Raw genomic sequence first — 115,343 nt, 5'->3', positions numbered from 1 at the left:
GACGTGTACTGGGGTTCTGAGACCACCTGGCTGGGCGGCGAAGAACGCTACGGCGCACAGAAGAAAATGCAGCAGCCTGGCGACGGTACGCTGGTCGCCGAGCCGGAGAATCACGCGAACGAAGAAAGCCGTACTTTGAAAGGCGAGCGCAATCTCGAAAACCCGCTCGCAGCGGTGCAGATGGGTTTGATTTACGTCAACCCGGAAGGGCCTGAAGGCGTTCCAGATCCGGCTGCCTCGGCGAAGGATATTCGTGAAACCTTCGGTCGCATGGCAATGAACGATGAAGAGACCGTGGCGCTGATCGCCGGTGGTCACGCCTTCGGCAAGACCCACGGCGCGGGCCCGGCGGACAATGTCGGTCCAGAACCTGAAGCGGCAGGTCTGGAAGAACAAGGGTTTGGCTGGAGAAACAAATTCGGCAGCGGCAAGGGTGCCGACACCATCACCAGCGGCCTGGAAGTGACCTGGACTTCTACTCCGACAAAATGGAGCAATGAGTACCTCGAAAACCTGTTTGGCTTCGAATGGGAGCTGACCAAGAGCCCGGCAGGCGCACATCAATGGACGCCGAAGAACGGCGCAGGCGCTGGCAAGATTCCGGACGCCCATGATCCAAGCAAGCGTCATGCACCCAGCATGCTGACTTCGGACCTGGCACTGCGCTTTGATCCGGCTTACGAGCAGATTTCCCGACGCTTCCTGGCCAACCCTGATCAACTGGCTGACGCGTTTGCCCGCGCCTGGTTCAAGCTGACCCACCGTGACATGGGCCCGCTGGCCCGCTACCTGGGCCCGGAAACACCGACCGAAGAACTGCTGTGGCAGGACCCGATTCCAAGCGTTGATCACGCACTGGTGGATGATCAGGACGTTGCCGCGCTCAAGGGCAAGATTCTCGCCTCGGGTCTTTCGACCTCGCAGCTGGTTTCGACAGCATGGGCGGCAGCGTCCACCTTCCGTGGATCGGACAAGCGCGGCGGTGCCAACGGCGGGCGTCTGCGCCTTGCGCCGCAGAAGGATTGGGCCGTCAACCAACCTGAGCAACTGGCAGGTGTGCTGAAGACCCTTGAAGGCATTCAAGGCGAGTTCAATGCAGCTCAGTCGAGTGGCAAGAAGGTTTCACTCGCCGATCTGATCGTCCTGGCCGGCAATGCAGGTGTCGAGCAGGCTGCAAAAAATGCAGGCCAGCACGTCACGGTGCCTTTCACTCCAGGCCGCACAGATGCGTCTCAGGAACAGACCGATGTTGAGTCGTTCAACTTCCTTGAGCCGATTGCCGATGGTTTCCGCAACTACCAGAAGGCGCATTACAAGGTCTCTGCGGAATCGCTGCTGGTCGACAAAGCGCAACTGCTGACCCTGACTGCGCCAGAGATGACCGTGCTGCTGGGCGGACTGCGGGTCTTGAACACTAACGTCGGGGGTAGCAAACACGGCGTGTTCACTGATCAGCCGGGCACACTGACCAACGATTTCTTCAAGAACCTGCTGGACATGGGCGTTGAGTGGAAAGCGACCTCGGGTACCAACGACACCTTTGAGGCACGTGACCGCAAGACCGGTGCTGTCAAATGGACCGGTACCCGCGTCGATCTGGTCTTCGGTTCACATGCTCAACTGCGTGCGATTTCCGAGGTTTACGGCAGCGCGGATGCGCAAGAGAAATTTGTCAAAGACTTCGTGGCAGTCTGGACCAAAGTGATGAACCTGGACCGCTTCGATTTGGCGTGATGCGTTCTGTTTGACACGTGTTAAAGAACGCCTCCTTCTGCGGAGGCGTTTTTTTTGAGGGCTTTATCAGAGTCTGATTGCTGCACATTGCCGCTCGCAGATTAAAATCTACAAAGCAAAAAAAATCTGGAAATCCGCATTTTCATGGGCCTTCCAGATTTTCGAAATGGTGGGTCGTGTGGGATTCGAACCTACGACCAATTGGTTAAAAGCCAACTGCTCTACCAACTGAGCTAACGACCCTCTGTTGTGTGGCGCGTATATTACTGATTTTTATGAGTAATTCAACACCTATTTTAAAAAAGTTTAAAAATAACGCGTGGGGTCAGCTACACCAGCGGCTGCAAAGCCTTCTGCGCGCAGGCGGCAGCTGTCGCACTTGCCGCAGGCACGGCCTTGGTCATCGGCCTGATAGCAGGAAACCGTCAGCGCGTAATCGACGCCCAGCGCTGTGCCCGCCTTGACGATGTCGGACTTGCTCAGGTTCTGGAGCGGAGCGCGGATAGTGAAGCCCTGCCCTTCCACTCCAGCCTTGGTCGCCAGGTTGGCCATGCGCTCGAACGACTCGACAAACTCGGGGCGGCAATCCGGATAACCGGAATAATCCACGGCATTCACACCGATGAAGATGTCGCGCGCGCCCAAGACCTCTGCCCAGCCCAGCGCCAGCGACAGAAAGACGGTGTTACGTGCAGGCACGTAAGTGACCGGAATACCTTCTGACGGCGCTTCAGGCACAGCGATGGAGCTGTCTGTGAGCGCGGAACCGCCGATTCCGTTGAGATTGAGGCCGATGATCTTGTGCTCGATGGCACCCAGGTCGCGAGCCACTTGTGCGGCGGCATCGAGTTCGGCGCGGTGACGCTGCCCATAGTCGAAACTCATGGTGTAGCAGGCGTAGCCTTCAGCGCGCGCCATGGCAACGACCGTCGCAGAGTCCAGGCCACCCGACAGCAGGATGACGGCTTTTTTCTCGGTCATGGTCAATTCAGTCATTTCAGCGCCCCGGCTCGTCGTCCCAAAGATATTTATGCAGTTGCATCTGCAAGCGTACTGGCAGGTTGTCCGCCACGATCCAGTCGGCCAGCTCACGGCTTTTAAGCTCATGATGGCTGGCAGAGAACAAAACTTCGCCAGCACGACGATCAAGCCCGTACTGAATCAGTTTGGAAACCGCCCAGTCGTAGTCCTCACGCGAACAGATCACAAACTTGACCTGGTCGTTGGGCGTCAGCAACTCCATGTTTTCGTAGCGGTTGCGCGTGACCTCTTTCGACCCGGGAGTCTTGAGATCGACGACGCGGCTGACGCGAGGGTCCACAGCAGAGATGTCCAGTGCACCGCTGGTTTCCAGCGAGACCTCGTACCCCTCGTCACACAGACGCTTGAGCAACGCAATTGCGTTGGGCTGCGCCAGTGGTTCGCCGCCCGTTACACAGACGTAGCGGGGACGGTAAGCCGCGACCTGGCCCATGATGTCATCAAGCGACTGAATAGTGCCGCCGGTGAACGCATAGGCGCTGTCACAGTACTGGCAGCGCAAGGGGCAGCCGGTCAGGCGGACAAATACGGTGGGCAGCCCAGCCGTGCGGGTTTCACCCTGTAACGAGTGAAATATTTCGGTGATGCGTAATGTGTCTTGCATATCAGCCACGGGCGTAACAGCTAAACAGGCCGTCCGCCTCCGTCAGGCACTTCAAGGAACCCTGCACTCGCAGAATCCAGCGAAGCGTAATGTGTACCGGAATTTCGGGTGCGAGATTCTAACGAAAAAAGCCGCGACGAGCGCGGCTTTCTTGATTTACGAGTCAGGGCATCAGAGACGCTGAAGGTCTCGCTGTGCCAGCTGAGCGGCGGAAGTACCCGGATACTGGGCAACAACCTGCTGCAGAATGCCTTTGACCTTGTCGTTATGACCCAGGCGGCGTTCAACATCCGCCAGCTTGTACAGCGAATCAGGCACTTTGGCGTGTTTCGGATACTGCTGACTCACTTTGGCGAATGCCTGACCAGCGCCTTGAAGGTCACCTTTAGCCAGATTCACTTCGCCCAACCAGTACTGGGCATTGCCCGCGTACGAGCTGTTCGGGTATTTGCGCAGGAATGCGGTGAAGGCCTGACTGGCCTTGTCGAAATCCTTCGCCTTGATCAAATCGAAGGCAGCTTCGTAATAAAGCTTTTCCTTCGCCGGATCAGGAGGCTCAGTGCCTGCTGCCGGTGCCTGAGCGGCTGGAGCCGAAGGCGTCCCACTGGCGTCAACTGCGCCACCAGAAGGTTGGGAATTATTGGTAGCCGGAGCGGCAGCGCCACTGGCTATACGTTGATCGAGTTCCTGATAACGCTCCAGAGCTTCCTGCTTCATGCGCTGGATGTCGTTCTGCTGGACCTCGACAACACCGCGCAAACGCGCGATTTCGTCCTGCATTTGTTGCAGCTGCATGAACAGCTGACCTTGTGCCGAGGGAGGAGGTGTAACCCCTCCCCCGGCATAGACGCCGGACGTGCCATAACCCGCTGGCGGATAACTGCTGCTGCCAGAGCCAGAATTGTTATCGACCACAGGAGCCGCACCCAACGCTGAAAGCGGAAGGGCGAGGGCCAAAACGGTTAGAGCACGTCGGCACGTTCGCATGTCAAATTACTTACGCAGTTCGACGCGACGGTTCTGAGCCCACGACTGCTCGTCGTTGCCAGTAGCAACTGGACGCTCTTCGCCGTAGGAAACCAGTTCCAGCTGAGCTGGGGAAACACCTTGCAGTACCAGGTAGCGCTGAACGGCTTTCGCACGACGCTCGCCCAGTGCCATGTTGTACTCACGAGTACCACGTTCGTCGGTGTTGCCTTCCAGAACAACGCGAGCGCCGTTTGCTTTCAGGTCTTTAGCGTGCACGTCCAGGGAGCGCATGGCTTCTGGCTTCAGGTCCGAACTGTCGTATTCGAAGTAGAAGGTGGTGATTGCGCGCAGTGCAGCTTCTTCGCTCAGGGAGCCGTCAACAGCGCCAGTGTTGGCACCGTAACCAGCGTTAGGGTCGACAGCGCCAGCGCCGGCGTTATCGCCGCCTTTGGACGAGCAACCTACAGCTACAGCCATGGCCAGAGCCAGCGCAGCAAACTTACCAAACTTCAGCATTTCCATCTTGAAACTCCTAATGAACCCCAGTGTGTTAAGCAAATCGTGTAGCGCCGCGTCAGTTCAGGTAAGGGGACCAGGAAGGTTCTCTGACTTCGCCTTGAGCGGTAGGAAGCGGGAGCCTTACGCGTCCGTTAATGGACACGAGCATCAAGACTCCCCGGCCCTGCTGGCGGGTGGCGTAGATTACCATGGTGCCGTTGGGCGCAACAGTAGGCGACTCATCAAGGTTGCTATCTGTAAGGATTTTTACGCTTCCGCGGGCCAAATCCTGCACGGCGACCTTGAAATTAGTGAAGCCTTCCTGCCTGTGAATCATCACCAGCGTCTTTTCATCGGCTGACAATTTCGGGTTGGCGTTGTAGTTACCCACGAACGTAACACGTTCGGCACCACCGCCATTGATATTGGTTTTGTAGATTTGCGGCTTTCCACCACGGTCCGACGTGAAGTAGATCGTCGAGCCATCCTTGCCGAAGAACGGTTCGGTGTCGATGGAAGAGTCATTGGTCACACGGCTCAACTGACGCGAAGCCAGATTGATCACGTAGATTTCCGGGTTACCGTCCTTGGACAGCACGAATGCCAGCTTGGTGCCATCCGGTGACCACGCAGGTGCGCCGTTCAGGCCTTCGAAGTTGGTGATCTGCTCGCGACGCCCGGTATCGATGTGCTGAACGAAGATGCGCGGACGCTTCTGCTCGAACGATACATAGGCAATACGCTTGCCATCCGGCGCAAAGCGCGGCGACAGGATCGGCTCACGGGACTGCAACAACGTCACTGCACGCGCACCGTCGTAATCCGAACGTTGCAGGGTGTAGCGCGTGTTGTTTTCCGAGAAGCGCTCTGCTGTTACGTAGAGCATGCGTGTCGAGAATGCACCTTTGATGCCGGTGAGTTTCTCGAACGACTGGTCGGCAATGTAGTGCGCCATGTCACGCAACTGGTCGTTGGTGCCGGAAACGTTACCGGTCAGGACCTGTTGCTCGGTAGCGACGTTGAACAGCGCATACTGAATCTGCAGACGACCGCCTGCAGGAACAATGTTGCCGACCATGACGTACTGGGCGCCCAGTGCTTTCCAGTCACGGAAAATGACTTCGCTGGCCTGGGTCGGCAAGCTGATCATGTTCTGTTTCGGGATCGGCGCGTAGTAGCCGGAGTTGCGCAGGTCGTTGCTGACGATCTCCGCCATGTCTTCCGGCAGCACGTTGCCGCCCTGCCAGCCAAACGGCACGACAGCGATCGGGGTGGCACGGTCACTGCCGCTGGTGACCAGAATGTTCTTTTCTTCTGCGGCCGCAACTCCGGCTGCACAGCAGAGAACGAAAAGCAGTCCTCGAAAAAGGTTGATCACAAGGCTAGATCTCCAGGTGTGAATGTCATCTTGAATGAACGATACGGAGCGAAGTCAGCAGGCTTGAGACCTTGCATTTCTGTCAAACGCCCAATGTTTTTCACCGCAGCAACCGCAGAGCTATCGAACGGCCCGTCACCACTTGACTTGGCAACCGATACCGAAGCGATTGTTCCGTCCGGCAACATGCCGATCTGCAAAACTACCGACATGTTGTTACGTGCCGATGGAGGACGACTCCAGCCTTCGGATGCACGCACACGAATCAGATCATCGAAGCTGCCAGCGGTTTCGTCACCACGTTCATCTGCCAAAGCCTGTTGCCGTTCCGGTTTGTCGGACAGCAAATCGGCCAGTGCTTGCGCCTTCTTGTCTTCGGCAGATTTACGAGCGGCTTCCTGCGCCTTCTTGGCGGAGTCGGCAGCGGCTTTCTTCTTGGCGTCCTCGGCGGCCTTCTTCTTGGCGTCTTCAGCGGCCTTTTTCTTGGCCTCGTCAGCAGCCTGCTTCTTGGCTTCCTCGGCAGCAGCCTTCTTGGCGTCTTCCTCGGCTTTCTTCTTCGCTTCGTCTTCAGCTTTTTTCTTGGCTATGTCGGCCAGTTGCTTTTCTTCAGCTTTTTTGGCGTCGGCGACCTTCTTGGCCTCATCAGCTTTCTTCGCATCGTCAGCCTTTTTGGCTTCCTCCGCTTTCTGCTCGGCCTTCTTGGCTTCGTCGGCAGCCTTTTGTTCTTCCGCTTTTTGAGCGGCCTCTTCTTTCTTTTGTTCCGCAGCTTTAACAGCTTCCTGCTTCAACTGCTCGATTTTCTTCTGCTCCAACTGCTCGACTTCAGTCTGTCGCGCAGCGGTCTTCTTCGCCTCGCCAGCAATTTTCTGGTTGGTCTGGGTCGTCGCCTGACTTTTGGACTTGAGCTGATAAAGCGTTGCCTGAACGATAGGCTTGGCTTCAGGCAGATCGGGCGTCATGGCAAAGCTCACGAACAGCATGCCAAAAATCAGGATATGCAACGCCACAGCCCAGACACTGGGCCAGAAATAGCTTTCCGAGGCTGTCGGCTCTCGAATCGGCTGCATCAGGGTGCCTCGGTAATCAGGCCAACGTTCCCGACCCCGGCTTTCTGCAGCCCGCCCATCGTGCCCATGACAGAGCCGTAATCAACGGTCTTGTCACCACGAATGAACACCTGTGTCTGCTTGCCGGCATCACGCCCGGCAGCGACGATCTTGGTGACTGCGGCCGTCAGTTGCGGCAGGGTCATCGCCTTGTCCATCTGCTTGTCGGTGTCGACTTCGCTGCCAAGGTTCCAGTAATAGGTCTTGTCAGCCTTGATCGAAATGGTCAGGACCTGGTTGTTGTTGTCTTGCGGCAAAGCCTCGCTGGAGACCTTGGGCAAGTCGACCTTCACGCCCTGGTTGATCATGGGAGCCGTCACCATGAAAATCACGAGCAGCACCAGCATCACGTCGATGTAGGGCACTACGTTCATTTCAGCGACCGGCTTGCGTTTTCTGCGTCGATCTCGAGCGATTAAAGCCATGGGGGATTACCTGCTCACTCTTCGCTGGTGTGCACTTTACGGTGCAGGATGGCCTGGAACTCTTCAGCGAACGTGTAGTAACGGCTGATCAGGGTCTCGCTGCGTGCGGAGAAACGGTTGTAGGCGATAACGGCCGGGATTGCCGCGAACAGGCCAATGGCTGTCGCGATAAGGGCTTCGGCAATACCCGGTGCTACGGTGGCGAGGGTCGCCTGCTGAGCAGTCGCCAGACCGCGGAAGGAGTTCATGATCCCCCAGACGGTACCGAACAGACCGACGTATGGGCTGGTAGAACCCACGGTCGCCAGAAACGACAGACCGGATTCCAGTTTTTCTTCCTCACGGGAAATGGCAACGCGCATGGCTCGGGCCACACCTTCCATCACCGCATCAGGATCAACGCCGGACTGCTGACGCAGACGGGAGAACTCCTTGAAACCGGCACGGAAGATCTGCTCGACGCCCGAATCCGGATCAGGATTGCTGCCTGCCTGACGGTACAGCTTGGACAAATCGATACCGGACCAGAAGCGCTCTTCAAAGCTGTCCAGTGCACGTCGACCTGCACGCAGCATATTGCTGCGCTGAAAAATCACGATCCATGACGTGACCGAGGCGGCCACCAGAATCAGCATCACCAACTGAACAACAATGCTGGCATTGCTGACCAAACTCCACATGGAGGAATGGTCGACGACGTTAGCTTCCACGCTTTATCTCCTGCTCTGAATGTTTACCCGCGCCACTCTGGACGGCAAAGGCCGCGCGCAGAGTTTCGGGAATGGCCCGGGGTTTCAAACTATCGGCGCGTACGCACGCCACCAAGAACTGCCCCTCACAGAGCAGCGTTGCATCCGACGCCCGCCTGACTTGCTGTTGAAAGCGCAGGCTGACACGGTTCAATTCGATTACTTCTGCACTGACGAGCAACTCGTCATCCAGCCGCGCCGGCTTGTGATAACGCGCTTCGCTTGTGTGCACGACAAACAACAGGTTGTCCTGCGCCATCGCGGACTGGGCAAACCCAAGCTCGCGCAGCCGCTCGGTACGAGCCCGCTCCATGAATTTCAGATAATTGACGTAGTAGACGATGCCGCCAGCATCGGTGTCCTCGTAATAAACGCGACAGCGATGTGCGAACGACTGAACCCCGTTTTGCGCGCGCATACTCTAGTGCTTACTCCTCACGTTGCCAATCGGGTCAGGCAACTGTTTTTCAACGATTTGCCGCTTATCGCCTGTAACACTTGCGAGACTGGCAATCTGACCACGCAAACCGCGAATAAATCGCAGGCCTTCGCTTTTAATCGGCCGCGTCATCGACAAATTCCTCCGGCACCGGCAACTCGCCCATCCTTGAAGGGATGTTCAGACCGAAGTGCAGATAGGCGTGACGCGTCACCACACGGCCGCGAGGCGTGCGCATCATATAGCCTTGCTGGATCAAATAGGGTTCGAGGACGTCCTCGATCGTGTGGCGCTCTTCGCTGATGGCCGCTGCCAGGCTGTCCACGCCCACCGGACCGCCGTCGAACTTCTCGATCATGGTCAACAGCAAGCGCCTGTCCTGGTGGTCGAACCCATGCTCGTCGACATCCAGCAGGTTCAGGGCCTTGTCGGCGGTCTGGCGGGTAATCTGCCCATTGCCGCGCACTTCGGCGAAGTCGCGCACGCGGCGCAGCAGACGGTTGGCGATACGTGGCGTGCCGCGAGCCCGACGAGCAATCTCGAATGCGCCTTCCGGCTCGATGACCAGCCCCAGGATCCCGGCTGACCGGGTCACGATGGTCGACAGATCGGCGATGCTGTAGAACTCAAGGCGCTGCACGATACCGAAACGGTCGCGCAACGGGTTGGTGAGCATGCCGGCGCGGGTGGTCGCTCCGACCAGCGTGAACGGCGGCAGATCGAGCTTGATGGAGCGTGCAGCAGGCCCCTCCCCGATCATGATGTCCAGTTGAAAGTCTTCCATTGCCGGATACAGGACTTCTTCCACGATGGGCGACAGCCTGTGTATCTCGTCGATGAAGAGCACGTCGTTAGGTTCAAGATTGGTCAGAATCGCGGCCAGATCACCAGGCCTCTCCAGCACCGGGCCTGAGGTGCTTTTAATCGAGACCGACATTTCCTGAGCAATGATATTGGCCAGCGTGGTCTTGCCCAGGCCCGGCGGCCCGAAGATCAGCGTGTGGTCCAGCGACTCGTTACGGCCTCGCGCAGCCTGGATGAACAACTCCATCTGCTCGCGGACGGTCGGCTGGCCGATATAGTCAGCCAGGCTCAGCGGGCGAATCGCACGGTCCAGTTGCTCGTCGCGATCACGGCCGCCGGTGGCGGTTATCAAACGGTCGGCATCTATCACTTATCCCATCCCCTTCAATGCACGCCGGATGAGATCGGCACTGCTCAAGTCTTTTTCCTTGATGGCGGAGACGGCTTTGCTCGCCTCCTGAGGTTTGTAGCCCAGCGAAATCAACGCACTGACCGCATCGGACTCAGCCGACGCCACAGGTTCGGCCTGATTCGGACCGCTGGAAACCAGAGTGAAGGTACCAGGCAGCGATTCCCAGGCCTTGAAGCGGTCCTTGAGTTCCACCAGCAGACGCTCGGCCGTCTTCTTGCCGACGCCTGGAATACGCGTCAGCGCCGAGGTGTCCTGTGCCTGAACGCAGCGCACCAGCTCGTCGACCTCCAAACCCGACATCAATGCCAGCGCCAGCTTGGGGCCGACGCCATTGAGCCGGATCAGCTCTCGAAACAGCTCGCGCTCGCGCTTCTCGTAAAAACCATACAGCAGATGTGCGTCCTCCCGGACCACAAGATGCGTGTGCAGGGTCACAGGTTCGCCAACGTGGGGCAACCGGTAGAGCGTGGTCATGGGGACCTCCAGCTCGTAACCGACACCATTGACGTCCAACACCAGGTGCGGAGGCTGTTTTTCGGCCAGAAAGCCGCGTAAACGTCCAATCACGTATCAGATCCTTTCGTGTTGCCTATCGCTTGCGCGAAAAAGTTGGAGACAATCATCACAGGAGTTGCCAGACCTGCAAGTAAAAAAATGCGTACGAATGATGCAGTCAGAGACGCAGCCTGCCGCCGCGACTGCGCGCAGTCCCCAGACCATGAGGGATCAGACTGGAACGGGTATGCGCGTGACACAGCGCAATGGCCAACGCATCGGAGGCATCGATCTGCGGCTTCTGGGTCAGCTTTAGCAAATGCATGACCATCATCATCACCTGCTCTTTATTGGCGCCGCCTGTACCCGCGACGGCCTGTTTGACCTGAGTGGCCGTGTATTCAGCGATCTCCAGCGCCTCTTCTGCGCCCGCCACGATGGCAGCGCCTCGGGCCTGGCCGAGCTTGAGCGCCGAATCGGCATTGCGCGCCATAAAGACTTTTTCAATGCCCATGGTCACGGGACCGTAGGTCTTGATGACTTCGCGAACGCCGCGATAGACGATTTGCAGACGCTCGTGCAGTTCACCACTGCCGGTGCGAATGCAACCCGATGCCACGTAGACACAACCACGGCCGGTATCACGTACCACGCCATAGCCGGTAATTCGCGAACCGGGGTCGATACCAAGAATAAGAGTCATAACGCCTGCAGCTAAAGAAGATGACGCAACACAATGAGCGCAGCATAAAGGCAGAAGCCGGAGGCCGATAGCCGCATGACACTCACGGCTTCGATCCCCCGGCTTCCGATGCAGCTTGTTTTATGACGATCAGCCCAGTTGTTCCATGACCTCGTCAGGAATTTCCGCGTTCGAATAGACGTTCTGCACGTCATCCAGGTCTTCAAGCATGTCGATCAGCTTGAGGACTTTTTCAGCGGTTTCCAGGTCAAGCAAAGCGCTGGTAGTCGGCAACATGACGATCTCTGCATCCGCCGCCTTGAAACCGGCCGCTTCCAATGCGTTACGCACTGCATAGAACCCGGAAAAAGACGTGAACACATCGATGGAGCCGTCCTCATTGGTCACGACATCATCAGCGTCCGCCTCCATTGCCGCTTCGATCAAGGCATCTTCATCGACACCTGCAGCAAAAGAGATCTGACCCTTGCGATCAAACAGATAGGCCACCGAGCCGTCAGTACCCAGATTGCCGCCACATTTTGTGAACGCGTGACGTACGGCCGCGGCAGTACGGTTGCGGTTGTCGGTCATGGTCTCGACCATGATCGCTACGCCACCCGGTCCGTAACCTTCGTAACCCAGCTCTTCAACGTCATCGCCATCAGAGGCCCCCACACCACGCGCCACCGCACGATCAATGGTGTCTCGGGTCATGTTGGCACCGAGTGCCTTGTCCAGTGCCAGACGCAGACGCGGGTTGGAGCCCGGATCGCCACCACCCTGACGAGCGGCAACGGTCAGCTCACGAATCCACTTGGTGAAGATCTTGCCTTTCTTGGCATCCTGACGCTCTTTGCGGTGCTTGATGTTCGCCCACTTAGAATGACCTGCCATTTCTCGCTCCAGATTCTTTTTGAAACACCTTCACCTTTCGCCTCATATAGCAGGCAAAAAGCTTCACTCGATTCGGGCAATGCAGGGCGTATCCGGGGATACGCCCTGCCCGGCATCACTCGGCCTTTGGCTGCTCGCGCAGGCGAATGTGCAGTTCACGCAGAGCCTTGGCATCCACAACACCCGGCGCCTGCGTCATGACGTCTGCAGCGCTCTGGGTTTTCGGGAAGGCAATGACTTCACGAATGGACTGGGCGCCGGTCATCAGCATGACCAGACGATCCAGACCGAACGCCAGACCGCCGTGCGGTGGCGCGCCGTATTTCAGAGCGTCGAGCAGGAAGCCGAACTTCTCCTGCTGCTCGTCTTCGGCGATGCCCAACAGACGGAACACAGCCTGCTGCATTTCCTTGCGATGGATACGGATCGAACCGCCACCCAGCTCGGTGCCGTTCAATACCATGTCATAGGCACGGGACAATGCCGTAGCCGGGTTGGCTTCCAGCTCTTCAGGCGTGCACTTGGGTGCCGTGAAGGGGTGGTGCAACGCGGTGAAGCTGCCGTCGTCATTCTCTTCGAACATCGGGAAATCGACGACCCACATCGGGGCCCATTCGCAGGTGTGCAGCTTGAGGTCGTTGCCGACCTTGATCCGCAGTGCGCCCAGTGCTTCGCTGACGATCTTGGCCTTGTCCGCACCGAAGAACACGATATCGCCATCCACCGCGCCCACACGATCCAGGATCACATTGAGGTTGGCTTCAGGGATGTTCTTGACGATGGGTGACTGCAGGCCGTCGATGCCATTGGCGCGCTCGTTGACCTTGATGTACGCCAACCCCTTCGCACCGTAGATACCGACAAACTTGGTGTAATCGTCGATCTGCTTGCGCGGCATGCTTGCCCCGCCTGGTACACGCAGAGCGGCGATGCGGCATTTCGGATCGTTGGCCGGACCACTGAACACCTTGAACTCGACGTCCTTGAGCTGATCGGCAACGTCGACCAGTTCCAGCGGGTTGCGCAGGTCAGGCTTATCGGAGCCATAACGACGCATGGCCTCTTCGAAGGTCATGTGCGGGAATTCGTCGAATTCCACATCAAGGACTTCCTTGAACAGCTGACGCACCATCTTCTCGGTCAGACCGATGATGTCTTTCTCGTCGAGGAAGCTGGTCTCGATGTCGATCTGGGTGAATTCCGGCTGGCGGTCGGCACGCAGGTCTTCGTCACGGAAGCACTTGGCGATCTGGTAGTAACGATCAAAACCGGCAACCATCAGCAACTGCTTGAACAGTTGAGGCGATTGCGGCAGCGCGAAGAAGCTGCCCGGGTGTGTGCGGCTTGGAACCAGGTAATCGCGAGCGCCTTCCGGGGTAGCACGCGTCAGGATCGGCGTCTCGACGTCCAGGAAGCCGTTTTCATCGAGATAGCGGCGGATGCTGGTGGTGATGCGCGAGCGCAGACGCAGCTTCTCGGCCATTTCAGGACGACGCAGGTCGATGAAACGATAACGCAGGCGGGTTTCTTCACCGACGTCCGAATACTCGTTCAACGGGAACGGCGGGGTTTCCGACTCGTTCAGTACTTCCAGTTCATAGCCCAGCACTTCAATGGCGCCAGACGCCATGTTGGGGTTCACGGCACCGGCAGGACGCGCACGAACCTTGCCGACAACCTTGACCACGTACTCGCTGCGAACACGGTCGGCAGCGGCAAAGGTATCGGCACGATCAGGGTCGAACACCACCTGAGCCATGCCTTCACGGTCGCGAATATCGAGGAAGATAACGCCTCCATGGTCACGGCGACGGTGGACCCATCCGCAAAGGGTAATTTCCTGACCTTCCAGGCTCTCGTTCAGTTGGCCGCAATAATGGCTGCGCATCATGATGGTGTTTTCACTTCTCGTAATTCGAAAATTCGGTGGGGCTTTCGCTCCTGGCTTGCGCTCAATAGTGCAAGGCACCGGCACACAGTTCAAGCCAGCCCTCGCCCACGCAGAGTCATGCCCGTTAGCAAGGCGGAGGATTATATAGAGTTAATCGATGCCGTGCAGCCGAACGAACCTATCCTGCCAGGATAAGTTCGCATCTGCCGCCTGCACCTGAAGGGCTTGCGCACGACACAGGGAAGGCACGGGCCCGCCGGAGGCGAGCCCGCTGGAATGAGGGGATCACGCTATGCCTGGGCAACATCCAGACGATCGGCCTTCAACAGGTGCGCCACACAGACCACCCGGATCAGACCGCTGAAATTCTTTACACCACCGTAACGCAGATGCACCTCTCTATCGATGTAGGAAAGCACGGTATTCACCGAGCAGTCGTTGGCATTGGCAATACCGGTCAGAATATTCCAGTACACGTTCTCAAGACGCAGGCAAGTTGCCAGTCCATTGAGCCGTACCGACTTGGAATGAGGCTGGGCCAGCATCATATTGAAATCCTCGACAAAAGGATCATTGCGCGTCATCCACTGACGATTTGATTCTTTAACCTCACGTTCAACACCTCGTGGCATGATAGTTGTTACCCCCTGAAAAATGGACTTTAAAAGCCGGGAATGAAATATTTATAAACAAGTGACTACCCGATCTATAAAGCCCGATCCACGATTTTATATCCAGCAGGGGTTACACCTTATTGCTGTAGGACATGACCACACGAGAATAGGGAATACCGATTGCTGTCATTGCGACAACTCAAAACGGCAGTGGGACATTGCTGGCCGCAGACGAGTGATTACCCGGAAACCGGGACGGTCAAGACGCGGCATTAAGAAGATACGACTGACGCACATCTTAAAACACGCCGAAAAGCCCGAAAACGCGACAGCGCAAGGCTAAAGGCGAGTGGCAACTGGCTGCCACTCGCCTGAATGATTATTTGGATTCAAGCATCGAACGCAGCATCCATGCGGTTTTTTCATGAACCTGCATGCGTTGAGTCAGAAGATCAGCAGTAGGCTCATCACTCACTTTATCCAACAAAGGAAAGATACTACGCGCTGTGCGGACAACAGCCTCTTGACCCTGCACCAGACTTTTGATCATATCTTCAGCGCTCGGCACGCCCTCTTCTTCCTTGATGGTAGACAGACGGGCGTACGTTGAATAAGTACCCGGTGCAGGAAAACCCAGCGCACGAATACGTTCAGCAATAGAGTCCACCGCCAGGGCCAGTTCGTTATATTGCTCTTCAAACATCAAGTGCAACGTACGGAACATGGGACCGCTGACGTTCCAGTGAAAGTTATGAGTCTTGAGGTAAAGCACATAAGTATCCGACAGCAGATGCGAAAGACCGTCCACGATCGATTTACGATCTTCTTCACTGATACCGATATCGATTGCCATGTTTCATGCCCTTTCATTGAGGAGTGGAAAGCAGTAACACCCCCTACTCTATCAAGAGATCCCGGCGCGGCGCAGCTTTCTATCGAGGTCTGGCAGAAGAGACAGGAAAATGAACAGGAGGCGACGCACGACCGTCCGGCATTCTCGCCCCGTAACGACGAGCGCGCCGCCTGCGATCAGCCTCGAAAACGCCTCGTTCAGCAGGCAGGGCTCTGTTCCGGGGGTTACAAGGATTTCGAGCGTGCGCCTCACCCCCACTTCACTTAAACAGATTTATTTGCACAGGCCGCTGATTTGAGTAGCACCGGGCTTTGCTGTTAAATACACCGCGTGCCGCTATTGAGTTGTCATCTGTCTTGGCGCATAGGCTGGACCATCGTTCGTGCATCACGCCTCCTCTTGTTTAGAAGCGTACCGAACGGTACCCGCTATTTCTGGTAATCCTTCTCGACTTGTGAGCTTTTTAAAATGTTAAAAATTGTCCATCTGGTAACGGGAGCCGCAGCACTGCTGCTCTCTTTTATCCCCAGCCTGCGTAGCGAGGCCATGTCTCCCTACCTGCAACAGCCCGATGCGGTTTATCTGGCGTTCTTCGGGCTGCTCAACCTGGTACTTGCCCCAGTGATCCCTTACTGGAATCGAGGTACACGTCATACCCTGCAAAACCTGGTCAGCGCACTGCTCGTCGCAGCCGTCGTGCTGCAAACCCTGACCTTGCTGGTTCCGTTACAAATCATCGCAGGCCAACCGGCCATCATCATCAGCCTGGCCATTGCCATTGTGGCGGTCGCCTTGCACCTTGGCGTGAGCTTCTATCGGTCGTCGCCCTCGCCAGCACCTCAAAGCCATGACATGGGCAACCGTGATACCGGCACTGTGAAATGGTTTAACACCTCAAAGGGTTTCGGCTTCATTTCACGGGACTCCGGTGACGATATTTTCGTGCATTTCCGCGCCATTCGCGGCGAAGGGCATCGCGTATTGGTCGAAGGCCAGCGCGTGGAGTTCTCCGTCATGAACCGCGACAAAGGCCTGCAGGCCGAAGATGTGATCGCAGCCCTGCCACGTCGCTGATCCATACGACATAACGTCATGGCATAAAAAAACCGCGCCCTCCCTGTGGAGGCCGCGGTTTTTTTACGTCTGTCAGTAGTGAGGCGGGGGAGCATCCTCTTCAAAGGTTTCGAACTGATTGCCAAGCTCTTCCTGCCGTTTGAGCATCGCCGACATCTGCTGCTGCAGACGATCAAGCTCTCGCCTCTGCGCCACCAGCACGTCATTCAATGCCTGAATCGTATCGTCCTGAAAAGCCAGACGACTCTCCAGCTCCATGACTCGCTCATCAAGGTTCATGCTGGATCCCCCTCAAATCGAAAATCATTGATGAGTACGGCCCGGAGCTGCTCACGAATCGCAGCGAACTGCTCCTCTGTATAAGGCACGGCAGGGTGCTTGCCCCACACAGGTGCAGGCCAGGCAATATCGTTTCGCTTGCGCACAATGACATGCATATGAAGCTGGCTGACGACGTTGCCGAGCGCCGCAACGTTTAGCTTATCAGCGCTGAACAACGCCTTAAGCGTCCTGGAAAGAAAGGAGGTCTCCTGCCAGAACTGCAATTGGTCCTCAGCAGTCAGATCGAAGACCTCACTGATATCCGGGCGTCGCGGTACCAGAATGAACCAGGGGTAATTCGAATCGTTGGAGAGCAATAGCCGGCAAAGCGGGAAATCGCCCAGAGCCAGGGTGTCTTGGTGCAAACGTGAATCCAGAACGAACACGATAAAGGCTCCTGATTGTCACTTGAATGTCTGGCTGACCCGCTCGGCAGCAAGGCGCCAGGTAACACACCACAGGATACGCGTGATGCGGTAACGCTTCACCCCCACATCAGGCCGACATCACGCATGCCTGCGACAACGCATGAGAAGAGGCTCCTTCGAAAAGACCTGCACCAATATGCAGCCCTCCTCGCGCCGACGCACCTCTTTGGCTCGCACTCCGAGCACCCAGAACTAAGAGCGCAGCTGCAAGCACCGCGCGATTCAGATCAAATTCGACGGGTGCCCGACATAGGTTCATGAAAATGAAACACCTGAACGCCCACCATAACGCCCTGTCAGTGACCCGCCCCAGCTTCATGCAACGCTGCTGGCGAGTGCACCAAAAACACACACTGCTGTTGCCATCGCAACACCACGGGGGCGGGATTTACCCAAAAACAGCTCAGCCCGGTAACAATTTCGCGGTTACACGCTACCCTGAGAGGGAGCACAGGCTAGGAGAGAGAATTTCCGATAAAAAAAATAGCTATCAAAAACAATGAATTACAGCTTGAATGCAACGCAGATTCTGATTTTTCACGTTTTTTTCTTATTTTCAGGAACTTTGTGCACGCTTGTTGCTATATCACCCATATGATCACGGTGTCCCTGGCGGAAAACAGAGGCGCCCTGACCAAGGGAAAAGATTGCGATCGGCGGAACAGCTTTTTGCTGGCCCTGAAGCACAGGGCCAGGCTCGATGCCAACGCAACAGCGATCACTGAAGTGCGCACCGGGGATGATAAACCCCGTTGCGACATGGACGACGTAGCGAGCGACACCGGCGTAAAGATTCTGAAAGGATAGGGTTGTAACTATCGTAAGCACCGTCAGCGTGATGTAGATTTTCCGCCGACAAAAATAGAAAGAGCCGCCCAGATAAAAAAACAGGTGGGACGGCATAGAACTCTTCTAAAAACCAAAGGAGCAATCACGATGAGAGTGATGAAGTGGAGCGCAATCGCACTGGCCGTTACTGCAGCCAGCACCCAACTGGCAACGGCTGCACCGTTCGTCAGTGATCAGGCCGAGGCCAAAGGCTTTGTTGAGGGGAGCACTCTTGACCTGAAATTGCGCAATTACTATTACAACCGTGACAAGAAGGCTGGCGCTCAGGACGATCGTGACTGGACCCAAGGCATCTGGGCAAACTTCAGCTCCGGTTACACCCAAGGCACCATCGGTGTCGGTGTAGAAGCCTTCGCTTACGCCGGTGTGAAACTCTGGGGCCCAGACAAGTACTCAGGTTCGGGCAACCTGGTCACCGACTCTGCCGGTAACAACGAAAACACGCAGAGCAAAGCTGGCGGCGCCGTCAAGTTCCGCGTTTCGAAAACCGAGCTGAAAGTCGGCGACATGCAGCCAACCAGCCCAGTATTCGCCGTCGGCGGTTCCCGCCTGCTGCCACAGACTGCCAGCGGTATCAGCTTGCAGAGCAGCGAGATCAAAGGCCTGGACGTTGAAGCAGGTCACTTCTACTCCGGCACCAGCCAGGACGACACAAGCCACAGCGGCAGCATCTTCGCCAACTACGCTGGCGTTCGTGCAAACAGCGCTGACTTCGCTGGCGGCAAATATGCCATCACCGACAGCCTGGGCGTCGGCTTCTACGCCGCCAAGCTGGAAGACGTGTGGGATCAGTACTACGGTAACGTGAACTACGCACTGCCTCTGGGCGGCGACCAATCCCTGGCGTTCGACGCGAACATCTATCGCACTGTTGATGAAGGCAGCGCCAAAGCTGGCTCGATCAGCAACACCGCGTTCTCCGGTTCCGCAGCCTACTCGTTCCTGGCCGCACACACCGTGACCCTGGCGTTCCAGAAGATCAAAGGCGACACGCCGTTCGACTACATCGGTATTGGTGACAACAACCGTGGTGGCGACTCGATCTTCCTGAATAACTCGATCCAGTACTCCGACTTCAACGGTCCGGGCGAAAAATCCTGGCAGGCTCGCTACGACCTGAACATGGCTCCGTACGGCGTTCCAGGCCTCAGCTTCATGACCCGTTACATCAAGGGTACTGATATCGACGGCACCAAAACTCCGACCGGCAGCGCATATGCTGGCCTGTACGGCGCAGATGGCGAGCACCACGAGACCAACCTCGAAGCCAAATACGTCCTGCAAACCGGCCCGGCCAAAGACCTGTCCTTCCGCATTCGTCAAGCATGGCACCGCGCCAATGCTGACCAGGGCGAAGGCGACGTCAATGAGTTCCGCCTGATCGTCGACTACCCAATCTCGGTTCTGTAATCGCGATTCGGTTCTCGGCAACAGAAGAAGCCCGGCTCATGCCGGGCTTTTTCATGCAGCCTGAAAAGTGCCGCCTGACCGCTCGACTGCCTTGCACGGCCTGTACGTCAACGGCACATCACCGTACAATCAGGGGTCATTTAAAGTCTCAGCAACCGACAACGGCCTACCATGCGCACCAGTCAATTTTTGCTCGCCACACAGAAAGAAACCCCTTCCGACGCGGTCGTGGTCAGCCATCAGCTGATGCTGCGTGCCGGCATGATCCGCAAGCTGGCATCCGGCCTTTATACCTGGCTGCCCATGGGCCTGCGTGTACTGCGCAAGGTAGAAGCCATTGTCCGCGAAGAAATGGACGCTGCCGGCGCACTCGAAATCCTGATGCCAGGCATTCAGCCAGCAGAGCTATGGCAGGAGTCCGGCCGCTGGGTACAGTACGGCCCGGAACTCATGCGTCTGGTGGACCGACACAACCGTGACTTCTGCCTGGGCCCGACCCATGAAGAAGTCATCACCGACCTGGCACGCAATGAGCTGAACAGCTACAAGCAGCTGCCAATCAACATGTACCAGATCCAGACCAAATTCCGTGACGAGATCCGCCCACGCTTCGGCCTGATGCGCGGCCGCGAGTTCGTCATGAAGGACGCCTATTCGTTCCACGCCGATCATGCCTCGTTGCAGGAAACCTACGATCGCATGCACCAGGCGTACAGCAACGTCTTCACACGCCTGGGCCTGAAATTCCGCCCGGTCGAAGCTGACAATGGCTCGATCGGCGGCGCAGGCTCCCATGAATTCCACGTGCTCGCCGAGTCAGGCGAAGACGATATCGTCTTCAGCGATGGCTCCGATTACGCCGCCAACATCGAAAAAGCCGAAGCGGTGCCCCGCGAGACGTCCCGCCCTGCGCCGACCGAAGAGCTTCGCCTGGTCGATACGCCGAACGCCAAGACCATTGCGCAACTGGTCGAAGGCTTCAACCTGCCGATCGAGAAGACCGTCAAGACGCTTGTGGTCCATGCCGCCGAAGAAGGCAAGCTGATCGCCCTGATCATTCGTGGCGACCACGAACTGAACGAAATCAAGGCCGGCAAGCTGGAACAGGTCGCAAGTCCTCTGGTCATGGCCTCTGAAGCCGAATTGCGTGACGCCATCGGCGCAGGCGCAGGCTCGCTGGGCCCTCTGAACCTGCCATTGCCTTGCGTCATCGATCGTTCGGTCGAGATGATGAGTGACTTCAGCGTCGGCGCCAATATCGATGACAAGCACTACTTTGGCGTCAACTGGGAGCGCGATCTGCCGGTTCCGACCGTTGCCGACCTGCGTAACGTGGTTGCAGGCGATCCAAGCCCGGATGGCAAGGGCACACTGGAGATCAAACGCGGCATCGAAGTCGGACACATCTTCCAGCTGGGCACCAAGTACAGCGAAGCGATGAAGTGTCAGGTGCTCGGCGAAAACGGCAAGCCTGTCAACCTGTCCATGGGTTGCTACGGCATTGGCGTATCCCGTGTGGTGGCCGCCGCCATCGAGCAGAACAGTGACGAAAACGGCATCATCTGGAACGACACCCTGGCGCCGTTCCAGATCGCCCTGGTGCCACTGCGCTATGAAACAGACGCTGTGCGCGAAGCCACCGACAAGCTGTATGCCGATCTGAAGGCAGCCGGCTTTGAAGTCTTGCTCGACGACCGCGACAAGAAAACCAGCCCCGGCATCAAGTTCGCTGACATGGAACTGATCGGCATCCCGCACCGCATCGTGGTCAGCGATCGCGGTCTGGCCGAAGGGAATCTGGAATACAAGAGCCGTACCGAGTCGCAACCGCAAGCCATTGCAGTCGCTGACGTGCTGTCGTTCATCCAGGGCCGCGTGAAACGCTGAGTCGAAAAGCGCACCGACATCTGTCGGTGCGCCACTCACCCGCCCATCCGCATCAAGAGATCCCATGCTCAAACGAAGCACCCTTAGCCTCGGCAGCGCCGTTCTCTGCGGCACTTTCCTCGTCGGCGGCTGTGCCAATCAGTTGTCACAACGCAGTGAGCACGAAGAGCGCGTCGAGCGCAAACTGCTCGAACATACCTTGCAGGTCGACATCGGCGAACCCAAGACGCTCGAATTGCCGCAACGTCGCGTGCGAATTCACGAACATAAATCCTTCGAGGTCACCGATTTCGAAGTGACCCGCCACTATGATCGCTACACCCCTTACCAGCCCTGGCGGGAAGTCTATGAAATCCCCTTGGGCGCAGTCGCAGTCGTGGCCGGTGTGGGCGCTAATATAGTCAACGTGTTCGCACTGGGCAGCCTGCCCGACAGCGTGACCAAGGACTGGATCAGTTATGGCGTGGCCGGACTGAATCCTTTCATGAACGCCCCTTCTCACGGTCGCGCCCAGCAAAACCTGGCGGGTATCGATGAGGTTCAGAAGGACAAACGGATCGAGAACTCCACCCTGCCCTGGAACGAGCGCTCGGTGATGGTCAAGGCCGGCAATGAAACCCACGAAATGTCGACAGACCGTAATGGCGTGCTGCGACTCAACCTGCTGGACAGTCCATTTGCAGAACAGGACCTGAGCCGCGTCACCCGCCTCTATATAAATGTGGAAGATGAACAGGACAACGCACACGCCAACGCGAGCCTGCCCATCAGCCATTCACTGCGCGGCAAACTGCTGGAAGCCCATGCGCTGATCTACGATGACCTTGAAGACGACGAAGTCAGCCAATGGGTTCATCGGGTCAAGCGACTGTCAGACCTGGGCCTGGAAGAGGAAGCCAGCGAGCTGGAACAAAGCCTGATCGAACTCACACGCAACGACCCACAGTTGCAGAATGAGTTTCTGAAGTCGCTTGCCAGGGACGCCGGTCGCCTGGTCGCGGTGCCTGCCGAAGCGCCTTGATCATGCCGGCAGGTTTCGTGACGGTCTCGAAACCTGCTACTGACGCGCGAACAGCTCAAGCTGTTCATGCGCGGCGCGCAGGTCATGCAAGCGCACCCCCACTCCCAGCAAACGAACCGGCTTGCTTCCTCGCGCAAAGGCCTGAGCCAGCAACTGCTCATAGCTGGCCAGATCCCGGCCAGCGCCGGTTTGCTCCAGGGTAGTCTGCGTGAAGTCATGAAACTTCACTTTCACGAACGGTTTTCCGGGACGGTACTGCCCCTCCATTCGCTCCATCCGACCCGCCAGCGTTTCCAGCAGTGCAGGCAGCTTTTCAAGACAGCTGGCCAGATCGGGCAAATCCGTATCGTAGGTGTTTTCGACACTCACTGACTGACGCCTGCTGTCGTTTTGTACGGGACGGTCGTCAATACCGTGCGCCAGACTCCAGAGCCGCTCGCCAAAACTGCCAAACTCGCGAACCAGTGCAAGCTTGCTGCGGCTACGCAGGTCTGCGCAGTCGACGATCCCCAGGCGACCCAACTTATCAGCGGTCACCTTGCCGACACCATGCAGCTTGCTGACCGGCAGCGAGGCAACGAACGCCTCGACCTGATCCGGCGTGATAACAAACAGACCGTTCGGTTTTTTCCAGTCACTGGCAATCTTGGCCAGAAACTTGTTGGGCGCGACCCCTGCCGACACCGTGATGTGCAATTGATTGGACACCCGACGTCGAATGTCCTGAGCGATACGAGTCGCACTGCCAGAGAAATGGCTTGCTTCCGAGACATCCAGAAAGGCTTCGTCCAGGGACAAAGGCTCGATCAGGTCGGTGTAATCGCGAAAGATCGTCTGAATTTCCCGAGACGCTTCCTTATAGGCATCCATACGTGGCTTTACGATGGTCAGGTCCGGGCACAGCTTGAGAGCATGACGAGAGGACATTGCCGAGCGCACACCGTAAGCCCTTGCCTCGTAATTGCAGGTCGCGATCACCCCGCGCCGCTCTGCGGAGCCGCCAACCGCCAGCGGCTTGGCCGCAAGGCCGGGGTCGTCACGCATTTCGATGGCCGCGTAGAAGCAGTCACAGTCGATGTGGATGATTTTGCGTTGCGTCATGACCTGCTGAGATGTTGAATCCATGGCCGTGCAGTATCTCACTGCTATCAGCCGCTGACACGCACGCCCTCACGCCGGGCGATGAAATGGCCCTGCACACTCGTTTTTGGCGGGCAAATGCTGCGCAAAGCCCCGCAGACAGGGCGTCAAAGGCAATCAGCCCCGCCTTGTCGCTTCGCTAAGCATTTGAAGGAAAAGCACTTTTCCAAAACTAACCGTTGACACACCGCCAAGTCTCTGTAGAATGCCGGCACACAGACGCGGGATGGAGCAGTCTGGTAGCTCGTCGGGCTCATAACCCGAAGGTCGTCGGTTCAAATCCGGCTCCCGCAACCAAACATCAAAAAAGGCTACTCGAAAGAGTGGCCTTTTTTGTGCGTGTCCGATAAGGCGCTTATTCGAGCGATCAACGTCCGGCACCCAGGGTTAATTTCCAGCGCATCAACATTAAAGGTTGACACCCCGGCGTTCAGCTGTAGAATGCCGCCACACAGACGCGGGATGGAGCAGTCTGGTAGCTCGTCGGGCTCATAACCCGAAGGTCGTCGGTTCAAATCCGGCTCCCGCAACCAAACATCAAAAAAGGCTGCTCGAAAGAGTGGCCTTTTTTGTGCGCCATCAAAAAGTTTCATGCGGCATCTGTAACTGTCTGACAGAAAAGGCTATTTGATCAGCCCTCCGAAGCCCTATCATCCGGAATGTCACGCAATGTTTCCATTTGCGACAGTTTTTTCACATGCTGCCGATAGGCTTATGACTAAGCTGAATCAGACCTGAATCACACCTGAATCAGCACTGAACAGCAACACCCCGCTCCATTCGCTATTCGCTCGTTAGGCGTTGACGCGCTAACATCCTGAAATATTTTTTGCGTAGGGATTGGTAACTTGGCTGTATACCTCCATCCTGTCGCGCACGATCCAAGGAGTGATTGATGCGCGACAACACGTCAGATTCCAATGAAACAGTGAATGCCGATCAACCTGGCAAGCGCGCGCGCCTGAACTGGCGTGAGCTGCTGAGCAAGTATCGCCAGCCAATCGGGCTGGCCGTGATGCTGTTGCTGTTTGGCCTGGCGTTGATCGCCTGCCGACACATGCTTATAGAGATGGACTGGTATGCGCTGCAGGACTCCCTGCTGGCCGTGCCTCTGCCATCGCTGGGCGGCGCGCTGCTGGCAGCGATCATCGGCTACGTCATTCTGATGGGCTATGAGTTGTCCGCCAGCCGCTACGCCAATGTCGACCTGCCGACCAAGACGCTGATTCTGGGCGGCTTCACCTCGTTTGCGATTGGCAATGCGGTGGGCCTGTCGATGCTCTCCGGTGGCTCGGTTCGTTACCGGCTGTATTCAAGGCACGGCATTGGCGCGATTGAAATTGCCCGCATGACCGTGTTCGCCAGCCTTTCGCTGGGCTGCGCGTTGCCGCCGCTGGCTGCGTTGGCGACCCTGAGCAACCTGTCCGGCGCGTCGCTGGCGTTGAAACTGCCGGTCGAAGTGCTGGCGGTGGTAGCGACAGCAGTACTGTTGGGCAGCGTGCTGCTGGCCATCGCGATTTATCGCCGTCGCCTGCCGGAGCAGGACATCCCGCACAACATTCTGGTACGGCTGGGCCGCCGCACGCTGCGCCTTCCCGACCTGCGCCTTACGCTCATCCAGTTGGTCATCACGGCCCTGGACGTTGCCGCTGCAGCGCTCGTGCTTTATCTACTGCTGCCCCATGCGCCACCGCTGGGTGCTTTCCTGCTTATCTACCTGCTGGCACTCGCTGCGGGTGTACTTAGCCATGTACCTGGCGGCGTCGGGGTGTTCGAAGCCATTCTGCTGGCGGCGTTCGCCAACGAGCTGGGGGCAGCCCCGCTGGCGGCGGCGCTGCTGCTGTATCGCCTGATCTATGTCGTGCTGCCGTTGTTGCTGGCGTGCCTGACCCTGCTGTTTACCGAGGCGCAGCGATTGCTGCCCACCCGGCAGGCCATGCGTGTAGCGTCAGGTCTGGCAGCGCCGATTCTGGCACTCCTGGTTTTCTTGTCGGGGGTGGTGCTGCTCTTCTCTGGTGCCACCCCTGAAATTGACACCCGACTGGAAAATGTCGGCTTCATGATTCCCCATCGGCTGATTGATGCTTCGCACTTTGGTGCAAGCCTGGTGGGCGTGTTGTGCCTGCTGCTGGCCCAAGGGCTGCGTCGTCGACTGTCCGCAGCCTGGATTCTCACTGTCATCCTGTTGCTGGTAGGTGCTGTACTGTCGATGTTGAAAGGCTTCGACTGGGAAGAGGCCAGCCTGCTGTTGCTGACTGCCTGCTTGTTGATGACCTTCCGCCGCTCGTTCTATCGCCCCAGTCGCCTGCTGGAGGTGCCGTTTTCTCCGCTGTACCTGATCGCCAGTGTGTGTGTCGTAGGCGCATCGATCTGGCTGCTGTTGTTCGCCTATCAGGACGTGCCCTACAGCCATCAACTCTGGTGGCAGTTCACGCTGGACGCCGACGCCCCGAGGGGCCTGCGTTCGGCGCTGGGCAGCGCAGTGCTGCTGGTGGTGGTGTCGTTGACCTGGTTGCTGCGTACCGCACGACCGGTCATCAAGCTGCCTGACGCGGCCGATCTGGATAAAGCTGCAGAAATCCTCAAGGCCTCCAACCAGCCTGACGGTGGTCTGGTGCTGACGGGTGACAAGGCGATCCTGTTTCATCCGGCCGGCAATGCCTTCCTGATGTACTCGCACCGTGGCCGCAGTCTGGTCGCGCTTTACGATCCGATCGGTCCTACACAACAGCGCGCCGAGCTGATCTGGCAGTTCCGCGACCTGTGTGACGTGCACCACGCCCGTCCCGTGTTCTATCAGGTTCGCGCCGAAAACCTGCCGTTCTACATGGATATCGGGCTGACAGCCATCAAGCTTGGCGAAGAGGCACGGGTCGACCTGCGGCGCTTCGACATTGAAGCCAAAGGCAAGGAGATGAAAGACCTGCGCTACACCTGGAACCGCGGTGGCCGGGACGGTCTGTCGCTGGAAATCTACGAGCCAGGCGCTGCACCTATCGAAGAGCTGAAAGTCATCTCTGACGCCTGGCTGACCGGCAAGAACGTGCGCGAGAAAGGGTTTTCTCTGGGCCGCTTCAACCCCGAGTACCTGAAGTACTTCCGTATTGCGATCGTTCACTTCGAGGGCAAGCCGGTCGCTTTCTCCAACCTGCTGGAAACCACCACGCCGGAACTGGCCAGCCTTGACCTGATGCGCTCGCACCCTGATGCGCCCAAGCTGACCATGGAGTTCATGATGGTCGGCCTGATTCTGCATTACAAAGCTCAGGGTTACGCACGCTTCAGCCTGGGCATGGTGCCGCTTTCGGGCCTGCAGCCACGTCGCGGAGCACCGCTGACCCAGCGTCTGGGATCGATGATCTTCCGCCGTGGCGAGCAGCTCTATAACTTCCAGGGCCTGCGCCGCTTCAAAGACAAGTTCCAGCCCGATTGGGAACCTCGCTATATGGCCGTGCCTGCCGGACTCGATCCGCTTGTGGCGCTGGCTGACACCGCCGCCCTGATTGCGGGCGGCCTGACTGGATTGGTGAAACGCTGATGATTCGACGCTCCTGGCGCTTTTTGCTCGCAGCTCTGGTAATTGTTCTTGTAGCCGCATTGGGGGCGTGGATCTGGACCCGCCCCGCTCCACCCGCCACCCTTGAACACCTGACTCTGGATGACGGGGCCGCGCTGACCAGCGTGACCCCCGCAACACGCATCAAGACCCGCATCGCCCTGGCCGTCACCGCCGAAGAAATGCTCACCGACAAGCAATTGCTGGCGGCGAGCAAGGATGCGTCGGCGCGTATCGTCCAGGTCGTCCTGCCCAAGGACGACTGCGTGATGCAGCAGAAAACATTCCAGAGCGCGCTTGAAAAACTCGACGGCCCCGCAATGGTCGTGGGCGGCATAGGCCCGGGCGCGACGCTGGCATGGCGCTGGCTGGCCGGGCAGACCGATGACAAGGCGCAAGCCATCTCCGTCGGCTTTGCGCTGGAGCACGTCTCCAATCCGCCTCCTGTGGTGGAAGAAGGCGACACCCCGCCACGCATCTGCGATGTGCCACTGCCTCAGAAAGCACCCCACGGTCATTGGCTGGCCGCCTGGAATGACGCGCCGGACGATCCGAGCGCTGCATTCGTGCGTGATCAGACCAATGCCGACACCAGCATCAGCGATTACGACATTCCGCTGCCGCAGGTCCTGAACACCGAACTGCGTCACCTGCTGCTGGGCGAAAACGATGCGGGCGGTCTGGGCATTCCGGTCGTTGAAGTGCCGGCCAGCCAACCGTCCGACACCGTGACCCTGTTCATGTCCGGCGACGGCGGCTGGCGCGACCTGGACAAGGTCGTGGCAGGCGATATGGCGAAGATGGGTTATCCGGTAGTGGGCATCGATGTGCTGCGCTATTACTGGGAACACAAGACGCCAGAGCAGACCGCAGTCGACCTGACCGATCTGATGAACCACTACCGTCAGAAATGGGGCACCAAACGCTTCATTCTTGCCGGTTACTCGTTCGGTGCCGACGTCATGCCGGCGATCTACAACCGCCTGGCGACTGACGACCAGAACCGTATCGACGCAATCATCCTGCTGGCGTTCGCCCGTACAGGCAGCTTCGAGATCCATGTGGATGGCTGGCTGGGCAACGCAGGCAAGGAAGCGACCACCGGCCAGGAGATGGCGAAACTGCCGGCTGCCAAGGTGTTCTGCGTGTATGGCGTCGAAGAGAAGAAAGACAGCGGTTGCACCGACACCACAGCAGTGGGTGAAGCGGTGCAGTTGCCCGGTGGTCATCACTTCGATGAAGACTACCCTGCCCTGGCCAAACGCCTGATCGACGCGATCAACAAGCGTCAGGGCAAGACAGGCGCAACGGCCGGCGCTCAATAACCGGTCCGTAATCCGAGCCAAAAAAAATCCCGGCACCGTGAGGTGGCCGGGATTTTTTTTGCAGGTACCTCTGACCGGTTACATCTCGACTTGCGTACCCAGTTCGATCACGCGATTGAACGGCAACTTGAAGAAACGCAGGTTGCCGTTGGCGTTCTTGAGCATGAAAGCGAACAGCGCCTCACGCCAGCGGGCCATGCCGACCATCTTGGACGGAATGACGGTCTCGCGACTCAGGAAGTAGGTGGTGCGCATCGGGCTGAAGTCCAGCTCGGCCAGATGGCACAAGGCGAGCGCAGCAGGCACATCCGGCTCGTCGATGAAACCGAAGTGCAGGATGACGCGGTAGAACCCCTCGCCGTAGGACTCCACTTCAAAGCGCTGCTGGGCCGCAACCCTCGGTGAATCCTCGTAGACCACCGTCAGCAGCACGACCTGCTCGTGCAACACCTGGTTGTGCAGCATGTTGTGCAACAGTGCATGCGGCACGGCGTCCGAACGCGCAGTCAGAAACACCGCCGTGCCTTGCACGCGATGCGGCGGCTGCACCCGAATGCTGCCAATGAAGATCGGCAGCGGCAGACCGCCTTCGTCGATACGCTCCGCGAGCAACTGTTTGCCGCGCTTCCAGGTGGTCATGAGAATGAACAGCACAGCGCCCGCCAATACCGGAAAGGCACCGCCCTGAAAGATCTTCGGTACGTTGGCCGCGAAGAACAGACCATCGACCAGCAACAGACCAATCAACAACGGAATGGCCAGCAACGGCGGCCATTTCCACAGCAGCAGCATGACCGAAGACACCAGAATGGTGGTGCAGAGCATGGTTCCGGTCACCGCCACGCCGTAGGCAGAGGCCAATGCACCAGAGGATTCGAAACCGATCACCAGCATGATGACGCCTGCCATCAGCGCCCAGTTCACCGCGCCGATGTAGATCTGACCCTGCGCGTCGCTCGACGTGTGCTGGATATACATGCGCGGGATGTAACCGAGCTGAATGGCCTGCAGCGTCATGGAGAACGCCCCGGAAATCACCGCCTGCGAGGCAATGATCGTTGCCATGGTCGACAGGCCGATCAGTGGCAGCAACGCCCAGCCCGGCGCCAGCAGATAGAATGGATTGCGAACGGTCTCGGGATTGCCCAGCACCAGCGCTCCCTGACCGAAGTAGTTGAGCAACAAAGCAGGCAATACGAGGATGAACCAGGCCCGCGAAATCGGCTTGCGGCCGAAGTGCCCCATGTCTGCGTAAAGAGCTTCGGCACCGGTCAGCGCCAGCACCACAGCGCCGAGAATCGCGACACCGATACCCGGATGGATGATAAAGAAGTGAACGCCCCAGGCAGGATTCACCGCCTTGAGCACTTCCGGCGACTGCATGATGCCGTAGACACCGAGCGCACCCAGCACCACAAACCACGTCACCATGACCGGACCAAACAGCACCCCGATGCGCGCCGTGCCGTGGCGCTGAATCAGGAACAACCCGATCAGCACCACCAGCGCCATAGGCACTATCCAGCGCTCCAGCCCATCGAACGCAAGCTCAAGACCCTCCATCGCCGACAGCACCGAAACGGCAGGCGTGATCATGCTGTCGCCATAGAACAGCGCCGCACCGAACAGACCGAACACCACCATGAGCATTTGCAGTTTGGGGTATTTGGCCGTAGCCCTGCGCGCCAGCGCCGTCAGCGCCATGATGCCGCCCTCACCCTGATTGTCGGCGCGCAGGATAAAGACCATGTACTTGAAGGACACAACCCAGATCAGCGACCAGAAAATCAGCGACAGCACACCCAGAATCGCGTCGTGCGTAACCTCGACCCCATAGCCGCCCTGAAACACCTCTTTGAGCGTGTACAGCGGGCTGGTGCCGATATCGCCATACACCACACCCACCGCAGCGATCAGCAGCCCTACGGGCCTGGCCGCCGTTCCAGAACCTTCATGACTGTTTGTTTGACTCATCCACTACTCCCGGAAACCAGACATGAGGTTCAATCCACTATGAACTTCACAACGCGTAACAATTCAGATCCGCCCAGACATTGACACGCCTTGACGCGATGGCGCGAAGCATAACGCAGCGGTGGGTGTAATTCTCTTCCAAGACGGAGTGACGCGCGTGTCTAAAGCAAAAATGATCGCCTCAGCCGCACTGTAGGTGGAGAAAATCGTTCTTTCCCGGGAAACGGCTTAACCTCCCCAACCAGCACTCGTCGTAATTCTCGTCCTAACGCTGGTCATCGCGCCCACTCATCGCTAGAATTGCGCACTTTTTGATCAGAGGCGCAACCAAGCGCCCAATCGGTGCCTGCACGCAGTGTCCAGGCCCCTTAACGCCGAGGTTCGCCATGTCCACCGTCACCACGCCATCCGCCCCAAAGGTCGGATTTGTCTCACTGGGTTGTCCGAAAGCGCTCGTCGATTCAGAACGCATCCTGACTCAGCTGCGCATGGAAGGTTACGAAGTCGTTCCGACTTATGAAGACGCCGACGTGGTTGTCGTCAACACCTGCGGTTTCATCGATACGGCCAAGGCTGAGTCGCTGGAAGTGATCGGTGAGGCGCTGGCGGAAAACGGCAAGGTGATCGTGACCGGTTGCATGGGCGTTGATGAAAGCGTGATCCGCAAGGTGCACCCGAGCGTATTGTCGGTCACCGGGCCTCAGCAGTACGAGCAGGTCGTCAATGCCGTGCACGAAGTCGTCCCGCCGCGCCACGACCACAACCCGCTGATCGATCTGGTGCCGCCACAAGGCATCAAGCTGACCCCGCGTCATTACGCTTACCTGAAGATCTCCGAAGGCTGCAACCATAGCTGCAGCTTCTGCATCATCCCGTCGATGCGCGGCAAGCTGGTTAGCCGTCCGGTGGGCGATGTACTGGATGAAGCCAAGCGTCTGGTCAAATCCGGGGTGAAAGAGCTGCTGGTTATTTCCCAAGACACCAGCGCGTACGGCGTGGACGTCAAGTACCGCACCGGTTTCTGGGATGGCCAACCGGTCAAGACCCGCATGACCGAGCTGTGCCAGGCTTTGGGTTCCATGGGCGTCTGGGTTCGCTTGCACTATGTGTACCCGTACCCGCACGTCGACGAACTGATCCCGTTGATGGCTGCCGGCAAGATCCTGCCGTACCTGGACATTCCGTTCCAGCACGCCAGCCCCAAGATCCTCAAGCTGATGAAGCGCCCTGCGTTCGAAGACAAGACCCTGGCCCGCATCAAGAACTGGCGCGAGCAGTGCCCGGACCTGATCATCCGCTCCACCTTCATCGTCGGCTTCCCCGGCGAAACCGAAGAAGACTTCCAGTACCTGCTGGACTGGCTGACTGAAGCCCAGCTGGACCGCGTCGGCTGCTTCCAGTACTCGCCGGTAGAAGGTGCGCCCGCCAATCTGCTGGACGCCGCCATTGTGCCGGACGATGTCAAACAGGACCGTTGGGATCGCTTCATGGCCCACCAACAGGCCATCAGTGCTGCGCGTCTGCAGATGAAAATCGGCCGGGAAATCGAAGTGCTGATCGACGAAGTCGATGAGCGCGGCGCAGTCGGCCGCTGCTTCTTCGATGCGCCTGAAATTGACGGTAATGTGTTTATCGGTCTGGAAGACGACAGCACCGTCAAGCCAGGCGACAAGATCATGTGCCGCGTGACAGACGCAGACGAATACGATCTGTGGGCTGAAATCATCTGATCATCGCTCCCGCTCCATGAGAAAGCCCTGCCCTTCGAAACGGCAGGGCTTTTTCGTTTGATTTCGTGGTCTATTCACAGACAGATCAATGGGAGCAATGGCCTGATGGAGTTCTACTTTCCAGACAAGAACGACTACCCGGCTTTGGTGGACGTATGGGAACGCTCGGTACGTGCGACCCACGACTTTCTGCCGGACGCCTACATCACCCTGCTGAAGGACCTGCTGCTGCGGCAGTATCTGGACGGCGTGACGCTGTTTTGCACCCGCGACGCGCAACTGAACATTACCGGCTTCGCGGGCGTTAACCGAAGCAAGCTGGACATGTTGTTCATCGACCCCGAACACCGGGGCCACGGGCTCGGCAAACAGCTGCTGGCCCACGCCATCGCGCACTTTCATATCCGTGAACTGGATGTGAACGAACAAAATCCACAAGCATTCGGCTTTTACCTCAAGCACGGTTTTACAGTGTTCAGCCGCTCTGAGGTCGATGGCCTGGGGAACCCATACCCGATGCTCAGAATGCACCTGACCCGCCGCCACTGATGTCGTCGGACGACCAATTGTAATGTTGCCGCGATTAACCGGGCGCAGGCGGTTACAATGGCGCCTTTCTCATCAGTAAACGGCTTCTTTCATGACAGACCCCATTCGCCTCTCCAAACGCCTCATTGATCTGGTCGGCTGCTCCCGCCGGGAGGCCGAACTGTTTATTGAAGGCGGCTGGGTCACCGTGGATGGCGTGGTGGTCGATGAGCCACAGTTCAAGGTCGATACCCAGAAGGTCGAGCTGAGCCCCGACGCCAAGGCCGACTCGCCGGAGCCGATCACGATCATTCTGCACAAGCCCGCCTCCGCCACCGCTGAAAGCGCCCTGCAGATGATCACGCCGGGCACACTTTCAGAGGAACACAGCTACGGCAAGCGCCCGCTCAAGGGCCACTTTCTGCGCCTGGAAACGACTTCCAGCCTGCAGGCCAACGCCAGCGGCCTGATGGTGTTCAGCCAGGACTGGAAAATCCTGCGTAAACTCACCGACGACCGCAGCAAGATCGAACAGGAATACGTGGTGGAAATCTCTGGCGAGATGGTCGCTCACGGCCTGAACCGTTTGAACCATGGCATGACGTACAAAGGCAAGGAACTCCCGAAGGTGAAAGCCAGCTGGCAGAACGAGAACCGCCTGCGTTTCGCCATGAAAAATCCGCAGCCTGGCGTCATCGCCCAGCTCTGCGAGGCCGTTGGCCTGAAGATCGTTTCCATCCGCCGCATCCGCATCGGCGGCGTGTCCATGGGCAAGTTGCCTGAAGGGCAATGGCGCTACATGACGACCAAAGAAAAGTTCTAACCCCCCATTACATGGCGCACGGGCTTGTTCGTGCGCCGTCAGAAGACTTACAGGACTCACGCCTCATGATGAACAACGATGTATTGCGCAGCGTGCGCTACATGCTCGATATCAGCGATAGCAAAATTGTCGAAATCACCGGACTGACGGGCTTTGAGGTCTCCAAAAGCGACGTCATTGCGTTCATGAAGAAAGAGGAAGAAGAAGGCTATCTGGATTGCAGCGACGAAGTCATGGCGCACTTTCTGGACGGCCTGGTCTATTTCAAACGGGGCAAGGATGAAAGCCGTCCGCCTCAGCCAATCGACCTGCCGATCACCAACAACATCGTCCTGAAGAAGCTGCGAGTGGCCTTCGAACTGAAAGAAGACGACATGCACGCGATCCTCAAGTCTGTCGACTTCCCGGTTTCCAAGCCTGAACTGAGCGCCCTGTTTCGCAAGGTTGGCCACACCAACTACCGCGAGTGCGGCGATCAACTGCTGCGCAACTTCCTCAAGGGTCTGACCCTGCGCGTTCGCGGCTGAGTCGGCCCGCATGACCTATACCGTTTCACCTGTCGGCTACGTGCGCTCCTGCTTCAAGGAGAAGTTCGCCATTCCACGCCAGCCGCACCTCGCGCCGGCAGCGCGCGGCGTACTGGAACTGGTCGCGCCGTTCGATCAGGGCGAGGCGGTGCAGGGTCTTGAGCAGGTCAGCCATGTGTGGCTGCTGTTCATGTTCCACCTGGCGCTGGAAGAAAAGCCGCGCCTTAAGGTCCGCCCGCCTCGCCTGGGCGGCAATCAGTCGATGGGCGTCTTCGCGACTCGCGCTACGCATCGCCCCAACGGCATTGGTCAGTCGGTGGTCAAACTGGACAGGGTTGAAGCAGGGCGTCTGTGGCTGTCGGGGATCGACTTGCTGGACGGCACGCCGGTGCTGGACATCAAGCCCTACGTGCCCTACGCCGACATGATCGACAGCGCGACCAACCTGATGGCCAACGCAGCACCTGAGTTGATCCCTGTGCAGTGGCAGGCTGCCGCGCAGGCTCAGGCACATGAGCACGCCTTGAGGCTGGGCGAGCCGCTGATCGAGTTGATCGAGCAGTGCCTGGCTCAGGATCCGCGCCCGGCGTATCAGGTGCCTACGCCCGAACGACGTTATGGCGCGCAGTTCTGGGATCTGGACGTGCGCTGGCACTACCCGCAGGCAGGCGTCATCTGCGTGCTGGAAGTGGTCCCGGCAACAAAACCGGGACAATAAAAAGCCCGCCTCCCCTGTTCACAGGAGAGGCGGGCTTTTCGATCCGGCTTACTTCTCGACGAACGCACGCTCGATCAGGTAATCGCCAGGCTCGCGCATACGCGGAGAAACGGTCAGGCCGAAGCTGTTGAGCACTTCGCTGGTCTCGTCGAGCATGCTCGGGCTGCCGCACAGCATGGCGCGATCATCCTGAGGATTGATCGGCGGCAGGCCGATGTCGGTAAACAGCTTGCCGCTGCGCATCAAGTCGGTCAGACGACCTTCGTTCTCGAACGGCTCACGGGTCACCGTCGGGTAGTAGATCAGCTTGTCGCGCAGCGCTTCACCGAAAAACTCGTTCTGCGGCAGGTGCTCGGTAATGAACTCACGATAGGCGACCTCGTTCACGTAACGCACGCCGTGGCACAGGATGACTTTCTCGAAACGCTCATAGGTTTCAGGGTCCTGGATCACGCTCATGAACGGCGCCAGGCCTGTGCCGGTGCTGAGCAGGTAAAGATGCTTGCCCGGCTTGAGGTCGTCCAGCACCAGCGTGCCCGTAGGCTTCTTGCTGATGATGATCTCGTCGCCTTCCTTCAAATGCTGCAACTGAGAGGTCAGCGGGCCGTCAGGCACCTTGATGCTGAAGAACTCCAGATGCTCTTCCCAGTTAGGGCTGGCAATCGAATACGCACGCATGAGCGGGCGACCGTTTGGCTGCTGCAGACCGATCATGACGAACTGACCGTTCTCGAAACGCAGACCAGGGTCGCGGGTGCACTTGAAACTGAAGAGGGTGTCGTTCCAGTGGTGGACGCTGAGGACACGCTCGTGGTTCATGTTGCTCATGTACGTGGGAACTCCTGAAAATTTCGTGCGCGCAGGGGCACAGCGCTATTGCGCGACATTCTAGTGGCAGACACAATATCTGTTAAATGAATTATCAAGATATGGGTTATCGGTTATATAGATATGCGATTCACTCTTCGTCAACTTCAAGTATTTGTCGCCGTCGCCCAGCAGGAAAGCGTGTCGCGCGCCGCTGTGCTGCTTTCACTCTCGCAGTCGGCTGCCAGCACCTCGATCACCGAACTCGAACGCCAGTCCAGTTGCCAACTGTTCGACCGCGCCGGCAAACGACTTAGCCTCAACGCCACAGGTCGCCAGCTGTTGCCACAGGCAGTTGCCCTGCTCGATCAGGCCAAGGAAATCGAAGACCTGCTTAACGGCAAGTCGGGGTTCGGTTCACTGGCGGTCGGCGCGACACTGACCATCGGCAATTATCTGGCCACGCTGCTGATCGGCGGCTACATGCAGCGCCACCCGGAAAGCCAGGTAAAGCTGCACGTTCAGAACACAGCTCACATCGTGCAGCAAGTTGCGCATTACGAGATCGACCTGGGTTTGATCGAGGGCGACTGCAGCCATCCGGACATCGAAGTGCAATCGTGGGTCGAGGACGAACTGGTGGTGTTCTGCGCGCCGCAACATCCGCTGGCCAAGCGCGGCCAGGCCACACTTGAAGAGTTGACGCGCGAAGCATGGATTCTGCGAGAACAGGGTTCAGGCACACGACTCACGTTCGATCAGGCCATGCGTCATCATCGCAACGGGCTGAACGTCAAACTGGAACTGGAACACACCGAAGCCATAAAACGCGCAGTTGAATCAGGGCTGGGGATTGGCTGCATTTCCAGACTGGCGCTGCGTGATGCGTTTCGTCGCGGCAATCTGGTCGAGCTGACGACACCGGATCTGGACCTGTCGCGGCAGTTCTACTTCATCTGGCACAAGCAGAAATACCAGACGTCCGCGATGCGCGAATTTCTGGATCTCTGCCGGGCGTTTACGGCCGGTGTGCAGCGCAGTGACGAGATTGTGCTGCCGAGTCTGTACTGATCGGCATCAGCCCAACAGAACGATGGCCCATACCAGGCCGATCATGCTCAGTGCAATAAACTGTGCCGCGCTGCCCATGTCCTTGGCATTCTTGGACAGCGGATGCAGATCCAGCGAGATGCGGTCGATTGCGGCTTCGACGGCCGAGTTAAGCAACTCGACGATCAACGCCAGCAGACACACCGCTACCAGCAGCGCATGCTCGCCCTTGCTGACGCTCAGGAAAAACGACAGAGGAATCAGTACCACGTTGAGCAGCACCAACTGACGAAAAGCGGCTTCGCCCTTGAAGGCGGCCGTCAGACCATCCAGAGAATAACCTGCGGCATTAAGGATTCGTTTCAGACCGGTTTGGCCTTTGAAGGGCGACATAGAGAGGCTGCTGTACAGTGAGGATGAGGAAAGCTAAGGGAACACAGGTCAAAAAAGCGTGAACATTTTATCTGACTGGCATTTAGCTGGCTGAAATGGATTCGAGTTGTTGCAGTAGCAGTGCAGCCTGGGTTCGGGTACGCACGCCCAGCTTACGAAAGATCGCCGTCACATGGGCCTTGATCGTGGCTTCCGAAACGCTCAGCTCAAACGCGATTTGCTTGTTCAACAAACCCTCACACACCATGGTCAATACTCTGAATTGCTGTGGCGTCAGGCTGGCGAGGCCCGCACTGGCCGCCTTGGCCTCGGCGGACACGCTGATGGTTTCGTTGACCTGCGGCGGCCACCAGACATCGCCCTCCAGCACCGTCCGCACTGCATGCTGAATGGCTTCAAGCGAACTGGACTTGGGAATGAACCCGCTGGCCCCGAATTCCCGGGAGCGAACAACGATGGACGCTTCTTCCTGCGCTGAAACCATCACCACCGGAATCTGCGGATATTGCCCGCGTAACAGCACCAGACCGGAGAAACCGTAAGCGCCCGGCATGTTCAGGTCCAGGAGGACCAGATCCCAGTCAGCCTTTTGTGCCAGACAAGACTCCAGTTGCGCGATGCTTTCCGCCTCGACCAGCCGTGCGTCAGGCCCCAGGCCGATGCTCAACGCCTGACGCAGCGCACTGCGAAACAGGGGATGATCGTCGGCGATCAGGATGTCGTAGGTCATGTGTTGATCCTGTTTTTATAGTGAGGGCCAGCCATGCAGGCCGCTCAGCAAGGCATCCGGAAATGCCTGCAATTCACGGTACCACATCAGGCAGGTGCAGCACCAAACCCAGTGAATCGGCGTCCAAGCGGCGCCAAGCATGCCCAGCAACACCATGTCGGTCAAGCATCAAGCGCCCCGGAGATAACAACGAGATGGCATTCGGCCAACAAGTGCCGTGACAGACGCTTCAGTGGCTACAGAAAAGCTTTCAAATGCGTGTGTGCCGCGTCATCCGGATCGATCGGCCGCTGGTACTTGGCACCCAGGTAGTGCGCACTGAAGACGTCCAGATACGCATCCAGCACACCACTGGCGTTGTTATCATCGGCCAGCTCAAGACACAGCGCGGCCACCTCGGCCGTACAGAAGTGATCGTCCCGCCTGGAGCGGCGCAACCGGTAACGGGAAATCTGCTCCGGTTCAAGGCTCAGCACTGGAAACTTCTCAAGATAAGGGCTCTTGCGAAACATCTTGCGCGCTTCCGTCCATGTCGCGTCCAGCAAAATGAATAAAGGACGCTTACCGTCTTCGCGGACCACCTGGGTGACTACCCGCTCCCTGGCCACAAACTCGCCGGGGAAGACGATGTACGGTTGCCACTGCGGGTCGTCCAGCAACGCCAGCAACTGTTCGTCCACATCGATGCGCGACCAGCCAAACGCGTGGGTGTCCTTGATCACATCGGCGATCAGCCAGCCGGTATTGGTCGGTTTCAACGGCTCGGTGTCGTACATCAACAGACACATACCCGAATCGGCTGCCACGCTGGGCCGCCACGCACATAGACAATAGCTGAAGATCACCCGGCAATCCGGGCAGCGCGGCGCCCGTGAGCCTCGGGCAATAAAGGGCTTGGTGCTACGGGCCAGACGCTCATCGCGCAGGCGGGAGACAGCGTGACTCATTGCAGCACGCGCCAACAGAAGGAATGCATCGACACCACGAGAACTCGGCAGGATTAAAGTGCGCGCAGTTTATCAGAGCTGCCGGCCGTACAACCCTAGGCTGCGTGAAGACTCCTGTCTTATACTGCTGCGCCAGTGAAACCCGCAGTCGGCAGGTTACCGGAACGCACTTTGAAGTCGCTGGTCCAACGGCCAGCCACTTAATCAGGAGAGTTTAATGCTGCGCCTCATCGCCCCTACCCTTACGCTTTTGCTCGTTGCTCCTCTGTGCGCCCAAGCGGCGTCGAAGCAGGAGTTCGAACTCAGCAAGATGCTGGAAAAAGTCGCGAAGGAAAGCAGCGTCGGTACGCCTCGTGCGATCAACGAAGACATTCTGGATCAGGGCTACACTGTCAACGGCAAGGAGCTGATCAATCACTTGAGCGTACGCGAAGGCCAGGCGCAGCAGATGCGCGCCAATCCGGATGCGATGCGCAACCAGTTGGGCAACAGCGTGTGCCACAACAACGGCTTTCGCCAGTTGATGACCAAAGGTGCAGTGCTCAAGTATCAGTTCACCGAGTACAAGACCAACCGCCCGGTTGCTACCCAGACTTTCCAGGCCTCGGACTGCACGGTCAAACCCAAGCAGTAAGCATCAAAGAAAGTCTCCCCGTGCGCCTGTCCATCAGGCGCACTCTGTGCTCATCTAGAGACATCCTGTAACGCCGCGCCTCTGACGACGAACGGAGAAACGGTGGCCTTTTCGAAATAACCGGCACATCATCGATTCGACAGCCGAGGCAGGCTGGCGCTATAAACGTCTGACAGCCAACCTGTAATGTTCAGGCACATGAACACCAGGAGTGACACGTTCGTGTGCATCAATCGTTTCTTGACCCAAGGAAACAGACAGAATCTGTGCGGTCAGACGTTGGCGTGATAGCCATCATCGCCAATCGACTTCGACCGGATCGACGATTCTGCAGGAGGAGAAATCTTGAATGCCGTATGTACCTAACGATCTTCTGTCGCAACACTTTCAAAGCAATGGCCTGGACCTGACCGGCAAGATTGAAGAACACATCCATCAGGTTGCCCCAGGCAGCCCTAATCTGGCGCTTTACCGAGACATGATACTGACCGTTCTGCGCATGGCTCAGGATGACAGCAACCGCTGGAACGCCAAGATAACGCTGCAAACCCTTCGCGAACTGGACAGTGCCTTCAGAGCACTTGAGCGATTCAAGGGGCGACGCAAAGTCACCGTATTCGGCTCGGCCCGAACGCCCATGGAACATCCGCTCTATGCGCAGGCTACGGAGTTGGGCGCAAAGCTGGCGCAGTCCGACATGATGGTGATCACCGGCGCAGGCGGCGGCATCATGGCAGCAGCTCACGCAGGAGCAGGTCTGAATCACAGCCTGGGTTTCAATATCACCCTGCCTTTTGAACAACATGCCAATCCCACGGTAGAAGGCACAGAAAACCTGCTGCCCTTCCACTTCTTCTTCACGCGCAAGTTGTTCTTCGTCAAAGAAGCCGATGCCCTGGTGTTATGCCCAGGCGGTTTTGGCACACTGGATGAAGCACTGGAAGTGCTGACGCTGGTTCAAACCGGTAAAAGTCCCCTGGTACCCATCGTGCTGCTGGATACGCCGGGCGGCAGCTTCTGGCAAAGTGCGCTGGACTTCATCAAGAACCAGCTGGCGGACAATCATTACATTCTTCCGGCCGACATGAAGCTGATGCACCTGGTGTACAGCGCTGACGAGGCTGTCGAAGAGATAAACCGGTTCTACGCGAACTTCCACTCCAGTCGCTGGCTGAAGAACACGTTCGTGATCCGCATGCACCACGCCCTTAGCCAGCAAGCACTTGAGCACCTGCAAGAAGCGTTTGGCGACCTGTGTTTGAGCGAAAACTTTCACCAGCATGAATATCAGGACGAGGAACACGACGAGGCCCAGTTCAGCCACCTGACCCGGCTCGCATTTACGTTTACCGGGCGTAATCAGGGCCGTCTTCGGGAGCTGGTGGACTACATCAACCTGCCGGAAAACTGGTCAAAACCATCAGGTGAAAAACAGCCGACTCACGAACGTGAGCCGTTGAAGGCCTGACGTCAATCATCCCCGCCACGGCCGCTCAACAGGCGGCCGATCATGTCCAGCGGGTACCCTCGATAGTTCAGAAAACGCCCCTGCTGAGCACGCTCACGCGCGTCGGCAGGCATCCTTCCGGCAAACTTTCGCTGCCAGGTTTCCTGAAGCTTTTCTTGCCAATCCACACCGCACTCTCTCAGCGCCTGTTCGATATCAGACCGTTGCAAACCCCGCTGGCTGAGCTCTTCACGTATGCGCACAGGACCATAGCCGGAACGAGACCGATAAGAGACGAAGCTTTCGAGATAGCGGGATTCAGAGAGCAGGCCTTCCTCGATCAGGCGATCAAGCTCGGCTTCGATGTGCTCGGGGGAAGCGCCGCGCTGACGCAATTTTCGCGTCAGCTCGACTCGACCATGCTCGCGTCGCGCGAGCAGGTCCATTGCAGTTCGCCTGACGGCGACGGGTGTATCAAGCACGACAGACATGAGTATCAGATATCGGCGTCTGCTTCAGCCATGTCATCAGCCACTGCTGGCTCGCGGGAACCGACAGCCTTGGTGTCGACGCCTGGCTTCAACAGCTTGTCGCGAATCTGCTTCTCAAGGGCGTTACCGATTTCCGGGTTATCCGCCAGGAACTTGGCCGAGTTGGCTTTACCCTGACCGATCTTGCTGCCCTGATAGCTGTACCAGGCACCAGACTTCTCGACAAAACCGTGAAGCACGGCCAGGTCGATAATTTCGCCATTCAGGTAGATGCCCTTGCCGTAAAGGATCTGGAACTCTGCCTGACGGAATGGCGGAGCCACCTTGTTCTTCACGACCTTGACGCGGGTCTCGCTGCCGACCACTTCGTCGCCTTCCTTCACAGCGCCTGTACGACGGATATCCAGACGTACCGATGCGTAGAACTTAAGAGCGTTACCACCGGTAGTGGTTTCCGGGCTACCGAACATCACACCGATCTTCATGCGGATCTGGTTGATGAAGATCACCAGGCAGTTGGCGTTCTTGATGTTACCGGTGATCTTGCGCAGGGCCTGCGACATCAGACGAGCCTGCAGGCCCACGTGCATGTCGCCCATCTCGCCTTCGATTTCCGCTTTCGGAACCAGAGCAGCAACGGAGTCGACCACGATCACATCGATGGCGTTGGAACGCACCAGCATGTCGGTGATTTCCAGTGCCTGCTCGCCCGTGTCGGGCTGCGAAACCAGCAGGTCGTCGACGTTGACGCCCAGCTTGCCCGCGTATTCAGGGTCCAGTGCGTGCTCGGCATCGACGAACGCGCACGTTGCGCCCATTTTCTGGGCTTGTGCGATGACAGACAGTGTCAGCGTGGTTTTACCGGAAGATTCCGGACCGTAAATTTCAACGATCCGGCCTTTTGGCAAACCGCCGATCCCGAGCGCGATATCCAGGCCAAGCGAACCGGTGGAAATGGAAGGGATCGCCTGGCGGTCATGGTCACCCATGCGCATTACGGCACCTTTACCGAATTGACGCTCGATCTGACCCAAGGCCGCAGCCAAGGCTTTCTTCTTGTTGTCGTCCATTGAAGTCCTCACGTAATCAAATTCAATTAGGGCCTTGATGGCCACAACACCTGTATAAGTAGACAGTATTATTCCACAGGGATCGGCGCTCGCCTACCCCTGTTTTGGCATTTCTCCAGAAGCGAGTGCGATGAGCCCCTCTAGAGCGGCCTTTACCGTTTGTCGGCGTACTTGCTCACGGTCGCCATCGAACCCGTAGCGCGTGGCGACCAGGACGTCACCGTCGCCCCAGCATACCCACACGGTGCCTACCGGCTTGTCGACGGAACCGCCACCCGGCCCTGCCACGCCGCTGACAGCTACACTGAACCGTGCGCCACTTTTGAGCTGTGCACCTCGGGTCATGGCTTCAACCACTTCCTGACTGACCGCGCCGACAGAGGCGAACAAGGCCTCGGGCACATCCAGTTGACGCGTCTTCTGGGTATTGGAATACGTCACATAACCGGCCTCGAACCAGCCAGAACTGCCACCGATGCGCGTAATCGCTTCAGCGATGCCGCCTCCCGTACAGGATTCAGCAGTGGTCACCTGCGCATCAATGGCTTGAAGACACTTGCCTAGCGAGGCGGCTAGCCGGGTTATTTCGTCCACAGTACTTTCCTGTCAAACCTCAACGATGGATGAAAGCCTACGCTTTAATGCAAACGGCTGCACCGGCAGCCGCTTGCCGGATCAAGCGGGCTGCGTGTGTTTTGCGACCGGCTTCCTGACTGTTTCGACGATGGTTTCTCGCGGCCTGCGCTTCGCCTCGTCCAGAGGAATGAAACGCCCGGTGACAGAATCCCTTGCTCGTTTGTTCGCCATATAAAAGTCCTTTTTCATATCCGGCACACCGACAGTCGATGACCGTGCCCCAAGTCTATACAGCAATCGGACGCTCATGGCCGTCCGGAAACCCGAGGTCACGATTGGGCATCCTTCACACCGGAACTGCGCCTGCGCAACGTGCGTGATAACCTTGCGCCCATCGCAAACACTCGGCAGACATCCCTCGGTACACAGAGGGATTACACGCCGCACCCCGAAGTTTGCTCCACACCTCTCAAGAACTTGCCTAACTTACTGATGAATAAAGCAATTTCCGACCTCTCCGCACATACGCCCATGATGCAACAGTACTGGAAGCTGAAGAATCAGCATCTGGATCAGTTGATGTTCTATCGCATGGGCGACTTTTACGAAATCTTCTATGAAGACGCCAAAAAGGCCGCCAAGTTGCTGGATATTACGCTCACGGCGCGCGGCCAGTCGGCAGGCCAGAGCATCCCCATGTGCGGGATTCCTTACCATGCGGCCGAAGGCTATCTCGCCAAACTGGTCAAGCTGGGCGAGTCAGTGGTGATCTGCGAGCAGATCGGCGACCCGGCCACCAGCAAAGGGCCGGTTGATCGTCAGGTCGTGCGCATCATCACGCCTGGCACCATCAGCGATGAAGCGCTGCTCGACGAGCGTCGTGATAACCTGATCGCAGCAGTCCTTGGGGACGAACGGCTGTTCGGACTGGCCGTGCTGGATATCACCAGCGGCAACTTCAGCGTGCTGGAAATCAAGGGTTGGGAAAACCTGCTGGCTGAGCTTGAGCGCATCAACCCGGTCGAGCTGTTGATCCCGGATGACTGGCCTCAGGGCTTGCCGGCCGAAAAACGTCGCGGCTCACGTCGCCGGGCACCCTGGGATTTTGAGCGCGACTCTGCGCATAAAAGTCTGTGTCAGCAGTTTGCGACCCAGGACCTGAAGGGCTTTGGCTGCGAAATGCTCACCCTTGCGATTGGTGCAGCAGGCTGCCTGCTCAGCTACGCCAAGGAAACCCAGCGCACCGCCCTGCCGCACTTGCGCAGCCTGCGCCATGAGCGCCTGGACGATACCGTGATCCTGGACGGCGCCAGCCGCCGTAACCTTGAGCTGGACACCAACCTGTCCGGTGGCCGCGATAACACCCTGCAATCGGTGATGGACCGCTGCCAGACAGCAATGGGCACGCGCCTGCTGACCCGCTGGCTGAATCGCCCGCTACGCGACCTGAGCATTCTGCAGGCGCGTCAGACTTCGATCACCTGCTTTCTGGAACGCTATCGCTTCGAGAACCTGCAGCCGCAACTGAAAGAAATCGGCGACATCGAGCGGATCCTCGCGCGGATCGGCCTGCGTAACGCACGCCCGCGCGACCTTGCACGCCTGCGTGATGCGTTGAGCGCCCTTCCCGAACTGCAACTGGCGATGAGCGAACTGGAAGCGCCCCATTTGCAACAACTGGCGCGTACTGCCAGCACCTATCCTGAACTGGCCGACCTGCTGCAACGAGCAATCATCGACAACCCACCTGCAGTGATCCGCGACGGCGGCGTTCTGAAGACCGGTTACGACGCCGAGCTGGACGAGCTGCAATCGTTGAGCGAAAACGCCGGCCAGTTCCTGATTGATCTGGAGGCGCGCGAGAAGGCCCGAACCGGCCTGGCCAACCTGAAAGTCGGCTACAACCGCGTTCACGGTTATTTCATCGAACTGCCGAGCAAGCAGGCTGAACAGGCGCCAGCCGACTACATTCGCCGTCAGACCCTCAAGGGTGCCGAACGCTTCATCACCCCGGAACTCAAGGAGTTCGAAGACAAGGCGTTGTCTGCCAAAAGCCGTGCACTGGCTCGGGAAAAGATGCTCTACGAGGCCTTGCTTGAAGACCTGATCGGCCATCTTGCGCCGCTGCAGGACACGGCAGCGGCATTGGCTGAACTGGATGTACTGAGCAACCTGGCCGAGCGCGCGCTCAACCTGGACCTCAACTGCCCGCGCTTTGTGGCAGAGCCTTGCATGCGCATCGAGCAAGGCCGTCACCCGGTGGTGGAACAGGTACTGTCGACACCCTTCGTGGCCAATGACCTGGCGCTGGATGACAGCACGCGCATGCTGGTCATCACCGGCCCGAACATGGGCGGTAAATCGACCTACATGCGTCAGACCGCCTTGATCGTCCTGCTCGCTCACATCGGCAGCTTCGTGCCTGCCGCCCAGTGTGAACTGTCGCTGGTCGACCGGATATTCACGCGGATCGGCTCCAGTGATGACCTGGCAGGTGGACGCTCGACGTTCATGGTGGAAATGAGCGAGACGGCCAACATTCTGCATAACGCGACCGACCGTAGTCTGGTTCTAATGGATGAAGTGGGTCGCGGCACCAGTACCTTCGATGGTCTGTCGCTGGCCTGGGCTGCGGCAGAATGCCTCGCCCAGTTGCGGGCCTACACCTTGTTCGCCACACACTACTTCGAGTTGACCGTTCTGCCGGAAAGCGAGCCACTGGTCAGCAACGTGCATTTGAATGCCACCGAACACAACGAACGGATCGTGTTCCTGCACCGTGTCCTCCCAGGGCCTGCCAGCCAGAGCTATGGTCTGGCTGTCGCACAGTTGGCCGGGGTTCCAGGCAAAGTCATCACGCGCGCCAAGGAGCACTTACAACGTCTGGAGACCACCAGCCTGCCCCATGAGCAACCCCGCGCCAAACCGGGCAAGCCAGCGGCACCCATGCAAAGCGATCTGTTCGCCAGCCTGCCTCACCCGGTCCTTGAGGAACTGTCGAAGGTCAAGGTCGACGACCTCACCCCGCGTCAGGCGCTTGATTTGCTATATACATTGCAAACTCGACTGTGACGCGAGCCGTTACATGCTGTTAGAATCCCGCGCGGTCTGGGATGCGCTCAGCTTTTAGCCTGGCTGAGCAGCCGTTCAAGCCGCGTGAAGACGCAGCGAACCAAGGGTGAGTGGCATGCGATGCAGCAGGGCCCTCATCAAAAGCACGTGTTTTCATAGGGCCGGGAACCGTCCCGAACCTGGCAACCCTGTCTGGAAGGGCTCTGCCGCAGCCGCCTGAGGAGAGAATTAGAAATGACCTTCGTCGTCACCGACAACTGCATCAAGTGCAAGTACACCGACTGTGTGGAAGTCTGTCCGGTGGACTGCTTCTACGAGGGACCGAACTTCCTGGTGATTCACCCGGACGAGTGCATCGACTGTGCTCTCTGTGAGCCTGAATGCCCTGCACAGGCGATTTTCTCTGAAGACGAGATTCCGGCCGGTATGGAAAATTTCATCGAGCTGAACGCAGAGCTTGCCGAGAAGTGGCCGAATATCACAGAGAAGAAAGACGCGTTGCCGGATGCAGCAGACTGGGACGGCACGAAAGACAAGATTGAACATCTGGAACGCTAGACTCCAGACAACAAAAAAGGCCCTCTTGAGGGCCTTTTTTGTTTATCAGAATCCGATGATCCTGATGTAAAAAGGGGCGGTTTGACCCGCCCACGTTTTTTCCCTAATCCCTGTAATCCCTTTTCATCATCCTGATGAATCGCCTCCCGCGATGTCCTCGACCTTCATCCTTGAAAGCGTGTGCCGGTCCGTTGGTACGGGTTCGATACTAGTGGTTTGACGCGCAGAAACAACAGGGCAAGCGCGCCAAAATATTTCCGATCGCAGCGAATACTGATAAAAAAGCAAAACGAAATCAGGTACTTGGATGCTATGAGGACCTGTATGTGCATTTAATCGTACCTGGAAAACCTTGATCGCCTACAGGCTGCGTACGCAATTGCCTACATGATATTAGTGCTCTGACCTCAGCACTTTGGCCTGCGCAGTCGAGGCCATGCCGACGCCCGCAGGCACTGTCGATGTGAAGGAATGGCAGTGAAATGACGAAAGCCATATAAAAAGCCGATATGAATGTGGAATTCATATCGGCTTTTTATGACGCGGGGATGGGTTACTGGAACAGCGACTCGCTCGAAAGACCATTTTTTTCGAGGATCTCACGAAGGCGCTTGAGGCCCTCAACCTGAATCTGCCGTACACGCTCGCGCGTGAGACCAATTTCCAGGCCTACATCTTCAAGGGTACTGCTTTCATGACCTCGAAGGCCGAAGCGGCGTATGACAACCTCACGCTGCTTTTCGGTCAGCTCGGACAGCCAGAGATCGATACTCTGTGAAAGATCGACATCCTGCAGAAGCTCACAGGGATCTGTAGGACGGTCGTCCGTAAGCGTATCGAGCAGAGTCTTGTCCGAGTCTGGTCCCAGCGAGACATCAACGGAAGATACACGCTCATTGAGCCCAAGCATGCGCTTGACCTCGCCCACCGGTTTTTCCAGCAGATTGGCGATTTCTTCAGGGGATGGTTCGTGGTCGAGCTTTTGGGTCAGCTCCCGGGCGGCACGCAGATATACGTTAAGCTCTTTGACCACATGAATCGGCAACCGGATGGTCCGGGTCTGATTCATGATTGCCCGCTCGATGGTCTGACGAATCCACCAGGTGGCGTAGGTCGAGAAGCGGAAACCGCGCTCTGGATCGAACTTCTCTACAGCCCGGATAAGACCCAGATTGCCTTCTTCGATCAGGTCCAGCAATGACAGCCCACGATTGACGTAGCGCCTGGCGATCTTGACCACCAGCCGCAGATTGCTCTCAATCATGCGTTTGCGCCCAGCCGGATCACCACGTTGCGACAAGCGTGCAAAGTGGACTTCTTCTTCCGGAGACAGCAGGGGAGAGAAACCTATTTCATTGAGATACAACTGGGTAGCGTCGAGCGCCCGAGTGTAATCAATATATTTGTGTTGTTTGAGCGATGATGTAGACGGCTTCGCCTTCGCACGACCCGAGGCGGCAGTAGACGGCTGCTTCTCGTTCGGCGATTCCTCAAGGACAATGCCAGCTTCCATGAGGAGCACGTCATCATCGATGTCAAACTCCGGCGCTTCGTTGCTAAGAGCCATTGTTATAGTCCTTTGGTGAGTTCGACCTCAAGCTCCAGCGACGCCTATTTCCGTGGCAACGCTTGAGCCTGTTCCTTCTGCGCCAGGAACAGGCCGACAACACTCAACGGCGTGGCAAGAATCCGAGCGGATCTACAGGCTTTCCTTGACGGCGAATCTCAAAATGCAGTTTCACCCGGTCAGTTCCTGTTGACCCCATTTCGGCAATCGTCTGCCCTGCCTTGACTTGCTGCCCTTCCCGAACCAAGAGCCTGCGGTTATGACCGTAGGCACTGACGTAGGTATCGCTGTGTTTGATGATGATCAATTCGCCGTAGCCCCGTAATCCACTTCCGGCGTAAACGACCGAACCATCAGACGCTGCCAAAACAGGCTGTCCCAAATCACCGGCGATATCAATTCCTTTATTCAAACTACCGTTTGAAGAAAATTTTCCTATCAATATGCCACTCGAAGGCCAGGTCCACCCGCTCGGAGACTTGCCCGCCGGGCCCGTTGCAGTGGTTGCCGAAGGCGGTATGACAACAGGTACGACCGCGACCGGCTTGGAAATCACCGTGGTTTTTACCGAGCCTGAACTACTGGTCGTGGTGGAGGTGCTGGTGACCGGGCGACCCGCATCAGGTGCGGACGCTATACCCTGCGTTGAAGAAGAGCGTCCGTCAAAGCGAATGGTCTGACCGGGTTTGATGGTAAACGGCTCCGGGATCTGGTTACGGGCGGCCAGCGCCTTCCAGTCCCAGCCATAACGAAACGCGATTGAAAAAAGTGTATCTCCGCGTTTGACCACATACTGGCCCGTCGTGACTGCCGGACGTTGAGGCACGGAGTTGCCGTTACGATCGACAACGCGAACGCCGCCCGAAGGCGAACTGGAACAGCCGACCAAGAGGACACTGAGAGCAATGCCAATCAACAGACGCTGATAACTTCTTGAAGACCTGAGCTGCTGAATGACTGTGTGACTCACCCGCCACTCCCTTTACTGGTGACTGAATTCAAAAGATGCCTATTGTGCCGCAAGTGCGGCGGGCAACCAGTACTTAACTGCGTCAAAACCTTATGGCGTGCAGATCCGGCAAAGAATCGATGCAATTTTGCCATCGTTATCATGAACAGACGGCTGTAGACCGGCGCCACGCGTCAGAATTCACTCGCAACGGTCGTCATTCACGCAATGGGGCCGTTCAACAACGGTACGAATCGTACGGCACCCAGAACATGCCGGGAGAACCCGTTCTCCTCGCGAATGATCAGCATCAATTGCTGGACCTCGCCCGAACCGACCGGTATGACCAGTCGGCCGCCAGGTGCCAGTTGATCGAGCAGCGCTTGGGGCACGTCCGTCGCCACTGCCGTCACGATGATGCCGTTGTAAGGCGCCAGTGCTGGCCAGCCCTCCCAGCCATCTCCCCAGCGAAACACCACATTGCGCAGGTTGAGCTCAACCAGACGCTCCTTGGCCCGGTCCTGCAGCACCTTGATGCGCTCGACCGAGAAAACCCGTTCCACAAGCTGCGACAACACCGCTGTCTGGTAGCCGGACCCCGTACCGATCTCCATGACCTTGTCCAGCGGACCGGCCGCCAGCAGCAGCTCGCTCATACGCGCGACCATGTAGGGCTGGGAAATCGTCTGGTTGTGGCCTATCGGCAACGCCGTGTCTTCATAAGCACGGTGTGCCAGTGCTTCGTCCACGAACAGATGCCGAGGTGTCTTGCGAATCACATCCAGGACGCGGGCGTTGGTGATGCCCTCTTCATACAAGCGTTGAATCAAGCGCTCGCGAGTACGCTGCGAGGTCATCCCGATCCCGCGACGTAACAGATCATCTTGCTCGCGTGACATCAGCGCAGACCCTCCAGCCAGGTGTTAAGGCTGCTGAAACCGTCCTGATAGGTGCGATCCAGTTGCAGCGGCGTAATCGATACATAGCCCTGCATGACGGCGTGAAAGTCAGTCCCTGCTCCGCCGTCCTCGGCATCGCCGGCCGCCGCGATCCAGTAACCGGCACGACCGCGCGGATCCACAACCTTGATGGGAGCCGCTGCGCGCGCACGATGACCCAATCGGGTCAACTGGATGCCGCGCACGTGGTCCAGAGGCAGGTTGGGGATGTTCACGTTCAGTACCGTACGCGGTGGCAGATCGAGTTGCTCATGGGCTTGCACCAGCAAACGCGCGTAATGCGCCGCCGTGGCAAGGTTATCCGGCTGGCGCGACAGAAACGAAAAGGCGAACGAGGGCCGCTGCAGAAAGCGTCCCTCGAGCGCTGCGGCCACCGTGCCTGAATACAGCACATCGTCGCCGAGGTTGGCACCCAGATTGATACCCGAGATAACCATATCCGGTTCACGCTCCAGCAGCCCGTTGAGGCCCAGATGCACGCAATCGGTCGGGGTGCCGTTCACACTGATAAAGCCATTGGCCAGCGTCTGCGGATGCAGAGGCCGGTCCAGGGTCAGCGAACTGCTGGCACCGCTCTTGTCTTGATCAGGCGCGATTACCACGCATTCAGTGTAGTCCGCCAACGCCGCATACAGCGCCGCAAGACCGGGTGCACTTACCCCGTCATCGTTTGAAATCAGAATACGCATGGGCTGTCCGTCTGCCCAACCGGCACCAGATCGACGAGCTCGCGCACCAATACGGTGGCAAAGCATCCAGGCGGAAGGACGAATTCCAGTTGCAGAATGTCAGGCTCGGGATAATGCCACGTCAGCCGCCCAATGGGCAGCCGCAGGATGCGACGTTCGTGCTCCATTCCCGCTCTGACGAGCCAGTCGCGAAGCGCCGGATGCTCCGCGGCAACGGCATTTTCCAGATCACCCGTGATGCCCATGGCTGGCGATGGGCCTGCACCCCACTGCGGGCCGGTCGGATGCAGGTCCAGAATCGCCAGACGCGGGTCGCTGCACTCATCCACGCCCGCCGGGAAAAAACTCCGGCTGTCAGTGAACGCCAGCAGATCGCCCACTTGGGCACGTTGCCAGGAGCCGTCTGCGACACGCGCAGCCAGCACCTGATTGAAAAGATAGCTGCGGGCAGTGGACAGCAAGCGCGAGCGGACTGCCCGCTGCTCGGGCAACGCCTGGCGCGACGCATAGTCGCGCGCTTCGCCCAGATTGCCGCCTTGGTAGCCGAAACGCTGGGCACCGAAGTAATTCGGGATGCCCAGGCGGGAAATCGACTCCAGGCGCTGATTCAACGCAGCCTGATCAGCGTCCAGTTGCGTGAGGCGCAAGGTGAAGCCATTGGCTGCGTGAGCACCGCGCTGCAGCTTGCGCTTGTGGCGGCGTGTCTCAAGAATCCGCAGTGTCTCGTCCTGCGCGGCGGACAGATCGGGGTCGGCCTTGCCGGGTAACTGAATGCTGAACCACTGACGCGTGAGCGCTTGCCGGTCCTTGAGCCCCGCGTAACTGACCGTACGCAGTTGCACACCCGCCGCCCGCGCCAGGCGACGAGCCGCTTCTTCGGTATTGAGCCCGCGTTTCTCAACCCACAGCCACAAATGCTCGCCATCGCCCGAGAGGGGGATATCGAGCACTTCGTCGACTTGAAAGTCTTCGGCGGTTGCCTTCAGAACAGCGCGTCCCAGTGCATCGCCGTAGGCCCGCGGCCCTAACAGTTCCAGTTCGGTCATGCGCGCAGCAACAAGGCGACGGCATGTACGGCAATGCCTTCTTCACGGCCGGTGAAGCCCAGCTTCTCGGTCGTGGTGGCCTTGACGTTGACCTGATCCAGCTCGACCTGCAGGTCTTCGGCAATCAGGGCGCGCATGGCGTCGATGTGCGGTGCCATTTTGGGCGCCTGGGCGACGATGGTGGCGTCGACGTTACCGACCTTCCAGCCCTTGCCCTGCACCTGCTTGAGCACATGGCGCAGCAGCACGCGACTGTCAGCCCCCTTGAACTGCGGATCAGTGTCCGGGAAGTGCTTGCCGATGTCGCCCAGCGCGGCAGCACCGAGCAAAGCGTCGCTCAACGCGTGCAGCAGAACGTCGCCATCAGAATGGGCCAGCAGGCCGAACCCGTGTGCAATCCGCACGCCGCCCAAGGTGATGAAGTCGCCTTCAGCGAAACGGTGCACATCATAGCCGTGGCCAATACGCATAAAAAAACGCCCTGAAAAAAGTCAGGGCGTGATTCTACCTGCTTTGGCGCGGCTTGGGTTTGTCAGCAACACCACCACTCGCCGGGCAGACCCGTCAAAGCGATCCCTGATCGAACAACGCACTGGCGTGATGACGCAAGTGGTCTTCGATGAAGCTGGCAATGAAGAAATAGCTGTGGTCATAACCAGGCTGCATTCTCAGTACCAGCGGCAGCCGGGCGGACTTGGCGGCCTGAACCAGCGCTTCAGGCTTGAGTTGAGTCACCAGGAAGTCGTCCCGATCACCTTGATCGATGAGCGTGGGCAGTTGCTCGGTGGCATCGGCCATCAACACACTGGCGTCCCACTCACGCCAACGCGAACGGTCCTCGCCCAGGTAACGGGAAAACGCTTTTTGCCCCCAAGGGCAATCCATTGGATTGCTGATGGGCGAAAACGCCGAAACCGACTTGTAGCGCCCCGGATTGCGCAAGGCACAGACCAGCGCCCCGTGCCCGCCCATCGAGTGACCGCTGATGCTGCGTGCCTGCGACGCCGGGAAATGCGCTTCGATAAGAGCAGGCAGCTCAGTGACCACATAATCGTGCATCTGATAATGGCGGGCGTAAGGCTGTTCAGTGGCATTGAGATAGAAGCCTGCTCCCAGACCGAAATCCCAGGCTCCGTCAGGATCGCCCGGCACGTCCGGGCCACGTGGACTGGTGTCCGGGGCCACGATGATGATGCCCAGTTCGGCCGCAACCCGCTGAGCCGCCGCCTTTTGCATGAAGTTCTCATCGGTGCAGGTCAGGCCAGACAACCAGTACACAACCGGCAACTTTCCGCCCTGCTCCGCCTGCGGCGGCAAATAGACCGCAAACACCATGTCGCAGCCCAGCACGTGTGAGTGATGCTTGTAACGCTTGTGCCAGCCGCCGAAGCTTTTCTGGCAGGAAATATTTTCCAGGGTCATGGTGGACTCCGAACGTCTGGCAGCAAGCCCGGTCTGGGCCTGCCGCGCGCCGCTGCTGTTTAGAAGTGGATGACGGTACGGATGCTCTTGCCTTCATGCATCAGGTCAAAGGCCTTGTTGATGTCTTCCAGACCCATGGTGTGGGTGATGAATGTATCCAGCGGTATCTCGCCGGTTTGTGCCATGTCGACGTAGCTCGGCAACTCGGTACGACCCCGCACGCCGCCGAACGCCGAACCGCGCCAGACGCGCCCGGTTACCAACTGGAAAGGACGGGTGGAGATTTCCTGACCGGCACCGGCCACGCCGATGATGACTGACTCGCCCCAGCCCTTGTGACAGCACTCGAGCGCCGCACGCATCAACTGCACATTGCCGATGCACTCGAACGAGAAGTCCACGCCGCCGTCGGTCATGTCGACGATGACCTCCTGAATCGGGCGGTCGAAATCTTTAGGGTTCACGCAATCAGTTGCGCCCAGCTGTTTGGCGATTTCGAACTTGGCCGGGTTGATATCGATGGCGATGATTCGCGAGGCCTTGGCCTTCACCGCACCGATCACAGCCGACAGGCCGATGCCGCCCAAACCGAAGATGGCAACGGTGTCGCCCGGCTTGACCTTGGCGGTGTTGAGCACGGCACCAATACCGGTGGTGACGCCACAACCCAGCAGGCAGACTTTTTCCAGCGGTGCTTTCTTGTCAATTTTCGCGACCGAGATTTCCGGCAGCACGGTGTATTCGGAGAACGTCGAAGTGCCCATGTAATGGAAAATCGGCTCGCCTTTGTAGGAAAAGCGCGATGTGCCATCCGGCATCAGACCCTTGCCCTGAGTGGAGCGGATCGACTGACACAGGTTGGTTTTGCCAGACAGACAGAATTTGCACTGACGGCATTCCGGGGTGTAGAGCGGGATCACATGATCACCCACCACGACGGAGGTCACGCCTTCCCCGACCGCTTCAACAATCGCGCCGCCTTCGTGGCCCAGGATCGACGGGAAGATGCCCTCGGGGTCGGCACCGGAGAGCGTGTAGGCGTCGGTGTGACAGACGCCGGACGCCACGACTCGCAACAGCACTTCGCCAGCCTTGGGCATGGCGACATCGACTTCCACAATTTCCAGTGGCTTCTTGGCTTCAAAGGCGACAGCAGCGCGTGACTTGATCATCAATCTTCTCCGGCGGATAAAAACAAGGTCTGGAGTGTAGTACAGTGCCATTTGATGAGTAATACGGCCAAAAGCAAAACATTAATGCTGTACAGGGATAATCGATGTACACCAGCGGCTGGGAAGGTCTCGACGAATTTGTGGCGGTGGCCGAATGCGGCCAGTTCACTGCTGCGGCGCAACGGCTTGGCGTCTCTTCTTCGCACGTCAGTCGCCAGATCGTTCGTCTGGAGGAAAGACTGCAGACCCGCTTGCTGTACCGCAGTACGCGCAAGGTGGCGCTGACGGAAGCGGGCCAGACCTTTCTGCACCATTGCCAACGCCTGCAGGACGGGCGCGAGGAAGCCTTGCGGGCCGTCGGCGACCTGACCAGCGAACCCAAGGGTTTGTTGCGCATGACCTGCGCAGTGGCTTACGGAGAACGATTCATCACGCCGCTGGTGACACGCTTCATGGACGTTTACCCGCACTTGCGAGTCGACATCGAACTGAGCAACGAGACCCTGGACCTGGTTCACGAAGGCATGGACCTGGCGATCCGCCTCGGTCGACTGCAGGACTCACGTATGGTCGCCACCCGCCTGGCACCGCGCCAGATGTACCTGTGCGCAGCCCCTTCCTACATCGCACGCTATGGCCGCCCGCACAGCCTGTCGGAATTGAGTCGCCATAACTGCCTGATCGGCGGCAGCGACACCTGGCTACTGCAACAAAACGGGCGTGAATTTTCTCAGCGCGTACAAGGCAACTGGCGCTGCAACAGTGGCCAGGCAGTGCTCGACGCTGCATTGCATGGCGTCGGTCTGTGTCAGTTACCTGACTATTACGTGCAGAAACATCTGAAGAGCGGCGCGCTTGTTTCTCTGCTGGAGCCACACCAGCCGCCCAACACCGCCGTATGGGCGCTGTACCCACAGCAAAGACTGCTGTCGCCCAAGGTTCGCAAACTGGTGGATTACCTGAAAGAAGGGCTGGCGATGCGCGAAGAGTATCGCCAGTAAGACATTCAGCGATTCAACGCCCGAAATCACTACGACGCTGACGCAACCAGTCCAGATCCTCAGGTCGAGTGACTTTGATGTTATCGGAGCGACCTTCGATCAGTCGAGGCGACTGCCCCGCCCACTCGATCGCCGAAGCCTCATCGGTGATCGTCACGTTCGACACCAGACTGTCGGCTAGCGCACGATGCAAGGCACCCAGACGAAACATCTGCGGTGTGTAAGCCTGCCAGATCAGACTGCGATCTACCGTCTCTACCACGCGGCCGGCACTGTCAGCGCGCTTGAGCGTGTCCCGCGCCGGAACGGCGAGCAGGCCACCGACCGGATCATCGGCCAGTTCGCCAAGCAGCGTGTCCAGGTCGCTGCGCGCCAGATTGGGGCGTGCTGCATCGTGCACCAGCACCCAATCGTCATCGCTGGCACCCTGCGCATGCAGATAAAGCAAGGCATTGAGCACTGACCCCGAACGCTCCTTGCCGCCGTCAACCCGTTGAATCCGCGAGTCCAGCGCACAGGGCAACGCGGGCCAGTAAGGATCGTCCACGGCAAGGCTGATCACCAACCCCTTGAGACGAGGGTGATCCAGAAAACTTAACAGGCTGTGTTCGAGAATGGTGAGGCCGCCCAGTTGCAGGTACTGCTTGGGACGGTCTGCTGCCATGCGGGCACCGACGCCCGCTGCAGGTATCACCGCCCAGAAGGCAGGGAGAAAGTCTTTCATGACACCTACTTTTTATTATTGCGCAAGCTGGTAGAGGGTTTCGCCGTCCTTGACCATGCCCAGTTCATGACGGGCACGCTCTTCGACCGTCTCAAGCCCTTTCTTCAGTTCCATGACTTCTGCATCGAGCACGCGATTGCGCTCCAGAAGGACCTGGTTTTCGGCATGCTGATCCGCGATCTGCTGGTTCAGGCTGGCCACTTGCGCCAGGCTGCCATTACCCACCCACAGGCGATACTGCAAACCGGCAAGCAACAAGAGCAGGATAAGGAACAACCAGTTAGGACTGCGCATTGAAATATCAGGTACCCAGTAAAAAGACGGCAGAGCCAACACGATAAACAAATGACTGAGGGCATTGAGCCTGACGAAAGCCAGGCTCAATCACTCCAGGTTACAGCGGAGCGTCAGCATTAACGCTGCGGACCAGGCCGGATGAACCGACTTTCCCGCAACGCCCTGCGTCTTTTAACATCTATGGCTCAACCGCGAAACTCGGCACGACCGTTATAGACTGCCTTGGAGCCCAATTGCTCTTCGATGCGCAGCAGTTGGTTGTACTTGGATACACGGTCGGAACGGCACAGAGAGCCGGTCTTGATCTGCCCGGCAGACGTGCCCACGGCCAGGTCGGCGATGGTCGAATCTTCGGTTTCACCGGAACGGTGAGAGATCACGGCGGTGTAACCGGCAGCCTTGGCCATTTGAATGGCTTCCAGCGTTTCGGTCAGGGTGCCGATCTGGTTGAACTTGATCAGGATCGAGTTGGCGATCTTCTTGTCGATGCCTTCTTTCAGGATCTTGGTGTTGGTCACGAACAGGTCGTCGCCCACCAACTGGATCTTGTCGCCGATCTTGTCGGTGAGGATTTTCCAGCCAGCCCAGTCGGACTCGTCCAGGCCATCTTCGATGGAGATGATCGGGTGCTTGCTGACCAGATCGGCCAGGTAGTCAGCGAAACCGGCAGAGTCGTACTCGCCCTCTTCGCTGAGCTTGTACTTGCCGTCCTTATAGAACTCGCTTGCCGCACAGTCCAGGGCCAGGGTCACGTCGGTGCCCAACGTGTAACCCGCGTTGGAAACGGCCTCGGCGATGGCGCTAAGTGCTTCTTCGTTGGACGCAAGGTTGGGCGCGAAACCACCTTCATCGCCCACAGCGGTGTTCAAGCCACGCGCTTTGAGTACGGCCTTGAGGTGATGGAAAATCTCGGTGCCCCAGCGCAGGCCTTCAGCGAAGGTCTTGGCGCCCACAGGCTGAACCATGAATTCCTGAATATCGATGTTGTTATCGGCGTGCTCGCCACCGTTGATGATGTTCATCATCGGAACCGGCATCGAGTACACACCTGGCGTACCGTTCAGGTTGGCGATGTGTGCGTAGAGCGGCAGATCCTGATCCTGCGCAGCTGCCTTGGCGGCCGCCAGGGAAACGGCGAGGATCGCGTTGGCGCCCAGGCTTGCCTTGTTCTCGGTCGCGTCCAGCGCGATCATTGCGTGGTCCAGTGCCTTCTGGTCTACAGGATCCTTGCCCAGCAGCAGGTCACGAATCGGACCATTGATGTTGGCGACTGCCTTCAGAACGCCCTTGCCCATGTAACGGCTCTTGTCGCCATCACGCAGCTCCAGCGCTTCGCGCGAGCCGGTTGAAGCACCGGACGGCGCGCAAGCGCTGCCAATGATGCCGTTATCGAGGAGCACATCTGCTTCCACGGTGGGATTGCCACGGGAGTCGAGAACTTCACGACCTTTGATGTCGACGATTTTTGCCATTGTTGTAAACACTCCAAGATTGACGAAAACGACGCAGCTGGAAAACGATGTTCGCAATCAGGCACAGAAAACGGCAGGCCCGAATGCGACAACCCCGTCACGAATGACGGGGAACGGCACTTTACCGGAGAACCCTGTTCAAGCGGTCTCTAGGATCGGAAAACTTTTGACAAGTTCATCCAGCGACTTGAGTTGGGCCAGGAACGGCTCCAGCTTGTCCAGACGCAACGCGCAAGGACCATCGCATTTGGCATTGTCAGGATCCGGATGGGCTTCCAGAAACAGCCCGGCCAGATTCTGGCTTAATCCGGCCTTGGCCAGATCCAGCACCTGGGCGCGGCGACCACCGGCCGAATCTGCGCGGCCACCCGGCATCTGCAGGGCATGGGTCACATCGAAGAACACCGGGTATTCGAACTGCTTCATGATCCCGAAGCCGAGCATGTCCACCACCAGGTTGTTGTAACCGAAGCTGGAACCACGCTCACAGAGAATCAGCTGATCGTTACCAGCTTCCTCGCACTTGGTCAGGATGTGTTTCATTTCCTGAGGCGCGAGAAACTGGGCCTTCTTGATGTTGATGACCGCACCGGTCTTCGCCATCGCGACCACCAGATCAGTCTGGCGGGACAAAAAGGCAGGCAACTGGATGATGTCGCACACTTCGGCCACGACAGCGGCCTGATGCGGCTCATGCACATCGGTGATCAGCGGCACGTTGAAGGTGCGCTTGATCTCTTCGAAAATGCGCATGCCCTCTTCCAGACCCGGCCCACGATAGGAGGTGACCGAAGAGCGGTTGGCCTTGTCGAAACTGGCCTTGAACACGTAAGGGATGCCGAGCTTTTCGGTAACCCGAACGTATTCTTCACAGACCTGCATGGCCATGTCGCGGGATTCGAGCACATTCATGCCGCCAAACAGAACCATTGGCTTGTCGTTGGCGATCTCGATGGAACCTACGCGGATGATTTTCTGAGCCATGTGCTGATATCCCTGTCAGGCGTTCTTTTGACGTTGAGCCAGTGCGGCTTTGACGAAACCGCTGAACAGCGGATGGCCGTCACGTGGCGTCGAGGTGAACTCCGGGTGGAACTGGCAGGCGACGAACCATGGATGATCCGGTGCTTCGACCACTTCAACCAGTGCGCCGTCGCCGGAACGACCGGAAATCTTCAGGCCCGCTTCGACCAGTTGTGGCAGCAGGTTGTTGTTCACTTCATAACGATGACGATGACGCTCGACGATCACATCGTTCTTGTAGCAGTCGTGAACCAGCGAGCCCGACTCCAGTTGGCATTCCTGTGCGCCAAGACGCATGGTGCCACCCAGGTCGGAGCTTTCGGTGCGGGTTTCCACAGCGCCGGTCGCATCTTCCCACTCGGTGATCAGACCGACGACAGCATGGGCGCTGGTGCGGTCGAATTCGGTGGAGTTGGCGTCCTTCCAGCCCAGCACGTTACGTGCGAACTCGATAACTGCCACTTGCATGCCCAGGCAGATACCCAGGTACGGAACCTTGTTTTCGCGGGCGAACTGAACCGCCGTGATCTTGCCTTCGACACCGCGCAGACCGAAACCGCCTGGAACCAGAATTGCGTCCACGCCTTCGAGCAGACCAGTGCCCTGGTTCTCGATGTCTTCAGAATCGATATAGCGCAGATTGACCTTGGTGCGGTTGGTGATACCGGCATGGCTCATGGCTTCGATCAACGACTTGTAGGCGTCGAGCAGCTCCATGTACTTGCCGACCATCGCGATGGTGACTTCGTGTTCAGGGTTGAGCTTGGCATCGACAACCTTGTCCCATTCGGACAGGTCGGCACCGCCGCATTGCAGACCGAAACGCTCGACGACGAAATCGTCCAGACCCTGCGAATGCAGGATGCCAGGGATCTTGTAGATGGTGTCGGCGTCTTCCAGCGCAATGACCGCACGCTCTTCAACGTTGGTGAACTGGGCGATCTTGCGACGCGACGAGGTGTCGATCGGATGATCGGAGCGGCAGACCAGGACGTCAGGCTGCAGGCCGATGGAGCGCAGTTCCTTGACCGAGTGCTGAGTGGGCTTGGTCTTGGTTTCGCCCGCTGTCGCGATGTAAGGCACCAGCGTCAGGTGCATGAGCATCGCGCGGCGTGCGCCGACTTCGAAACGCAGCTGGCGGATGGCTTCCAGGAACGGTTGCGACTCGATGTCGCCGACCGTGCCGCCGATCTCGACCAGTGCCACGTCGGCATCGCCTGCACCCTTGATGATGCGGCGTTTGATCTCGTCAGTGATGTGCGGAATGACCTGAATGGTCGCACCCAGATAATCACCACGGCGCTCTTTGCGCAGGACGTGTTCGTACACACGGCCAGTGGTGAAGTTGTTGTTCTGGGTCATGGTGGTGCGGATAAACCGCTCGTAGTGACCAAGGTCCAGGTCGGTTTCAGCGCCGTCGTGGGTGACGAACACCTCACCGTGCTGGAACGGGCTCATGGTGCCTGGGTCCACGTTGATGTAGGGATCCAGTTTGAGCATGGTGACTTTAAGCCCCCGCGCCTCCAGGATGGCCGCCAATGAAGCCGAGGCAATGCCTTTCCCCAATGAAGAAACAACACCGCCCGTGACGAAGATGTAGCGCGTCATGAAAAACCCTAGAAGTCTGCGTTAAAGCGGTCAGAGCCGCCGGGGAAAGCGAAGGAAGGCCGAAGCCCCCGATTACCGACAAAATTCACGGTGCACTCCCGAAACTGCTGCGTTGAAACCGACTGGCCATAAGCCTGCCTATTGCGCGCCACATTTTAAGAATCGCCCAGTAAACACTGGTTGGTAACCGGCAACTTGTGTTGTTTCAAAAGAACCAACAGAAGCTGTATCAAGAAGGGAGCGTAGTCTACCTGAAAGGGCCTTTCAGCTCAAACTTTGGTCGCTGGCCGGTGCCGTCCACTGTAAACGCCAGCTTCCATTGGGCGCCGCGTCCAGTCCAGGCAGGCCGGCCACTGCCAGCAACTGATCATCACCGTACAGCAGCGGCAATCTGCCGCGGACGAAGGACGGCACGTGCTGCTCATTGAGCAGACGCTTGAGATCGCGATGCCCACGCCCCGCCACCTGCAGGATCTCAGAGCCCTGACGATAACGCACCTCAACCGGTGCCGAAGGCGCGTCGCCCTGCAGGGTGAGCTGGCCGTTGCCGGGCAGATGCAATGGCTGACAGGGATCAGGCCAGGCACTTATACCTTCGCAACGCTGCAGCCAGGGCCCGGACAACCACCAGATATGCCCTTGCGTGCGATGCAACTCGCCGTCAGCCAGTCGCCAGACCGGCTGTGCGCCCTCCCCCGCATCCCGCAAGGTCGCCCACCCGGCCCAGTGATCGGTATCAGGCAAAAGGGTCAGTGGGGCGAGCCAGTGACGCAGCGCGTTGCGTTGCCGAGTCGCGGACAACCCTGCGAGAGGCCCGAGGGCCAGCACGGGAAGGCCGAGCCAGGCAAACGGTGTGGTGGCCTGCGCATCCGCCAGATCCTGTTCCGCCAGCTCGCCCAGCAGTTGCTGGGCTTCTCCAAGATGACGGGCCGTGCGCGCCATGCTGGAAACAGCCTGCGGCCATCTGGATGTCAGCAAAGGCATTATCTGTGCGCGCAGGAAATTCCGTGAAAACCGCACGTCGTCATTGCTGGGGTCTTCGATCCAGTTCAAGCCGTGCTCGCGGGCATAGCCTTCAAGCTCGCTGCGTGAACAGTCAAGCAGTGGCCTGACCAGATGCCCCCGTCCCAACGTACGATACCCGGGCATTGCAGCAAGCCCTCGAACGCCTGCGCCACGTAACAGACGAAACAGCAGTGTTTCAGCCTGATCGTCGCGATGCTGCGCCGTCAGCAACACTTGCGCCTCGCCAAGCTGCCTGCAGAAGGCTGCATAACGTGCCTCACGGGCCGCCCGCTCGATGCTGGCGCCCGACTCCACCTTCACACTGATCATCTGGAACGGCACACCAAACGCCTGACAGACCTGCAGACAATGCCGCGGCCAGTCATCGGCAACCACCTGCAAACCGTGATGAACATGAATGGCTTTCAACTCGGGCAGAGGCTCGCGCCTGGCGAGTTCAGTCAGGAGATGCAGCAGAACAGTGGAATCGAGGCCGCCGGAGAACCCGACCTGCCAAACGGGCGCATCGCGCCAGGGCATCAGCGCCTGAAGAACCCTGGAGGGAAGATCATCACCGCTGTGTCTGGAGTTGGTCATTGCCAAGTTCACTCGTGCCAGGCAGCACGCAACCAACGGAGCGCACGGTAACGCGAAGAGTTATGCCTTTGCCATAGCGCCAGTGTGCAACGGTCGTGAGGGAGCGCCGTGCCGGAAACACAGCGCCCTCTCTCGCATTGCCTTACAGGCCGTAGCTCATCAGACGATCGTAACGACGGGCCAGCAGCGCGTCGTTGTCGAACTTCTTGAGCATTGCCAACTGGCTGCTCAGCTCTTCACGAATCGAAGCAGAGGCCGCCACCGGGTCACGGTGCGCGCCACCCAGCGGCTCGTTGATGACCTTGTCCACGATACCCAGGCCCTTCAAACGCTCGGCAGTGATACCCATGGCCTCGGCAGCATCCGGCGCCTTCTCGGCCGTCTTCCACAAAATCGAAGCGCAGCCTTCCGGCGAAATGACCGCATAGGTCGAATACTGCAGCATGTTCAGCTGGTCACACACGCCGATGGCCAGTGCCCCGCCCGAACCGCCTTCACCAATCACAGTGGCGATGATAGGCGTCTTCAGGCGCGCCATGACACGCAGGTTCCAGGCAATTGCTTCACTCTGGTTGCGCTCTTCAGCGTCGATACCAGGATAGGCGCCAGGCGTGTCGATGAAGGTCAGGATCGGCATCTTGAAGCGCTCGGCCATTTCCATCAGGCGGCAGGCCTTGCGATAGCCTTCAGGGCGCGGCATGCCAAAGTTGCGGCGTACCTTTTCGCGGACTTCACGGCCCTTCTGGTGACCGATCACCATCACCGGCTGGCCTTCCAGACGGGCTACGCCGCCGACAATGGCCGCATCATCGGAAAAGTGACGGTCGCCGTGCAACTCATCGAACTCGGTGAAGATGTTTTCGATGTAGTCCAGGGTGTACGGACGACGCGGATGACGCGCCATGCGCGCGATCTGCCAGCTGGTCAGGTTGCCGAAGATACTTTCAGTGAGCGTTTTGCTCTTGTCTTGCAGCCGGGAGATCTCGTCGCCGATGTTCAGCGAGTTGTCATTACCCACCAAGCGCAGTTCTTCGATTTTGGCCTGCAAGTCAGCGATAGGCTGTTCGAAATCAAGAAAATTCGGGTTCATAGGCATCCGTCTTGGGTAGACGGCCAAGAGGCCGGCCGGTTGATCCGTCTGCGCCTTTCCCTTGGGGAACAGGCGCGTTCAGGTCGAAATTAAAATTCAGGGCTGAGCGCAGATCGAGCCTGCGGCGTTCAGCGATACTGGAGAAAGACGTTCTCACGTCCGAACTGGTCACGCAGAGCTTGAATCAAGCTGTCCGCCGGATCAATTCGCCATGCTTCTCCGAATTGCAGCAACGCTTTGGCATCCTTCCCGGTGTAATCCACAGTGATCGGGCAGGCACCGCGATGGCGCTTGCACAGATCGCCGAGCCAGCGCAGTCGATCGCCCTTGAGCGCATCGGCATGCACCGTCACTCGCAGGCTCTCGGCCAGATTGGTTCGCGCATCTTCAATGCTCATGACGCGTTTGGCACGCAACCTCAAGCCACCCGAGAAGTCATCATTACTGACTTCGCCCTCAACCACCACCATAGCATCGGTCTGCAGCAACGACTGTGCAGAATGGAACGCCTCGGCAAACAGCGATGCCTCGATACGCGCCGAGCGGTCGTCCAGGGTGATGAACCCCATCTTGTCGCCCTTCTTGTTCTTCATGACACGCAGGGCAATGATCAACCCGGCGACCGTCTGGGTGTCCCTGGCAGGCTTCAGGTCGATGATGCGCTGGCGGGCGAACCGACGAATCTCGCCTTCGTACTCGTCGATCGGATGCCCTGTCAGGTAAAGCCCCAGGGTCTCCTTCTCGCCACGCAGGCGATCCTTGAGGCTCAGCTCGCGGGTCTTGCGATGGTTGGCGTAGACGTCGGCGTCTTCTTCCACAAACAGTCCGCCAAACAGGTCCGAGTGGCCGCTGTCACGGCTGCGCGCAGTCTGTTCTGCGGCCTGAATGGCTTCTTCCAGTGCGGCAAGCAGTACCGAGCGGTTACGGTCGATATTGGCCTGATAGGCCTTGGGCTCCAGCTCGAAATAAGGGCCCAGGCGGTCCAGTGCACCGCTGCGAATCAGGCCATCCAGCGTGCGCTTGTTCACGCGCTTGAGATCGACACGGGCGCAAAAGTCGAACAGGTCCTTGAAAGGCCCGCTCAGGCGCGCCTCGGTGATCGCTTCGACCGGCCCCTCGCCCACGCCCTTGATCGCGCCCAGACCATACAGAATCCGGCCGTCGTCGCTGACCGTGAACTTGAAATCCGAGGTATTCACGTCCGGCGCGTCGAGGCGCAGCTTCATCGTGCGCACTTCTTCGATCAAGGTCACGACCTTGTCGGTGTTGTGCATGTCCGCCGACAACACAGCGGCCATGAACGGCGCCGGGTAATGGGTCTTCAGCCAGGCGGTCTGGTACGACACCAGACCGTAAGCGGCGGAGTGAGACTTGTTGAAACCGTAACCTGCGAACTTTTCTACCAGGTCGAAAATGTTACCCGCCAGATCCGGGTCAATGTTGTTGGTCTTGCAACCGTCAATGAAACCGCCACGCTGCTTGGCCATTTCCTCGGGCTTCTTCTTACCCATCGCACGGCGTAGCATGTCTGCGCCACCGAGGGTATAGCCCGCCATGACCTGCGCGATCTGCATCACCTGTTCCTGATACAGGATGATGCCGTAGGTCGGTGCCAGTACTGGCTTCAAGCCCTCGTACTGATAATCAACGTGCGGGTAGGACAGCTCGGCGCGACCGTGCTTACGGTTGATGAAGTCGTCCACCATGCCCGATTGCAGCGGCCCCGGACGGAACAGGGCCACCAGTGCGATAAGGTCTTCCAGACAGTCGGGCTTGAGCTTCTTGATCAGTTCCTTCATGCCCCGCGACTCGAGCTGGAACACGGCCGTGGTCTCGGCGCGCTGCAGCAACTGGTAGGTCGGCATGTCATCCAGCGGGATGAAGGCGATGTCCAGCGGTGCTTCGTTGACCTTGGCGCGGTCGCGATTGATGGTCTTCAGCGCCCAGTCGATGATGGTCAGGGTTCGCAGCCCCAGGAAGTCGAACTTGACCAGCCCTGCCGCCTCGACGTCGTCCTTGTCGAACTGGGTTACTAGGCCATCACCGGCCTCGTCGCAGTAGATCGGCGAGAAGTCCGTCAGCTTGGTGGGCGCGATCACCACACCCCCTGCGTGCTTGCCCACGTTACGCACGACGCCTTCGAGCTTGAGGGCCATCTCCCAGATTTCAGCGGCTTCTTCATCGACCTTGAGGAAGTCGCGCAGGATTTCCTCCTGCTCATAGGCCTTTTCGAGGGTCATGCCGACTTCGAACGGGATCATTTTCGACAGCCGGTCTGCAAGGCCGTAAGACTTGCCCTGCACCCGCGCCACGTCCCGCACCACCGCCTTGGCCGCCATCGAACCGAAGGTAATGATCTGGCTTACCGCGTTGCGGCCGTACTTTTCGGCCACATAGTCGATGACCCGGTCGCGACCGTCCATGCAGAAGTCGACGTCGAAGTCGGGCATCGAAACCCGCTCGGGGTTCAGGAAGCGTTCGAACAGCAGGTCGTATTCCAGCGGATCGAGATCCGTGATCTTCTGCACATAGGCGACCAGCGAACCGGCACCCGATCCACGCCCAGGCCCCACCGGCACGCCGTTGCTCTTGGCCCACTGGATGAAATCCATCACGATCAGGAAGTAACCGGGGAACCCCATCTGGATGATGATATCCAGCTCGAAATTCAGCCGGTCGACGTACACCTGTCGCTTGGCGTCGTAATCTTCCGTGGTGTCCTTGGGCAGCAGGACCGCGAGGCGTTCCTCCAGACCGTCGAACGAGACCTTGCGGAAATACTCGTCGATGGTCATGCCATCGGGAATCGGGAAGTTGGGCAAAAAGTGCGTGCCCAGCTTGACGTCGATGTTGCAGCGCTTGGCGATTTCGACGCTGTTGGTGAGTGCCTCGGGCAGATCGCTGAACAGCTCGGCCATTTCTTCCGGGCTTTTCAGGTACTGCTGGTCGCTGTAATTGTGCGACCGGCGAGGGTCATCCAGCGCGCGGCCTTCACCGATGCAGACACGGGTTTCATGGGCTTCGAAATCGGTCTGCTTGATGAAACGCACATCGTTGGTCGCCACCAGCGGCGCGCCATGCCGATCAGCAAGCGCGACGGCGGCATGCAGGTGCTCTTCATCGTTATTGCGGTTGGTGCGCTGCACCTCGATGTAGAAACGATCAGGAAAAACCGACATCCACTCACGCAGCAGCTCGTCGGCCTCGCCCGGATTGCCACCGAGCAGCGCCATGCCGATCTCGCCTTCCTTCGCGGCAGACAGCGCGATCAGGCCGTCACTGGCCTGAGCCACCCATTCGCGCTGGATCACGATCTGGCCGTTGCGCTGCCCTTCGATGAAGCCGCGAGAGATCAATTCGGTGAGGTTGCGGTAGCCCTGGGCGTTCATGACCAGCAAGCTGATACGGCTAAGTGCTGCGTCTTCGTCGCGGCCGGCCAACCACAGATCGGCCCCGCAGATCGGCTTGATGCCCGAGCCCTGCGCGGCCTTGTAGAATTTGACCAGCGAGCACATGTTGTTCTGATCGGTCACCGCTACGGCAGGCATGTTCATGCCGGTCAGTGCCTTGATCAACGGTTTGACCCGGACCAGACCATCGACCAGCGAGTATTCGGTGTGCAGGCGTAGATGAACAAAAGAAGCCGGCATGGTGATCCTATAACGCGAAAACGGAAAACGAGGGCGCGATTGTAGCGAGCCCTGACTGAAACGTCAGTCCTGCAGCAAACCCATCGACGGGTGACCCTGCACCATCATCATGGCCGCGCGGGCTTCATGGGCCGCGCGAACGGGCGCAAACGAACGTCGGTGAATGGGCGTCGGCCCCAGCCGCGCGAGGGCTTCCAGGTGCACAGGGGTCGGATAACCTTTGTGACCGCCCATGCCATAACCCGGATAAATAAGCTCGAACGCGGCCATTTCCCGGTCACGACTGACCTTGGCGAGAATCGATGCTGCCGCGATGGCGGGCACCTTGGCATCACCTTGCACGACGGGCGCAGACGGCACGGACAGTTGCGGGCACCGGTTGCCATCAATCAGGGCCAGCTTGGGCGTGATGCTCAGCCCCTCGACCGCACGTTTCATGGCCAGCATCGTGGCATGCAGAATATTCAGTTCGTCGATTTCCTCGACTTCAGCCCGGGCGATAAACCAGCACAACGCCTTTTCCTGAATTTCATCGAACAGCTTCTCGCGCCTGGCTTCGGTGAGCTTCTTGGAATCGTTGAGTCCCAGAATGGGCCTTGCCGGATCGAGAATGACAGCAGCCGTCACGACCGCGCCGCATAGCGGCCCACGACCGACTTCGTCGACACCGGCTACCAGATCTTCGACCAGCGTGAAATCCAGACCTGTTTGAATCATAGGCTTACTCACAGTGGAGACGGTTGGCCGAGCAGATTCAATACCGCATCGGCAGCCTGATTGGACGCATCGCGGCGAAGGGTCCGATGAATTTCATCAAACCCGTCAGTCTGCACCTGACCGGCGTCGATCAACGGCAGCAGCGTTTGAGCAAGTGCCTCGGGCGTCGCGGCATCCTGCAACAGCTCAGGGACCAGCAGACGCTGGGCCAGCAGATTGGGCAGGGAAACGTAAGGGCTTTTGACCAGCCGCTTGAGTATCCAGAAGGTCACCGGGGCCATGCGATAGGCAACCACCATCGGTCGCTTGTAGAGCAGCGCTTCCAGCGTCGCCGTGCCGGACGCGATCAACACGGCATCGCAAGCTGCCAGCGCAACATGCGACCGACCATCGAGCAGGGTGACAGGCAGATCGCGGCCTTGCAGCAAGGCTTCAATCTGAGCGCGTCGCTGAGGGCTCGCGCATGGCAGCACAAAACGCAAATTCGGACGCTGCGCCAGCAGGCGTTCGGCGGCCTCGAAGAACAAACTCCCGAGTCGCCCCACTTCACCGCCACGGCTACCGGGCATCAGCGCCACGACAGCACCCTCGCCTGTCAGCCCAAGCTCAGCGCGGGCCGCGCCACGGTCGGACTCCAACGGAATCGTGTCCGCCAGCGGATGCCCGACGAAACGGACCGGCACGCCCTTTTCTTCATAGAAACGGGCTTCGAACGGCAGAAGCGTCAGCATCAGGTCGCAGCCCTCACGAATCTTGAGGACCCGTTTTTGGCGCCACGCCCAGACAGACGGGCTCACGTAGTGGACGGTCTTGATGCCGGCGCGGCGCAGTTGCAGTTCGATGTTGAGGGTGAAATCGGGCGCGTCGATACCGATGAACACGTCTGGCTTTTCATCGATCAGCGTCTGGACGAGCAGCTTGCGGCGGGCGAGCAGCTCACGCAGACGCCCAAGCACTTCCACCAGTCCCATGACGGAGAGGCGTTCCATGGGGAAACAGGACTGCATGCCCTGCGCCTCCATGAGTGGGCCACCCACGCCGATGAACTCCACATTGGGATGACGCGCCTTGATGGCACGCATCAGACCGGACCCGAGGATATCGCCGGACGCCTCGCCGGCTACCAGAGCGACACGCAATAGGCTCGCCATGGTTAGCGGGTAATGCCGCGGGTCGAGGTCTGAATGGACTGCAGGAACACGGCAACCTCGGGAAACTGAGCTGCAGGTTCTGCCAGCTCGGCAATCGCCTGATCAACCGTCAGCCCCTGGCGGTACACAGTCTTGTAGGCCCTGCGCAACGCGTGGATAGCCTCTTCCGAGAAACCACGACGGCGCATGCCCTCGAAGTTCATGCTGCGTGCTTCGGCCGGGTTCCCAAACACCGTCACGAACGCCGGAACGTCCTTGCCGATGGCAGTGCCCATGCCGGAAAAACTGTGCGCGCCGATATGGCAGAACTGATGCACCAGCGTGAAGCCGGAGAGGATCGCCCAGTCATCGACATGAACATGACCTGCCAGCGCCGTGTTGTTGACCAGAATGACGTGGTTGCCGATGACGCTGTCATGCCCGATATGGGCGTAAGCCATGATCAGGTTATGGTCGCCCAGCGTGGTTTCAGCACGGTCCTGGACCGTGCCACGATGGATTGTCACACCTTCGCGAATCACATTGTGATCGCCGATCACCAGACGCGTTTCCTCGCCTTTGTACTTCAGATCAGGTGTGTCTTCGCCTACCGAGGAAAACTGATAGATGCGGTTGTGCTTGCCGATCCTCGTCGGGCCTTTGAGCACGACATGAGGACCAACCACTGTACCCTCGCCAAGTTCCACACCGGCTCCGATGATCGACCAGGGGCCGACCTCCACATTGTCGGCCAGAACGGCCGTCGGATCGATGATTGCGCGAGGGTCAATCAAACTCATAGCTTGCGTTCCGCACAGATGATTTCAGCGGAGCATACCGCCTTACCGTCGACGGTAGCTTTGCATTCGAATTTCCAGATCTGACGCTTGCAGCTCAGGAAATTGGCTTCCAGAACCAGCTTGTCGCCCGGCAGAACCGGCTGACGAAAGCGCAGCTTGTCCGAACCCACGAAATAATAGAGCGTGCCGTCGGACGGTTTGGCATCCAGCATTTTGAACGCCAGGATCCCGGCAGCCTGCGCCATGGCCTCAATGATCAGCACGCCCGGCATGATCGGGTGCTGAGGAAAGTGGCCATTGAAAAAAGGCTCGTTGACGCTGACATTCTTGTAGGCGCGAATGGTTTTGTTCTCGATATCCAGCTCTGTCACGCGATCCACCAAGAGGAACGGATAACGATGAGGCAGGTATTCGCGAATTTCTTTGATGTCCATCATTTCGAGGGGAAGCCTGTAGTAAAGATTAGGAGTGCGTCGCGACTGCGCAGCACTCCTCTACATCAAGGAGGCAGTTTATCGACTGTGCACGCTTGATATTAAAAAGGTATCAGCCATCAGATGAAACATTACCGACGCTGGTCACTGTGTCGACGGCCTTTTCGAGCTTTTGCAGACGACGAGCCATGTCATCGATCTTGCGTAGCCGTGCCGCGCTCTTGCGCCATTCGGCGGCAGGCTGCATGGCAGTGCCCGAAGAATAGGAACCGGGTTCGGTGATGGAATGCGTCACCATGGTCATCCCCGTGATGAAAACACCATCACAGATCTCGATATGACCCACCAGCCCCACGCCACCGGCGAGCATGCAGTGCTTGCCGATCTTCGTGCTTCCAGAGATGCCGACGCAGGCCGCCATGGCCGTGTGGTCGCCAATCTGTACGTTGTGAGCAATCTGAATCTGGTTATCCAGCTTCACGCCGTTACCAATCCGGGTGTCTGCCAGCGCGCCGCGGTCGATGGCGGTGTTCACGCCGATCTCCACGTCATCGCCGATCGTGACACCACCGATCTGAGCGATTTTCTGCCAAACGCCCTTTTCATTGGCAAAGCCGAAGCCTTCGCCGCCCAGCACTGCACCGGACTGAATGACCACACGCTTGCCGATGCGAACGTCGTGGTAAAGCGTCACACGAGGTGCCAGCCAGCCGCCCTCTCCAATCTCGCACCGGGCGCCGATGAAACACTGCGCACCGATGGTGACCTGCGCGGCGATCCGGGCACCGCTTTCGATCACGGCAAACGCACCGACGCTTGCAGCAGGATCGACAACAGCATCAGCGGCAATGACCGCAGTCGGATGGATACCGGCAGCAGCCTTGGGCTTGGGATCGAACAGATGGGAGATTCGGGCATAGGCCAGGTACGGATCCGGCACCAACAGCGCGTTTCCGGTGAAACTGTCGGCATCTGCAGGCTTGAGCAGCACAGCAGCGGCCTGGGTATCGACCAGAAACTTACGGTATTGGGGATTTGCCAGGAAACTGATCTGATCAGGGCCGGCCTCTTGTAAAGTGGCCAGCCCGTTGATGTCCTTGTCCTTGTCGCCACGTAGCGTGGCGCCCAGGAACTCGGCCAACTGGCCGAGTTTAATGGTCGCGCTCATATTACTTCAGCTGATTCATGCGCTCGATGACCTGGCGAGTAACGTCATACTGAGGTTTGACGTCAATCACCGCACCGCGCTCGAATACCAGGTCGAAACCACCTTTCTTGATGACTTCTTCAACAGCCTGATCCAGCTTTGGCTTGAGTTGCTTGAGCATTTCACGGTCGGCAACGGCCTTGGCTTCGTTCAGTTCCTTGGACTGGAACTGGAAGTCACGAGCCTTTTGCTTGAATTCAAGCTCCAGACGCTCACGCTCTGGCTGAGCCATCTTGTCACCACCGCTCACCAGACGATCCTGGATGCCCTTGGCGCTGCTTTCCAGGCTTTTCAGCTTGGTCAGTTGCGGGCCGAATTTCTTCTCGGCATCAACGGCGTACTTCTTCGCAGCGTCAGATTCCAGCAGCGCCATCTGATAGTTCAGTACAGCAATTTTCATGTCAGCAAAAGCAGGGCTTGCGACCAGAACGGTGGCCAGCAGTACCAATTGAGTCAACTTACGCACAATACAACTCCTACAAAATTCGTTGCGTTATCAAAGGTCAGGCGCTTAGAAAGTCTGACCCAGGGAAAATTGGAAAACCTGAGTTTCGGAATTGTCGTCCGGTTTCTTGATCGGCATCGCCAGGGCGAAGCTCAAAGGACCGAGCGCGGTGATCCAGGTCACGCCGACACCGACCGAACTGGCCATGCCGGAGAAGTCCACGTTGTTGCACTCGACCTTCTGGCCAGTGGTGGGAACCTTGCTCGAACTGCAGTTGCTGTCGAAGACGTTACCCACATCCCAGAACACGGACGTACGCAGCGAACGCTGATCCTTGATGAACGGCAGAGGGAACATGACCTCTACACCGCCCTGAACCAGGACGTTACCGCCGAACGGTAGCGGATCCTGATCGGGATCCCTGATCGTTCCTGGTCGGCCGCCATCTTCAGCGCCTCTGCTTGGCGTACTGCGAGGACCCAGCGTGCTGTCTTTGAAACCACGAACCGAGTTGAAGCCACCCGCATAGTAGTTCTCGTAGAACGGCAGCCCGTCTGTGGAACCGTAGCCGTCGCCATAACCCAGCTCTGTATGCAGACGCAGGGTGTAGTTATCCGAAATCGGATGGAAATACTGAGCGCGGTAGTCCAGCTTGAAGAACGACAGATCGCTGCCCGGCAATGTGGACTCGAACACCAGGCTCTGAGAGTGACCGCGGGTCGGCAGCACGCCCTTGTTGAGGGTGGATTCGGACCAGCCCACGGAAGCCTTGAAGTTCAGGAAGTTGTCGCCTTCCTTGTCAAGGAAGTCGAAGATCTCATCCACGGTGTAGCGACCGGTCTTGATCTTGTCCTGCTGAACGTTCAGCCCGTAAGTCAGACGCGAGGTTTCGCTGATCGGGTAGCCCAGGCTGATACCTGCACCCAGGCTGTCGACCGCATAGCTTGCCACGTCGACATCAAGGTCGTCGTAGTTGGTGGTGCGGTAGAACGCGTTGTAACCCAGGCTCACGCCGTCCGGCGTGTAGTACGGATCGACATAGCTGAAGTTGTAACGGCTCTGGTATTCGGAACGGGTCAGACCGATGCTGACCTTGTTACCTGTACCCAGGAAGTTGTTCTGGCTGATCGAACCACCCAGGATCAGACCGGCGCTCTGTGCAAAGCCGACGCTGGCCGTGATGGAACCCGAAGCCTGCTCTTCAACTGCGTAGTTCACGTCAACCTGGTCGTCGGTGCCCGGAACGGCCGGGGTCTCGACGTTGACTTCCTTGAAGAAGCCCAGACGATCCAGACGAGTCTTGGACTGGTCGATCAGATAGGTCGAAGCCCAGCCGCCTTCCATCTGACGCATTTCACGACGCAGCACCTCGTCCGCAGACTTGGTGTTGCCACGGAAGTTGATGCGGTTCACGTAGGCACGCTTGCCGGGATCGACCACGAAGGTGATGTCCACGGTGTGGTCTTCGTTGTTCGGGGTCGGAACGCCGTTCACGTTGGCGAAGGTGTAACCCTCGTTACCCAGGCGACGGGTAATCAGCTCGGACGTCGTGGTCATGACCTTGCGCGAAAAGACCTGGCCCGGCTGAACCAGCATCAGGGACTTGACCTGATCTTCAGGGACTTTCAGGTCACCGCTGAGCTTGACCGACTTGACGCTGTACTTCTCGCCTTCGTTGATGTTGACCGTGATGTAGACGTTTTTCTTGTCAGGCGTGATGGACACCTGAGTCGAGGCGATATCCATGTTGATATAGCCGCGGTCGAGGTAGTACGAACGCAGACGTTCCAGGTCGCCAGACAGCTTTTCGCGAGCGTACTTGTCGTCGTTCTTGAAGAAGGAAAGCCAGTTGGAGGTCTTGAGCTCGAACAGGTCGACCAGATCGGAATCAGGGAATACGGTGTTGCCCACCACGTTGATGTGCTGGATGGATGCAACAGTGCCTTCATTGATATTGATCTTAAGGCCAACGCGGTTGCGCGGCTGCGGCACGACTTCGGCAGCAACCTCGGCCGAGTAGCGACCCTGGGCCACGTACTGGCGCTGCAGTTCGTTACGCACGCCTTCGAGTGTCGCGCGCTGGAAAATTTCACCTTCAGCCAGGCCTGACTGTTTCAGGCCCTTCATCAGGTCCTCGGTGGAGATCGCCTTGTTGCCTTCGATCTCGATGCTGGCAACCGAAGGACGCTCCACGACGGAGATGACGAGTACGTTGCCATCGCGACCCAGCTGGATATCTTGAAAGAAACCGGTCTTGAACAACGCACGAGTGGCATCGACCAGACGACCGTCATCCGCCTGCTCACCCACGTTCAGTGGCAGTGCACCAAAGACGCTGCCGGCGGAAACCCGCTGCAGGCCGTTGACACGGATATCGGAGATGGTGAAGGACTCGGCGTGAACTTCAGCGATCATCAGTGCGGCAAGAACCGCAGTTAGCAGCAGACGTTTCATGAAGTCCTTTCTTATTCCAACTGGCAATAAACAAACTGCCGCAAAATGCGGCAGATTCGCAACTCGGCAACGCTTTACAGTCGGCCCAGATCGTTGACCAGCGCGAGCAACATAACGCCCACCACCAGACTGATACCGATCTGTGCCCCCCAACCTTGAACCTTTTCCGAAAGGGGGCGACCACGCACCCACTCGATCAGATAAAACAGCAAATGCCCCCCGTCCAGGACGGGAATGGGCAGCAAATTCAGAACCCCTAGGCTTATGCTCAGATAAGCGAGGAAGTTGAGAAAGTCTCCAATGCCCGACTGGGCCGAAGCGCCCGCCACTTTAGCAATGGTTATCGGTCCACTCAAGTTTTTTACCGAGAGCTCGCCGAACAACATTTTCTTGAGCGAGTCCAGGGTCAGCACGCTCATGGTCCAGGTACGCTTCACACCCTCGGCCATGGCGGCGAACGGACCGTAGCTGACTTCGCGCAGCATTTCCGGAGGCCAATCGACCGCCTTGACGCCTGCACCCAGATAACCGGCAGCAGCCTTGCCCTCACCACGGGAGGCGAGCGTGACAGGCAAATCGAGCGATGCACCGTCGCGCTCGATACGCATCGAAACCTTGGCACCCGGACGCTCGCGCACCCAGTCAACCAGTTGCTGCCATTCATTGAGCGGTTGTCCGTCAACAGAAATCAGACGGTCACCCATCCTGAGCCCAGCGGCCTGAGCCGGTCCCTTTGGATCGAGCTCTGCCAGCACCGGTGCCAACGCAGGACGCCATGGACGAATGCCGAGGGATTTGATCGGATCCGGCTCTTCGGCACCCTTGAGCCAGTTATCAAGAACCAGCTCACGGGAGGTATCAACCGTCGAACCCTGCTCTCTGAGTTTGACGGCGACTGTACCGCTTTCACCCAGGCGCCTAACCAGTTGGAGATTGACCGCGGACCAGCCGGAGGTGGGCTCGCCATCAATGGAAACGATTTCCTGACCGGAAGCGAGACCTGCACGCTGGGCGATGCTGCCTGTTTCTACTGCACCGATGACCGGACGCACCTGTTCGCTGCCGAGCATCGCCAGCAGCCAGAAGAACACGATGGCCAGCAGAAAATTCGCCGTCGGACCTGCAACGACGATCGCGAAGCGCTGATACACCGTCTTGCGGTTGAACGACTGATCGGCAAGCTCAGGGGGAACATTGCCTTCGCGCTCATCGAGCATCTTCACGTAGCCGCCCAAAGGAATCGCGGCGATGACATATTCAGTGCCCTGGCGGTCGTGCCAGCGTACAAGCGGCGTGCCGAAACCGACCGAAAACCGCAGAACCTTGACGCCACAACGCCGAGCCACCCAGAAATGGCCGAACTCGTGAAAGGTGACCAGCACACCCAGCGCAACCAGGGTGCCGACAATCATGTATAACGCGCTCATCGACTTTCTCCGGGTACCGACTCGTCGGCAAGTGTGTTTATCATCGCAGATCCAGGGACCTGCCCGTGACGCACTCCATCAAGCCCTTCACCGGCTGCCTTGCACACTGATTCGTACAACGTTATCGCCCATGCCGCTCAAGCCATTGTCCAGCCAGTACGCGCGCACGACCGTCAGCAGCGAACACGGCATCAAGCTCTTCAACCTGAGTCACCGGCTCAAGATTCAGCACGTCTTCGATGATACTGGCGATTTCCAGATAACGGACACGCCCATCAAGAAAGGCAGCCACGGCCACTTCATTCGCAGCATTGAGCATCGCAGGCCCGCTGCCGCCCGCCTCTGCTGCCTGCCGGGCGAGCCGCAGGCAAGGGAAACGCTCATCATCGGGCTCCTGAAAATCCAGCTGACCAATACGAAACAGGTCCAGCGGTGCCACGCCCGATTCTACACGCGCAGGCCAGGCCAGTGCATTGGCGATCGGCGTACGCATGTCGGGATTGCCGAGCTGAGCCAGAACCGAACCATCGACGTAATCCACCAGCGAGTGAATCACGCTTTGCGGATGAATCACGATTTCCACTTGCGAGGGACGAGCATCGAACAGCCAGCACGCCTCAATCAGCTCAAGGCCCTTATTCATCATGGTGGCTGAATCGACGGATATCTTGCGACCCATCGACCAGACTGGATGGGCACAAGCCTGATCAGGCGTTACATCATGCAACTGAGCCAATGGCGTCTGACGAAACGGGCCGCCTGACGCGGTCAGCATGATGCGCCGAACGCCAACCGTGCCCAGACCGCGCGCGAAGTCGGCAGGCAGGCACTGGAAGATTGCGTTGTGTTCGCTGTCGATAGGCAACAGCACCGCACCGCTGCGACGCACAGCCTGCATGAACAGCGCGCCGGACATGACCAGCGCTTCCTTGTTGGCCAGCAACACCTTCTTGCCGGCTTCGACGCCAGCCAGTGTCGGACGCAGACCTGCCGCACCGACAATGGCAGCCATGACCGCATCGACCTGAGGATGGGCAGCGACTTCGCAAAGCCCCTCCTCCCCAACCAGGACGCGAGTATCGAGCCCGGCAGCGGCGAGATCATCCTGCAGCTTGCGAGCGGCGGCCTGCTCAGGCACGACAGCGAATTGCGGCGCGTGCTTGATGCACAGCGCGAGCAACTCGTTCAGGCGCGAGAAGCCGGTCAGTGCGAAAACCTGATAAAGCGCTGGATGGCGCGCAACCACGTCCAGCGTGCTAAGGCCTATGGAACCGGTAGCACCCAGAATGGTTATCTGTTGCGCACGACTCACATGACACCCCAGTCAGCAGCCCAGAGCAGCACGGCAAACACCGGAATGGCCGCAGTCAGGCTGTCGATACGATCCAGCACACCGCCATGGCCCGGCAGCAGGTTGCTGCTGTCCTTGACCCCGGACTGACGCTTGAACATGCTTTCAGTCAGGTCGCCGATTACCGAAATAAATACAACGACGGCTGCACCCAACAAACCGGCGATGAACTGGCCGATCGTCCAGTCGCGAGAGATACCCACCGCTGCGGTGATCCCGAGACTGACCACCAGACCGCCGTAGACGCCCTCCCAGCTCTTGCCCGGACTGACCTTGGGCGCGAGCTTGCGCTTGCCGAATGCCTTGCCGGAGAAATAGGCGCCGATGTCGGCGGCCCAGACCAGCACCATGACCGCAAGGATCAGCCAGTTACCCAGCGGCCACTGCTTGATCAGCACCAGACCTTGCCAGGCCGGCAGCAATATAAGCAGACCGATCACCAGCTTGCAGGCCGCACTGGCCCAATGCTCGCTGGAGTCGGGGTAGGTCAGCACCAGATATGTTGCAACCCCCCACCAGATGACTGCCGCGACAAGCACCCAGGGTTCAAGCCCTGGCAGCAGGTACATGAGAAACAGCAGGACAGCCACGACAGCGGCATAGCCGACGCGCATCGATTGTCCGGCAAAACCTGCCAGGCGCGCCCATTCCCATGCACCCAGCACGACGACAAACCCGATGAACAGTGCGAAATACGCCCCGGTCAGGAGAAAGAAGCCGCAAAGGGCAATCGGCAACAGAATGAGTGCCGTGATGATCCGTTGTTTCAGCATTAAGCCCGGGCTCCAGCTTCTACCTGTTCGCTGGTTTTACCGAAGCGACGTTGGCGAGAAGCGAAATCAGCCAGCGCAGCGCGCATGGCATCGTGTTTGAAGTCCGGCCAGAACAGGTCGGAGAAGTACAGCTCGGCGTAAGCCAACTGCCAAAGCAGAAAATTGCTGATGCGGTGCTCACCACCGGTGCGTATGCAGAGGTCCGGCAATGGCAGGTCGCCCGTTGCCAGACACGCTTGCAACAGGCCCGGCGTGATGTCCTCCGGCTGCAGGTGCCCGGCCTGAACCTCGCGCGCCAGACGCTGGGCAGCCTGGGCAATGTCCCACTGCCCACCGTAGTTGGCCGCGATCTGCAGCACAAACCGGTTATTACCGGATGTGCGCAGTTCAGCCTCGCGCATTGCAGCCTGAAGCTCAGGATGAAAACGCGAGCGATCACCAATGATTCTCAGGCTGATGTCGTTCTCGTTGAGCCGCTTGGTTTCACGACGCAGCGCCGTGAAAAACAACTCCATCAGCGCACCGACCTCTTCAGCCGGGCGCTGCCAGTTCTCACTGGAAAACGCGAACAGTGTCAGCACCTCGACCTTGGCTTCTGCGCAGACCTCGATAACGGCACGCACGGCATCAACGCCCGCCTTGTGGCCCGCAACGCCTGGCAACAGGCGTTTCTTGGCCCAGCGATTATTGCCATCCATGATGATGGCAACGTGGCGCGGCACCGAAGACAATGCAGCCGGTTTTATCTTTTCCATGAAAGCGTCCGAAACCTTATACAGCCATCAGGTCTGCTTCTTTTGCCTTGGTTGCAGCATCGATATCCGCCTCAGCCTTGTCGGTCAGCTTCTGGATATCGGCAGCGGCACGACGCTCTTCGTCTTCACTGATTTCCTTATCCTTGACCAGCTTTTTCAGGTCACCCAGCGCATCGCGGCGAATGTTACGCACGGCAACGCGCGCATCTTCAGCAGCACTACGCGCCTGCTTGGTGAAGCCCTTACGGGTCTCCTCGGTCAGGGCCGGCATGGAGATAAGCAGCATCTCACCGAGGTTGGTCGGATTGAGGTTCAGACCCGCGCTCTGGATGGCTTTATCTACGGCTGCCAGCATGTTGCGCTCGAAAGCCACAACCTGCAGAGTCCGGGAGTCTTTCACAGTGACGTTGGCCACACCGCTCAACGGGGTGTCGGCGCCATAGTAAGGCACCATCACGCTACCCAGGATACTCGGGTGGGCCTTGCCGGTACGAATCTGGCCAAAGGCATGGCTCAGGGATTCGAGCGATTTCTGCATGCGCGCCTGAGCATCTTTCTTGATTTCGTTGATCATTGTTGAACTTCCTCGATCAGGGTTCCTTCAGCGCCGCCGTGAACAATATTGAGCAGGGCGCCGGGTTTGTTCATGTTGAAAACACGCAATGGCATCTTGTGGTCGCGGCACAGGCAGATGGCTGTGAGATCCATGACACCCAGTTTGCGATCCAGCACTTCATCGTAAGAAAGATGATCGAACTTCTCGGCATTGGGGTCTTTGAACGGATCAGCGGTGTAGACGCCATCAACCTTGGTTGCCTTGAGCACCACGTCGGCGTCGATTTCGATGGCTCGAAGACAAGCGGCCGAGTCTGTCGTGAAGAACGGATTACCCGTACCTGCTGCGAAGATCACCACTTCCTTGGAGCTCAGGTGACGCATCGCCTTGCGACGATCGTAATGATCGGTCACACCCACCATCGAAATGGCGGACATCACGATAGCCGTAATGTTAGCGCGCTCCAGGGCGTCACGCATGGCCAATGCATTCATCACAGTGGCCAGCATGCCCATGTGATCACCTGTGACCCGATCCATACCGGCAGCACTCAGAGCGGCGCCGCGGAACAGGTTGCCACCACCGATGACCAGCCCGACCTGAACGCCAATGCCGACCAGCTGGCCGACTTCCAGCGCCATGCGATCCAGCACCTTGGGGTCGATGCCGAACTCTTCGGAGCCCATCAGGGCCTCGCCGCTAAGCTTGAGTAGAATGCGTTTATAGCGAGCCTGATAACCACTGCCCTGCTGAGCCATTGCGAATCTCTCCTGCGGCGTTTTCTGAAAAAAAATCTGTGCGGGCTTTATACAGCCTGCGTTTACTCTAGCTTGACGCTCCGTGAGCATCGGGAGAATGCGGCCTTATGAGCTCATTCTCCAAGGAAAAAATTCCTTGCTTCTTTCGACAAAGAGGCCGCACGCGTGAGCGGGCAGCCTCTTTGGGGCGACAGTATGGAAAACCGTCTTACTTCTTGCTTGCCGCTACTTGAGCAGCGACTTCTTCAGCGAAGTTGTCGACTGGCTTCTCGATGCCGTCGCCCACTTTGTAGTAGGTGAAGGAAACGATTTCAGCACCGGCTTTCTTGGCCAGATCACCAACCTTGATTTCCGGGTTCTTGACGAACGCCTGCTCGACCAGACTGGCTTCGGCCAGGAACTTGCTGATACGGCCGCTTACCATCTTCTCGGCGATCTCGGCAGGCTTGCCTTTCAGCTTGTCTTCGTTCAGTTGCAGGAAGACGTTCTTCTCGCGTTCGATCGCTTCTGGCGAAACGTCGGATGGCAGCAGGAACTCAGGGTTGCTGGCAGCCACGTGCATCGCGATGTCTTTGGCCAGCTCAGCGTCGCCGCCTTTCAGGACAACCACAACACCGATCTTGTTGCCGTGCAGGTAAGCATTGACCACGTCGCCTTCGATGCGGGCAAGGCGGCGAATGTTGACGTTCTCGCCAACCTTGGCAACCAGAGCGGTACGCTCGACTTCCTGAGCTTCGATCAGCGGAGCTGCGTCGGTCAGTTTGTCAGCGAATGCTTTTTCGATGCTGCTGGTCACGAAGTTCTTGAAGTCGTCCTGCAGAGCCAGGAAGTCGGTCTGCGAGTTGACTTCGATGATGACAGCGGACTTGTTGTCGTCAGCAACCTTGACGGCGATAGCGCCTTCAGCAGCAACGTTGCCTGCTTTCTTGGCGGCCTTGATAGCGCCGGAAGCACGCATGTCGTCGATTGCCTTTTCGATGTCGCCGCCAGCCTTGGTCAAGGCCTTTTTGCAATCCATCATGCCTTCGCCGGTACGCTCGCGCAGTTCTTTGACCAACGCTGCAGTAATCTCTGCCATTTCAAAATCCTCTTGGATAGGTCTTCAACCATTCCACCCGACTAGACGGGCGTGCAATTCTTGAAAATTCAGGGTGGCAGCGACACATGACACTAAAGCCATGCTCGCTCGCCCACAAATCATTTCATAGGTGGCAAAAAGGGGGCTAAGCCCCCTTTTCGCGTACTGAGTAAACGCCAGGCGTTTTTACTCAGCCTTCTACCGCTGCTGCAGCTGGAGCTTCTTCGACGAATACGTCGGTGCCGCCAGCAACATTGTTACGACCACGGATAACAGCGTCAGCCATCGAACCCATGTACAGCTGGATGGCGCGAATGGCGTCATCGTTGCCTGGGATGATGTAGTCAACGCCTTCCGGGCTGCTGTTGGTATCGACGACGCCGATGACCGGGATGCCCAGCTTGTTGGCTTCGGTGATCGCGATGCGCTCGTGATCAACGTCGATAACGAACAGTGCGTCCGGCAGACCGCCCATGTCCTTGATACCACCCAGGCTGCGATCCAGTTTTTCCAGATCACGGGTACGCATCAGGGCTTCTTTCTTGGTCAGCTTGGCGAAAGTACCGTCTTCTGCCTGTACTTCCAGCTCGCGCAGACGCTTGATCGACTGACGGATGGTCTTGAAGTTGGTCAGCATGCCGCCCAACCAGCGATGGTCGACGTACGGCGAACCGCAACGTGCTGCTTCTTCAGCAACGATCTTGCCAGCGGAACGCTTGGTGCCGACGAACAGAATCTTGTTTTTGCCCGAAGCCAGGCGCTCAACGAAAGTCAGAGCTTCGTTGAACATTGGCAGGGTTTTTTCAAGGTTGATGATGTGAATCTTGTTACGCGCGCCGAAAATGTACTTACCCATTTTCGGATTCCAGTAACGGGTTTGGTGACCGAAGTGCACACCGGCCTTCAGCATATCGCGCATATTGACTTGGGACATGATAGTTCCTTGATAAGTCGGGTTAGGCCTCCACGTATCCCAATGACCAACCAGCGGCATGAGCCAAGGGCACCCAGGTCATCGTGTCGACACGTGTGTGGGTTTGAGCTTCCAGGACGGACCTTGGAAAGCGGCGCATTTTATATCACAAAAGGAAAGAGAACGGAACTCCAATCAAGTGCTTGTTTCGCCACGCCTTTGCCCTTCTCCTGCGTGCATATAAAGGAAGCGATGATCACCCGCTGCGCAACGGTCTGGTAGAATTGCGCCTTTGCGCACAAAACGCGCACACGACATGCCGAGAGCCCCTGTATGCCTATCACCCTCAAAACCCCCGAAGACATCGAAAAGATGCGCATTGCCGGCCGTCTGGCCGCCGAAGTCCTCGAAATGATCGGCCCTCACGTCAAACCTGGCGTGACCACCGAAGAGCTGGACCGCATCTGTCATGACTACATCGTCAACGAACAGCAGGCCATACCCGCTCCGCTGAACTACAAAGGCTTTCCCAAATCGATCTGCACCTCGATCAATCAGGTCGTCTGCCATGGCATTCCGGGTGAAAAGCAGCTCAAGAATGGCGACACGCTGAACATCGACGTCACCGTTATCAAGGACGGCTATCACGGCGACACCAGTAAGATGTTCCATGTGGGCAAAGTGCCGGTGTGGGCCGAACGCCTCTCTCAGGTCACTCAAGAGTGCCTGTACAAGGCCATCGAGATCGTGCGTCCCGGTACCAAACTCGGCGATATCGGCGCAGTCATCCAGAAACACGCTGAAAAGAACGGCTTTTCGGTGGTTCGCGAATTCTGCGGACATGGCATCGGCAAGGTGTTTCATGAAGAGCCACAGGTCATGCACTTCGGCGAAGCCGGTACCGGCATCGAGCTGCTCGAAGGCATGACCTTCACCATCGAGCCGATGATCAACCAGGGCAAGGCTGAAACAAAAATCCTCGGCGATGGCTGGACGGCGATAACCAAGGACCGCAAGCTCTCGGCGCAATGGGAACATACGATTCTGGTCACCGCTGACGGCTACGAGATCTTCACCCTGCGCAGCGACGACACCATCGCACACAAATCGCCCTGATCAGCGCGATTCAGGCTGCTTGCCCGACAGAACATTCGTACAGCACGACATGAGGAAAGCCGTTCCATGCCGCAGGTAGATCCCGATTTGTTCGACCGTGGCCAGTTCCAGGCCGAACTGGCCCTGAAGTCCAGCCCGATCGGCGCCTTCAAGAAAGCCATCCGCAACGCGCGCGAGGTCCTGGACGAGCGCTTTCGGTCAGGCCGTGACATCCGCCGACTGATCGAGGATCGTGCCTGGTTCGTCGATAACATCCTGTGCCAGGCATGGGATCAGTTCGACTGGAGCGAAGACGCCGATATCGCACTGCTGGCGGTCGGCGGCTATGGCCGTGGCGAACTGCACCCCTACTCGGACATTGATCTGCTGATCCTGCTGGACAGTGCCGACCACGAAATCTTTCGCGAGCCTATCGAACGCTTTCTGACCCTGCTGTGGGACATCGGCCTGGAAGTCGGCCAGAGCGTGCGCTCGGTGGACGAATGCGCCCAGGAAGGCCTTGCCGACCTCACCGTCATCACCAACCTGATGGAAAGCCGCACCATTGCGGGCCCCGAGCACCTGCGCCAGCGCATGCTGGAAGTGACCAGCCCGCGCCATATGTGGCCGAGCAAGGACTTCTTCCTGGCCAAGCGCGCCGAACAGAAAAACCGCCACCACAAGTACAACGATACCGAGTACAACCTGGAGCCGAACGTAAAAGGCTCACCTGGTGGGCTTCGCGACATCCAGACCATTCTCTGGGTGGCACGCCGCCAATACGGCACCCTGAACCTGCACGCCCTTGCCGGTGAGGGTTTTCTGCTGGAAAGCGAAAACAATCTTCTGGCCTCCTCCCAGGACTTCCTGTGGAAGGTCCGCTATGCGCTGCACATGCTGGCGGGGCGCTCCGAAGACCGCTTGCTGTTCGATTATCAGGGCAGCATTGCCGGCTTGCTGGGGTATCAGGACAGCGATGCCAAGCTCGCCATAGAACGCTTCATGCAGAAGTATTACCGCGTGGTCATGAGCATCGCCGAACTCAGCGACCTGATCATCCAGCACTTCGAAGAAGTCATTCTGTCGGACGATGACAGCGGCACTCCCCAGCCGCTCAACTCGCGCTTCCAGCTGCATGACGGTTATATAGAGGCGACCCATCCGAACGTCTTCAAGCGCACCCCGTTCGCCATGATCGAGATATTCGTGCTGATGGCCCAGCACCCGGAAATCAAGGGCGTACGCGCTGACACCATCCGGCTGCTGCGCGAACACCGGCACCTGATCAACGACGATTTCCGTAACGATATTCGCAACACCAGCCTGTTCATCGAGCTGTTCAAGTGTGAAATCGGCATTCATCGCAATCTGCGCCGCATGAACCGCTACGGCATTCTGGGCCTGTACCTGCCGGAGTTCGGCCACATTGTCGGCCAGATGCAGCATGACCTGTTCCACATCTATACGGTCGATGCGCACACGCTGAACCTGATCAAGCACCTGCGCAAACTGCAGTACACCGAGGTGTCGGAGAAATTCCCGCTGGCCAGCAAGATCATGGGGCGCCTGCCGAAGCCGGAACTCATCTACCTCGCCGGCCTGTATCACGACATCGGCAAGGGCCGTGGCGGTGATCACTCCGAGCTGGGCGCGGTCGACGCCGAAGCCTTCGGCACGCGTCACCACCTGCCGGCCTGGGACACCCGACTGATCGTCTGGCTGGTGAGCCATCACCTGGTCATGTCCACCACCGCTCAGCGCAAGGACCTTTCCGACCCGCAGGTCATCCATGACTTCGCCCAATTCGTGGGCGATGAAGTACACCTGGATTATCTGTACGTGCTGACGGTTGCCGACATCAACGCCACCAACCCCACGCTCTGGAATTCCTGGCGCGCCAGCCTGCTGCGTCAGCTGTACACCGAGACCAAACGCGCCCTGCGTCGAGGCCTCGAGAACCCGGTGGATCGCGAAGAGCAGATCCGGCGTACGCAAATCGCGGCGCTGGACATATTGGTGCGCAACGGCACCGATCCCGACGACGTCGAGCAGCTCTGGTCCGCCCTGGGCGATGATTACTTCCTGCGCCACACCGCCGGCGACGTGGCCTGGCACAGCGATGCGATCCTGCAGCAACCCGCCGATGGTGGTCCGCTGGTCCTGATCAAGGAAACCACGCAGCGAGAATTCGAAGGCGGCACGCAGATCTTCATTTATGCGCCGGACCAGCATGACTTCTTCGCGGTGACCGTGGCGGCAATGGACCAGTTGAACCTGAACATTCACGATGCCCGGATCATCACCTCCAGCAGCAAGTTCACACTCGACACCTACATTGTGCTCGACAACGAAGGGGGATCGATCGGCGACAACCCGGCGCGCGTGGAGGAGATCCGCGAAGGCCTGACCGAGGCGCTGCGCAACCCGGACGACTACCCGACGATCATCAAACGACGCGTGCCAAGGCAGCTCAAGCATTTTGCCTTCGCCCCGCAGGTCACGATTCACAACGATGCGCAGCGGCCGGTCACGGTGCTGGAACTGCTCGCGCCGGATCGACCCGGTCTGCTGGCACGCATCGGCAAGATTTTCCTGGAGTTCGACCTGTCATTGCAGAATGCCAAAATTGCGACGCTGGGCGAGCGAGTGGAAGACGTGTTCTTTATTACCGACGCCGACAATCACCCCTTGTCAGACCCGCAACTGTGCAGCCGATTGCAGGAGGCGATCATCAAGCAACTGAGCGTCAACTCGCAGCCAGGCGGCGATTTGCGCATCAGTATTTAACCTTCGACGCAGTCCTTGAGAGCCTTTGACTCATGAACAACGCCATGCAACTGCTTCAGCCCTATCCGTTCGAAAAGCTGCGCGCCCTGCTCGGCAGCGTGACGCCCAACCCGGAAAAACGCCCGGTCGCGCTGTCCATTGGCGAGCCGAAGCATCGCTCACCCGACTTCGTTGCCAAAGCGCTGGCCGACAACCTGGACCAGATGGCGGTCTACCCGACCACGCTGGGCATTCCCGCGCTGCGCGAAGCCATTGCAGGCTGGTGTACGCGCAGATTCGAGCTGCCCGAAGGCTGGATGGACCCGGCGCGCAATGTGCTGCCGGTCAATGGCACGCGTGAGGCGCTGTTTGCATTCACTCAGACCGTCGTCAATCGCAGCGATGACGGCCTGGTCGTCAGCCCGAATCCGTTCTACCAGATCTATGAGGGTGCTGCCTTTCTGGCAGGTGCGCAGCCGCATTACCTGCCTTGCCTGAGCGAAAACGGTTTCAACCCTGATTTCGATGCGGTGACGCCGAACATCTGGAAACGCTGTCAGATTCTGTTCCTGTGCTCGCCAGGCAATCCGACCGGCGCGCTGATCCCTGTCGAAACCCTGAAGAAGCTCATCGCCCTGGCTGACGAGTACGACTTCGTGATTGCCGCTGACGAATGCTACAGCGAGCTGTATTTCGACGAGCAGACGCCGCCACCGGGCCTTCTCAGCGCCTGCGTCGAGCTGGGTCGCCAGGATTTCAAGCGCTGCGTGGTGTTCCATAGCCTGTCCAAACGCTCCAACCTGCCGGGCCTGCGCTCAGGCTTCGTGGCAGGCGACGCGGACATTCTCAAAGCGTTTTTGCTGTATCGCACCTACCACGGCTGCGCCATGCCCGTTCAAACCCAACTGGCCAGCATCGCCGCCTGGAATGATGAGGAACACGTGCGCGCCAATCGCGACCTGTATCGCGAGAAGTTCGACGCGGTGCTGGATATCCTGGCTCCGGTGCTGGATGTTCAACGCCCGGACGGTGGTTTCTATTTGTGGCCGCATGTGGGGACCGACGACGCGGCCTTCTGCCGTGACCTGTTTGTCGATCAGCATGTGACGGTCGTTCCGGGATCTTATCTGTCCCGGGACGTCGACGGCTTCAACCCGGGCGCTGGCCGAGTGCGCTTGGCACTCGTCGCACCGCTGGCTGAATGCATTGAGGCCGCTGAAAGGATTCGTGCCTTCGTCAGCAAGTAAACCGGGCGCCCCCGCTGCGCGCGATGTGTGGCGGGGATTCTGACGGCATACACCTTATTGTCAGGACCCGCTGCGCAGGTGCTGCGGCACGACGCGGCCATGACAGGTGTTACACAGCAAGGGCGCGGCACGCATTGAGGCTCGCAACGTGCCGCACCCTCGACTGGCGAAACGTCTATTGCCTTGTTCTCAGTTTCTCACCCACCCAACCGACAGCCCAGCCAACGGGATCGTGCGATTGCATCGGCAACAGCGGCTTTCCTTCGCGCGCGGCCATTCTTCCTTCCGCCTCCGCCTCGCTGTGAATCCAGAGTGTGTTTTGCTTGAAACCTTCAGCGCGTTGACGTTCCCTGTAGTAGCGTTGCCGGACAAGCGCTTCTTGACGCTTTTTTTCTTGTTCAGACATAACGCACCAACCTTGAAGTGGAGCGTTATCATTGCCCGCGACGAGTGGCCGCTCAAGGTTGCAAGAATGAAACTTTCTTAATCATAGTTATAGTGATTATCTAATTCGCACTGTACGCAATGCCAACGTGCGCAAAGCGCTGAATGCGCCGACGTGGCATAATCACCGGCTAATTTTCACGGGAGGCGGTAGGGAACATCCGACAACGACAAGCTCCCTATAAAAATCAATGACTTACAATCTATTCGGCATTAAAGCCTGCGACACCATGAAAAAAGCGCGCACCTGGCTCGACGAACATTCCGTCAGCTACGACTTTCATGACTACAAAACGCAAGGCATCGACCGTGAGCACCTCACCCAGTGGTGCAACGAGCACGGCTGGGAAGTCGTGCTGAATCGTGCGGGCACCACCTTTCGCAAGCTCGACGATGCGCAGAAGGCCGATATCGATCAGGCCAGGGCCATCGAACTGATGCTCGCGCAGCCGTCCATGATCAAGCGCCCTGTGCTCGATCTCGGCAACAAGACCCTGATTGGCTTCAAACCCGACCTGTATGCAGCGGCCTTTCAGTAAGCCGGGACGCTACTGATAGCCCTTAGATAAGTTACGAGGTATTCCATGTCCACTACCCTGTTCAGCCTGGCCTTCGGCGTTGGCACTCAAAACCGCGAAGGCGCATGGCTGGAAGTGTTCTATGCCCAGCCGTTGATCAATCCGTCGGCAGAGCTGATCGCCGCCATCGCACCAGCGCTGGGCTACACCGGCGGCAATCAGGCCATTACGTTCAATGTCGATCAGTCGTACAAACTGGCCGACGCCGTCAAATCGGTCGACGCTACACAGGCTGCGCTGCTCAACCGTCTGGCCGAGAGCCACAAGCCGCTGGTTGCCACACTGCTGGCCGAAGATGCGCCGCTGACCTCGACACCTGAGGCTTACCTCAAGCTACACCTGCTGTCGCATCGTCTGGTCAAGCCGCACGGCCTGAACCTGACCGGCATCTTCCCGTTGCTGCCGAACGTGGCCTGGACCAGCCAGGGCGCTGTGGACCTGAGCGAGCTGGCCGAGCGCCAACTGGAAGCGCGCCTGAAGGGCGAGCTGCTGGAAGTGTTCTCGGTGGACAAGTTCCCGAAAATGACCGACTACGTGGTGCCGAGCGGCGTGCGTATCGCTGACGCCACACGTGTACGTCTTGGCGCTTACATCGGCGAAGGCACCACGGTGATGCATGAAGGCTTCGTCAACTTCAATGCCGGTACCCAGGGTCCGGGCATGATCGAAGGTCGCGTATCGGCTGGCGTGTTCGTCGGCAAGGGTTCGGACCTGGGGGGCGGTTGCTCGACGATGGGCACGCTGTCGGGTGGCGGCAATATTGTCATCAAGGTCGGCGAAGGTTGCCTGATCGGTGCCAACGCCGGTATCGGCATTCCTCTGGGTGATCGCAACACCGTGGAATCGGGCCTGTATGTGACGGCTGGCACCAAGGTGGCATTGCTCGATGAGAACAACGAGCTGGTCAAGATCGTCAAGGCTCGCGAGCTGGCCGGTCAGGACGATCTGCTGTTCCGTCGCAACTCGCAGACCGGCGCAGTGGAATGCAAGACCCATAAGTCGGCCATCGAGCTGAACGAAGCACTGCACGCTCACAACTGATGCCGTGGCCGGGTTCAGGGTCTCAGGCCCTGAACCCGCTTCAACAAGCTGGAACGACCATGCCCCTCCTTTCTCCCTGGCGCGCTGACTTTCCTGCCATCGCCGCCTTGCAACGGCAAGGCCAGATCTATCTGGACAACGCCGCCACCACGCAAAAACCCCAGGCATTGATCGATGCCCTGACTCATTACTACGCAAACGGTGCCGCCAATGTGCATCGCGCGCAGCATCTGCCCGGCGCACATGCCACCCAGGCGTTCGAGAACAGTCGCAGCAAGGCTGCCCACTGGCTCAATGCAGGTGACTCGGGACAGATCATTTTCACCCACGGTGCGACCTCGGCTCTGAACCTGCTGGCCTACGGTCTGGCGCACGAGTTCACGGCAGGCGATGAAATCGTCATCAGCGCGCTGGAACACCATGCCAATCTTTTGCCCTGGCAACAGTTGGCGCAGCGCCTGGACCTCAAGCTGGTCATTCTGCCACTCGACACCCACGGCGTGATTGACTGCACGGCAGCGGCCCATCTGATCGGGTCCCGTACCCGATTGCTGGCGGTCAGCCAGCTCTCCAACGTCCTCGGTACAGTGCAACCCCTGTCGCGCCTTATCGCGCTGGCCAAGGCACAGGGCGCACTGACAGTTGTGGACGGTTCGCAAGGCGTGGTCCATGGCCGCCATGACGTTCAGGCGCTGGGCTGCGACTTCTACGTGTTCTCAAGTCACAAGCTGTATGGCCCTGAAGGGCTCGGCGTGCTGTTCGGCCGCAACGACGCGCTGCCCAGCCTGACCCACTGGCAGTACGGTGGCGAGATGGTCTTGACCGCCGATTACCATCATTCGACGTTTCGCCCTGCACCATTGGGCTTCGAGGCCGGTACACCGCCCATCGCCAGCGTGATCGGCCTGGGCGCAACACTGGATTACCTGGACAGCCTCGACCACCAGTCGGTAGCCGAACATGAGTTCAAGCTGCATCGCCGATTGCTGGAAGGCCTGCAGCAACGTGACGGCATTCAGGTGCTGGGCTCACCGGATCTGGCGCTGGTCAGCTTCGTGGTGGAAGGCGTGCACAACGCTGACCTTGCGCATTTGCTGACCGAACAGGGTATTGCCGTGCGCGCCGGTCATCACTGCGCAATGCCATTGCTCAAGAGCCTCGGCCTCCCCGGTGCCATCCGGGCTTCGCTGGCGCTGTATAACGATTCGGATGACCTGCTGCAATTCTTCAGCGCGCTGGATCAGGCCCTGGACATGCTCAGATGAGCCTTCCCTTGCTCGCCCAAACGGCGCTCGACACGTTCAACCAGCAACAAGGCTGGGAACAGCGCGCGCGCCTGCTGATGCAATGGGGCGACAGACTGCCGGCATTGGGCGATGACGAAAAGTCGGATGAGCATCTGGTGCACGGCTGTGAAAGCAAGGTCTGGCTGACAGGCACTGTGACCGCAGGTCACTGGCAGTTCCGCGCCAGCAGCGATGCTCGCTTGATACGCGGGCTGGTCGCCCTGTTACTGGCGAGGGTAAACGGCCTCTCAGCCGAGGCATTGCAGGGTGTGGATTTGCCGGACTGGTTCAGCCAACTGGGCTTGAGTCGCCAGCTGTCACCCTCGCGCAGCAATGGCCTGAACGCTGTGCTGGAGAAAATGAGAGCGCTGACTCAGGCATGACCGGAAACTGCAGCAGCAGGTTTGACGCGCTCCGAGGGACGGCGCGTGCCAGCAACCAGCTTGTCCACGGCACGCGTGGCGGCAATCATGCCAAACGATGCGGTCACCATCATCACCGCACCAAACCCGCCCGCGCAGTCCAGCTTGACCCCGTCGCCGACAAATTTCTTTTCCAGACAGATGCTGCCATCCGGTTTCGGATAACGCAGTTGCTCGGTCGAGAACACGCAAGGCACGCTGTAGTGGCGGTTCGGGGTCCGTGAAAAGCCATAGTCGCGACGCAGGGTCGAACGCACCTTGGAGGCCAGCGGGTCGTTGAAGGTGCGGTTGAGGTCGGCGATCTGAATCAGCATGGGATCAATCTGCCCACCCGCGCCACCGGTGGTGACCATCTGGATCTTGCGACGTTTGCACCACGAGATAAGCGCTGCCTTGGCGTTGACGCTGTCGATGCAGTCGATCACGAAGTCCAGTTCCGGCGTAATGCACTCGGCCATGGTGTCTCGGGTCACGAAATCAGCCACTGCGTGCACCACGCAATCAGGGTTGATAGCCCGAATACGCTCGGCCATCACCTCGACTTTCGCACGACCCACCGTGCTGTCCAGCGCATGCAACTGACGGTTGGTATTGCTCACGCAGACGTCGTCCATGTCGAACAACGAAATTTCACCCACGCCGCTGCGCGCCAGCGCCTCCGCCGCCCAGGATCCCACGCCGCCGATACCGACCACCGCCACATGCGCGGCACGCAGGCGCTCCAGCCCCTCGATGCCGTACAAACGGGCAATGCCTGCGAAACGTGGATCTTCTGCGCTCATGATCAATACCTCAAAAACCGGCGCGCATTATAGGGGTTTGAATGCGTTGCGACACCCCTTGTGCTCTGCACCGATGCAACCTTGCGTGCCCGCTCACGACAGCCGGCGGTTTGCAAAAAAAGCTAAGAACCGGTGTTCTTGTTGCCAAACTTTCTAACCGTATAAAACGGCGCTACGCCTACACCGCTACAGTTAATTAAAGGAGCTACACCGTCACCTCAACACAGACAGGACTGCATGGATAGCAATTGGCGTGTTCATAAAAAAGGCTTGGCAGAACGGTTCTCGACAGCAGATTTGCTCAAAAGGAAAACCCAGGAAGCACCCGACTGGCCTGAGACCATCTCGGGCTTTTCGTACTCGCCCTTTCGACCGGGGCAGGAGCCTGGCAAGCGAATCTATCCGTCACGGGCCCAGATCGAAGAAGACCTGGCACTTATAAGACCCTTCACCCGAAGCATCAGGATCTACTCGGTACAGGGCTCTCTGGCCTGCATTCCTGAAGTGGCGCTTGGACTGGGCATGACCGTCACCCTCGGCGTATGGATTTCTCAGGACGAGAAGCAAAACGATGCGGAGCTGAGTGTCGCGATAGACCTGTGCAACCGTCACGCCAACATCAATCGACTGTTGATCGGTAACGAGGCGCTCTATCGCGGTGATATCACGCTTGCTCGACTGCTGGACTTGATGGACTTCGCACGGCAACAGGTCGGCATTCCGGTCGCGACGTCTGAAGTGTGGACCCTATGGGTCGAGGTCCCCGAGCTGGCGCAGCATGCGGACTGCGTCGCGGCTCACATACTGCCCTTCTGGGAAGCCATTTCACCGGAACAGGCGGTCTCGGACGTCCTGGACCGGGCAGCGCAATTAACCCGGATGTTCCCCGACAAACCGGTCCTGCTTTCCGAAATCGGCTGGCCCGCCAGAGGGAGTGCAGCCAGAAGACTTTTCTCCTCTCCAGCCACTCAAACCCTTTACCTGCGCAATCAACTGCACCTGCTGAATCGGCAGGGCTACGACTACTTCATGATTGAGGCCTTCGATCAGGACTGGAAGATTGATGAAGGGCCGCCAGGTCCCCATTGGGGCTTCTTCAATGCCCGGCGCCAACCCAAAATGCAACTCGCAGGGCCGGTGCTTATGCCCGTGCAGTGGCAGGACCAATACAGACGCATGATCACGCGCCTGCGACCCGAATCACGCACCAGTGCGACGGCGATCATTGCCTTGGCTTACTGCCTGCTGATATCCGCAGGCCTGGCGGCAAGCGGGTCGCTGTCCCTGTGGCTTGCGCTGCCCCTCAGCCTGATCTGGGCGTGCTCACTGTTGACCAATGTGGCGATAGAGGCTCATGAGTTTCTGGAAGCATGCTGGGGAACCGAACATCCCCGATTCTTTCTTCCCAAGCGTCTTGAAGAAAGCTATGTGCCCAGGATCTCGGTACACATTCCCTGCTACAACGAACCGCCGGACATGGTCATTCTGACGCTTAATGCGTTAGATCGTCTGGTTTACCCGAACTTCGAAGTACTCGTTATCGATAACAACACTCACGACCCGGAGGTCTGGAAACCGGTCGAACAGCGCTGCCGTGAGCTGGGCAATCATTTCAGATTTTTTCACGTCGATCCGTTATCCGGCTTCAAGGCCGGAGCGTTGAATTACCTGATCGACCGTACCGCAGCAGACGCCGAAATAGTGGCAGTGATCGACGCGGACTACTGCGTCAATCATCTGTGGCTCAGGCACATGGTGCCGCATTTTGCAGACCCGCAAATCGGCGTGATTCAATCGCCGCAGGATTATCGTGATGGCAACGAGAGCCTGTTCAAGCGTTGCTGCGAGGCTGAGTACCGCGGCTTCTTCAATATCGGGATGGTCATACGTAATGACCATGACGCCATTATTCAACACGGCACGATGACGATGACGATGATCAGGCGCACGGTCCTGCAGAGATTGCGTTGGGCACAGTGGTCAATCTGTGAAGATGCCGAACTGGGTTTGAGGGTGCTGAAAAATGACTTTTCGACCGGCTACAGCCCGATCAGCTATGGCAAGGGACTGACTCCTGACTCGTTTACAGACTTCAAGAAACAGCGTCATCGCTGGGCGTATGGCGCGGTGCAGATTCTCAAGCGACATTCAGCAAGCCTGTTCATGGGCAGAACCGCCTCGCTCAGTGCGATACAGCGTTATCATTTTTTAGCGGGCTGGGTGCCGTGGGCAGCAGAAGGTGTCAACTACCTGATGACGCTCATCGTTCTGCTGTGGACGGCAGCGATGATCCTTGCCCCCCATGTCTTTGGACCCGTGCCCTGGATCTTCTCAACCTCTTTGCTGCTGATGTTCGTGTTGCGAACCCTGAAGGTTGCCGTTCTTTACGGACGATTGATCAGCAGAGGTGTGCACGATGCCCTGGCGGCGATCCTTGCAGGCATGGCGCTCTACCCCACCATTGGCAAAGCCGTGATCTCAGGGGTATTCACTTCGCAACTGCCCTTTTTTCGCACACCTAAACGGACCAGCGGCAGCCACCTTGGACAGGCGCTGTCCGAAGCCGGTACCGAACTATGGATCTTGCTGCTGCTCTGGCTGGCGGCTGTCGGGCTGTGCTTCAGCGACGTGTCAGGCGGTATCGACCTGGGGCTCTGGATCGCAATGCTGTTGGTGAAATCCTTGCCCTATCTGGCTGCGGTCATCATGGCGGCATTGTCTGTTCAGGCGGGTCGAGCATCTCGTATGACAACGTGACAGATCCGGCAGGCAAGATAAACCACGGTCTACGGCCGTCGTTTTGCTATAAGATAACGGCCTTTTCGCGCCCACCAGTCTTGCTACCGGAGTTCTGTACATGACGGCCTCATCCGACCTTTCGCCCACCCTGCAGCTTGCCTGCGATTTGATCCGTCGACCGTCGGTCACGCCCGTCGATGCCGATTGCCAGACCGTGATGATGCAGCGGCTGGGCGAGGCCGGGTTCAAGCTTGAGCCGATGCGTATCGAAGACGTGGACAATTTCTGGGCGACCCACGGCACCCGGGAAGGTCCGGTGCTGTGTTTTGCCGGTCACACCGATGTAGTGCCGACCGGCCCGGTCACAGCGTGGGAGAACGATCCGTTCGACGCACTGATCGACGAGCACGGCATGCTGTGCGGACGCGGCGCGGCGGACATGAAGGGCAGTCTGGCGGCGATGCTGGTGGCAGCCGAACGCTTCGTCGCCGACCATCCCGATCACCGGGGGTCGGTGGCGTTTCTGATCACCAGCGACGAAGAAGGCCCGGCGCACCACGGCACCAAGGCGGTGGTCGAGCGTCTGGCGGCACGCAAGGAACGTCTGGACTGGTGCATCGTCGGCGAACCGTCGAGCACTACGCTGGTGGGCGATGTCGTCAAGAACGGCCGTCGCGGTTCGCTGGGCGCCAGGCTCACCGTGCGCGGCAAACAGGGCCATGTCGCCTATCCGCACCTGGCCAGAAACCCGATTCATCTGGCTGCGGGCGCGCTCGCCGAGCTGGCTGCCGAGCACTGGGACAACGGCAACGACTTCTTTCCACCAACCAGTTTCCAGATTTCCAACCTCAATTCCGGCACGGGCGCGACCAACGTGATCCCGGGCGATCTGGTGGCGGTGTTCAATTTCCGCTTCTCCACTGAATCAACGGTCGAAGGCTTGCAGCAGCGCGTTGCCACTATTCTCGACAAGCATGAACTGGACTGGCACATCGACTGGGCGCTGTCTGGTCTGCCGTTCCTGACCGAACCGGGTGCGTTGCTGGACGCCGTATCCGCAAGCATCAAGAGCGTCACGGGCCGCGACACCAAGGCTTCGACCAGTGGCGGCACCTCGGATGGTCGCTTCATCGCAACACTGGGGACTCAGGTGGTCGAGCTGGGGCCGGTCAACGCCACGATCCATCAGGTCAACGAACGCATTCTGGCGAGCGACCTCGACGTATTGACCGAGATCTACTACCAGACACTGGTCAAGTTGCTCGCCTGATGCTGACCTGTCCTATCTGCTCGGCACCGCTCAGTGCGGCTGACAATGGCGTGGTCTGCCCCGCCAATCATCGCTTCGACCGCGCGCGGCAGGGTTACCTGAACCTGCTGCCGGTACAGCACAAGAACAGCCGCGACCCTGGCGACAATCAGGCGATGGTCGAGGCACGGCGAGACTTTCTCAACGCTGGCCATTACGCGCCTGTTGCCCAGCGACTGGCCGAGCTGGCGGCTGAGCGCAGGCCCGCCCACTGGCTAGACATCGGCTGTGGCGAGGGCTATTACACCCAACAGATCGCCGAGGCGCTGCAAAGGTCCGACGGCTACGCGCTGGATATCTCACGCGAGGCCGTCAAACGCGCCTGCCGTCGTGATCCGAAGGTGACCTGGATGGTCGCCAGCATGGCCCGCGTGCCATTGCCGGACGCCAGCTGTCAGTTTCTGGCGAGCGTTTTCAGCCCTCTGGACTGGAACGAAGCCAAGCGTTTACTGACGCCGGGCGGTGGGTTGATGCGCGTCGGCCCGACCAATGAGCACTTGATGGAACTGCGCCAGCGTCTGTACGACGAAGTGCGCGATTACGCCGATGACAAGCACCTGGCGCTGGTCCCGCAGGGGATGCAGCTCCAGCACAGCGAAACGCTGCGCTACACCTTGAAACTGATCGACGGCCAGTCCCGCGCCGACCTGCTGGCGATGACGCCACACGGCTGGCGCGCGAGCGCCGAACGTCGCACCGCCGTCATCGAGCAACCCGGACCGTTCAAGGTCACCGTTTCCATGCGCTACGATTATTTCGTGCTGCAATAAGCATTCAAAAGAGGCACCCATGCGCCAACCTGATATCGAGATTTACCTGAAAGACGAAGACGTCGATCACAAGGCTATCGCCCAATGGCTCGGCCAGGCCCTCGGCCCGTGCAGCGACTGGGTCCAGAAAGGCCAGACCTGGAAGTGCAAGGCTGGCAGCGTGCCCGTGACCTGGCTGCCGAAGGCGGTGGGCAAGTGGAACAGCCTGTACCTGGAAAGCGACCAGACGCCGTGGGAAGACGACATCGCCTGCGCCCGCGCCGCGTTCGCTGCGCTGAACGTCGAAGTCCGCTGCGCACCGGGCACCTGGGTGGAAGAGGAAAGCGACGACACCGCCGACCGCTGGATGCGCATCAGTGCCGATGGTGAAGAAGAAATCACCTGGCGGACTTCGTAAGCGACAGGATTGCAGCTGGCACACACAGCTCTGATCCTGCCCATGCGCCGCGCTCATCGTTATGCACAAGTCCTGCTGCAACCACCGACTGTGGGAGGCGGCTTGCCGGCGATGCTTTTTCTTAAGCACCCCATCAGCGGCTGAACTGACGCCATCGTCGGCAAGCCGCCTCCCAGACGTACGCATTCGGTCAGACACTTTCGTTTTGGCCCAGGTTTTCCGCGTCTTCCGCACCTGCGTATACCGATGAGTGCTGCGCAGGGGCATGCAGCCCGGGGCGCTCTGCGTCACGCTGGCACGGATTGCAGATCATCGATCAGGGCACCCGGCTCACATCACCCCTTTTGCCCATCGCCTCGGGATGCGTCACACTGGCGCCATCTCGGGCAGCCGCCCTTTATTCAGCAGAAGCCGTATGACTCGCTCTCCGTTCCGCCGTCTTGTATTCGGCACTCTGCGCCGTTTGTTGTACCTCTGGGTTCGCTCGGAAACTATCAATCAATCGTCTTTCACACTGAACCTGGATCGCAGCCGTCCGGTCTTCTATGCCCTGCAATCGCCGTCGATCAGCGATCTGGCGGTCATCGACACCGAATGCCGCAAGGCCGGTCTGCCGCGCCCCGTGCTGTCGGTCTCGGTCGGTAACCTGATGGAGCCCGCTGCGTTCTTCTACCTGACGCCTTCACCCGACTGGCTCGGCCGCCAGGACAAACGCGGCGCACCGCCCACGCTTGAGCGGCTGGTCGCGGCAGTCAGCCAGAACCCGACCGAGGATGCGCAGATCATTCCGGTCAGTGTGTTCTGGGGACAGTCGCCTGATCGCGAGTCCAGCGCCTGGAAGCTGCTGTTTGCCGACAGCTGGGCCGTCACAGGTCGCCTGCGTCGTCTGGTGAGCATTCTGATTCTGGGCCGCAAGACCCGCGTGCAGTTTTCTGCGCCCATTCACATGCGTGAACTGGTCGATGAGAACAAGGGTTACGAGCTGACCCTGCGCATGACACAGCGCCTGTTGCGCACGCATTTCCGCAACCTGAAAAGCGCCGTGATCGGCCCCGACGTGTCGCACCGGCGTAACGTGGTCAAGGGACTGCTGGACGAGCCGCTGGTCAAGCAGGCCATTCTTGAGGAAGCCGAGCGCGAGAAGATTTCCGAAGACAAGGCCCGGGCGCTGGCACTGCGTTATGGCAACGAGATCGCCTCGGACTACACCTATTCGGCCATCCGCTTTCTGGAAGTGGTGCTGAGCTGGTTCTGGAACAAGATCTACGACGGCATCAAGGTCAGCCACATCGAAGGCGTGCAGGAAGTCGCGCCCGGCCATGAGGTCATTTATGTGCCCTGCCATCGCAGCCATATCGATTACCTGCTGCTCTCTTACCTGCTGTTTCGCAATGGCCTTACGCCGCCGCACATCGCGGCGGGCATCAACCTGAACATGCCGGTGATCGGCAGCCTGCTGCGGCGCGGCGGCGCGTTTTTCATGCGCCGCACCTTCAAGGGCAACCCGCTGTACACCGCGGTGTTCAACGAATACCTGCACACCTTGTTCACCAAGGGTTTTCCGGTCGAGTACTTCGTGGAAGGCGGTCGCTCGCGCACCGGACGCATGTTGCAACCCAAGACCGGCATGCTCGCCATCACGATGCGCAGCTTTTTGCGCAACTCGCGCATGCCGATCGTATTTATCCCCGTGTACATCGGTTACGAGCGGGTACTTGAAGGGCGCACCTACCTGGGTGAATTGCGCGGCGCGACCAAGAAGAAAGAGTCGATCTTCGACATCTTCAAAGTCATCGGCGCGCTCAAGCAGCGTTTCGGTCAGGTTTCGGTGAATTTCGGCGAGCCGATCAAGCTGGCCGGGTTTCTCGATGCCGAACAGCCGGACTGGCGTGAACAGGAGCTGGCTCCGCAGTTCAAGCCGGACTGGCTGAGCGGCACCACCCACCGCCTGGGCGAACGCGTGGCCCAGCACCTGAACGAAGCGGCAGCCGTCAATCCGATGAATCTGGTGGCCGTGGCGTTGCTGTCCACCCACCGTCTGGCACTGGATGATCAGGCCATGGAGCGCGTGCTCGACCTGTACCTGACGCTGCTGCGCGCCGTGCCGTACTCACCGCACACGACCCTGCCGGAAGGCGATGGCCGCGCGTTGATCGAGCACGTGAAAGGCATGGACCTGCTCGCCGAACAAAAGGATGCGCTGGGCCGGATTCTTTACCTCAACGAGCAGAACGCCGTTCTGATGACGTACTACCGCAACAACGTACTGCACATCTTCGCGCTGCCGTCGTTGCTGGCCAGTTTCTTCCAGAGCTCTTCGCGCATGAGCCGCGAGCTGATCCTGCGTTATACCCGGGCGCTGTATCCGTACCTGCAATCGGAGCTGTTCATCCGCTGGCCGCTCAGCGAGCTGGACGAGGTTGTGGACCAGTGGCTGGCAGCATTTGTCGAACAAGGCCTGTTGCGTCTCAAGGACGACGTGTACATCCGCCCGGAGCCCAGCTCACGCGAATTCGTCCTGCTGACCCTGTTGTCACGCGCCATTGCCCAGACCCTGCAGCGCTTCTACATGGCCATCGCTCTGCTGCTCAACAGCGGCCAGAACACCCTGAGCCCCGAGGAGCTGGAAGACCTGTGTACGGTCATGGCCCAGCGCCTGTCGATTCTGCATGGCCTCAATGCGCCGGAATTCTTCGACAAAAGCCTGTTCCGGCACTTCATCCAGTCGCTGCTCGACCAAGGCGTGTTGCGCAGAGACGCTGCTGGCAAGCTCAGCTATCACCCGCTGCTGGGTGAGCTGGCCGAAGGCGCCGCCAAGCGTGTGCTGCCGGCAGAAATCAGGCTCTCTATCCGCCAGGTGGCGTTGCACCAGCACGAAAATGTAACCGAAGCAGACCCGGCCAGCTGAATGCGCTAAATTTCCGCCGATCACGTCAGGCGTCTTCTGGCGTGATCGAAACGGAGATTCACATGAAAAAGCTCAGCCTTATCCTCGCCACTGCCCTGCTCGGAGCCTGCAGTAGCATGCAAACACCCGACGCCAGCCTCAACGGCGAGGTGTTCTACCTGCAACGCATCGCGCTTCCCCCATCTGCAATCCTCAGCGTCAGCCTTCAGGATGTCTCCAAAGCCGATGTGGCTGCCGTGCAACTGGCGCATCAGAGCGGTCCGGTGAAAGGCCAGGTCCCACTGCCTTTTCACCTGAAATACGACGTCGGTCAGGTTCAGCCAGGCCATCGTTATGCGGTCAGTGCGCGGATCGAAGCCGACGGCAGACTGCTGTTCATCAGCACCGAACAGCATGCTGTAAAACTGGACGGCACCGATCCCGACCCCTTACGCATCAGATTGAACCCCGCGCAGCCGCTTCCCTGATACGCTCACTGCCATACAGCGCCGACACTTGCTTTGGTGCTGCTTCCAAGATTTCTTTGAAAAGGATGCTGCCATGCTTCGCCCCTCGTTTACCTTTGCCGGCCTCTGCGCAGGCCTGCTGCTGTCGGCCAACGTTTTCGCCCTGTCGCTGGGCGATCTTTCGCAATCAGACGCCACGGGCGGCCTCAAAGACGCCTTGACCCAGGGCGCACAAGTCGCCGTGAAGCAGCTAGGCGTGCCCGGCGGTTTCAGCAAAAACGATGAAGTGCGCATCGAACTGCCTGGCAAACTGGGTCAGGTCGCCAAGAAAATGAAAATGCTCGGCATGGGCACTCAGGTCGATCAGCTGGAAACCAGCATGAACCAGGCCGCTGAAGCGGCCGTGCCACAAGCCCAGGCGCTGCTGGTGGACGCCGTGAAGAAAATGAGCGTGACCGATGCCAAGGCGATTCTCAGCGGTGGCAAGGATTCAGCGACTCAGTACCTGAACAGCAGCAGCCGCGAACAGATCCGCGCAAAATTCCTGCCCATCGTCAAGAAAGCCACCGATCAGGTCGGTCTGGCGCAAAAGTACAACGCCTTTGCTGGCAAAGCGTCGGCACTGGGCATGCTGGACACCAAAAGCGCCAATATCGAAAGCTACGTGACCGAGCAAGCGCTCAATGGGCTGTTCGAGATGATCGCCAAACAGGAAGAAAGCATCCGCGCCAACCCGGCCGCTGCCGCGACAGGGCTGGCGAAAAAGGTATTTGGCGCCTTGTAAGCGCTTCGGCATGAACTCGTGGGAGCGGAACGCCGCCCGGTCCGCTCCCGCTGAGTTTGCTGTGCGACAGCGCTACGTCCAGGAGGTAGTGCCGCCTCCCACAGTCCGATACTCGCCGCGAGATTACACTGATCAAACGCCTTCCACTTTCTTGACCCTGAACCACGCCGCATACAACGCAGGCAGAAACAGCAGTGTCAGTGCGGTGGCAACGATCAGGCCGCCCATGATGGCCACGGCCATCGGGCCGAAGAACAGGCTGCGTGACAGCGGGATCATGGCCAGCACAGCGGCCAGTGCGGTCAGCACGATGGGCCGGAAGCGGCGAACGGTGGCTTCGATGATCGCGTGCCATTGATCCAGCCCGGCGGCGATGTCCTGCTCGATCTGGTCCACCAGAATCACCGAGTTGCGCATGATCATCCCTGACAGCGCGATGGTGCCCAGCATTGCCACGAAGCCGAACGGCTGGTTGAAGATCAGCAGAAACAGCGTCACCCCGATCAGGCCCAGCGGCGCAGTCACGAACACCATGAGCATGCGCGAAAAGCTGCGTAACTGGATCATCAGCAGGGTCAACACCACAACGATGAACAAGGGGACGCCCGCATTGACCGAGTTCTGTCCGCGTGCGGAATCCTCTACCGTACCGCCCACTTCCAGCAGATAGCCGTCCGGCAATTCGGCACGCACCGACTCCAGCGTCGGCAGGATCTGTTTCACCAGCGTTGCCGGTTGATCCTTGCCGTAGATGTCGGCGCGCACGGTCACGTTCGGCAAGCGATTGCGGTGCCAGATAACACCCTCTTCAAAGCCGTAATCCAGAGTGGCCACTTGCGACAACGCCACGCTGGTCCCGTTTTGCGTGGGAATGGCCAGACTGGACAGCGACTCCAGTTGCTCACGCTCGTTGCGTGTGCCGCGCACCATGATGTCCACCAGTTCATCGTCTTCGCGATACTGGCTCACGTTGGAGCCGGTCAGCGAGTTGCGCAGGAACGCCGACAAATCAGCGGTGGTGACGCCCAGGGCACGCGCGCGATCCTGATCGATGTTCAAGTGCACGACCTTGCTCGGCTCTTCCCAGTCGAGGTGAACGTTGGAGACGTGGGGGTTTTCGCGCACCTTGTCCTGCACCTTGCGCGCCAGCGCACGCACCACTTCGATGTGCTCGCCGGTGATGCGAAATTGCACCGGATAGCCCACAGGCGGGCCGTTTTCCAGGCGTGTCACCCTGGAGCGCAGGGTCGGGAACTGCTCGTTTAGGTGGCTGATCAGCCAGGTGCGCAGCGCCTCGCGGTCTTCAATGCTGCGGGTGAGCACAACGAACTGGGCGAAGCTGGGCGCGGGCAATTGCTGGTCCAGCGGCAGGTAAAAACGTGGCGAGCCGGTGCCGACGTAGGCGACGTAGTTGTCGATGCCTTCGTGCCCCTTGAGCATCTGCTCCAGGCGCTTGACCTGCTCAGCAGTGTTGACCAGCGAAGAACCTTCGGCGAGCTTCAGGTCGACCATCAGTTCCAGACGACCGGAAGCCGGGAAGAACTGTTGCGGGACGAATCTGAACATCACCACTGACAACACGAACAGGCCGACGGTGGCCACGATCACCGTCTTGCGGCGACGCACGCACCAGCCCACCAACGCCCGGATACGCTGGTAGAAGCGCGTCGCATAAGGGTCAGGTGCATGGGCCCCTCCATGTTTGTCGGCATGCCGTTTGGCGAGGTCCGGCAACAGCCGGTCGCCCAGATAAGGCACGAACATCACCGCCGCAATCCACGAGGCAATCAGGGCAATGGTCACCACCTGAAAGATCGAGCGGGTGTATTCGCCGGTGCTCGATTGCGCGGTGGCAATCGGCAGGAAACCCGCGGCCGTGATCAGCGTACCGGTCAGCATCGGGAACGCTGTACTGGTCCATGCGAAGCTGGCCGCCTTGAGCCGGTCGTAACCCTGCTCCATCTTGATCGCCATCATCTCGACCGCGATGATGGCATCGTCCACCAGCAACCCCAGTGCGAGCACCAGCGCGCCGAGCGAAATCTTGTGCAGGCCGATGCCCAGGTAATACATGGTCGCAAACGTCATGGCCAGCACCAGTGGAATGGACAGCGCCACCACCATGCCGGTACGCACTCCCAGCGAGAAGAAACTCACCAGCAGGACGATGATCAACGCTTCGGCCAACACCTGTACGAACTCGCCAACGCCGGTCTTCACTGCTGCGGGCTGGTCGGACACCTTGCGCAATTGCATACCGACCGGAAGGTTTTTCTGCAGCCTGGCGAACTCGGCTTCCAGTGCCCGGCCCAGCACCAGAATGTCGCCGCCGTTTTTCATCGCCACGGCCAGGCCAATCGCATCTTCGTCCATGAAGCGCATGCGCGGCGCGGGTGGATCGTTGAAACCGCGATGGACGTCAGCCAGATCGCTGATGCGCAAGGTACGGTCGCCAACCCGAATCGGGAAATTGCGAATCTCGTCCACGCTTTCGAAACGGCCACTGACCCGCAGCTGGATACGCTCACTGGAGGTCTCGAAGAAACTGGCCGACGACACGGCATTCTGCGCTTCAAGGGCCTGCTGCACCTGCTGCAACGGCAGGCCCAGCGTGGCGAGCTTGACGTTGGACAACTCGATCCAGATCTTCTCGTCCTGCAGGCCGATCAACTCGACCTTGCCGACATCCTTGACCCGCTGCAGCTGAATCTGAATACGGTCGGCGTAGTCCTTGAGCACCGCGTAATCAAACCCCTGGCCGGTCAAGGCGTAGATATTGCCAAACGTGGTACCGAACTCATCATTGAAGAATGGCCCCTGAACGCCAGGCGGCAGACTCTGGCGGATATCGCCGACCTTCTTGCGCAACTGATACCAGAGTTCGGGAAGGTAGGCGGAGAAGATCGAGTCGCGCGCCACGAACGTGATCGTGGATTCCCCTGGCCGCGAGAAGGACGCAATGCGCTCGTACTCGCCGGTTTCCATGAGTTTCTTTTCGATGCGGTCCGTGACCTGACGGGCCACTTCTTCGGCGCTGGCGCCGGGCCACAGGGTGCGGATCACCATGGCCTTGAAGGTGAACGGCGGATCTTCGCTCTGACCCAGCTTGGTGTAGGACAACGCGCCAACGATGGCCAGCACGATCATCAGATACAGCACGACCTGGCGGTGACGCAGCGCCCATTCGGAAAGATTGAAATGCATCGAGGCCTACTCCTTGGCAGTCAGTTTCACGGCCCGATTACTGCGGTCCACCGGACGAATTCGTTCGCCTTCGCGCAACACATGCCCCCCTGCGGCCACGACCCAGTCGGTCTCTTTCAAGCCTTGAAGCACCGGCACCGATTCCTGACCATAAGGCCCGACCTGCACCGGCACGCGGCTCACGGTACTGTCGGGAGCGACCCGCCATACATACGTGGCACCGTTCTCGGCCGTCAGTGCCGCGAGCGGCACCGCCAGCGGCACTGCGTGCTCGGACGCGATGAACACCCGGGCACTCTGGCCCAGTTCTGCAGGGACCTGCCCGCTGGCAAATGCGACGCGCGCTGCGAAGGTTCGCGAGCGGGGATCGGCGGAAGGTGACAATTCACGAATGCGGCCGGGGAAGCGTTGATCGCGCAGCGTCCACAGCTCGACCGAGACCGGCTGACCGACTTTGAAACGGGCAAAGTTCTGCTCCGGCAAGCTGATCGACACTTCCCGCTCACCGTCGGTGGCCAAGGTGAAAACGGTCTGCCCGGCAGCCACCACTTGCCCGACCTCCACCGAACGCCTGGCGATCACCCCATCCTGTGAGGCACGCAGCACGGTGTAGCTGGTCTGGTTGTCGGCAACCGTCAACTCGGCCTTGATCTGCTTGAGTCGCGCTTCGCCTGAGCGATAGAGGTTTTCGGCATTGTCGTATTGCGAACGGCTGACCATCTGCCGGTCCAGCAGGGTCTTGTAGCGATCGCGCTCCGAGCGCACCAGTTGCAGGTTGGCTTCGGCGGCGGTGACCTGCGCGCGGGTGGCGTCCAGTTGCAGGCGTACATCCTGCGCGTCCAGCTCGGCCAATGGCTGGTTGGCCTTGACCCGCTGCCCCTCCTCGACCATGCGTTTGCTGACCTTGCCGGAGATACGGAACGCCAGCTCAGGCTCGAAGCGCGCACGTACCTCGCCAGGGTAGCTGTCCATGGATTGAGCGGAAGGCAACGGCTGCACCACCATAGCGGGACGAATCACCACGGGCGCGGTGCTCTCCTGGCCGCAGGCGGTCAGCAATGAAACCAGAGACAGGGAAACGACAAGCGGCATGACATCGCGGAACATGATGTAAACCTTCATCAAAACAAGCTTGGAATAATTGTACTGGCGAGTATATTAAAAATTATCAAACTCACCAGTACATTATTCGAAGCCATGCCTGACGCCCCGTTAAATACCGGACCCGGTCGCCCCAAGGACCTTGAGAAGCGCAAGGCCATTCTTGAATCGGCGAAGAATCTGTTCATCAGTAACGGCTACGTAAATACCAGTATGGACGCGATTGCCAGCGAAGCCGGCGTCTCCAAGCTGACGGTTTACAGCCACTTCACCGACAAGGAAACGCTGTTTTCAGCCGCCGTGGTGGCGCGTTGCGAAGAGCAGATGCCTGCCGTGCTGTTTCATCTGGCGCAAGGCGCGACCGTCGAGACCGCGCTGCTCAATATCGCCCGCGCCTTTCAATGCCTGGTCAACAGCCCCGAATCCCTCGAATTGCACCGCTTGATGGTGGCACTGGGCTCGCAGGACCCGCAGTTGTCGATGATCTTCTTCGAGGCCGGGCCGCAAAAGCTCATCAGTGAAATGGAACGCGTGCTGATCGAAATCGACGCGACCGGCAGCCTGCGCATCGAAAACCCTCTGCGCGCAGCCGAGCATTTTCTGAATATGGTGAAGGGGATTCACAACTTCCGGCTGCTGGTGGGATGCAGCGTGCAGCCGGAAGAAGACAATGCCGAGCGGCATGTGCGTGAAGTGGTCACGCTGTTCATGCGCGCCTATGCACCTGATCACTGATCGTCGAATGGGCGGCTCATTCGACGGGCTTGGGCTTCAAGGCTTTCTTCGGGTAAATGTCATAGCGGCTGGATTTGCCATCCAGTGCGTAGCCAGGCTTGGCACCGTCAATGCAGGGTGCTTTGCGCGGACGTTTGACCACGACACGGTGCGTGGCCAACGCCAGCGCCGCTTCCAGCAAGGCGGGCGCATCCATGTCATCGCCCACCAGCGGGCGGAACAGACGCATCTCCTTTTTGACCAGCGCGGTTTTTTCCCGATGCGGGAACATGGGATCAAGGTAGATGACTTGCGGCGGCTCGCCCTGCCAGTCACGAATCAGCTGGATCGAGTTGCCGGTCAGCAAGCGCATCTGGCTGATGATCGAGCCCACATCACGGTCGCTGCGCCCACGTGACAGCCCGTCCTCCAGCAACGCAGCGATGATCGGCTGGCGTTCGATCAGACTCATCTCACACCCCAGGCTTGCCAGCACAAATGCATCCTTGCCCAGCCCGGCCGTGGCATCCAGCACACGAGGCCGGATACCCGGCTGGATGCCGACCGCCTTGGCGATCATCTGCCCGGTGCCGCCGCCGAACAACCTGCGATGGGCCACCGCGCCCTCGACGAAATCGACCCGCACCGCTCCCGGCGCATCGTCACCCAACTGCTGCAATTGCAGGCCTTCGTCGGTGACTTGCAGGGCAAAATCCGCCTCTTCGTCCTGCAACGGCAGGCCCAGTCGCGCTGCCCACTGCGCTGCCTGATCCTGCCCGCTCGCGGTCAGGGCTTCGACCCGGATACGACTGCCTGCCTGCTGTTCACTCATTGCGCCCACACACTCAAAAATTGTTAATGATCGGCAAAATCTGCCGATAACCAAAGTATCCGGCATTTTGCCAGACCCAAGGCCAGTACTGATCGCTATGTCAGACATTGTTCAAACATCCATTGGCTATTTGTCGCACTCAGGCGACTTTAGCGTCCGCAACAGCCGCACCCTCGGTGGTGTCACGCAGTTGTGGTCGGATGCATTTGCACGAGCGATGGCCGATCAGGTCGCCGACAGCACCCCGGTCCCCGTGCATCCCAGCACTGTGGAAGTGGATGTTGAGACTGGCGAGCCGGTCGCCGGTGCCAAAACCCTGGGCAAGATTGTCGAGCAGCGCGCCTGCCCGGTCGCCGATACCGAAGTCAAACCACCTGAGCCGCTGTTTCTGCCGATTGCCGAATTTGAGCTGGATCTGCTGCCGCCAGCCGCCGAACCGTTCAGCATCGCCGACATGATCGAGCAGCAGCGCCACCTGGAATTCGAAAGCAACTGGGTGCGGCCTACCGTCCTCAACGCCCACAGCGACGTGACGCCTGGCCCGGCACCACAGCCGCGTGCGCTGCACCTGCCTATCGCCGAGCTCGAATGGGAGCTGGCTGACAAGGCCGCCCTGCCGCTGGACGAAGAAACCATCGCCACGCAACAGCGTCAGTTCGACTACGACAGCGTCTGGGCTCGCCCACTGATTCTGCAAAACCTGCGCATGGCTGCCTGATCAGCGACACACCTGCCAACGTCCCATGTCCACATGAAAATGATCACGATGCGCCGCGTTGTACTCCGGCCCCAGCACCGTGCTGAAGCTCTTGCAGGCCCCGTCACGCACTTGCCTGAGAAAGCGCCCTTTATCCCCGGTATCGTTCCAGTCCTTGAGCAGATTGATGCGCTGACCGTCGACCAGACGGAAACCGGCGATATCCAGCGCATTGGCGGTCGCATGCTGGCTGAGCCGGCTATTGGCGCGGTTGTAGATGTTGCGACAGGCAAAGCTGCCAAGGTGATCGATGCGCGCAACACGCTGACCGAACACCGTCTCCGCCGCTGGCTGCAGCGTATGGATATCGAACAGCACGTAGGCCACGGCCAAGGGACAGCTGGCCAGAAAGCTGCTGCTCAGCGCCACATCCCCGCCCTGCACGCGCAAGGTATTTTCCAGCGGACATTGCGCCGAAGCCGGGCTGTCGGCCTGACGAGTGAAACGCAGGCCCGAGGCGCTCAATACCTGATCGCACAACACCGGGTCATCGCGCAGGCGTGACAGCTTGAACGGCGTCAGCAGATTCGGCTCGGCGCGCACATCCAGCGGTGCCCAAGGGTTCCATTGCGGGGGCACGTCAACCCAGCCACGCCACACTGCAAAGACCCCGACCGCGCACAGCACCAGCAACAACAGGAACACGCGCATGCTCAGCCCTTGAACAGATCGTTCAGTTGATCGAAAGGCAGCGCCTGTCCGGCGTAATTGAACGTGCCATAGTTACGGATTTCCTCCGCAGCACGATACAGCCCACCCAATGCTGCGCGCGCCAGCGAAGAGCCGACGCTGATGCGTTTGACGCCGCACTCGCTCAGGTCCGCCACCGAAAGCGTCACGCCACCCAGCCCCATCAGGACATTCACCGGTCTGGGCGCGACCGCACGCACGACGGCGATCACCTCTTCACGGGTACGCAGGCCGGGCGCGTAGAGCACATCCGCCCCCGCCTCGGCGTACGCTTCAAGCCTGCGCAACGTGTCGGCGAAATCCATCCGGCCGTGCAACAGGTTTTCCACCCGTGCCGTCAGCATGAAAGGAAACGGCAGGCTTCGCACGGCAGCGACCGAAGCCCGCACGCGCGCAACGGACAGGTCGAAATCATAGATCGGGTTATCTGCCTGCCCGCTGGCGTCCTCGATGGAACCGCCCACGATTCCCGCCGCAGCCGCCTTGAGCAGCGTCTCGGCGCAGCCTTCAGGGCTGTCGGCAAAGCAGTTTTCCAGGTCGGCCGCGACCGGGAGTGGCGTGGCCGCGACAATAGCCGCCACGTTGGCGAGGGTATCATCGCGACTGAGTGCGCCCTCGGCGTCGGCACGGCCCAGAGCGAATGCCAGACCGGCGCTGGTGGTCGCCAAGGCCTCGAAACCCAGCGACGCAAGCAGCTTTGCCGAGCCTGCATCCCACGGGTTGGGCATGACGAAAGCACCTTCGCGCTCATGCAAGGCCTTGAATGTCTGTGCTTTGAGAAGTTGTTGCGAGTCCATGGGCGTGCTCTCCGGCTGACAGGTTTCAATAAACCCACACCTATCGACCTCAGAGCAAGCCCAACTGCTCCACCTCTGGACCACGATCCAGTTCAGGTAATGGCGGCAACCCCGGCAGGCGCACCCTCAGTTGCTCATGAAAACGCCGCGCCAGATCAGGCGCCCGCAGGTTATCCGGGGTGTGCAGGAACACGTAGGGCACACGACCCTCTTCGATCCAGACGGCCACCTTCTCAACCCACTGCACCAGAAACGGGTCATTGGCTTCAAGCTCGGGGCGGCCGATGAATCGTACTTGAGGATGTTGAGTCAGCGCGGCCGGGCGAGCAGGCACCTTGGGTTTCTTGGACTGTGCATGCAGTACGGCGGGGTCACTGGATACGCAACTGAACAGCGCGCGCGAATCCAGGCAAATACGTTCGATGCCACGTTCCAGCAAAAGACGATTGAGCATGCGCTCCTCATCGCCCTTCATGAAAAAGGCCATGTTCCGAACTTCAACAGCCAAGGGCACATTCAACTCGTCAATGAAGCCCGCCAGTTCTGCCAGGCGCTGTGGCGTGAAACTGGCCGACAACTGCAACCAGAACGGCGCTACACGCGTGCCCAGCGGGGCCATGAGTTGAATGAACGTTTCAGCAGCGGTTACCTGGGCACGCAGATCGCCGTCGTGGCTGATATCGCGGGGAAACTTGGCGGTGAAGCGAAAATCTTCCGGCATCACTTCGGCCCAACGCTGCACGGTGGAGGCCGCGGGCCGGGCGTAGAACGTCGTATTGCCTTCGACGACATTGAAAACTTGGGTGTAAAGGCTCAGAAAGTCAGCAGGACGAGCATCTTCGGGGTACAGCGAATCACGCCAGGCGTTTTCGCTCCAGGACGAACACCCCAGGTAGTAAGGAAGACCGGACACCATCAGACGTGAAGATCGAGCCCCGATACTTCAAGGTCCCAATCTACAAAGCTGGCTGTGGTCAGGTAACTGGCCAGGGCGTTGGCGACACGAGAACTCATGGAGCGCGGAAAGATGATGTCCTGAGGACGTGCAGGTACATTGCCAGTACTTGAAATCGGGCCCTCATCCGCCTGACGGCGTGCAGCATTGGCAGGCGCAGGCAGCGCGGGGAGGTCCGCGTCGGAAGAGATTTCCTCGAAGGAACCCTCCACCGTCGAAGGACGCTTCTGCGGCTTTCGCTTGATGGGGTATGAACGTTGTGATGGTCCGTCAATGCGCATCGGTAGTTACTCGGCTTCTGTAGTGGCAATTTAACGTTACAGTCCGGATACTGGCAAATTCCCTAACGTTAACTAGACCACACATATTGCAAATTGTTTGAGCCCAGGCGCTTGAAGTCACACTAAAACGATAAACGGTAGATGGCAAATTGATACACAGGTTGCAATCTTCATAACTTGGGAGTTGCAACGCTCACCACTAACGAGCCTTGGGCGTGGCCACTTTGTCACGCAGATAGACCGGCTGCGCATCATCCGCTGGCACGGCTTCGACGCGATTCCAGGCGAAAGTGGCAAGCGCCAGCAGATCCTGAGCATGAGGCAGCAAGCTTGCATCCTGACCCGCCAACGTGACCGGGATACGCTCGGCGTAGCCCCAACCGGTGCCCGCGCCGAACCACTGCCCCGTAGCGTCCAGGGGCAAGGCGGCCAGTTCGGGCGCCATGACCGCTTCATGACCGACCAGACGCATCTCGCCCGCCTTCTCGTGATAGCAACCCCAATAGACCTCATCCATGCGCGCATCAATGGCGGCAGCCACCTGCGAAACGCCCTGCTCGCGGTAGGCTCGCTGCGCCAGCACCGCCAGGTTGGACACCGGCAACACGGGGCGCTCCAGCGCGAAGGCCAGTCCCTGAACGACACCGATCGCAATCCGCACACCGGTGAACGCTCCCGGACCACGGCCGAAGGCAATGGCGTCCAGCGCCGACAGGGCAATCCCCGCCTCGGCCAGCAGGTCCTTGATCATCGGCAGCAGGCGCTGGGCATGCAGGCGCGGAATCACCTCGTAGTGGCTCAGTACCTTGCCGTCATGCAGCAAAGCGACCGAGCAGGCTTCAGTGGCGGTGTCCAGGGCCAGCAAGGTGGTCATCGGTGTGTCCGTCGTCATGGAAAAGTGGCGCAGTATAAATGACAAATGGCCCGCAAGCGGGCCATTGTTGAGACGCTGTATCGACTCAGCTCAGTGCTTTGAGCACTTTGGCGGTGATCTCTTCAACAGAACCGACGCCCGGGATGTGGCTGCACTTGGGCTTGCCGTTCTGCGCGCTCAGTTTGCTGTAGAACTCGACCAGCGGCTTGGTCTGCTCGTGATAGACCGCCAGGCGATGACGTACGGTTTCGGCGACGTCGTCAGGGCGCTGAACCAGATCCTCGCCCGTGACATCGTCCTTGCCTTCAACCTTCGGCGGGTTGTACTGCAGGTGATAGGTGCGCCCGGAAGCCGGGTGAACACGACGGCCGGACATGCGCTGGACGATTTCTTCGTCATCGACAGCGATTTCCAGTACGTGGTCGATTTCCAGACCGGCTTTAAGCAGTGCCTCGGCCTGTGGAATGGTGCGCGGGAAGCCGTCGAACAGCACGCCGTTCTCGCAATCCGGCTCGGCCAGACGGTCCTTGATCAGGCCGATGATCAGGTCATCGGAAACCAGACCGCCTGAATCCATGACGCTCTTGGCCTTGATGCCCAGCTCTGTACCGGCCTTGACCGCTGCGCGCAGCATGTCGCCTGTCGAAATTTGCGGGATGCCGAACTTTTCAGTGATGAATTTTGCCTGAGTACCTTTACCGGCACCGGGAGCTCCCAGCAGAATCACGCGCATCGTCATGCTCCTCAAATTTTTTATATAGAAATCATAGGATTCGCCTCATGGGCCAATCTAAAAAACTGAATCAGGCCAATAGGCCAAAAGGCTGATCAAGATACACAGCCGACCCGAGCCGCACAAGCCGCCGAAAGTCGCAGTAACCCCACGGCGCACCCGCATGTGCGCCGTGATTATCAAGCGGTATGACCTGCTGCAACCTCTTGGGCAGGTTAGCCCGTAAACGCCACACCCGCCCTGACCGGCGTCAAACAGACAGCCTGTCGCCAAACGGACGCACTTAACCGGTATTGCGCAGCCCGGCGGCAATTCCCGCCACGGACACCAGCAACGCCAGTTCCAGAGGGCTGTCCAGATTCGCCTCACGATGCCGGGAACGGGAAAGCAGCTCCGCCTGAAGCAAATGCAGCGGGTCCAGGTAGGTGTTGCGCAGGCTGATGAACTCAAGCGTTTCCGGGCTGTGTGCCAGCAATTGCGTCTGGCCGGTAAGTCCCAGAACCACGTCGCAGGCCTGCGACAATAGGTCGCGTAAATGTGAGCCTAAATGTTGCAGTTCCTGACTGACCAGCCGCTCATCGTAGAGCCGCGCGATGTCGGCATCCGCTTTGGCCAGCACCATTTCCAGCATGTCGATGCGGGTCCGGAAGAACGGCCAGCGCTCGCGCATCTGCGCCAGCAAATCACCCTCTCCACGCTCCAGCGCCCTGGTCAACGCAGCTTCCCAGCCCAGCCACGCGGGCAGCATCAACCGCGTCTGGGTCCAGGCGAAGATCCACGGAATCGCGCGCAGGCTTTCAACCCCACCCTCGCGGCGCTTGGCCGGACGGCTGCCCAGCGGCAAACGGCCCAGTTCCTGCTCAGGCGTGGCCTGACGGAAATACTCGACGAACTCGGGATTTTCCCTGACCACTGCACGGTAGGCGCTGACGCCGTCGCTGGCCAACTGGTCCATCATTGTGCGCCACGCCGGTTCAGGCGGCGGAGGCGGCAGCAAGGTCGCCTCCAGCACAGCAGCCAGATACAGGTTGAGGTTCTGCTCGGCGATGTCCGGCAAGCCGAACTTGAAACGGATCATTTCACCCTGTTCAGTGGTGCGGAAACGCCCTGCCACCGAACCCGGCGGCTGCGAAAGGATGGCCGCATGCGCCGGGCCGCCTCCACGTCCGACCGTACCGCCACGGCCGTGGAACAACAGCAGTTCGACCTGCTGATCACGGCAGATCTGCACCAGTTTTTCCTGAGCCCGATACTGCGCCCAGGCCGCCGCCGTAGTGCCGGCGTCCTTGGCCGAATCGGAATAACCGATCATCACTTCCTGAGGGCCGTGCAGACGCGAGCGATAGCCCGGCAAACCCAGCAGCGTTTCAATCACCGGCCCTGCGTTGTCCAGGTCGGCCAGCGTCTCGAACAACGGCACGACGCGCATCGGACGTTGCAGACCGGCTTCTTTGAGCAGCAACTGCACGGCGAGCACGTCGGAGGCAGCGCCCGCCATCGAAATCACGTAAGAACCCAGCGAGGCCGCAGGCGCCGCCGCCACTTCCCGGCACGTGGCCAGGACTTCTGCGGTATCCGCTGCGGGCTTGAAGTAAGCGGGCAAGAGCGGGCGACGGTTGTTCAGCTCACGCAACAGAAATTCGATGCGAGTCTGTTCGTCCCATTCCTCGTAACGGCCCAGCCCCAGATAATCGGTGATTTCCGTCATGGCCGCGCAATGGCGGCTGGAGTCCTGACGCACGTCCAGACGCACCAGGAACAGTCCGAAGGTCACGGCGCGACGCAGGCAGTCCAGCAGCGGACCATCGGCGATCACGCCCATGCCGCACTCGTGCAGTGACTGGAAGCAGAGCATCAAGGGTTCGATCAGTTCGCGATTCTCATGCAGCACGGCCTCAGGCGCGGGCTGCGTCACGGTGAGCGAGGCATTGGCCCAGTTGCGGGTTGCCCGCAAGCGTTCACGCAAGCGCTTGAGTACGGTGCGATACGGCTCGGCGCTGTCGCCTGCACTGGCCCGCAACGCGTCACTGGCCTGTTGCATCGACAGGTCGGCCGCCAGGCTGTCGACGTCCCGCACGTACAGATCGGCCGCCATCCAGCGGGCCAACAGCAGCACTTCGCGGGTCACAGCAGCGGTCACGTTCGGGTTGCCGTCCCGATCACCCCCCATCCATGAGGCAAAGCGGACAGGGGCCGCTTCCAGAGGCAAATGCAGGCCGGTTGCGGCTTGCAGCGCCAGATCGGCCTTGCGCAGGTAATTGGGGATTGCATGCCACAGCGAATGCTCGATGACCGCAAAGCCCCACTTGGCCTCGTCGACCGGCGTCGGCCGGATACGGCGAATTTCCTCGGTGTGCCAGGCTTCAGCGATCAGACGCTGCAAGCGTGAGGTGATCTGCTCGCGCTCCTGGGTGTTCAGGTCACGATGGTCCAGCGCCGCCAGTTGCGCAGCGATGGCATCGTATTTCTGGATCAGCGTGCGCCGCGCCACTTCGGTCGGGTGCGCGGTGAGCACCAGCTCGATCTCCAGCTTGCCCAGTTGCCGCGCCAGTGCGTCGGGCGTATGACCTTCGCGCTTGAGGCGCTCCAGCAGCTCCGGGAGCACGCGGGATTCGAACGGCTGGGGTTGCGCGTCGTCACGCCGGTGCATGAGCTGGTATTGCTCGGCGATATTCGCCAGGTTCAGGAACTGATTGAAGGCCCGGGCCACAGGCAGCAACTCGTCGTCTTCAAGGCTGTCCACGCTGGAGCTGAGCGCCTCTGCACCTTCGGCCGAACCGCGCCGGCCGGCCTTGGCGCTTTTGCGAATGCGCTCGATCTTGTCGAGAAAGTCAGCACCGCGTTGTTCACGAATGGTGTTGCCCAACAGCTCACCCAGCAAGTGAACGTCTTCGCGCAAACGCGCATCGATATCAGCCATCGTTCCCTCTCCCGGTTTTTATATGGGCTTTTGCCTGACTGCTCACCCGAACTGAACGGGCGTCTTCAAATCCGCACTGCCAACAGTGCATCAAAAGTGTGTTCAGCGACAAATCCTTGTGCAGATGCCTTCATGAATTCGTCGCACATCACCCTCGCGTTCAGACAGGCTAATCTCATCCGTGAGCCACACAACGACTCATCACCGGACAGACTCGCCACGAGCGAGTCCATCGAGAGGTCACCATGAAAATCCGCGAGCTTGCCCAGCATTGGGAACGTAATGCCAAGGGACGCCTGACCAAGACCCGCTATGCGATTCATCTGGACATCGAATCGGCAGCAAGACTGGCCGCACTGTGCGAGATGTACCCCAAACATCACCCTGAAGAGCTGTTGGGCGAACTGATCGGCGCGGCCCTCGAAGAACTGGAAGCCAGCTTTCCCTATGTAAAGGGACAGCAGGTGGTGTCCACCGATGAAGAAGGCGATCCGCTGTATGAGGACGTCGGTGCCACACCGCGTTTTCTCGCGCTGTCCAGACATCACCTGCATGCGTTGTCCGAAAAACAGGACGCTGCCACGGACGACTGAACAGGCTGTAAAGCGGCGTTGCCCACAAGCCTGTCCGTGTGAAAACGGCGGGCTTGAAGCGTTACACCCGATACCGTGTCTGAATCGCGATCCGCCAAACGTTCATGATCGTTCGGAGAATATTAATCTGAA

106 protein-coding genes and 3 tRNA genes (1 of these 109 only partly in view) are annotated in these 115,343 nt (G+C 58.9%); 37 read left to right on the top strand and 72 right to left on the bottom strand.

Annotation, left to right across the window (positions count from 1 at the left end; all coding sequences use genetic code 11):
* Positions 1-1,734, top strand: partial view of a catalase/peroxidase HPI gene (gene katG, locus BUB69_RS07845; RefSeq protein ID WP_073164179.1) — the 3' portion only. The gene continues 537 nt to the left of window position 1, outside the view; 1,734 of the gene's 2,271 nt are visible here — the last part of the coding sequence; its start codon lies beyond the left edge, outside the window; it ends in the stop codon at positions 1,732-1,734.
* Positions 1,735-1,901: 167 nt separating this feature from the next.
* Here katG and BUB69_RS07840 read toward each other — a convergent pair.
* The 17 genes from BUB69_RS07840 to BUB69_RS07760 form a co-directional block, all read right to left on the bottom strand.
* Positions 1,902-1,977: transfer RNA gene (locus BUB69_RS07840), tRNA-Lys, on the bottom strand.
* 63 nt (positions 1,978-2,040) lie between these two features.
* Entirely contained in the window at positions 2,041-2,715 is a 675-nt protein-coding gene (gene queC, locus BUB69_RS07835; protein ID WP_175561669.1) for a 7-cyano-7-deazaguanine synthase QueC, read from the bottom strand.
* Positions 2,716-2,731: 16 nt separating this feature from the next.
* The gene (gene queE / locus BUB69_RS07830; protein WP_073164172.1) at positions 2,732-3,379 is read right to left on the bottom strand and encodes a 7-carboxy-7-deazaguanine synthase QueE; all 648 of its coding nucleotides are present in this window, start codon (positions 3,377-3,379) and stop codon (positions 2,732-2,734) included.
* Positions 3,380-3,550: 171 nt separating this feature from the next.
* Positions 3,551-4,366 carry a tol-pal system protein YbgF gene (ybgF, locus tag BUB69_RS07825; protein ID WP_073164167.1) on the bottom strand — a complete coding sequence of 272 codons (816 nt, stop codon included), beginning with the start codon at positions 4,364-4,366 and terminating at the stop codon, positions 3,551-3,553.
* 6 nt (positions 4,367-4,372) lie between these two features.
* Positions 4,373-4,870 (bottom strand): peptidoglycan-associated lipoprotein Pal, encoded by a 498-nt coding sequence (pal, locus tag BUB69_RS07820; protein ID WP_004879156.1) that lies wholly within the window; start codon positions 4,868-4,870, stop codon positions 4,373-4,375.
* Positions 4,871-4,922: 52 nt separating this feature from the next.
* A complete protein-coding gene (gene tolB, locus BUB69_RS07815; RefSeq protein WP_024686236.1) occupies positions 4,923-6,224 on the bottom strand; it encodes a Tol-Pal system beta propeller repeat protein TolB in 1,302 nt (433 codons plus the stop codon).
* Entirely contained in the window at positions 6,221-7,291 is a 1,071-nt protein-coding gene (gene tolA, locus BUB69_RS07810; RefSeq protein WP_024686235.1) for a cell envelope integrity protein TolA, read from the bottom strand. The genes tolB and tolA overlap by 4 nt, the downstream gene beginning before the upstream one ends.
* Positions 7,291-7,755 carry a protein TolR gene (tolR, locus tag BUB69_RS07805; RefSeq protein ID WP_002554654.1) on the bottom strand — a complete coding sequence of 155 codons (465 nt, stop codon included), beginning with the start codon at positions 7,753-7,755 and terminating at the stop codon, positions 7,291-7,293. Before tolR ends, tolA begins: the two co-directional genes overlap by 1 nt.
* 14 nt (positions 7,756-7,769) lie before the next feature.
* Positions 7,770-8,465, bottom strand: coding sequence for a protein TolQ (gene tolQ, locus BUB69_RS07800; protein ID WP_004879148.1), 696 nt, complete (start codon positions 8,463-8,465; stop codon positions 7,770-7,772).
* The gene (gene ybgC, locus BUB69_RS07795; RefSeq protein WP_073164164.1) at positions 8,455-8,922 is read right to left on the bottom strand and encodes a tol-pal system-associated acyl-CoA thioesterase; all 468 of its coding nucleotides are present in this window, start codon (positions 8,920-8,922) and stop codon (positions 8,455-8,457) included. The genes tolQ and ybgC overlap by 11 nt, the downstream gene beginning before the upstream one ends.
* Before the next feature lie 136 nt (positions 8,923-9,058).
* Complete coding sequence (gene ruvB / locus BUB69_RS07790) at positions 9,059-10,117, bottom strand: Holliday junction branch migration DNA helicase RuvB (RefSeq protein ID WP_073164160.1); 1,059 nt, start codon at positions 10,115-10,117, stop codon at positions 9,059-9,061.
* Positions 10,118-10,726 (bottom strand): Holliday junction branch migration protein RuvA, encoded by a 609-nt coding sequence (gene ruvA / locus BUB69_RS07785; protein WP_004879141.1) that lies wholly within the window; start codon positions 10,724-10,726, stop codon positions 10,118-10,120.
* A gap of 106 nt (positions 10,727-10,832) precedes the next feature.
* Entirely contained in the window at positions 10,833-11,357 is a 525-nt protein-coding gene (gene ruvC, locus BUB69_RS07780) for a crossover junction endodeoxyribonuclease RuvC (RefSeq protein ID WP_003364732.1), read from the bottom strand.
* A gap of 129 nt (positions 11,358-11,486) precedes the next feature.
* Entirely contained in the window at positions 11,487-12,233 is a 747-nt protein-coding gene (locus BUB69_RS07775) for a YebC/PmpR family DNA-binding transcriptional regulator (protein ID WP_024695038.1), read from the bottom strand.
* Between the two features lie 115 nt (positions 12,234-12,348).
* Entirely contained in the window at positions 12,349-14,124 is a 1,776-nt protein-coding gene (gene aspS / locus BUB69_RS07770; RefSeq protein ID WP_073164157.1) for an aspartate--tRNA ligase, read from the bottom strand.
* A gap of 290 nt (positions 14,125-14,414) precedes the next feature.
* On the bottom strand, positions 14,415-14,756 hold the full coding sequence (locus BUB69_RS07765) for a ribbon-helix-helix domain-containing protein (RefSeq protein WP_175561659.1): 342 nt from the start codon (positions 14,754-14,756) through the stop codon (positions 14,415-14,417).
* 361 nt (positions 14,757-15,117) lie between these two features.
* A complete protein-coding gene (locus BUB69_RS07760) occupies positions 15,118-15,591 on the bottom strand; it encodes a Dps family protein (RefSeq protein ID WP_004879132.1) in 474 nt (157 codons plus the stop codon).
* 468 nt (positions 15,592-16,059) lie between these two features.
* Between BUB69_RS07760 and BUB69_RS29305 the strand changes: the two genes are divergently transcribed.
* Positions 16,060-16,665 (top strand): cold-shock protein, encoded by a 606-nt coding sequence (locus BUB69_RS29305; RefSeq protein ID WP_024686228.1) that lies wholly within the window; start codon positions 16,060-16,062, stop codon positions 16,663-16,665.
* 72 nt (positions 16,666-16,737) lie between these two features.
* On the opposite strand, the gene BUB69_RS07745 is transcribed toward BUB69_RS29305, so the two are convergent.
* The 3 genes from BUB69_RS07745 to BUB69_RS28455 form a co-directional block, all read right to left on the bottom strand.
* Positions 16,738-16,944, bottom strand: coding sequence for a SlyX family protein (locus BUB69_RS07745; RefSeq protein ID WP_073164148.1), 207 nt, complete (start codon positions 16,942-16,944; stop codon positions 16,738-16,740).
* Positions 16,941-17,372 (bottom strand): HIT domain-containing protein, encoded by a 432-nt coding sequence (locus BUB69_RS07740; protein ID WP_073164145.1) that lies wholly within the window; start codon positions 17,370-17,372, stop codon positions 16,941-16,943. The genes BUB69_RS07745 and BUB69_RS07740 overlap by 4 nt, the downstream gene beginning before the upstream one ends.
* A 579-nt stretch (positions 17,373-17,951) precedes the next feature.
* Positions 17,952-18,317 (bottom strand): hypothetical protein, encoded by a 366-nt coding sequence (locus BUB69_RS28455; RefSeq protein ID WP_141121829.1) that lies wholly within the window; start codon positions 18,315-18,317, stop codon positions 17,952-17,954.
* A 33-nt stretch (positions 18,318-18,350) separates the two neighbouring features.
* Between BUB69_RS28455 and BUB69_RS07730 the strand changes: the two genes are divergently transcribed.
* The 3 genes from BUB69_RS07730 (at position 18,351) to BUB69_RS07720 (ending at position 22,581) form a co-directional block, all read left to right on the top strand.
* Complete coding sequence (locus tag BUB69_RS07730; protein ID WP_073164137.1) at positions 18,351-19,673, top strand: OprD family porin; 1,323 nt, start codon at positions 18,351-18,353, stop codon at positions 19,671-19,673.
* Between the two features lie 171 nt (positions 19,674-19,844).
* On the top strand, positions 19,845-21,560 hold the full coding sequence (locus BUB69_RS07725) for a proline--tRNA ligase (RefSeq protein WP_024695037.1): 1,716 nt from the start codon (positions 19,845-19,847) through the stop codon (positions 21,558-21,560).
* Positions 21,561-21,624: 64 nt separating this feature from the next.
* Positions 21,625-22,581, top strand: coding sequence for a hypothetical protein (locus BUB69_RS07720; protein ID WP_073164133.1), 957 nt, complete (start codon positions 21,625-21,627; stop codon positions 22,579-22,581).
* A 36-nt stretch (positions 22,582-22,617) separates the two neighbouring features.
* On the opposite strand, the gene dinB is transcribed toward BUB69_RS07720, so the two are convergent.
* The gene (dinB, locus tag BUB69_RS07715) at positions 22,618-23,682 is read right to left on the bottom strand and encodes a DNA polymerase IV (RefSeq protein ID WP_073164130.1); all 1,065 of its coding nucleotides are present in this window, start codon (positions 23,680-23,682) and stop codon (positions 22,618-22,620) included.
* A gap of 259 nt (positions 23,683-23,941) precedes the next feature.
* On the opposite strand from dinB, the gene BUB69_RS07710 reads away from it, so the two are divergent.
* The 4 genes from BUB69_RS07710 to BUB69_RS07695 all read left to right on the top strand — a co-directional run bounded on the left by BUB69_RS07710 (position 23,942) and on the right by BUB69_RS07695 (position 28,602).
* A tRNA-Met gene (locus BUB69_RS07710) sits at positions 23,942-24,018 on the top strand.
* A gap of 159 nt (positions 24,019-24,177) precedes the next feature.
* Positions 24,178-24,254 (top strand) — tRNA-Met (locus BUB69_RS07705).
* Between the two features lie 362 nt (positions 24,255-24,616).
* Positions 24,617-27,259: a bifunctional lysylphosphatidylglycerol flippase/synthetase MprF gene (gene mprF / locus BUB69_RS07700; RefSeq protein WP_073164127.1), complete on the top strand. Its 2,643-nt coding sequence runs from the start codon at positions 24,617-24,619 to the stop codon at positions 27,257-27,259.
* A complete protein-coding gene (locus BUB69_RS07695; RefSeq protein WP_073164124.1) occupies positions 27,259-28,602 on the top strand; it encodes a virulence factor family protein in 1,344 nt (447 codons plus the stop codon). Before mprF ends, BUB69_RS07695 begins: the two co-directional genes overlap by 1 nt.
* A 78-nt stretch (positions 28,603-28,680) precedes the next feature.
* On the opposite strand, the gene BUB69_RS07690 is transcribed toward BUB69_RS07695, so the two are convergent.
* Positions 28,681-30,576 (bottom strand): potassium transporter Kup, encoded by a 1,896-nt coding sequence (locus tag BUB69_RS07690; protein ID WP_073164121.1) that lies wholly within the window; start codon positions 30,574-30,576, stop codon positions 28,681-28,683.
* Between the two features lie 386 nt (positions 30,577-30,962).
* Between BUB69_RS07690 and rimO the strand changes: the two genes are divergently transcribed.
* The 5 genes from rimO (at position 30,963) to tsaA (ending at position 34,902) form a co-directional block, all read left to right on the top strand.
* On the top strand, positions 30,963-32,306 hold the full coding sequence (gene rimO, locus BUB69_RS07685) for a 30S ribosomal protein S12 methylthiotransferase RimO (RefSeq protein WP_073164118.1): 1,344 nt from the start codon (positions 30,963-30,965) through the stop codon (positions 32,304-32,306).
* Between the two features lie 105 nt (positions 32,307-32,411).
* A complete protein-coding gene (locus BUB69_RS07680; RefSeq protein WP_073164115.1) occupies positions 32,412-32,855 on the top strand; it encodes a GNAT family N-acetyltransferase in 444 nt (147 codons plus the stop codon).
* A 91-nt stretch (positions 32,856-32,946) separates the two neighbouring features.
* The gene (locus BUB69_RS07675) at positions 32,947-33,657 is read left to right on the top strand and encodes an rRNA pseudouridine synthase (RefSeq protein WP_073164112.1); all 711 of its coding nucleotides are present in this window, start codon (positions 32,947-32,949) and stop codon (positions 33,655-33,657) included.
* Between the two features lie 65 nt (positions 33,658-33,722).
* Positions 33,723-34,184 (top strand): YehS family protein, encoded by a 462-nt coding sequence (locus BUB69_RS07670; protein ID WP_073164108.1) that lies wholly within the window; start codon positions 33,723-33,725, stop codon positions 34,182-34,184.
* Positions 34,185-34,194: 10 nt separating this feature from the next.
* Complete coding sequence (gene tsaA / locus BUB69_RS07665) at positions 34,195-34,902, top strand: tRNA (N6-threonylcarbamoyladenosine(37)-N6)-methyltransferase TrmO (RefSeq protein ID WP_073164104.1); 708 nt, start codon at positions 34,195-34,197, stop codon at positions 34,900-34,902.
* A gap of 48 nt (positions 34,903-34,950) precedes the next feature.
* Here the strand turns inward: tsaA and fpr are convergent, their stop codons facing one another.
* The gene (fpr, locus tag BUB69_RS07660) at positions 34,951-35,730 is read right to left on the bottom strand and encodes a ferredoxin-NADP reductase (protein WP_024686210.1); all 780 of its coding nucleotides are present in this window, start codon (positions 35,728-35,730) and stop codon (positions 34,951-34,953) included.
* Between the two features lie 123 nt (positions 35,731-35,853).
* Here fpr and BUB69_RS07655 point away from each other — a divergent pair, with 123 nt between their 5' ends.
* Positions 35,854-36,780: a LysR family transcriptional regulator gene (locus BUB69_RS07655; RefSeq protein ID WP_004879099.1), complete on the top strand. Its 927-nt coding sequence runs from the start codon at positions 35,854-35,856 to the stop codon at positions 36,778-36,780.
* Between the two features lie 6 nt (positions 36,781-36,786).
* On the opposite strand, the gene BUB69_RS07650 is transcribed toward BUB69_RS07655, so the two are convergent.
* The 3 genes from BUB69_RS07650 to BUB69_RS07640 form a co-directional block, all read right to left on the bottom strand.
* Positions 36,787-37,152, bottom strand: a complete 366-nt coding sequence (locus BUB69_RS07650) for a diacylglycerol kinase (RefSeq protein ID WP_073164101.1) — start codon at positions 37,150-37,152, stop codon at positions 36,787-36,789.
* An 82-nt stretch (positions 37,153-37,234) separates the two neighbouring features.
* Positions 37,235-37,882: a response regulator transcription factor ErdR gene (gene erdR, locus BUB69_RS07645; protein WP_073164098.1), complete on the bottom strand. Its 648-nt coding sequence runs from the start codon at positions 37,880-37,882 to the stop codon at positions 37,235-37,237.
* A gap of 236 nt (positions 37,883-38,118) precedes the next feature.
* Positions 38,119-38,829, bottom strand: coding sequence for a tRNA-uridine aminocarboxypropyltransferase (locus BUB69_RS07640; RefSeq protein ID WP_073164093.1), 711 nt, complete (start codon positions 38,827-38,829; stop codon positions 38,119-38,121).
* Positions 38,830-39,046: 217 nt separating this feature from the next.
* Between BUB69_RS07640 and BUB69_RS07635 the strand changes: the two genes are divergently transcribed.
* Positions 39,047-39,463: a quorum-sensing-regulated virulence factor family protein gene (locus BUB69_RS07635; protein WP_024686206.1), complete on the top strand. Its 417-nt coding sequence runs from the start codon at positions 39,047-39,049 to the stop codon at positions 39,461-39,463.
* A gap of 349 nt (positions 39,464-39,812) precedes the next feature.
* A complete protein-coding gene (locus BUB69_RS07630; RefSeq protein ID WP_073164088.1) occupies positions 39,813-40,931 on the top strand; it encodes an LOG family protein in 1,119 nt (372 codons plus the stop codon).
* Between the two features lie 2 nt (positions 40,932-40,933).
* On the opposite strand, the gene recX is transcribed toward BUB69_RS07630, so the two are convergent.
* The 3 genes from recX to BUB69_RS07615 all read right to left on the bottom strand — a co-directional run bounded on the left by recX (position 40,934) and on the right by BUB69_RS07615 (position 43,065).
* Positions 40,934-41,401: a recombination regulator RecX gene (gene recX, locus BUB69_RS07625; RefSeq protein WP_073164085.1), complete on the bottom strand. Its 468-nt coding sequence runs from the start codon at positions 41,399-41,401 to the stop codon at positions 40,934-40,936.
* A 5-nt stretch (positions 41,402-41,406) separates the two neighbouring features.
* Entirely contained in the window at positions 41,407-42,471 is a 1,065-nt protein-coding gene (gene recA, locus BUB69_RS07620) for a recombinase RecA (RefSeq protein WP_024686203.1), read from the bottom strand.
* 93 nt (positions 42,472-42,564) lie between these two features.
* Complete coding sequence (locus BUB69_RS07615; protein WP_073164082.1) at positions 42,565-43,065, bottom strand: CinA family protein; 501 nt, start codon at positions 43,063-43,065, stop codon at positions 42,565-42,567.
* 486 nt (positions 43,066-43,551) lie between these two features.
* Here BUB69_RS07615 and mutS point away from each other — a divergent pair, with 486 nt between their 5' ends.
* The gene (mutS, locus tag BUB69_RS07605; RefSeq protein ID WP_175561667.1) at positions 43,552-46,119 is read left to right on the top strand and encodes a DNA mismatch repair protein MutS; all 2,568 of its coding nucleotides are present in this window, start codon (positions 43,552-43,554) and stop codon (positions 46,117-46,119) included.
* Positions 46,120-46,353: 234 nt separating this feature from the next.
* Positions 46,354-46,677: a ferredoxin FdxA gene (gene fdxA / locus BUB69_RS07600; RefSeq protein WP_073164070.1), complete on the top strand. Its 324-nt coding sequence runs from the start codon at positions 46,354-46,356 to the stop codon at positions 46,675-46,677.
* 553 nt (positions 46,678-47,230) lie between these two features.
* Here the strand turns inward: fdxA and rpoS are convergent.
* The 8 genes from rpoS to BUB69_RS07560 form a co-directional block, all read right to left on the bottom strand.
* Positions 47,231-48,244, bottom strand: a complete 1,014-nt coding sequence (rpoS, locus tag BUB69_RS07595; protein WP_024686199.1) for an RNA polymerase sigma factor RpoS — start codon at positions 48,242-48,244, stop codon at positions 47,231-47,233.
* Positions 48,245-48,347: 103 nt separating this feature from the next.
* Positions 48,348-49,214 (bottom strand): peptidoglycan DD-metalloendopeptidase family protein, encoded by an 867-nt coding sequence (locus BUB69_RS07590; RefSeq protein ID WP_073164067.1) that lies wholly within the window; start codon positions 49,212-49,214, stop codon positions 48,348-48,350.
* 200 nt (positions 49,215-49,414) lie between these two features.
* A complete protein-coding gene (locus BUB69_RS07585; protein ID WP_175561665.1) occupies positions 49,415-50,050 on the bottom strand; it encodes a protein-L-isoaspartate(D-aspartate) O-methyltransferase in 636 nt (211 codons plus the stop codon).
* Between the two features lie 41 nt (positions 50,051-50,091).
* On the bottom strand, positions 50,092-50,841 hold the full coding sequence (gene surE / locus BUB69_RS07580) for a 5'/3'-nucleotidase SurE (RefSeq protein WP_073164064.1): 750 nt from the start codon (positions 50,839-50,841) through the stop codon (positions 50,092-50,094).
* Positions 50,829-51,887, bottom strand: coding sequence for a tRNA pseudouridine(13) synthase TruD (gene truD / locus BUB69_RS07575; RefSeq protein WP_073164061.1), 1,059 nt, complete (start codon positions 51,885-51,887; stop codon positions 50,829-50,831). Before truD ends, surE begins: the two co-directional genes overlap by 13 nt.
* Complete coding sequence (gene ispF / locus BUB69_RS07570; RefSeq protein WP_024686194.1) at positions 51,884-52,357, bottom strand: 2-C-methyl-D-erythritol 2,4-cyclodiphosphate synthase; 474 nt, start codon at positions 52,355-52,357, stop codon at positions 51,884-51,886. Before ispF ends, truD begins: the two co-directional genes overlap by 4 nt.
* A gap of 94 nt (positions 52,358-52,451) precedes the next feature.
* A complete protein-coding gene (fghA, locus tag BUB69_RS07565) occupies positions 52,452-53,309 on the bottom strand; it encodes an S-formylglutathione hydrolase (protein ID WP_073164058.1) in 858 nt (285 codons plus the stop codon).
* 59 nt (positions 53,310-53,368) lie between these two features.
* Entirely contained in the window at positions 53,369-54,481 is a 1,113-nt protein-coding gene (locus BUB69_RS07560) for an S-(hydroxymethyl)glutathione dehydrogenase/class III alcohol dehydrogenase (protein WP_073164055.1), read from the bottom strand.
* A gap of 104 nt (positions 54,482-54,585) precedes the next feature.
* Here BUB69_RS07560 and BUB69_RS07555 point away from each other — a divergent pair, with 104 nt between their 5' ends.
* Positions 54,586-55,482 carry a LysR family transcriptional regulator gene (locus BUB69_RS07555; RefSeq protein ID WP_073164052.1) on the top strand — a complete coding sequence of 299 codons (897 nt, stop codon included), beginning with the start codon at positions 54,586-54,588 and terminating at the stop codon, positions 55,480-55,482.
* A gap of 13 nt (positions 55,483-55,495) precedes the next feature.
* Here the strand turns inward: BUB69_RS07555 and ispD are convergent, their stop codons facing one another.
* The 23 genes from ispD to rpsB form a co-directional block, all read right to left on the bottom strand.
* A complete protein-coding gene (gene ispD / locus BUB69_RS07550) occupies positions 55,496-56,206 on the bottom strand; it encodes a 2-C-methyl-D-erythritol 4-phosphate cytidylyltransferase (protein WP_073164049.1) in 711 nt (236 codons plus the stop codon).
* Positions 56,207-56,221: 15 nt separating this feature from the next.
* Positions 56,222-56,500: a cell division protein FtsB gene (ftsB, locus tag BUB69_RS07545; RefSeq protein WP_004879054.1), complete on the bottom strand. Its 279-nt coding sequence runs from the start codon at positions 56,498-56,500 to the stop codon at positions 56,222-56,224.
* A gap of 188 nt (positions 56,501-56,688) precedes the next feature.
* Positions 56,689-57,975 carry a phosphopyruvate hydratase gene (gene eno / locus BUB69_RS07540; RefSeq protein ID WP_024686189.1) on the bottom strand — a complete coding sequence of 429 codons (1,287 nt, stop codon included), beginning with the start codon at positions 57,973-57,975 and terminating at the stop codon, positions 56,689-56,691.
* A gap of 138 nt (positions 57,976-58,113) precedes the next feature.
* A complete protein-coding gene (gene kdsA, locus BUB69_RS07535; RefSeq protein ID WP_073164046.1) occupies positions 58,114-58,959 on the bottom strand; it encodes a 3-deoxy-8-phosphooctulonate synthase in 846 nt (281 codons plus the stop codon).
* Positions 58,960-58,974: 15 nt separating this feature from the next.
* Positions 58,975-60,606, bottom strand: a complete 1,632-nt coding sequence (locus BUB69_RS07530) for a CTP synthase (RefSeq protein WP_024686187.1) — start codon at positions 60,604-60,606, stop codon at positions 58,975-58,977.
* Between the two features lie 264 nt (positions 60,607-60,870).
* Positions 60,871-62,208: a tRNA lysidine(34) synthetase TilS gene (tilS, locus tag BUB69_RS07525; RefSeq protein WP_073164043.1), complete on the bottom strand. Its 1,338-nt coding sequence runs from the start codon at positions 62,206-62,208 to the stop codon at positions 60,871-60,873.
* A 142-nt stretch (positions 62,209-62,350) separates the two neighbouring features.
* Complete coding sequence (locus BUB69_RS07520; protein WP_073164040.1) at positions 62,351-63,298, bottom strand: acetyl-CoA carboxylase carboxyltransferase subunit alpha; 948 nt, start codon at positions 63,296-63,298, stop codon at positions 62,351-62,353.
* Positions 63,299-63,426: 128 nt separating this feature from the next.
* Positions 63,427-66,948: a DNA polymerase III subunit alpha gene (gene dnaE, locus BUB69_RS07515; protein WP_073164037.1), complete on the bottom strand. Its 3,522-nt coding sequence runs from the start codon at positions 66,946-66,948 to the stop codon at positions 63,427-63,429.
* Positions 66,949-67,011: 63 nt separating this feature from the next.
* On the bottom strand, positions 67,012-67,662 hold the full coding sequence (gene rnhB / locus BUB69_RS07510; RefSeq protein WP_163032187.1) for a ribonuclease HII: 651 nt from the start codon (positions 67,660-67,662) through the stop codon (positions 67,012-67,014).
* A gap of 11 nt (positions 67,663-67,673) precedes the next feature.
* Positions 67,674-68,816, bottom strand: a complete 1,143-nt coding sequence (gene lpxB / locus BUB69_RS07505; protein ID WP_073164031.1) for a lipid-A-disaccharide synthase — start codon at positions 68,814-68,816, stop codon at positions 67,674-67,676.
* Positions 68,817-68,818: 2 nt separating this feature from the next.
* The gene (gene lpxA, locus BUB69_RS07500) at positions 68,819-69,595 is read right to left on the bottom strand and encodes an acyl-ACP--UDP-N-acetylglucosamine O-acyltransferase (protein WP_073164028.1); all 777 of its coding nucleotides are present in this window, start codon (positions 69,593-69,595) and stop codon (positions 68,819-68,821) included.
* Positions 69,592-70,032 (bottom strand): 3-hydroxyacyl-ACP dehydratase FabZ, encoded by a 441-nt coding sequence (gene fabZ, locus BUB69_RS07495; protein ID WP_024686180.1) that lies wholly within the window; start codon positions 70,030-70,032, stop codon positions 69,592-69,594. The genes lpxA and fabZ overlap by 4 nt, the downstream gene beginning before the upstream one ends.
* Before the next feature lie 109 nt (positions 70,033-70,141).
* Positions 70,142-71,197, bottom strand: coding sequence for a UDP-3-O-(3-hydroxymyristoyl)glucosamine N-acyltransferase (gene lpxD, locus BUB69_RS07490; protein WP_073164025.1), 1,056 nt, complete (start codon positions 71,195-71,197; stop codon positions 70,142-70,144).
* A gap of 1 nt (position 71,198) precedes the next feature.
* On the bottom strand, positions 71,199-71,702 hold the full coding sequence (locus BUB69_RS07485) for an OmpH/Skp family outer membrane protein (protein WP_002554721.1): 504 nt from the start codon (positions 71,700-71,702) through the stop codon (positions 71,199-71,201).
* 45 nt (positions 71,703-71,747) lie between these two features.
* Positions 71,748-74,135 carry an outer membrane protein assembly factor BamA gene (bamA, locus tag BUB69_RS07480; RefSeq protein WP_073164022.1) on the bottom strand — a complete coding sequence of 796 codons (2,388 nt, stop codon included), beginning with the start codon at positions 74,133-74,135 and terminating at the stop codon, positions 71,748-71,750.
* Positions 74,136-74,209: 74 nt separating this feature from the next.
* On the bottom strand, positions 74,210-75,562 hold the full coding sequence (rseP, locus tag BUB69_RS07475) for a sigma E protease regulator RseP (protein ID WP_073164019.1): 1,353 nt from the start codon (positions 75,560-75,562) through the stop codon (positions 74,210-74,212).
* 121 nt (positions 75,563-75,683) lie between these two features.
* Complete coding sequence (gene ispC / locus BUB69_RS07470; protein ID WP_073164015.1) at positions 75,684-76,874, bottom strand: 1-deoxy-D-xylulose-5-phosphate reductoisomerase; 1,191 nt, start codon at positions 76,872-76,874, stop codon at positions 75,684-75,686.
* Positions 76,871-77,686 (bottom strand): phosphatidate cytidylyltransferase, encoded by an 816-nt coding sequence (locus BUB69_RS07465; protein WP_073164011.1) that lies wholly within the window; start codon positions 77,684-77,686, stop codon positions 76,871-76,873. The genes ispC and BUB69_RS07465 overlap by 4 nt, the downstream gene beginning before the upstream one ends.
* A complete protein-coding gene (gene uppS, locus BUB69_RS07460) occupies positions 77,686-78,441 on the bottom strand; it encodes a polyprenyl diphosphate synthase (RefSeq protein ID WP_073164008.1) in 756 nt (251 codons plus the stop codon). Before uppS ends, BUB69_RS07465 begins: the two co-directional genes overlap by 1 nt.
* A gap of 16 nt (positions 78,442-78,457) precedes the next feature.
* A complete protein-coding gene (frr, locus tag BUB69_RS07455; RefSeq protein ID WP_073164004.1) occupies positions 78,458-79,015 on the bottom strand; it encodes a ribosome recycling factor in 558 nt (185 codons plus the stop codon).
* Positions 79,012-79,755 carry a UMP kinase gene (gene pyrH, locus BUB69_RS07450; protein ID WP_073164001.1) on the bottom strand — a complete coding sequence of 248 codons (744 nt, stop codon included), beginning with the start codon at positions 79,753-79,755 and terminating at the stop codon, positions 79,012-79,014. Before pyrH ends, frr begins: the two co-directional genes overlap by 4 nt.
* Positions 79,756-79,963: 208 nt before the next feature.
* Positions 79,964-80,833: a translation elongation factor Ts gene (tsf, locus tag BUB69_RS07445; protein ID WP_024686171.1), complete on the bottom strand. Its 870-nt coding sequence runs from the start codon at positions 80,831-80,833 to the stop codon at positions 79,964-79,966.
* A 190-nt stretch (positions 80,834-81,023) separates the two neighbouring features.
* The gene (rpsB, locus tag BUB69_RS07440) at positions 81,024-81,767 is read right to left on the bottom strand and encodes a 30S ribosomal protein S2 (RefSeq protein ID WP_005615972.1); all 744 of its coding nucleotides are present in this window, start codon (positions 81,765-81,767) and stop codon (positions 81,024-81,026) included.
* A gap of 312 nt (positions 81,768-82,079) precedes the next feature.
* On the opposite strand from rpsB, the gene map reads away from it, so the two are divergent.
* The 3 genes from map (at position 82,080) to dapC (ending at position 86,854) form a co-directional block, all read left to right on the top strand.
* A complete protein-coding gene (gene map / locus BUB69_RS07435) occupies positions 82,080-82,862 on the top strand; it encodes a type I methionyl aminopeptidase (RefSeq protein ID WP_073163996.1) in 783 nt (260 codons plus the stop codon).
* A gap of 66 nt (positions 82,863-82,928) precedes the next feature.
* The gene (locus BUB69_RS07430) at positions 82,929-85,628 is read left to right on the top strand and encodes a [protein-PII] uridylyltransferase (RefSeq protein WP_073163993.1); all 2,700 of its coding nucleotides are present in this window, start codon (positions 82,929-82,931) and stop codon (positions 85,626-85,628) included.
* Between the two features lie 32 nt (positions 85,629-85,660).
* The gene (gene dapC / locus BUB69_RS07425) at positions 85,661-86,854 is read left to right on the top strand and encodes a succinyldiaminopimelate transaminase (RefSeq protein ID WP_073163990.1); all 1,194 of its coding nucleotides are present in this window, start codon (positions 85,661-85,663) and stop codon (positions 86,852-86,854) included.
* 175 nt (positions 86,855-87,029) lie between these two features.
* Here the strand turns inward: dapC and BUB69_RS07420 are convergent, their stop codons facing one another.
* Positions 87,030-87,260, bottom strand: a complete 231-nt coding sequence (locus BUB69_RS07420) for a hypothetical protein (RefSeq protein WP_073163987.1) — start codon at positions 87,258-87,260, stop codon at positions 87,030-87,032.
* Between the two features lie 229 nt (positions 87,261-87,489).
* Here BUB69_RS07420 and BUB69_RS07415 point away from each other — a divergent pair, with 229 nt between their 5' ends.
* The 4 genes from BUB69_RS07415 to BUB69_RS07400 are packed head-to-tail and all read left to right on the top strand — an operon-like array spanning position 87,490 to position 90,586.
* Positions 87,490-87,837 (top strand): ArsC family reductase, encoded by a 348-nt coding sequence (locus tag BUB69_RS07415; RefSeq protein WP_073163983.1) that lies wholly within the window; start codon positions 87,490-87,492, stop codon positions 87,835-87,837.
* Between the two features lie 45 nt (positions 87,838-87,882).
* Complete coding sequence (gene dapD / locus BUB69_RS07410; RefSeq protein ID WP_073163980.1) at positions 87,883-88,917, top strand: 2,3,4,5-tetrahydropyridine-2,6-dicarboxylate N-succinyltransferase; 1,035 nt, start codon at positions 87,883-87,885, stop codon at positions 88,915-88,917.
* Positions 88,918-88,976: 59 nt separating this feature from the next.
* Positions 88,977-90,182 (top strand): aminotransferase class V-fold PLP-dependent enzyme, encoded by a 1,206-nt coding sequence (locus BUB69_RS07405; RefSeq protein WP_073163977.1) that lies wholly within the window; start codon positions 88,977-88,979, stop codon positions 90,180-90,182.
* Positions 90,179-90,586 carry a SufE family protein gene (locus BUB69_RS07400; protein WP_073163974.1) on the top strand — a complete coding sequence of 136 codons (408 nt, stop codon included), beginning with the start codon at positions 90,179-90,181 and terminating at the stop codon, positions 90,584-90,586. The genes BUB69_RS07405 and BUB69_RS07400 overlap by 4 nt, the downstream gene beginning before the upstream one ends.
* Here the strand turns inward: BUB69_RS07400 and tcdA are convergent.
* Complete coding sequence (gene tcdA, locus BUB69_RS07395; RefSeq protein ID WP_073163970.1) at positions 90,577-91,407, bottom strand: tRNA cyclic N6-threonylcarbamoyladenosine(37) synthase TcdA; 831 nt, start codon at positions 91,405-91,407, stop codon at positions 90,577-90,579. The two genes, BUB69_RS07400 and tcdA, sit on opposite strands and share 10 nt — an antisense overlap.
* A 237-nt stretch (positions 91,408-91,644) precedes the next feature.
* Between tcdA and BUB69_RS07390 the strand changes: the two genes are divergently transcribed.
* The 7 genes from BUB69_RS07390 (at position 91,645) to BUB69_RS07360 (ending at position 100,760) form a co-directional block, all read left to right on the top strand.
* Positions 91,645-94,164, top strand: coding sequence for a glycosyltransferase family 2 protein (locus BUB69_RS07390; protein ID WP_073163967.1), 2,520 nt, complete (start codon positions 91,645-91,647; stop codon positions 94,162-94,164).
* A gap of 100 nt (positions 94,165-94,264) precedes the next feature.
* Positions 94,265-95,416 (top strand): succinyl-diaminopimelate desuccinylase, encoded by a 1,152-nt coding sequence (gene dapE, locus BUB69_RS07385; RefSeq protein WP_073163964.1) that lies wholly within the window; start codon positions 94,265-94,267, stop codon positions 95,414-95,416.
* On the top strand, positions 95,416-96,225 hold the full coding sequence (locus tag BUB69_RS07380; protein ID WP_073163961.1) for a putative RNA methyltransferase: 810 nt from the start codon (positions 95,416-95,418) through the stop codon (positions 96,223-96,225). Before dapE ends, BUB69_RS07380 begins: the two co-directional genes overlap by 1 nt.
* 19 nt (positions 96,226-96,244) lie before the next feature.
* Positions 96,245-96,622, top strand: a complete 378-nt coding sequence (locus BUB69_RS07375) for a hypothetical protein (RefSeq protein WP_024686157.1) — start codon at positions 96,245-96,247, stop codon at positions 96,620-96,622.
* A 415-nt stretch (positions 96,623-97,037) separates the two neighbouring features.
* Positions 97,038-99,530: a glycerol-3-phosphate 1-O-acyltransferase PlsB gene (gene plsB / locus BUB69_RS07370; protein ID WP_073163958.1), complete on the top strand. Its 2,493-nt coding sequence runs from the start codon at positions 97,038-97,040 to the stop codon at positions 99,528-99,530.
* Between the two features lie 62 nt (positions 99,531-99,592).
* Entirely contained in the window at positions 99,593-99,997 is a 405-nt protein-coding gene (locus BUB69_RS07365) for a YbaY family lipoprotein (RefSeq protein WP_084537062.1), read from the top strand.
* A 73-nt stretch (positions 99,998-100,070) separates the two neighbouring features.
* The gene (locus BUB69_RS07360; RefSeq protein WP_073163955.1) at positions 100,071-100,760 is read left to right on the top strand and encodes a DUF4197 domain-containing protein; all 690 of its coding nucleotides are present in this window, start codon (positions 100,071-100,073) and stop codon (positions 100,758-100,760) included.
* A gap of 132 nt (positions 100,761-100,892) precedes the next feature.
* Here the strand turns inward: BUB69_RS07360 and BUB69_RS07355 are convergent, their stop codons facing one another.
* Positions 100,893-103,964, bottom strand: coding sequence for an efflux RND transporter permease subunit (locus BUB69_RS07355; RefSeq protein ID WP_073163952.1), 3,072 nt, complete (start codon positions 103,962-103,964; stop codon positions 100,893-100,895).
* Between the two features lie 6 nt (positions 103,965-103,970).
* Positions 103,971-105,071 carry an efflux RND transporter periplasmic adaptor subunit gene (locus BUB69_RS07350; protein WP_073164361.1) on the bottom strand — a complete coding sequence of 367 codons (1,101 nt, stop codon included), beginning with the start codon at positions 105,069-105,071 and terminating at the stop codon, positions 103,971-103,973.
* 90 nt (positions 105,072-105,161) lie between these two features.
* On the opposite strand from BUB69_RS07350, the gene BUB69_RS07345 reads away from it, so the two are divergent.
* Positions 105,162-105,800 carry a TetR/AcrR family transcriptional regulator gene (locus BUB69_RS07345; protein WP_073163947.1) on the top strand — a complete coding sequence of 213 codons (639 nt, stop codon included), beginning with the start codon at positions 105,162-105,164 and terminating at the stop codon, positions 105,798-105,800.
* A gap of 16 nt (positions 105,801-105,816) precedes the next feature.
* Here the strand turns inward: BUB69_RS07345 and BUB69_RS07340 are convergent, their stop codons facing one another.
* Positions 105,817-106,611, bottom strand: coding sequence for a class I SAM-dependent methyltransferase (locus tag BUB69_RS07340; RefSeq protein ID WP_073163942.1), 795 nt, complete (start codon positions 106,609-106,611; stop codon positions 105,817-105,819).
* Between the two features lie 97 nt (positions 106,612-106,708).
* On the opposite strand from BUB69_RS07340, the gene BUB69_RS07335 reads away from it, so the two are divergent.
* Positions 106,709-107,329: an energy transducer TonB gene (locus BUB69_RS07335; protein ID WP_073163939.1), complete on the top strand. Its 621-nt coding sequence runs from the start codon at positions 106,709-106,711 to the stop codon at positions 107,327-107,329.
* Here BUB69_RS07335 and BUB69_RS07330 read toward each other — a convergent pair whose 3' ends face one another.
* The 7 genes from BUB69_RS07330 to ppc all read right to left on the bottom strand — a co-directional run bounded on the left by BUB69_RS07330 (position 107,330) and on the right by ppc (position 114,618).
* Positions 107,330-108,019 (bottom strand): extensin-like domain-containing protein, encoded by a 690-nt coding sequence (locus BUB69_RS07330; RefSeq protein WP_073163935.1) that lies wholly within the window; start codon positions 108,017-108,019, stop codon positions 107,330-107,332. It abuts the gene before it with no gap.
* A gap of 2 nt (positions 108,020-108,021) precedes the next feature.
* A complete protein-coding gene (locus BUB69_RS07325) occupies positions 108,022-108,855 on the bottom strand; it encodes an isocitrate lyase/PEP mutase family protein (protein WP_073163932.1) in 834 nt (277 codons plus the stop codon).
* Positions 108,856-108,904: 49 nt separating this feature from the next.
* Entirely contained in the window at positions 108,905-109,771 is an 867-nt protein-coding gene (locus BUB69_RS07320) for a DUF72 domain-containing protein (protein ID WP_175561658.1), read from the bottom strand.
* The gene (locus tag BUB69_RS07315; protein WP_024684702.1) at positions 109,771-110,091 is read right to left on the bottom strand and encodes a hypothetical protein; all 321 of its coding nucleotides are present in this window, start codon (positions 110,089-110,091) and stop codon (positions 109,771-109,773) included. The genes BUB69_RS07320 and BUB69_RS07315 overlap by 1 nt, the downstream gene beginning before the upstream one ends.
* Before the next feature lie 199 nt (positions 110,092-110,290).
* Positions 110,291-110,965: a tRNA (adenosine(37)-N6)-threonylcarbamoyltransferase complex dimerization subunit type 1 TsaB gene (gene tsaB, locus BUB69_RS07310; protein ID WP_073163926.1), complete on the bottom strand. Its 675-nt coding sequence runs from the start codon at positions 110,963-110,965 to the stop codon at positions 110,291-110,293.
* A gap of 85 nt (positions 110,966-111,050) precedes the next feature.
* Positions 111,051-111,698: an adenylate kinase gene (gene adk / locus BUB69_RS07305; RefSeq protein WP_024695009.1), complete on the bottom strand. Its 648-nt coding sequence runs from the start codon at positions 111,696-111,698 to the stop codon at positions 111,051-111,053.
* 283 nt (positions 111,699-111,981) lie between these two features.
* Positions 111,982-114,618 carry a phosphoenolpyruvate carboxylase gene (ppc, locus tag BUB69_RS07300; RefSeq protein WP_073163923.1) on the bottom strand — a complete coding sequence of 879 codons (2,637 nt, stop codon included), beginning with the start codon at positions 114,616-114,618 and terminating at the stop codon, positions 111,982-111,984.
* 245 nt (positions 114,619-114,863) lie between these two features.
* On the opposite strand from ppc, the gene BUB69_RS07295 reads away from it, so the two are divergent.
* Positions 114,864-115,211, top strand: a complete 348-nt coding sequence (locus BUB69_RS07295) for a pilin assembly protein (RefSeq protein ID WP_073163920.1) — start codon at positions 114,864-114,866, stop codon at positions 115,209-115,211.
* Positions 115,212-115,343: the final 132 nt, after the last annotated feature.

The organism is Pseudomonas asturiensis, from assembly GCF_900143095.1.
Taxonomy (GTDB): Bacteria; Pseudomonadota; Gammaproteobacteria; order Pseudomonadales; family Pseudomonadaceae; genus Aquipseudomonas; species Aquipseudomonas asturiensis.
Note: the sequence above shows the minus strand (reverse complement) of the source record. Positions and strands in the feature narration are given on the sequence as shown.

What these genes read in the sequence shown, in the direction of transcription:
- BUB69_RS07345 (WP_073163947.1), top strand. Translation starts at nt 105,162, where the DNA reads ATGCCTGACGCCCCGTTAAATACCGGACCCGGTCGCCCCAAGGACCTT.
- kdsA (WP_073164046.1), bottom strand. Translation starts at nt 58,959, where the DNA reads ATGGCTCAGAAAATCATCCGCGTAGGTTCCATCGAGATCGCCAACGAC.
- BUB69_RS07405 (WP_073163977.1), top strand. Translation starts at nt 88,977, where the DNA reads ATGCCCCTCCTTTCTCCCTGGCGCGCTGACTTTCCTGCCATCGCCGCC.
- recX (WP_073164085.1), bottom strand. Translation starts at nt 41,401, where the DNA reads ATGTCTGTCGTGCTTGATACACCCGTCGCCGTCAGGCGAACTGCAATG.
- uppS (WP_073164008.1), bottom strand. Translation starts at nt 78,441, where the DNA reads ATGGAAAAGATAAAACCGGCTGCATTGTCTTCGGTGCCGCGCCACGTT.
- plsB (WP_073163958.1), top strand. Translation starts at nt 97,038, where the DNA reads ATGACTCGCTCTCCGTTCCGCCGTCTTGTATTCGGCACTCTGCGCCGT.
- BUB69_RS07675 (WP_073164112.1), top strand. Translation starts at nt 32,947, where the DNA reads ATGACAGACCCCATTCGCCTCTCCAAACGCCTCATTGATCTGGTCGGC.
- rpsB (WP_005615972.1), bottom strand. Translation starts at nt 81,767, where the DNA reads ATGTCCCAAGTCAATATGCGCGATATGCTGAAGGCCGGTGTGCACTTC.
- bamA (WP_073164022.1), bottom strand. Translation starts at nt 74,135, where the DNA reads ATGAAACGTCTGCTGCTAACTGCGGTTCTTGCCGCACTGATGATCGCT.
- BUB69_RS07355 (WP_073163952.1), bottom strand. Translation starts at nt 103,964, where the DNA reads ATGCATTTCAATCTTTCCGAATGGGCGCTGCGTCACCGCCAGGTCGTG.
- ybgC (WP_073164164.1), bottom strand. Translation starts at nt 8,922, where the DNA reads ATGCGCGCGCAAAACGGGGTTCAGTCGTTCGCACATCGCTGTCGCGTT.
- tolR (WP_002554654.1), bottom strand. Translation starts at nt 7,755, where the DNA reads ATGGCTTTAATCGCTCGAGATCGACGCAGAAAACGCAAGCCGGTCGCT.
- dnaE (WP_073164037.1), bottom strand. Translation starts at nt 66,948, where the DNA reads ATGCCGGCTTCTTTTGTTCATCTACGCCTGCACACCGAATACTCGCTG.
- BUB69_RS07415 (WP_073163983.1), top strand. Translation starts at nt 87,490, where the DNA reads ATGACTTACAATCTATTCGGCATTAAAGCCTGCGACACCATGAAAAAA.
- BUB69_RS07775 (WP_024695038.1), bottom strand. Translation starts at nt 12,233, where the DNA reads ATGGCAGGTCATTCTAAGTGGGCGAACATCAAGCACCGCAAAGAGCGT.
- ppc (WP_073163923.1), bottom strand. Translation starts at nt 114,618, where the DNA reads ATGGCTGATATCGATGCGCGTTTGCGCGAAGACGTTCACTTGCTGGGT.
- BUB69_RS07690 (WP_073164121.1), bottom strand. Translation starts at nt 30,576, where the DNA reads ATGAGTCAAACAAACAGTCATGAAGGTTCTGGAACGGCGGCCAGGCCC.
- truD (WP_073164061.1), bottom strand. Translation starts at nt 51,887, where the DNA reads ATGACCGAACTGGAACTGTTAGGGCCGCGGGCCTACGGCGATGCACTG.
- dapC (WP_073163990.1), top strand. Translation starts at nt 85,661, where the DNA reads ATGAACAACGCCATGCAACTGCTTCAGCCCTATCCGTTCGAAAAGCTG.
- BUB69_RS29305 (WP_024686228.1), top strand. Translation starts at nt 16,060, where the DNA reads ATGTTAAAAATTGTCCATCTGGTAACGGGAGCCGCAGCACTGCTGCTC.
- BUB69_RS07380 (WP_073163961.1), top strand. Translation starts at nt 95,416, where the DNA reads ATGCTGACCTGTCCTATCTGCTCGGCACCGCTCAGTGCGGCTGACAAT.
- BUB69_RS07365 (WP_084537062.1), top strand. Translation starts at nt 99,593, where the DNA reads ATGAAAAAGCTCAGCCTTATCCTCGCCACTGCCCTGCTCGGAGCCTGC.
- erdR (WP_073164098.1), bottom strand. Translation starts at nt 37,882, where the DNA reads ATGACCTACGACATCCTGATCGCCGACGATCATCCCCTGTTTCGCAGT.
- lpxA (WP_073164028.1), bottom strand. Translation starts at nt 69,595, where the DNA reads ATGAGTTTGATTGACCCTCGCGCAATCATCGATCCGACGGCCGTTCTG.
- BUB69_RS07765 (WP_175561659.1), bottom strand. Translation starts at nt 14,756, where the DNA reads ATGCCACGAGGTGTTGAACGTGAGGTTAAAGAATCAAATCGTCAGTGG.
- BUB69_RS07390 (WP_073163967.1), top strand. Translation starts at nt 91,645, where the DNA reads ATGGATAGCAATTGGCGTGTTCATAAAAAAGGCTTGGCAGAACGGTTC.
- BUB69_RS07760 (WP_004879132.1), bottom strand. Translation starts at nt 15,591, where the DNA reads ATGGCAATCGATATCGGTATCAGTGAAGAAGATCGTAAATCGATCGTG.
- queE (WP_073164172.1), bottom strand. Translation starts at nt 3,379, where the DNA reads ATGCAAGACACATTACGCATCACCGAAATATTTCACTCGTTACAGGGT.
- ftsB (WP_004879054.1), bottom strand. Translation starts at nt 56,500, where the DNA reads ATGCGCAGTCCTAACTGGTTGTTCCTTATCCTGCTCTTGTTGCTTGCC.
- BUB69_RS07670 (WP_073164108.1), top strand. Translation starts at nt 33,723, where the DNA reads ATGATGAACAACGATGTATTGCGCAGCGTGCGCTACATGCTCGATATC.
- BUB69_RS07330 (WP_073163935.1), bottom strand. Translation starts at nt 108,019, where the DNA reads ATGCGCGTGTTCCTGTTGTTGCTGGTGCTGTGCGCGGTCGGGGTCTTT.
- ispD (WP_073164049.1), bottom strand. Translation starts at nt 56,206, where the DNA reads ATGAAAGACTTTCTCCCTGCCTTCTGGGCGGTGATACCTGCAGCGGGC.
- BUB69_RS28455 (WP_141121829.1), bottom strand. Translation starts at nt 18,317, where the DNA reads ATGCCGTCCCACCTGTTTTTTTATCTGGGCGGCTCTTTCTATTTTTGT.
- BUB69_RS07560 (WP_073164055.1), bottom strand. Translation starts at nt 54,481, where the DNA reads ATGATCAAGTCACGCGCTGCTGTCGCCTTTGAAGCCAAGAAGCCACTG.
- aspS (WP_073164157.1), bottom strand. Translation starts at nt 14,124, where the DNA reads ATGATGCGCAGCCATTATTGCGGCCAACTGAACGAGAGCCTGGAAGGT.
- BUB69_RS07720 (WP_073164133.1), top strand. Translation starts at nt 21,625, where the DNA reads ATGCTCAAACGAAGCACCCTTAGCCTCGGCAGCGCCGTTCTCTGCGGC.
- frr (WP_073164004.1), bottom strand. Translation starts at nt 79,015, where the DNA reads ATGATCAACGAAATCAAGAAAGATGCTCAGGCGCGCATGCAGAAATCG.
- BUB69_RS07375 (WP_024686157.1), top strand. Translation starts at nt 96,245, where the DNA reads ATGCGCCAACCTGATATCGAGATTTACCTGAAAGACGAAGACGTCGAT.
- queC (WP_175561669.1), bottom strand. Translation starts at nt 2,715, where the DNA reads ATGACCGAGAAAAAAGCCGTCATCCTGCTGTCGGGTGGCCTGGACTCT.
- rseP (WP_073164019.1), bottom strand. Translation starts at nt 75,562, where the DNA reads ATGAGCGCGTTATACATGATTGTCGGCACCCTGGTTGCGCTGGGTGTG.
- BUB69_RS07320 (WP_175561658.1), bottom strand. Translation starts at nt 109,771, where the DNA reads ATGGTGTCCGGTCTTCCTTACTACCTGGGGTGTTCGTCCTGGAGCGAA.
- recA (WP_024686203.1), bottom strand. Translation starts at nt 42,471, where the DNA reads ATGGACGACAACAAGAAGAAAGCCTTGGCTGCGGCCTTGGGTCAGATC.
- mprF (WP_073164127.1), top strand. Translation starts at nt 24,617, where the DNA reads ATGCGCGACAACACGTCAGATTCCAATGAAACAGTGAATGCCGATCAA.
- lpxB (WP_073164031.1), bottom strand. Translation starts at nt 68,816, where the DNA reads ATGGCGAGCCTATTGCGTGTCGCTCTGGTAGCCGGCGAGGCGTCCGGC.
- tsaA (WP_073164104.1), top strand. Translation starts at nt 34,195, where the DNA reads ATGACCTATACCGTTTCACCTGTCGGCTACGTGCGCTCCTGCTTCAAG.
- pyrH (WP_073164001.1), bottom strand. Translation starts at nt 79,755, where the DNA reads ATGGCTCAGCAGGGCAGTGGTTATCAGGCTCGCTATAAACGCATTCTA.
- tsaB (WP_073163926.1), bottom strand. Translation starts at nt 110,965, where the DNA reads ATGACCACCTTGCTGGCCCTGGACACCGCCACTGAAGCCTGCTCGGTC.
- BUB69_RS07400 (WP_073163974.1), top strand. Translation starts at nt 90,179, where the DNA reads ATGAGCCTTCCCTTGCTCGCCCAAACGGCGCTCGACACGTTCAACCAG.
- BUB69_RS07555 (WP_073164052.1), top strand. Translation starts at nt 54,586, where the DNA reads ATGTACACCAGCGGCTGGGAAGGTCTCGACGAATTTGTGGCGGTGGCC.
- surE (WP_073164064.1), bottom strand. Translation starts at nt 50,841, where the DNA reads ATGCGTATTCTGATTTCAAACGATGACGGGGTAAGTGCACCCGGTCTT.
- BUB69_RS07350 (WP_073164361.1), bottom strand. Translation starts at nt 105,071, where the DNA reads ATGTTCCGCGATGTCATGCCGCTTGTCGTTTCCCTGTCTCTGGTTTCA.
- BUB69_RS07335 (WP_073163939.1), top strand. Translation starts at nt 106,709, where the DNA reads ATGTCAGACATTGTTCAAACATCCATTGGCTATTTGTCGCACTCAGGC.
- BUB69_RS07730 (WP_073164137.1), top strand. Translation starts at nt 18,351, where the DNA reads ATGAGAGTGATGAAGTGGAGCGCAATCGCACTGGCCGTTACTGCAGCC.
- BUB69_RS07725 (WP_024695037.1), top strand. Translation starts at nt 19,845, where the DNA reads ATGCGCACCAGTCAATTTTTGCTCGCCACACAGAAAGAAACCCCTTCC.
- BUB69_RS07680 (WP_073164115.1), top strand. Translation starts at nt 32,412, where the DNA reads ATGGAGTTCTACTTTCCAGACAAGAACGACTACCCGGCTTTGGTGGAC.
- BUB69_RS07295 (WP_073163920.1), top strand. Translation starts at nt 114,864, where the DNA reads ATGAAAATCCGCGAGCTTGCCCAGCATTGGGAACGTAATGCCAAGGGA.
- BUB69_RS07640 (WP_073164093.1), bottom strand. Translation starts at nt 38,829, where the DNA reads ATGAGTCACGCTGTCTCCCGCCTGCGCGATGAGCGTCTGGCCCGTAGC.
- BUB69_RS07315 (WP_024684702.1), bottom strand. Translation starts at nt 110,091, where the DNA reads ATGCGCATTGACGGACCATCACAACGTTCATACCCCATCAAGCGAAAG.
- tolA (WP_024686235.1), bottom strand. Translation starts at nt 7,291, where the DNA reads ATGCAGCCGATTCGAGAGCCGACAGCCTCGGAAAGCTATTTCTGGCCC.
- map (WP_073163996.1), top strand. Translation starts at nt 82,080, where the DNA reads ATGCCTATCACCCTCAAAACCCCCGAAGACATCGAAAAGATGCGCATT.
- BUB69_RS07360 (WP_073163955.1), top strand. Translation starts at nt 100,071, where the DNA reads ATGCTTCGCCCCTCGTTTACCTTTGCCGGCCTCTGCGCAGGCCTGCTG.
- BUB69_RS07530 (WP_024686187.1), bottom strand. Translation starts at nt 60,606, where the DNA reads ATGACGCGCTACATCTTCGTCACGGGCGGTGTTGTTTCTTCATTGGGG.
- BUB69_RS07420 (WP_073163987.1), bottom strand. Translation starts at nt 87,260, where the DNA reads ATGTCTGAACAAGAAAAAAAGCGTCAAGAAGCGCTTGTCCGGCAACGC.
- rpoS (WP_024686199.1), bottom strand. Translation starts at nt 48,244, where the DNA reads ATGGCTCTTAGCAACGAAGCGCCGGAGTTTGACATCGATGATGACGTG.
- pal (WP_004879156.1), bottom strand. Translation starts at nt 4,870, where the DNA reads ATGGAAATGCTGAAGTTTGGTAAGTTTGCTGCGCTGGCTCTGGCCATG.
- ruvC (WP_003364732.1), bottom strand. Translation starts at nt 11,357, where the DNA reads ATGACTCTTATTCTTGGTATCGACCCCGGTTCGCGAATTACCGGCTAT.
- BUB69_RS07520 (WP_073164040.1), bottom strand. Translation starts at nt 63,298, where the DNA reads ATGAACCCGAATTTTCTTGATTTCGAACAGCCTATCGCTGACTTGCAG.
- ybgF (WP_073164167.1), bottom strand. Translation starts at nt 4,366, where the DNA reads ATGCGAACGTGCCGACGTGCTCTAACCGTTTTGGCCCTCGCCCTTCCG.
- fghA (WP_073164058.1), bottom strand. Translation starts at nt 53,309, where the DNA reads ATGACCCTGGAAAATATTTCCTGCCAGAAAAGCTTCGGCGGCTGGCAC.
- BUB69_RS07430 (WP_073163993.1), top strand. Translation starts at nt 82,929, where the DNA reads ATGCCGCAGGTAGATCCCGATTTGTTCGACCGTGGCCAGTTCCAGGCC.
- BUB69_RS07695 (WP_073164124.1), top strand. Translation starts at nt 27,259, where the DNA reads ATGATTCGACGCTCCTGGCGCTTTTTGCTCGCAGCTCTGGTAATTGTT.
- ispF (WP_024686194.1), bottom strand. Translation starts at nt 52,357, where the DNA reads ATGCGTATTGGCCACGGCTATGATGTGCACCGTTTCGCTGAAGGCGAC.
- adk (WP_024695009.1), bottom strand. Translation starts at nt 111,698, where the DNA reads ATGCGCGTGATTCTGCTGGGAGCTCCCGGTGCCGGTAAAGGTACTCAG.
- dapE (WP_073163964.1), top strand. Translation starts at nt 94,265, where the DNA reads ATGACGGCCTCATCCGACCTTTCGCCCACCCTGCAGCTTGCCTGCGAT.
- dinB (WP_073164130.1), bottom strand. Translation starts at nt 23,682, where the DNA reads ATGACGCAACGCAAAATCATCCACATCGACTGTGACTGCTTCTACGCG.
- BUB69_RS07745 (WP_073164148.1), bottom strand. Translation starts at nt 16,944, where the DNA reads ATGAACCTTGATGAGCGAGTCATGGAGCTGGAGAGTCGTCTGGCTTTT.
- BUB69_RS07630 (WP_073164088.1), top strand. Translation starts at nt 39,813, where the DNA reads ATGCCGTATGTACCTAACGATCTTCTGTCGCAACACTTTCAAAGCAAT.
- fpr (WP_024686210.1), bottom strand. Translation starts at nt 35,730, where the DNA reads ATGAGCAACATGAACCACGAGCGTGTCCTCAGCGTCCACCACTGGAAC.
- BUB69_RS07635 (WP_024686206.1), top strand. Translation starts at nt 39,047, where the DNA reads ATGCTGCGCCTCATCGCCCCTACCCTTACGCTTTTGCTCGTTGCTCCT.
- tcdA (WP_073163970.1), bottom strand. Translation starts at nt 91,407, where the DNA reads ATGAGCGCAGAAGATCCACGTTTCGCAGGCATTGCCCGTTTGTACGGC.
- tilS (WP_073164043.1), bottom strand. Translation starts at nt 62,208, where the DNA reads ATGACCAACTCCAGACACAGCGGTGATGATCTTCCCTCCAGGGTTCTT.
- BUB69_RS07585 (WP_175561665.1), bottom strand. Translation starts at nt 50,050, where the DNA reads ATGACCTCGCAGCGTACTCGCGAGCGCTTGATTCAACGCTTGTATGAA.
- BUB69_RS07340 (WP_073163942.1), bottom strand. Translation starts at nt 106,611, where the DNA reads ATGAGTGAACAGCAGGCAGGCAGTCGTATCCGGGTCGAAGCCCTGACC.
- eno (WP_024686189.1), bottom strand. Translation starts at nt 57,975, where the DNA reads ATGGCAAAAATCGTCGACATCAAAGGTCGTGAAGTTCTCGACTCCCGT.
- rimO (WP_073164118.1), top strand. Translation starts at nt 30,963, where the DNA reads ATGTCCACCGTCACCACGCCATCCGCCCCAAAGGTCGGATTTGTCTCA.
- lpxD (WP_073164025.1), bottom strand. Translation starts at nt 71,197, where the DNA reads ATGAGCGCGACCATTAAACTCGGCCAGTTGGCCGAGTTCCTGGGCGCC.
- BUB69_RS07650 (WP_073164101.1), bottom strand. Translation starts at nt 37,152, where the DNA reads ATGTCGCCCTTCAAAGGCCAAACCGGTCTGAAACGAATCCTTAATGCC.
- fabZ (WP_024686180.1), bottom strand. Translation starts at nt 70,032, where the DNA reads ATGATGGACATCAAAGAAATTCGCGAATACCTGCCTCATCGTTATCCG.
- dapD (WP_073163980.1), top strand. Translation starts at nt 87,883, where the DNA reads ATGTCCACTACCCTGTTCAGCCTGGCCTTCGGCGTTGGCACTCAAAAC.
- BUB69_RS07465 (WP_073164011.1), bottom strand. Translation starts at nt 77,686, where the DNA reads ATGCTGAAACAACGGATCATCACGGCACTCATTCTGTTGCCGATTGCC.
- BUB69_RS07655 (WP_004879099.1), top strand. Translation starts at nt 35,854, where the DNA reads ATGCGATTCACTCTTCGTCAACTTCAAGTATTTGTCGCCGTCGCCCAG.
- BUB69_RS07325 (WP_073163932.1), bottom strand. Translation starts at nt 108,855, where the DNA reads ATGGACTCGCAACAACTTCTCAAAGCACAGACATTCAAGGCCTTGCAT.
- tsf (WP_024686171.1), bottom strand. Translation starts at nt 80,833, where the DNA reads ATGGCAGAGATTACTGCAGCGTTGGTCAAAGAACTGCGCGAGCGTACC.
- fdxA (WP_073164070.1), top strand. Translation starts at nt 46,354, where the DNA reads ATGACCTTCGTCGTCACCGACAACTGCATCAAGTGCAAGTACACCGAC.